This is a genomic window from Pseudoalteromonas sp. SG43-1, assembly GCF_014164415.1.
In the GTDB taxonomy this organism is placed as follows: Bacteria; Pseudomonadota; Gammaproteobacteria; order Enterobacterales; family Alteromonadaceae; genus Pseudoalteromonas; species Pseudoalteromonas distincta.
Window position 1 is genome coordinate 1 of the sequence record NZ_JACJFD010000009.1, and the last position, 115,343, is coordinate 115,343.

Consider the following 115,343-nt stretch of genomic DNA (forward strand, 5'->3'; position numbering starts at 1 on the left):
GAACGTTGCGATTATAAAGTTGAACTTTATCTCGCTAGGGCTGCGCATATTACGCTTTCCTATTTTTTTGTCAACACTTAAATTTAAACTTTCTAAAAAGATTCAATCTAAGTTTTACTTAACACACTGAGTAGTTCGTGCTTCGCTATGCGTTGGCGTTTCCCGTCTCAGTGGGGTCGCATTATAGGGAGATCCGAAAACAGATCAACCCTTTTTTGAAGAAAACTTGAAATAATGTGCTGTTCGCACATATTTACATCGAAATGGTTACTTTAAACACTAAAAAGGCCCTGATGGGCCTTTTTAATTAGTTTACTATGAGCTTCCAGCCAAGTTTTCCTTGCTGTTTAGACTCTTGTTGCAGCTCGCTGGCCATTAATGGATGATCTTTTAACCAGTTACTTTCAAACTTAAGGTCTAACACTTCATTTTTAGCAGTTAACTCAAACTTAGGCAGTACATCATCTTGTCTGCGCATTGATAAAATGACTGCTATTCGTAGTAATCTCACTATATATTGTGCTAATAGACTATTTACGCCGAGTGAATTAAAACAACCTTTTGAAAAATCAGATCGATGTGCATCTGCTACCGCTACTATTAATTTATGCTCTGACTGTGAAAAACCAGGCATATCGGTATTTTCCAAAATATAAGCGGTATGTTTATGGTACTGCTTATACTCTATTAGTAATCCAATCTCATGAAGCTGCGCTACCGCTTTTAATAGTGGTAACCCATTTAAGCTTTCAATTGGCCAATCTTTATCAATACTCAGCGCTAACTGCATTGCCAAGCTTGAAACTCGACACGCTTGTTTTTGATCAACATGATAACGGCTCATAAACCCATCAACAGTGCGTTTGCGAATGTCGTTATTATGAAACTCCGGAACCATGCTATATAAAACACCTTCACGCAGTGCTCCACCCGCCAATCCCATTTTTTCTATTTCAAGAGATTCAAATAGTGCGATTAAGATTGCAAGTCCTGATACAAATACCAGTCGACGGTCTTCACTTAACCCAGGAAGGTCTAGCGCTGCAATAGTGCTAAATGTAATTGCTTGATCTTTTATGGTGTTGAGCTTTTCAAGTGTAAGTAAGTCGTCAAGATTTTGCGCGACCATAATTTCTTGAATTGCTTGTACTGTACCAGAAGCTCCAGATGCAATTTGCCATCCCGCTGCTTTATACTCTGGAGAAATTTCATCAATGACTGTACGAGCCGCTTTTATTGCTGCGTTAAAGTTACTCTTACTTAGTTGGCAATCTTTAAAATAGCGTTCAAGATAGGTAACACACCCCATATTGAGGCTTTTGTAATGTAGGGCATCAAATGCTTTACCAATTACAACTTCTGTACTTGCACCACCAATATCAATAACAAGCTGTTTGCCAGTACAAGATGAAGTATGGGCAACACCTTTATAAATTGTGCGCGCTTCTAATTCTCCGCTGATAACATTAATGTTATGACCTAGAATTTTTTCGGCATGATTTTTAAATACTTCGGCGTTAGTTGCTAAGCGTAAGGTAGCTGTTGCTACTATGGTGATGTTTTTGTCTGGGATATCTTGTAGACGCTCAGCAAAAAGGGCAAGGCATTCCCAGCCTCGCTGCATTGCTTCAGTACTTAATACGTTTCCTTTATCAAGCCCTGCGGCTAATCGGACTTTGCGTTTAACACGTCCAATTGTTTGTAGACCGCCAGCAATTGATTTGGCAATAAGCATATGAAAGCTATTTGAGCCCAAATCAATAACTGCGTACACATTTTTTTGCGGTTTAAGTTGCCCCACCGTTCAAAAACCTCTAGTTACTACTACTTATACAAACGGTCGCTTACGACCGTCCTTTTTGGTAACTATTATTTGGGCGACGTCCGCTGTTATTACTACGGTTACGTGGACCTGTTGAATAGTTGCGCTTTCTTTGAATAATAGGCTGAGTTAAATCATCTAGCAATGCTGTTTTATCATAATGTGATAAAGGAATGCTATGCTCTATATATTCTTCAATTTCATGCAGGTTGTATGCATATTGCTCACATGCAAAACTAATTGCGTGGCCTGATGCACCAGCGCGGCCAGTACGGCCAATACGGTGAACATAATCTTCACAATCGTCAGGTAAATCAAAGTTAAACACATGACTTACTTCTGGAATATGAAGACCACGCGCTGCAACATCGGTCGCAACTAAAAAGTCTAAATCACCTTTACTGAATTGCGCTAATATAGTTTGGCGTTTTTTCTGGTTAACATCACCAGTAAGCATACCTACACGATGACCGTCTGATTTAAGCCAAGCATAAACCGTCTCACAACTATGCTTGGTATTTGCAAACACGATTGCCTTCTCTGGCCATTCTTCTTCAATTAAGGTTAACAACAGCTTAATTTTATCTTCTTGCGAAGGATGAAATAGCTCTTCTTGAATACGTTTACCCGTTTTAACGTCAGGTTCAATTTGAACATGCTCTGGGTTTGTCATGTGCTCAAAAGCTAATTCTTGTACGCGGTACGACAATGTGGCAGAGAATAATAAGTTTAAACGCTTTGATGTATCTGGCATACGATCGAACATATAGCGAATATCTTTGATAAAACCTAAATCGAACATACGATCGGCTTCGTCCAGCACGACTACCTCAATTTCATTAAGGGTGTAACAGCCTTGCTTATACAGATCAATTAGGCGACCTGTAGTACCAATTAAAATATCAACGCCTTTTTCTAGTTGTGCACGTTGTTTTTCGTAATCTTCGCCACCATATACTAAACCTAAGTTAAGATTACAGTGCGGCGCTAAAATTTTAGCATCTTTGTGTATCTGAATCGCAAGCTCCCGAGTAGGGGCCATGATCAGGGCTCTTGGATGTTTACTAGGTGCTTTGCTAGATTGTAATAACCGATGGCACGTGGCGGTTAAAAACGCCAACGTTTTGCCTGTACCCGTTTGAGCTTGGCCCGCGATATCGCGTCCATCACAAATAAAAGGTAGGCATTTTGCTTGAATAGGTGTGCAATATTCAAACCCATTCTCGGTTAAACCGGCAACCACTTCCGGTGCGATAGCAAAGTCTGAAAACTTTTTATCGGTTAAATGTGTCTTAGTCATAGCGTTTAAGCATAACGTTTAAACTTGCAATAAGAAACAAGAGTGTTTAAATACGCACTAAATATTTCGCCTAACTAAATCGGAGAGCGCAATGAGCGAGAAAATAATCCAAATTACTGACGATAGCTTTGAAGCTGACGTATTACAATCAGACAAACCAGTACTAGTAGATTTCTGGGCTGAATGGTGTGGACCTTGTAAAATGATCGCCCCTATTCTTCACGAAGTTGCTGATGAATACGACAGCCGTGTGACTGTTGCTAAATTAAATATTGACCAAAATGCTGGCACACCGCCAAAGTTTGGTATTCGTGGTATCCCTACTTTACTTCTTTTTAAAGATGGCCAAGTAGCTGCAACGAAAGTAGGTGCTCTTTCAAAAACTCAACTTATCGAGTTTTTAGAAAACAACATCTAACGGTAAGCTAGAACAATAAAAAGGGCTTTTTTGCCCTTTTTTAAATTTATTTTGTATAAAGACTGGACGCTTTGCCAGTGAACTGCTAGTTTATAAAGCCAACTAATCCTTAGTTATATTCAACAAACCTCACTCAACGATCAAAGCGATTTTGAGTATGACAACTGTAATAAAGAACCCACCAATATGCATTTACGCGAATTAAAAGACAAGTCGATTAAAGAGCTTGTAGACTTAGCTGAGTCCATGGGGCTCGAAAACGTAGCCCGCTTAAGAAAGCAAGATATCATTTTTGCCATTCTTAAATCCCATGCCAAAGGCGGAGAGAATATCTTCGGCGGCGGTGTATTAGAGATTTTACAAGATGGTTTCGGCTTCTTAAGATCATCAGAAGCCTCTTACTTAGCTGGGCCAGATGACATTTATGTTTCACCTAGCCAAATTCGCCGTTTCAGCATGCGTACTGGCGATTCAATTTCAGGCCTTATTCGTCCACCTAAAGACGGTGAACGTTACTTTGCTTTACTCAAAGTAAATGAAGTTAACTTTGATAAACCTGAAAACTCTCGAACTAAAATTCTTTTTGAAAACCTTACTCCACTACATGCAAACGAACGTTTTCGCATGGAACGTGGTAACGGCAGTAAAGAAGATATTACAGCCCGTGTACTTGATTTAGCATCTCCTATTGGCCGCGGCCAACGTGGCTTGTTAGTAGCTCCGCCAAAAGCGGGTAAAACAATGCTACTTCAAAACATTGCACAATCAATTACGCATAATCACCCTGATGTAACATTAATGGTTTTACTTATTGATGAACGTCCGGAAGAAGTAACTGAGATGCAACGCCTTGTTAAAGGTGAAGTTATTGCATCAACGTTCGATGAGCCAGCTTCTCGTCACGTACAAGTTGCCGAAATGGTTATCGAAAAAGCAAAACGCCTAGTTGAACATAAAAAAGATGTTGTTATCTTATTGGATTCAATCACTCGTTTAGCACGTGCTTATAACACCGTTATTCCTTCATCAGGTAAAGTACTTACTGGTGGTGTTGACGCTAACGCATTACATAAACCTAAGCGCTTCTTTGGTGCTGCACGTAACGTTGAGGAAGGTGGTAGCTTAACAATTATAGCTACAGCGCTTATCGATACCGGCTCTAAAATGGATGAAGTTATCTACGAAGAGTTTAAAGGTACTGGTAACATGGAACTTCACCTTAACCGTAAAATTGCGGAAAGACGTGTATTCCCTGCTATCGACTTTAATCGTTCAGGCACTCGTCGTGAAGAATTACTAACAAAACCAGATGAGCTTCAAAAGCTTTGGATTTTACGTAAAATTGTTCATGACATGTCAGAAATTGATGCAATGGAATTCTTAATCGATAAACTATCGATGAGCAAAACCAATGATGAATTTTTTGATTCGATGAGACGCCAATAAAGCGTTTTAGCTGAATAAAAAAAGCGCCTAAGGCGCTTTTTTTATGTCTGGATTAAACACAGTTTAACTTTCGTTATACTTTTTAAGTACACTCTGCAGCGTATCAACGAGCGCTTTAAAGTCATTCGCACTACTTTTTTGGGTCCTGCGTAAAAGGGCTCTATCTAAACTTTGAGCCGATTGCGCAATTTCATCTAAACCAAACATTTGCGCCGCTCCTAAAATGCGATGACTATCTTTTTGTAGCGCGGCTAAATCTTCACTTATGAAATGCTGAGTAATCGTTTCACTCTCCAAAGCAAAGCTTTGCTTAAAACTAATGACAAGATCGCTCATATCAACTTCATTTTGCTTTGTAATTGGCTGATCTTCTGCATTATGTAGGTGGCTGGAAAGCGCTTTATAAAATGACTCTTTATCTATCGGTTTACCTAAGTAACCACTAAACCCTAACTCTAAATAGCCATCCACTTCATGACTCATAGCATTTGCAGTTAAAGCAAAAATAGGCCGCTCAAAACCACACTGTTTTAATAGCTGAAAAGCAGAACGCCCATCCATCACAGGCATTTGAATATCGAGTAGCACTAAATCAGGATACTCTTTTAAGCACTGCTCTACCGCTTGCTCACCGTTTTCAACGGCAATAACCTCGAGCCCCATTGAACGTAAATAGCGGCTTATTAACCTTCGATTATCAGGGTGATCTTCTGCTAGTACAACACGCCCTGCCAATTGCTTATTTACCTTTGGAGCACTTTGAGTTTCAATCAGGCTTTGCGATTTATTTACTTCTGCGCACGGTAAAAAGAACGAAAACTGACTGCCCTTTTTGTATTCGCTTTGTACACTGATATAACCGCCCATCATCGCGGCTAATTGTTGCGATAAGCTAAGGCCTAACCCTGTCCCCCCAAAGCGACGGCTAATACTGTTATCAGCTTGGCTAAAGCATTCAAAAATAAGCTTTAACTGTTTAGAGCTCATACCAATACCGGTATCTTTTACAATAATCACTAGCCCTTGTTCACTCTTATTTAAAGCAATAATGATTTGGCCAGCGTGAGTAAACTTAATAGCATTAGCACATAAATTTATAAGAATTTGTTTTACGCGTATTAAATCCAGCTTAGTGTAAAACTCATTACCCACTTGATTGTCTAAAATGAGGCGTAAATTTTTTGCTTTTGCTTGAGTGATAAACATTGCATGTACGTCATTTACAAGCTCTACAATATCAAAGCACGAAATATTTAACTCTAACCTATTAGCTTCAATTTTACTTAAATCGAGCACGTCGTTTATTAAGCTTTTTAAATGGTCGCTATGGCGCTGAATTACTCTTAATTCATCTTTAAGTGACTCAGGCTCATATAATTCATTAATTAAAGCATCTGTTTGCCCTAAAATAGCCGTTAGTGGAGTGCGGATTTCGTGGCTAATATTGGCCAAAAACTGGCTTTTAACATCGTTAGCTTCTCTTAGCTCCTGTGCTATTGCCTGTAACTCGGCAGTGCGCTGCGTAACTTGCTCTGTTAACTGCTGCTTAGCGCGTTTTTCTGCGCCACGGCGGTAAAGCGCAATACCAGTTACAACAACCAAAAGTAATAGTAAAAAAGAGAATAAAGTAAGCTGAGAACGCTGCGACATTTTTAGCTCTTGCACACGTCGATCTTGTTTAAGTTTTTCTATTTCTTGGTTTAATTGTGTTGCTTTAAATTGATGCTGAAGTACCGCTAGTGCATTTATAATTGCTGTACTTCTGAGTTTTCGTAGCTCACTAATATATTCTTGTTGCAAGGCCATTGCGCTTGAATAATCGCCTTTACTGGCTTCAAGTAGTGCTTTAGTCCCTAAACCCTCCCTAATTATTCGCTCACTGCCATATTCGTGGGCAAGTGAAATAGCTCTATCTAAACTTATTTTCGCCTCTTCTAAGTTGCCTTTAACAAACTGAATTTTACCAAGCGCATGTAGCGCATTAAGCTCTAAATTATGGTTACCTATTTTAAGCGCATAGTACTCACCTAATTTAGCTTGCTCGTACGCTTCATCTACTTTTTTTAACACTAAATTAGTATTTGCCAAGTTAGTATATTGCGTAGATAACTTATTGTAATCATTGGCTGAAATATAATAACGCAGCGCTAGCTGGTAATAATGAAGTGCTAAGTCAAATTGATTACTCTCCATATGAGCAACACCCATATTGTTGTATACCTGCGCAATACCACTTTTATCATCTAACCGCTGATAAACTTTAAGTACATCTTGATAAAGACTAAATGCACTATCGTAGCGTGATAAGCGTATATAAACGCCTGCTATATTAAGTAATATGTCGGTTTGATCTTGCTCACTACCGTGCGCTTCGTAAATAGCTTTTGCCTTTAAGTAAAACTCTAGGGTATCGCCTAGCTTATTCATATTAAAATAAGCCAAACCAATATTATTTAGTAAATTTGCTTGTTCAAGTAGTTGTTCATTTTTTTCAGCTAATACTAGGGTGCGGGTATATTCACTTATGGCCTTTTGAAATAGGCCTTGATAAAAAAGTGCTACACCTTGCATTTTTATTGCACGAAAGTGCTCGTCAGGAAAGAAAGTATCTGAAGTGTTTTTTTCTAATAATTTAAAATAGTGTAAAGATTCTTTAAAATTATCAGCCGATAACGCACTATTACCTAATGCCGAATAAACAGCGACACGCTCTTTTTTAGAAACGTTTTGATTAGCAAGTAACGTATTTGCTAATTGTAATTTAGGCTCCCACTGCACTTCGTTTTTGAATTGCTCAAATAACGAATCACTATTTTGGGCATAGCTAGGAGCTATTAGTACACAGCATATAGTAAATAAGAGGCATTTAAACTTGCCCAGCATAATTTTAATCCTTCAAACCGTTACTTATATCAGTGTAATCTTTATTGAAGATACACTAACTACTAGGGCCTAAACAATGCTTAACCCACTGATTGATGAGATTTTTGAGCTGATATTAACAAGGCAGGTTTGGCAAGTTCATACTTTAGCAGCAGAACTGACAAACCGCAGCGCAATAACAACACTCGATAAAAGCCCTGAATGTGATTTATTTAAACGTAACTTTTTAATTATGAATGCATTGTACCAACTGCAGGCACAATTACGCCCTCAAAGTTTACTCATTTCAACTCTGCATATCGAGCTTTTAGAAAAAGAAGATAATAGTTTAGTAACAACGAACGAAAATTTGCGAGATTATTATTTAGATTGGCGTAATTACGATACCGGTGAAGAGAAAATTGATGAGCTTTTGAATAGTTTTTGGCGTCAGTTTAAAACGACATCACCACAACAAGTATTAAATGACAATGAATTTAAAGCGTTGGCTTTAGAGTGGAAGTTACCCGAAAATTTCACTCTTAAAAACGTTCAAAAGCGCTGGAGACAACTTGCATTACAGATGCACCCAGATAAACCAAATGGTTGTGAAGTTAAGTTTAAAAAAATAAAATTACAATACGAGCAGCTAAAGGTAGCTGCTCGCTAATTTGTTAATTTAGCGGTTTAAATTAACGAGTAAGGCGACGAGCGCGTATTTTACGCCCTTTAATGTTGCCTTCGGTTAGTTTGCGAAGTGCTGGTTTTGATGAGTTACGTTCAACAGCAACAAATGCTACGTTATCAAGTACGTTAATTTTACCTACTTGACGACCTGCAACCCCATCCTTACCTGTTAGAGCACCAAGAATATCGCCTGCACGTACTTTTTGCTTTTTACCTGAATCAATCATCAAAGTAACCATTTCAGGGCGGTACGGCGGTTTATCTAATAAATTAAACGGCGGCATTTGCTCTGGAGTAATATCACGCTCGTAATGATCGCCAATTTGTGCAATTTTAAACGCTTCAGCTTCACCATAAATAGAACAAGCAATGCCCTTTTTACCAGCACGACCAGTTCGGCCAACACGGTGAACATGTGTTTGCGTGTCATGTGCTAAATGGTAGTTAATAACCATATCCATGTCATCAATATCTAAACCTCGTGCAGCAACATCGGTTGCAACAAGTATTGAAGCACTTTTATTTGAAAAGTGAATTAGCGTACGTTCACGATCGCGTTGCTCTAAATCACCGTGCAATGCAACAGCGCTGAAGCCTTCGTCAGCTAAATCATCACACACTTGTTGAGTTTCTACTTTGGTATTACAAAATACAACACAGCTTTGTGGTGTAAATTTAAGAAGTAATAACTTAAGCGTTGGATAGCGCTGCTTATTGTTATCCATTTTGTAGAAGTACTGCTTAATTGTGCTTTTGGCTTGCTCTTCTTCTACTTTAACCATTTCTGGATTTTTAAGTACACGCTTAGCAATTGCTTCAATAGCTCTTGGGAAAGTAGCACTAAATAACAATGTTTGACGATTTTGTGGAATACGCTCAATAATTGCATCTAATGTGTCTTGAAAACCCATATCAAGCATTTGATCGGCTTCATCAAGCACCAATGTTTCCACATCATCTAAACGTAGAGTACCTTTACGAATATGGTCATCAACACGCCCTGGCGTGCCAACAATAATATGCGCACCATGTTCAAGTGAACCTATTTGCGGGCCAATTGAAACACCACCACATAACGTCAATATTTTAATGTTATGAATGCCGCGCGCTAATTTACGCATTTCAACTGCAACCTGCTCGGCAAGTTCACGAGTCGGACACAAGACTAAAGATTGAATACGAAAGCGTTTTACATTTAATTTAGCTAACACACCCAAGCTAAACGCAGCAGTTTTACCTGAACCGGTTTTTGCCTGAGCAATGATGTCTTTACCAGCAAGTACAGGCGGCAAACTTTGCGCTTGTACAGGTGTCATGTGGGCATAGCCAAGGGTTGATAAGTTATCAACGAGTCCAGCCGGTAAAGCCAAAGATGAAAAAGCAGTTGAAGTCACAGTAAGTTCCATAGCAATAAAATAACATGGGAGAAAGCCCCACTAATATGCAGCTTATAATAGCAGAATTCGTAATTGGCAACCATTAACAAACACATTATAAAACATGTTAATGAAAGGTGTTGAAAATGATAGTAGTTTGCATTAAGATCGCGATTGTTTTTTTACATACCTGCGCTGGAAGCAATTAATGAAACTGAATTCTATTTACATAGCTCTATTAGCAAGCATTACGACAAGCACATATGCAAACACTACCGACCTTGAACGCATAGAAGTAAAGGGTAGCTACTTTAACGATTACAAAGTAGATAACGCTAATGGCGCAATGAGAACATCAGCTTCATTACTTGAAACTGCACAATCTGTCACTGTAATAACCGACACTATTATTAGCGAACAGCTTGCCACTACACTTGGCGAAGTACTCACAAATGACGCAAGCTTAACTGCAGGCTCACAACAACGAAATCGTGAGGTATTTAACTTACGCGGCTTTGAGCTGAGCTCATCGACAGGTTATTTACGCGACGGTCATCAGCATTGGTCGCACTATCAGCAACCAATCGAAATTTTGCAGCAAGTTGAAGTAATTAAAGGCCCATCAAGTATTTTATATGGTCAGTCAGGCCCGGGTGGCTTGGTTAACATGGTAACTAAAAAACCTACAGCACAAACACTATTTAATGCCAGTGCCGATGTAGATCAGCATGGCTCAACCCGCTTTATGGTTGATGCTGCAGGTGCCTTGACTGAATCGGAAGATTTACGTGCTCGCGGGATTTTAGTAAAGCAAGACGTTGACTACTGGCGTGAGTACCAAAACGGTGAAAATCGTGAACGCGACCGCTTTTTAGGTGCTTTAATTGTAGATTACGATATTAGCGATAACGCATTAGTACGTGTGCATTACGACCGCACAGATGACGAAGCAGGTTTAGATACTGGCGCATGGATAGACGATAATGCTAATGTAATTGGTAGCGATAAAACAATCCGTGATATGTCTTGGGCGTTTACCGATATTACCGTAGAAAACCTAGGTGTAGACCTAGAAGTATTTTTAACCGATAACTGGCAAGTAAAACTTGGCTATAACGAACAAACGTTTGAACGTCAACGCTTTGAGTCAGCACCTCGCATGCCTAGTAGCTTTGCTGAAGGTGACAGCTATGAATCTCGTCCTTACGACCGTTTTGACGATTGGCAATTTAAAACTGCATTTATTGATTTTATTGGTGAATTTAAAACAGGTAGCTTACAGCATCAGTTTTTAATTGGCGCAAACTCGCTAGATTACTACTACGGGCAACGCCGTACTTCTGCTGACTACTTTGATTTTTCTGCAGGACAAGCAGAACCATCACGCCCATCTGTAAGTTATAAAACAGATGATACAGTAAGCGAAACTGAATACGACTATTACGGTATTTACGTTCAGGACTTAATTTCGTTCTCACCACAATGGCAATTATCGCTAGGTGGCCGTTACGATAAGCAAACTCGAGAAGGTGCAGATAACGAGTCATTTGTACCAAAGGTAGGTGTGCTTTATCATCCAAATACTTCGGCAACTATATATGCAAGTTACTCAGAAGGTTTTGAGCCTCAAGGTAGTGAAACTCTGATTGATGAAACCGATGTAAATAATGGCATGAAGCTAGATGCCATTACCTCAGAGCAAAGAGAGATTGGTATTAAATGGCAATTATTTGATGACCGTTTACTGCTTACAGGTGCAATTTTTGATATTAGTAAAGAAGGCACACTTGTTAGCGAACAGCTTGAGACGCCTATTGGCTCATTCACAAGTGAAACAAACCAAGTGGGTGAACAACGCCATAAAGGTGTTGAAGTAAGCGCACAAGGTGCTGCTACCGACCGCTTATTTGTTATGGCATCAACTATGTATCTAGATGCTAACTTTGAACGCGATGAAGTATTGGAAGGTAAACGCCCTACCGATGCACCAAAATGGTCGGCATCACTTTGGACTCGTTATGAATTAAACGACGCCATTGCCATTAACGCTGGCGCTTTTTACGAAGGCGAGCGCTTTGCAGATAGCGATAATACAATTACTAAAGATGCATATACACGTGTTGATGTTGGCGCCACTTATAAGTTTAACTTAAGCAATACCGATATTAATTTACGTCTTAACATCGAAAACTTATTTGATAAAAGCTATTTAGGTGGTGGCGGCACGAGTAATGTAACTGTTGGCGAGGGCACAAATCTTCGTTTAGCAGCGCAATTTAGCTTTTAAATAAATGCCTTAAATAACAGTGTTAAAAGATAGCCCGCGTACATTTACGCGGGCTTTTTTATATCTAAACTTTTATACCTAACAGCATTAAACCTATTACAAAGCCTATTCATCTCATCTATTTTTTATCATGTTTGTTACATGTTCTAATAGCGCTAATTATTAAAAAGGCTTACCCAAATGAAAAAATTAATTACCGCACTGCTGCTTACTAGCAGTATGGCTGCAAACGCTAACAACGCCGAATTTACCCAAAAGCAATTACAACAAGTCAATGAAGTGCGCACCTCTGCGCTAAATAGTGATCTAAGCTATAAATTACTAGAGTCATTAACAACTGAGGTTGGCCCTCGCTTACCTGGTACTGAAAATGATAAAAAAGCAGTGGCATGGGCTAAAGCTAAATTTAATGAGCTTGGTTTTGATAAAGTATGGCTTGAAGAAGCGACTTTTCCTGAATGGCGCCGTTATAGCGAAAGCGGAAAAATACTAACACCAAGCGAGCAACCTCTACATTTAACTGCATTAGGTAACAGTATAAGCACGCCTAAAGATGGGATCACAGCGCCAGTAGTCTTATTCGAAACACTTGATGAGTTAATTGCAGCACCTGCAAATAGCCTAAAAGGTAAAATTGCGTATATTAATTACCGCATGAACCGCGATATAGATGGGAATGGTTACGGACCTGCTGTAAAAGCACGTGGCACAGGCGCTATAGAAGCGTCTAAAAAAGGCGCTGTTGCCTACATGATGCGCTCGGTAAGTACTGGTCATCATCGTTTTGCACACACTGGCGGTAGTTACTACAAAGAAGGTGTTACAAAAATACCTAATGTAACCATTGCTAACCCAGATGCCGATCAGATTGCACGACTCATTGCTTTAGATAAAGACGTATCGGTAAATATTAATGTGCAAACCGAAAGCCTTGGTGAAGGCACAGGTTATAACGTTATTGGCCAATTTAATGGTACCGAAAACCCTGAGCAATATGTATTAATTGGCGGGCATTTAGATTCTTGGGACTTAGGGACTGGCGCGCTAGATGACGGTGCAGGCGTTGCGCTAACAATGGCAGCCGCTAAACATATTAGCGATGTAAAGCGTCCTAAGCGCAGTATTCGTGTGGTACTTTTTGCAGCCGAAGAGCTAGGCCTTTGGGGTGCAAAAGCCTATTTTGCAAAGCATAAAAACGAGCTAAGCAATATTGTTGCAGCAGCTGAGTCTGATTTTGGCGCTGATGTTGTATATGCTTTTGAATCGAACGTAAGCGCAGAGTCACTTCCTGTAGTGCGTGCTATTGCAAAAGAACTTTCGCCGTTAAATATTGAGCATATTGGTAAAAACCAAGCGAATGGTGGCCCTGATCTAATTCCACTTAAAGCAGCAACCTCAGCACCTATTTTTGAACTTGCTCAAGACGGAACAGATTACTTTGATTACCACCATACAGCTGACGATACGCTTGATAAAGTAACACCTACTAAGCTTCGTCAAAATACCGCTGCATACGCTGTATTTGCTCTAATGGCTGCTGATGCAAAAACAACAATTAAGCCTAAAGCTCAAAATAAGTAATAACAGACATACTTACTTACAGTTTGTAGCTTTAACTAACACGCTTCTTGTTTTACCTTTAGGTAATTAAACAAGGAGCGTGCTTTATGTTACTTTTCAACACGAGTGAATCATTTCCATATTTTGCACAAACAACACGCTGCCCTCATTGTCAAAGCGACGCCTATCATTTAGTAAATATAAGCCGCTATTTACGGTTTAGTATTTTACCTATGTTTGCCTTAAAATTAAGTTATAAACGCGAGTGCTATCAATGCGGAAAAAGCGAACCTGTAAAAATAACGCAACTACCGTTAATAGAAAAACTAAGCCTACCTAAATACTTTATTGGTGTATTTTTATTACTTTGGATTGTTTTATTTTTTTATCAACAGCACCTTAATAGCGAGACTCGAAAGGAAGGCTATTTAAATACGCCTAAAATATATGATACTTACTTAGTACACGCCGACAAATTTACACACGAGCCCTGGACCTTAACCAATTTAAGAATTGCTCAAGTTTTAAATTTTGACGAACAATTTATTACCTTTCAGATAAGCAACTACAGCTATAAACGTAATAATAGTATTACTTTGGCAATGCGTACTAGCCAGCTAATTCAAGACAATTACTTTTCCACTAAAACGATCACCCTCCCTCGTGATGAAGTAAAGCGTTTGTATAAAGACGAAGCTATTTACGACGTACTGCGCCCTTATGCCAACATCCTTTATGGTGGGTTTGTGATGCATCCTCCCAAACCTAAGCCACTATATAAAGGCTTAAAGCTCGATAAAAACAATCAACAAGGCATTATTTATTTTAAAGATGGTTTGTTTGTTGAAGCACTTAATAGCTTTAAACAAGCTGCTGAAGCAGGCTCTCAATGGGGGCAATTAAATTTAGCGCAAATGTATCGTGATGGTCAGGGAATAGATCAGGATCCACAGCAAGCTATTTATTGGTACAAAAAGGCCATTGAGCAAAAAAATACTAAAGCACAATTTGAATTGGAATCTCTTTGTAAAATAGCTAACTGTGAATGAGTGAATTTCAATATAGCTGGCGCAACAAGTACGCCAGCTTGGAATTATTTTTTAAATAACTTTGTATAACCTACATGTATAAGCACGACAACTAAGCCAGCAATCACGCCTAGCAAACCATCAAACAATAGAGGAGCTAATACTTCTCCTGTACCGCCAGCAACAGATTGGGCATAGTTTGTTACATCGACTTGAGTATGATGCAGTAACTCAACACCATGTACTAAAATCCCGCCACCTACTAAAAACATCGCGATGGTGCCCGCAAATGCTAAAAACTGCATCAACCTAGGCGCTGCTGCGAGTAAGCCTTTCCCAAGTAATTCTTTAAATTTATTAGCTGTTACCTTTGATTGGTTGAGTAAATAAAGCCCGGCATCATCCAGCTTTACAATACCGGCCACTAAGCCATAAACGCCAATCGTCATTATAATTGCGATAACACAAAGCACTAAAGCTTGGTTAAGTAATGTAGCGCCTGCCACAGTGCCTAAAGTAATAACAATAATTTCGGCAGAAAGAATAAAGTCGGTTCTTATTGCCCCTTTTATTTTTTGTTTTTCGTACTCAACTAAATCTAATTTTTCATCTTCATCTACCACTTCATTGTGATGAGGCAAAAACTTAGCAAATACTTTTTCAGCTCCCTCAAAACATAAAAACAAACCACCCATCATTAAAAGCGGTGTTATTAACCAAGGCAGCCATACGCTTATTAATAAAGCAGCGGGTACGAGTATCGCTTTATTTAAAAATGAGCCCTTTGCCACAGCCCAAACAACCGGTAATTCACGCTCTGCTGCTACACCTGTAACCTGCTGTGCATTGAGCGCTAAGTCATCGCCTAATACACCTGCTGTTTTTTTTGTTGCTACCTTACTCATTGTCGCAATGTCATCAAGTAAAGTGGTTATATCATCTAATAACGTTAAAAGGTTAGTGCCTGCCATAAAGCTTCCGAGCTCAAAAAATATTGCTATAAACATAACTTAAAGCGCTACTTTCACCAACGGTTAATTTTGCTTTGTTATTCTTACATTAGATTAAAATTTTGCCCTGTGTTTTAACTAACGTTTAAAGAAGATGGGAGGAAAAATGAAAGTATATTTAGCATTAATCGCTATTTTACTAAGCTTAACCGCATGTAGTGATTTAAAAACCAGTACTGCTTACCAATGCGATGATGAGAGCGTAAAACTCAATATTATTAATAATTCTGAAGCCGAACTTATCTTTAACAATAAAGTGCATGTACTTAATCACGAAAAAAGTGCATCCGGGAATAAATATATAAGTGAAGAGGTACTGTTTTGGGGTAAGGGTAATGAAGCCATGTTAATCATTGCAGGTAAAAAAAGACAGTGCACCAAGGCCTAACATAAAAACAACCAATAAATTACAATAATGCTACAATAATTAAAGACCCATTATTGTGATGAAGTTATGCGTTCAATTGCGATCAAACATAAAATAATTTTAGCCTTTACAGCCATTGGCATATTGGTGCTAACAAGTAGTGTATTTTTTTATTGGTCATTAAACAAAATTAGCGTTAACAATACCCGAACCGAAAAATTAGCGGTTCCGGTACAACAGTTCAGCAAAGATTTAAGGCTATCATTACTGTCTATTACCAAATTTAACGCCTTAGCTTACAGCCAAGCAAACCTTGATTTACTTCAACAGAATAAAAAACAGGCGCAAGTTGAGCAACAACAATTTAGCGATATGCTCAATTCGTTAAGCACTCAACTAAATCAACAAATAACAATGCAAAATTTACTCACCAGTACCAACGCAGGTTTCGAGCAACTGACTGAAGTAAGTGTCGCAATGTTTAGCGCTAAAGAGCGTAAGTTTGTAGCGCAAAATTCCACCATAGAATTATCAGCAACGTTTAACGAGCAACTTTACAATTTAAGTTCTAACTTACTTGATATAGAACTTTTAGAAGTGCCTGTAAAACAGCAGGCGTTACTTAATGCTATGTTTGGAACAGCGACCCGCATAGACGATTTATTGTTTAACTTAAGCAATAATATAAAAAGCATTACTCAAACTACAAGTATCAATGATTTAAATAGCCATCAGCAAGATACTCTATTTCTACTAGATAACATCCAACCTAATTTCACCTATTTAGAGCAACAAGCGCTACCTTTTAATAATGCGTTTAATGCTAAAAATTTAACGACTAAGTTTAATCAATTAAGAGAGTTACTTAACAACGATACAGGAATTTATGCCCAACAAAATAAAGTACTCAAAAGTACTATTGCTGCGGCTCAAAATTTTGAACACTTTCAACAGCAATTTATAACAACAGAAGATCAGCTTATTGAACTTAATAAATTGGCTGATGAGCGCTTTAATGCCTTACAAACTAATGCAAAGGCCGCCATAAATACAGGGATTAGTTCTGTAGTAATTATTACGATTGTTTTAATTATATTGATTATCGCTATCTCTATTTTTACAACTCGCGCAATGCTAAAACCGCTTAAAAAAGTAAACCGCGATTTAGCCCGAATCGCCTCAGGTGATTTATCAAAGCGAAGCCACCCACGTAGTAAGGATGAATTTGGTACTTTGCTAAATAACATAAATAAACTCAGTGAAGACCTTACTAACCTAATTGGTGCAATTAGTAGCGACGCCCACGAACTAGACAGCAGCGCTATTAAAACCAGTGAAAAAGGTCAGCAAATGACGGTTGTTGCACAACAGCAGTTAGAGCGAAGCGCGCAGGCAACATCGCTTGCACACAATATGCTAATCAACTCACAAGCGGTTTATGAACAAGCAGATAAAACATCAAGTGAAATAACAAACGCATCGCAATTTGCAAATGATGTAAACGAGATTGCTAATCAAAATAGTCTAAGTATAGAAACTTTATTGCAGCGTCTTGATAAAGCAGTAGGCAGCACAGAAGAGCTCGCACAGTACACTCAGCTTATTGAAGCCATTGTTGAAACAATTAGTAGCATTGCCGAGCAGACTAACTTACTTGCACTTAATGCTGCAATTGAAGCAGCGCGAGCGGGTGAAAACGGACGCGGGTTTGCTGTAGTTGCTGATGAGGTTCGATCATTAGCTGCACGTACACAAACCTCGACTAGCGAAATAAACACCATGATCCAAACATTGCAACAACACACTAAAACAACTCAAGAACACATTACTGATGGCCAACACCAAGCCAAGCAATGTGTTAAAAACAGCACTGAACTAAATAAAGCCGTAGAGCGTATTAAAAGCACATTGTTGTCTGTTAATCAGATGAGTGAGCAAATTGCTCATGCATCACATGAGCAATTGACTAACAGTGGCGACATTCAACAAATAATGGCAAAGGTGACAGAGCAAGCAACCTTGAATGCCCAAAACGCGACAACCCTAGCAAGCGAAAGTGAAGACGTAAACCAACTTGCACACTCTTTAACGAGTGCCGTAGAGCGCTTTAAGTTTTAAGTGCAAGTAATGACTTGCCTTGCATGAAATGGGTATAATACTTTAACTCTTTTGCTTAATAGCGGCCCACAATGAAATATAAAGATCTACGTGATTTTATCGATTTGCTTGAAAAAAAAGGCGAACTTAAACGTATCACCCAAGAAATCGACCCGTATCTTGAAATGACCGAAATATCTGATCGCACATTGCGTGCAAAAGGCCCTGCGTTATTATTTGAAAACCCAAAAGGCTACGATATGCCGGTACTTACCAACTTATTTGGTACACCAAAACGCGTAGCAATGGGCATGGGCCAAACAGATGTTAGCGAGCTTCGCGAAGTGGGTAAGCTACTCGCTTTTTTAAAAGAACCTGATCCACCAAAGGGTATTAAAGAAGCTCTAGGCGCTATACCTATTTTTAAGCAAGTGCTTAATATGCCTGCAAAAGAAGTTAAAAAAGCGCCTTGCCAACAAGTAGTTTTAGAAGGTGATGATGTAGATTTAACTAAATTACCTATTCAGCATTGCTGGCCAGGTGATGCAGCACCATTAATTACTTGGGGCCTTACAGTTACCAAAGGGCCTTATAAAAAGCGCCAAAATTTAGGTATTTATCGCCAGCAATTATTAGGCAAAAATAAAATAATTATGCGCTGGTTGTCACATCGTGGTGGCGCGCTTGATTTTCAAGAATGGTGTAAAGAAAACCCAGGGCAACCCTACCCTGTATCGGTAGCATTAGGTGCCGATCCTGCCACTATATTAGGTGCCGTAACGCCTGTACCTGACACTCTAAGCGAATATGCATTCGCTGGCTTATTACGTGGCAGCAGAACCGAAGTTGTAAAATCTATTTCAAATGACCTACAAGTCCCTGCCAGTGCAGAAATAGTACTTGAAGGTTACATAATGCCTGGTGAAATAGCGCCAGAAGGCCCTTATGGTGACCATACCGGTTACTATAATGAAGTCGATGACTTTCCAGTAATGACGGTCACTCATTTAACGCATCGTAAAGAACCTATTTATCACAGCACATTTACTGGCCGTCCGCCTGATGAGCCTGCTATTTTAGGTGTGGCACTTAATGAAGTGTTTGTGCCGATACTACAAAAGCAATTCCCTGAAATTGTCGACTTTTACCTTCCGCCTGAAGGGTGCTCATATCGTATGGCGATTGTAACAATGAAAAAACAATATCCAGGCCATGCGAAGCGCGTGATGATGGGAGTTTGGTCGTTCTTACGTCAGTTTATGTACACCAAATTTGTAATCGTCTGCGATGACGATGTTAACGCCCGCGATTGGGAAGATGTTATTTGGGCTATAACAACCCGAATGGATCCAGCGCGTGATACAACATTAATAGAAAACACACCTATTGATTATCTCGATTTTGCATCACCAGTCTCAGGTCTTGGTTCAAAAATGGGAATGGATGCTACCAATAAATGGCCTGGCGAAACCACCCGCGAATGGGGCGAGCCTATTGTTATGGATAAAGACACCAAAGACCGCGTAGATGATATTTGGGAAAGCCTTAATATTGTTTAAGTGTTTATATGTAAGTACATATCAGGCTATAAAATAACCCTGCAGATATGCTAGAATCGAGCTATTCGATTGCGTATCTGCTGTTACAAGCGCTGCTAAAAGGTAAAAAATGCAAACATTAAAAGCTGAAGTTGTAGCTATCAGCCCACTTACAGAATTTGTTCATAAAGTAATTTTAAAGCCACAACAACCTGTGACCTTTGAAGCTGGCCAATACATGCAACTCGTATTAGGCGAAAAAGACAAACGTGCTTTTTCTATAGCTAGTCGCCCTTCACAGTGCGATGCAATAGAACTGCATATTGGCGCCTCAGGTGCCGATTCGTATGCAATGCAATCGTTAGAGCATTTACGAAACGCCCATACCACAGGGCAGTTAGTAGACATTGAAGCTGGCTTGGGTATTTCACAGTTGCGCCTGCAATGTGAGCGCCCTATTATTTTACTCGCCGGTGGTACTGGTTTTTCATACGCAAAATCAATGGCTGATCATTTAGCTGAAATAAAATGCGACCGTCCTGTATTGTTTTACTGGGGCGTAAAAGAAGAATCTGCTTTATATGCACATACAGAAATGCAAACATGGGCAGATAGCCATGAGAACTTTAAGTTTATTCCTGTAGTAGAAAATCCATCTGCTAATTGGCAAGGACACACTGGCTACGTACACAAAGCAGTAATGCAAGATATTGTGTCACTAGAACCATACGATATTTATATGGCAGGTCGTTTTGACATGATAGGTATTGTCCGTGATGACTTTATTACTCATGGTGCAATTCGTGAAAACATGTACGCAGATGCATTCGCATTTATCAAATAATTGAAATTTACTTTCAGTTATAAATAAAGGCACCTAATCGGTGCCTTTATTTTTATAACAACAAATATTTAATAGTTAAAACCTATCAGCTCCATCAATATAAACAATTTCCTAAATCCCTATCTATAAACCATACTTTGTATAGAACATCAGCGGGAGAGACCCAAATGCTAAATACAAAAGTAAAAGATTTTATGCAACGCAAGTTGCCAAATATCACACCAGATACAGAAATGACGACAGCCATAGCAGAACTACAAAAATTTAAACTACTTGGCGCACCAGTATTTGATAAAGATAAATGCTTAGTTGGATTTATATCAGAGCAAGAGCTGTTACAACCACTTACTCAAAGCAGTTATTTTTGTGATGGGATGGTTAAAGTATCGCAGCTTATGCAAACAGAGGTAGTGACCGTCAGCGGCGATACCAACATTATTGAGCTTGCACAACAGATGCAGCCTGGTAAACCAAAAAACTACCCTGTTGTAGAGGGCATTAAAGTAATCGGTATGATCAGCCGAGCAGATGTACTTAAAGCACTTTACGATAATTACATAAGCTGCCAAACACACTAAATTGCAGATACAAAAATGCCGCTTATATAAAGCGGCATTTTTAATGCTCTTACATTAACGTGCGCTAACGAGTGATAAAAGTTCTTTTTTATCGCCATCGCTTAAAAATGCTATTTCTAACGCATTTTTTTGGGCTTTTTCCATATCAGCTTGAGATAAGCCTGCTTTAGGTGCAGCAACGGTATATTCATACTCAATTTCAATACCTTCAACCGCAGGATCATCAGTATTAATACACGCTAAAATACCATGATCTAAAAACTGTTTAAGTGGGTGCTTAGTTAAATCGTTTACTGTACTGGTTTGAATATTACTTGTTAAGCATGACTCAATACCAATACGGTTATCGCGTAAATAATCCATTAGTTTTGGATCTTCAATTGCTTTAACGCCATGCCCTATTCTGCTCGCACCCAACTCATTAATTGCTTGCCAAATACTTGGAGCGCCAAGTGCTTCTCCAGCATGGACAGTCGAAGCTAAATACGCATTTCGTACTTGTTTAAAGTGCTCTACAAACAACTCACCCGGGAAGCCAATTTCGTCACCGGCTAAATCAACAGCGACTAAATCATTTTTAAATGCGAGTAATGCATCAAGCTCTTTTTGACACGTTTTTACGCCATAAGTACGCGATAAAATACCAATCAAGTTAGCTTTTATATTTGCGCCCTTTGTTGCTGATTTAATACCATCAACAACTGCCTCTACAACGCCTTCTGGGTGTAAACCTTGGCTTTGTGCCATGTAGTAAGGGCTAAATCGAAGCTCCACATAATCAAGACCTTGTGCTTGTGCATCTTCAATGTTTTCAATTGCGATACGTCTACACGCATCGTAGTCGCCAAGCACAGTAACTCCCCAATCTAACTTTTGTAAAAAAGCCATGAGGTTTGGTTCAGGATCAATAACTTGAACATGAGGGATTAATGCTTCAACGTTATCTGCAGGTAGCTCTATATTAAACTGTCGACCAAGTTCTAATATGGTTTGCGCACGTACATTACCGTCTAAATGGCGGTGAATATCTAGCAAAGGTAATTTTCTATTGATCATAATAGCAACCCAGTTTAGTTAAATTTGCGCGCATGATACGCAGATACAGTTATTTTTCAAGTCTATATGATTTGCGGTAAGTTTTAGCGGTCATATGTCTGCTTTTTGTGCAAAAAAATGATATAGCTTATTTTCCTGATAAGTGATGCCAAAGAGTTTTAAAAAGCGTATTTGCATCAATAGGTTTGGTAATATAGCCATTCATTCCCGAGGCTAATGCCTTTTTAACGTCATCGTCATGGGCGTTCGCCGATAGCCCTATTATGGGTAAATCAATTAACTCTAAATCACGACGAATTACTTTTGTTGCTTTGAGTCCATCCATTTTTGGCATTTGAATATCCATAAGCACAATGTCGTAGCTATTTTCGGCTAGCTTTTCTATGGCTTCAAAACCATCGTTAGCAATGTCGGCAATACACCCTTTTGTTTTTAAAATGGCATTGGCAACATGCTGATTAAGCGGGTTGTCTTCGACTAAAAGTAATTTATAGTTTGTGAATGATAAAGTACTTACATCTATTTCGTTATATTGCTGCTGTATTTGCTCTGCTTTTGGTAAAGGCGAGATGAGCGGCAAACTAAATGTGAATGTAGAGCCCTTTCCTTCATAACTAACTAAATCAATTGCACCGCCCATTAGTTCAACCAATTTTCTACAAATACTTAATCCTAAGCCAGTGCCACCATATTGACGAGAGGTTGAGCTATCGGCTTGCGCAAACGGTTTAAACAATTGTTTCTGTGCTTCGCTACTAATACCAATACCCGTATCGTTAATACTAAAATAAGTCATTTTTTTCGACTGCCAAATTTTCAGAGTGATTTCACCTTCCCCTGTAAATTTAACCGCATTATTGAGCAGGTTCAGCAGCACTTGTTTTAAGCGGATTGGATCGGTATTAATGACCAAATTTGATGTTTTATCAAAATCGAGACTTAACTTTATTGATTTAATATCAGCCTCAAATTGAAGTAAATTAAGCATTTCATCAGCTAAACTCGCTACATTAATAGGCTCTTGCATTAAGTCTAGCTTGCCTGCTTCCATTTTTGAAAAGTCGAGCACATCGTTTAATACCCTCAGTAAAACACCCAGTGCCCCATCTGCTTGCTCTATGTAACTTCTAGCTTGTTGCCAATCGTTTTGCTGAAGCGCTAAATAATGCAGCCCTTTTATACCGTTAATAGGGGTGCGGACTTCGTGGCTCATGTTTGCTAAAAACTGCCCCTTTATATGACTCGCTTCATCTGCTTTTTGTTTTTCTTTGCGTAGTGTATGTGTTTGCTTGGCCACTTGTTCGCGAATTTGTATGTTTGTACCAGTAACTGAAATCAAAAATGTAATCAGTAACCACACAAACAACATCCCTACTATTTGTGCAAGCCAATACATTAACCAAGACGTTCTAACTATTGGTTCATATAACTCGACCTGCCACATGCGTTTGCCAATCAACAATTGATATTCTTTAAACAGCATTTGCGAGTTATCGGTATCGGCAATATAAATTGCCTGCTTTTTCCCTGGTATCGTTGTATCAAAAAAACTGGCTGAAATTGAATTGTTGTGATCAAATAACAATGTTTGCGATAAGCGCTTAAGGCTAACAATAGCGGCCACAAAACCTTGAAAATCATCTTCGGTAGATGATTCACCAAAAACAGGATATAAAAAGAGCACTCCCTGCTCAGCTGTATTTTGGACTAAATTAATTGGCTCACTTAGTGCTAGTTCATTGAGTGTTTTCGCTTTGCTAAGCGCTACTCCTCTTACTTTACTTGAAGCTAAATCAAACCCTAAAACATCTTCATTACCTTTTAAGGGATATACGTACTTTACTGGAAAGTAATTACTACGCGTACTTGCTGGTTGCCAAGCTCCATCTAGTGACTTTTCTTTTATGTATAAAGGTTTGCCTGTGGCTGTATTTTCATGTGTTTCAAAATCTGCGAGTTTATTTGCTGGTATATAAGGTATCCATTCAAAAGCCAGAATTTCTTGGCTATAGTCCAATTGCTTTGAAGTAAACTGTTTAAACTCTTTAAAATTAACGTTATCACTACTAGCAAAGTATGTAGCTAACAATCCTAAGTGAGCAGTAATACCATCGAGCTTCTGGCTTATAGCATTTTGCACAGAAAGTACTTTAGCTTCTTGCTTTTGGATGTCTTTTTCTTTTTTAACACTGGCAGCACCATAAAAACTCACGCTGATCAGTATATAAATTAATAGTGAGGGTAATATTACCAGCATACGGTGGCGCACTTGCGTGTAATTAAAGGCTGCAAGTACAAGAGGTGTAAATATAAGTACGCCAATACTGTCTCCAATCCACCATGCTATAAAATTATCAAAAATAGCAGTAGTCGGGATCACATTATTCAATGCTAATAAACTTGTTCCTACACCTGCAGCAATAACACAACATATTGGCCCCGCTACTATTAAGCTTTGAACACTGTGTTTTAAAGAAGATAAATCCAACGGCGCTTTTATAACATTCACTATAATTTGTCGGCCAATCCAAGCCTGTAAAACAGAGGCTAAAGTGACGCAAATAGCTTGTAAAAGCACATTAAAATGAAGAATATCTACAGTGTTATCAAGATGAATTAAGTTAGTACAGAAAGCACCAAGAATAAGACCAATAAATGACTTACGTCCCCAAATTAAAAAGCTCGCTAAAGCAATTCCTGAGGGCGGCCAAGAGGCGACCGCATAGCCATCTACAGAAAGAAGTGAGTTGCTAAAATACCCAGTAAAGAAGTAAGCACAAGCCAAGCTAAGGGTTAATATTAAAAACTTTCTCAAAGCTTGTGCTCCTGAACTACAAAAAATGCTAAGTAGTTATAGTGTAGTCATTTATTGATATAAAACGAGCGCCTTTTCTGCTTGTGCACTATTTTTATAACTCAACACAGCTTGTTCAGCGAACTGTTTTTTATTTTCACTATTCAGTGCTTTATCAAAAATTCTAGCTGCTAAGTCATAATCACCCTTAGCATTAGCAAGGCAAGCTAGCGCAAGTAATAGTGAATTATTTGAATCATCCTTCTTAAGCCGTTCTTGAATGCTTATTTGCAACTTAGCTGCATCAGCTGCTGTTGCTTTACTTAATATATTTGCAAGCTCTAAGTGTTGCTCATTGTGCTTAACCATTTTAATTAAGTCACTTTCAATAACAGCCAATTGACCTGCTTGCGCCATTTGCATTAAATATGCGGTGTGGGCATGAGCTTGCAGCTTTTTAGGCAGCTGTTTATATTTTTCACTCAGCTTGTCTGCATCCAACGCACTAAAATAAGCACTAAATAACTGCGTCCACTGTGCATCAGTAAGTGCTTTTTTGCGCAGTAAACGCGGCAAAAAGTCTTCCAGCGCACTAAAGTGTTGTTGCTGTACTAATACTTCTGCATAAAGTTTTAACTCAAGTGCGGTGGCTTTTTTAGCTTCTGCGCTAATACGCATTTGTGATTCAATCGCGCTACTATCGCCACTTGCCAACCATAGCTTTGCTACTTTTAATTGATGCTCTGGGCTTATTTCAAATAAACGCTCAAGTGCTTTATCTGTTTGATTATTAGCAAGCGCTGCTTTTGCAAGTAATGCTAAGCGAATATCTTCAAACTTATCTGGTACGCTATTACCCGATAAAGCCTGTTCTACGTGCTCGTAATCATCATTAATAGCACTCCAAAGAGCCTGCTCAATAGCTGCTTGTTTGCGCTCTTGGCTACGTGCAAAAAAGCCATGCTTAGTATTATGATAAATCGATAATAAATAACGAATTAACTTATATGTTAAATATAAAACAACAGAGGTAATGACTGCCATTATACAAAAAGATACTATCGTGCCTTCTATCGTCGTATTGTTAAATGAAATAAGTACATAACCTTTTTCATCTAGAACGAATGGAGTAACCGCTAGTACAACAACAATAGCTACAATTAAAATAATTAGCCCTATCATTGCGCCCACTCCTTAACCTTTTGTGTACTGTTTAAGGTTACTTTTGGATTAAAGTTAAGCTGCTCTTTTTCAAGTTTAGACAACGCTTTAAGTACCGTTTTAGTTGTATCATCGTCTTGCTTAAAGTACTCACCAACTAAACGTTTTGCTTCACTTAAGGCGCTAAAGAAAATACTCGCCTGCTTACTCATAAGTGCATCTTGTGCCTGAGTTATATTAAGCTTGATTCGTTGATTTATTAAATGGCGCTCTTGATCCGTAAGTAATGGCTCAATGGAAACACCCTCGTGCTGACGAATAGTAATAAAGCTATCCACAATTTTATTCCAGCTATTACTCAAGTTTTGCTGCCAATCACTCACATCACCACTTAAAGCATTTTCATCTATTGCAGCTGCTTCTTCTGGTAAATTAACTGCATTAAAAACTAAGTCGTCAATACTGCTTAGTACACTGTTTAGCTGTAAATAAATAGCCTCTGTTGCAACAGGTTTAAGGCTATCAAGTGTTTGTATATCTTGCATAATCGCTTGGCGAACTTCAACTGTTCCTGGATGCTCACTAAGTAATCCATCTAAGCGCTTTAAAACAGCACTAGTGCCTTGGTAGTCTTTTTCAGCCCATAGTTTAAACTCAGCCATACGCTGTAAGCTGGTTACTTCTTGCGGGTTTAACGATGAGCCTTGTTGCTGCGCCTTTTGCAAAGCCGCTTTTAGTTCTTGCTGATTTTGAACTGCACTTTCATTTAGGGCTGCGGCAACTTTTTCTTCACTATTAAACAGCGCTTGTTGCAAATTAGATTGCGCCGATTTAAGTGCTTGCAGCTCCTGGGTGAGTAACTTATTTTGCTCGCTTAACTCATTAACGGCTAGGTTTTGCGCCTTACCAGCATTTAATTTTTGATAAAACTCGTATCCAACACCAGAGGCCACAATTAACGAAATAAGAAGCGCAAGTACTGCAACCTTACTTATTTTTTGTTTACTTTTGTCTGCCGTATTTTTTGTAGCTGTAGGCTCTTGCTTAGTTGATTTAGCAGAGGTCGTGTTAGCTATTGTTGGTGTGGCTTTTTCTGCCGTTACTGGCTTTGACTGTTCGCTCATGTTGCTACCTTGCTGATTTATGCAGGTAAACATAGCATTATCGCTAGCCCCTGCTGCAATGTGTATATTAGCCGAACTTACCTGTTGCAGCTTTAAATAAGCGGCTATACGCTCGCTAGCAACATAAAATCGGCACTGTTGTAACCATTGTAGTTGGTCTGCAGTAAGGCTTTTAAATATAGCATCAACTGCTGCATTACTTGTTATGACTATACCGTGTACATTCTGGCTTTTCCAGTGGTCTGTCCAGTTAGAGGTGATACTCTCTGTCGGTTCACGTTTGTACACAACACAATTATTCAAAAAAGCACCGCGCTCTTTGAGCGTTTTAGCTAACTCAGGGCGGCCACCTTGGCCCTTAACTAATACTATATTACTGCCATCCACCTCGGCGAGTGATTTAAGCGCAAGTAACCCTTCTGAATCATACTGCTTTGGTACTGCTGCGCGCATACCAAATTGCTCATATATAACATCGGCTGTTTGTTGTCCAACCGCATAAAACTGCGCTTTGGTATTTATATCTGGTTTTAATTGCGAAAGTGCACTGACTGCATCTTGCGATATAAATATTATTTTATCTGCATTTAACAGCGGACTAAGCTCAGTGCTGGAGGGTGCTAAATGCGTTATTTTTAATACCGGAAATAAAGACGCCTGATAACCCGCTTGCTCAAGTTGCTGTGCAAGGGCTGCGCCTTTTCCTTCGGGCCGAGTTATCAGAATATGTGTCACTTATGCGTCTCTATAAACTTCAGCTAATATTTTGTCTGCACCTTGAGCTAGTAATTTTTTAGCAAGCTCAATACCTAGTTTTTCTGCGTCATTTACATGGCCTGTTACTTCGTCACGTAAAATTTCGCTGCCATCAACAGCACCAACTAAACCACGTAAATGCACTTGTTCGCCATCAACCAATGCATAAGCACCAATAGGAACTTGGCAACCACCTTCTAAATAGCGATTCATCGAACGCTCTGCGTTTACGCGAATACGTGTTTGTGTATGCTCAAGTGGTGCAAGTAATGCTTTGGTTACTTCATCATCAATACGACATTCAATACCTACAGCGCCTTGACCATTTGCTGGTAATGACACTTCTGGCTCAATGTAGTCAGCAATACGCGACTCCATTTCTAAACGAATAAGCCCTGCAGCCGCTAAAATAATAGCATCATATTGGCCGTCATCTAATTTACCTAAACGCGTATTTACATTGCCGCGTAAATCACGAATATCTAAATCAGGGCGAAGTGCCTTAATTTGGCACTGGCGGCGTAGGCTCGAAGTACCAACAATAGCGCCTTGTGGTAGCTCACTTAAATTAGCAAAATTGTTTGATACAAACGCATCGCGTGGATCCTCACGCTCACAAATAGTATGCAGTGCTAGCCCTTGAGGAAACTCTACTGGCACATCTTTCATAGAATGTACGGCAATGTCAGCTCGGCCATCTAACATTGCTTGCTCTAGTTCTTTAACAAATAAGCCTTTACCGCCAATTTTAGCCAATGGCGTATCTAAAATTATATCCCCTTGCGTCGACATTGGGACTAATTCTACGCGCACATCTGCATGAAAACGCTCAAGCTCTGCTTTTACAAATTCGGCCTGCCAAAGTGCTAGAGCGCTTTTGCGCGTTGCGATGCGTACTAATTTTGTTTTTTCTGTCATAGGGGTATCCAATTAATTACTGCGTTTAGCCAGTTTTAGTCAGCTAAAATTCTAAATTCTTTTTGGGCAATTAAATTACCTTGCTCATCAACTACATCAACACGCCAATGACCTGTTTGTGTGTTCATTATATTTTTTGTTGAGTACGTTCTGTAACGAGGCGAAGTAACATTAAGTGTAATTTCAGCCATCGTTTCACCTTCAAACGACCAAACATGCTTAACTTGCTGGCCTTGAAGGTTTTTAATCTCGCTAAAAAACGATAACCCTTCCTCAAACTGGCTTAACCTAATATCAGCAGCAAACACATTAGTAGGCTCACGCTTACTTACTTTACGAGTAAGTACCGCACGACTAATTTTACCCGTGTCTATTTGCGCGCCCAATGCCACACTTGCCACATGTGCTGTAGAGGAAAAACCTTCAGTGCCACTCAATGCGCCATCATCACTTTCTAACTCTAAAAGTAAGTCACTTTGACTAGCAGGCTCAGTTACGTTTTGGGCTTCTGCGGTTTCTTCTTGCACATCATTATCAAGGTTTGAGTTTAACTCTGTATTAATACTTTCGCTTTGATCAGTAACAATATCGTTGTTAGCCAACAAAGCTGGGGCATTATTTACAAGGTCTACTTCGGTAGGTGTATTACTTGAAATGCTTAGTTGAGTCTCATTTTGCTCAGCTAACAAAGGTTCAATACTCGCTTGAGTTACCTCTGCAGACTCAGCTGGGGTATTGTTTACTGATGATTGAGGCTCAACATCCATTACCTCATCGCTTGTTTGGTTTTCAGCGTTACTGCTGAAACTTAAGAATTGTTCCTGCTCATTTGGGTGCTCACCTTGCTCTGCATTAACAGAGGTGGTTAAGCCATAAACAACTGCTGCAGAGGTCATTAATACCAACATAGCAATACTCACAATACGACGCCAATTCCACTCGTAGCTTACCGTTGGTACGCTCTGTTGTAATTCGCGTTTAACATTTGCTTTTATAACTATTTTTTGACTCATATTGACCTCAGCGGTTCCTAAATTAGCTTAAACGAGCAATTAACCATTGGCGAATAGCTTGCAATTCTTCTGCGCAAACTTGATGAGCCATTGGGTATTCTTGCCAGCTTACATCCATGTTATGTGCTGTTAATACTTCAAACGCATTTCTACCCGCACTGTGCGGTACAACGTTATCTTGGCTACCATGAGCCATAAATACGTTTAAATCAGTATGTTTTGCTTCATCAGCAAATTTGTGTGGCACACACATATAAGTAGAAAGCGCCATAACACCCCCAAGCTTTTGCTCAAAGCGCGGCGCTAAATGCAAAGACACAACACCACCTTGAGAAAAACCAGCTAAAATTATTTTATTAGCAGGAATGCCATTAGCAATTTCTTTATTAATTAACTCTTCTACCTTTGCAGCAGAATCTCTTACGCCTTGTTCATCGGCACGCTTATCTAATTCTATAGACTTAATATCGTACCAAGAGCGCATTTCCATACCACCATTTATGGTGACCGGTTGCACTGGCGCATGCGGAAAAATAAACCGTATACCAAGCTCGCTTGGTAAATTTAGCTGCGGTGCTACAGGTGCAAAACCATCACCTGAATCACCTAGGCCATGTAACCAAATTACCGTTGCTTTGTGTTCTGATTGTGCCGGGTATTCTACAAATTCTAAACTCATAGTGATGATTGCCACTTAATTTCTTGGCCTGCTTGGCGAGTAGATGCTTGGTTCATAAATTCCCAAAACTCAGCGCCAGAACGATTATCAATCCATTGACCGTCACGCATTTCAAAATGATGTCCGTTAAACTTAGTCGCAACCCATACTTGATGCAAAGGCGCTTGTTTATTAATTACAATTTTACTTTTATCAGCAAATATAATTTCTAAAATACCTTGTGCCGACTCATAATCTAAATCAGCTTCGCAATCATCAACTTGCTCTTCAATTGTGAACATAAGAGCTTCGGCTAATTGGTGATATTCGTGTTCAGTCATTGTAATTTTCCTTTGCAGGCGAGCCGCCTAATATTGGGTACATTTTAGCTTAAAATTAGCTTTAAAAGTGTGCAGCTAGTGTAACAGGAATAAAATCATCCGCGAATAGCTGCATTTTTTAGATATTCTGTTACTCTGCGATTATAAAGCCAGCAACCATATTAATCTAATGAAAGCGACACATACCTTACAATTAAAAAAACTATTAATAAGCACTGTACTGCTAAGCGCATTAGCTGGTTGCGGACAAAGTGGCCCTCTTTATTTACCAGAGCAAGAAGTTGATCAAAATCAACCTCAAGAAACAGTTGAACCAGTAACTGCTTCAGAGCAAAACAACACGCAACAAAGTCAGGAGCAATAAATGGATTATTTTAACTACCAAAACAACCAATTATTTGCCGAAGACGTAAGTGTGGCCGCTATTGCTCAGCAATATGGTACGCCTTGTTATGTGTATTCGCGCGCGACCTTTGAACGTCATTATTTAGCCTTTGCTAATGCCACTAAAAACCATAAAAGCTTGGTTTGCTATGCCGTTAAAGCAAATTCTAACATTGCAGTATTAAATATTTTAGCGCGCCTTGGCTCAGGTTTCGATATTGTATCGAAGGGTGAACTTGCACGTGTAATAAAAGCCGGTGGCGACGCCTCTAAAGTCGTTTTTTCGGGCGTGGCTAAAACAGCAGACGAAATAGCTTATGCGCTAAAACTAGGCATTAAATGCTTTAATGTTGAGTCGGCCTCTGAGCTTGAGCGTATTTCTGAGGTTGCTTGCGAGTTAAATTTAGAAGCGCCTATTTCTATTCGTGTTAACCCTGATATAGACGCAAAAACGCATCCGTATATTTCTACCGGTTTAAAAGAAAATAAATTTGGCATTGATATTCAAACAGCTGTGAGTGTTTATCAACATGCAGCGTCTTTACCGGGTTTAAAAATTACCGGTGTTGACTGCCATATAGGTTCGCAACTAACAGAAGTAAGACCCTTTTTAGAAGCGTTAGATAAATTAATGGCGCTAATTGATGAGCTAAAAACATGCGGTATTGAGCTTACGCATTTAGATATTGGTGGTGGTTTAGGTGTGCCGTATAACAACGAGCAACCGCCACATCCAAGTGAATATGCAGCGCAAGTAACTGAGCGTTTAGCTAATTACAAACATCTTGAGCTTATTTTTGAGCCTGGCCGCGCTATTGCAGCCAATGCCGGCATTTTAGTAACCCAAGTTGAATTTATTAAGCAAAACCAAGATAAGTTTTTTGCCATTGTAGATGCGGGTATGAACGACATGCTGCGCCCTTCGCTTTATCAAGCATGGCAAAAAATTATTCCGATATCGGTGCGAAACGACGACACCCCAACACATAATTTCGATATTGTTGGCCCAGTATGTGAAACCGGTGACTTTTTAGGTAAAGACCGCGAACTTGCACTTAAGCAAGGCGATTTACTAGCTCAGCGTAGTGCAGGCGCATATGGCTTTACTATGAGCTCAAATTATAACTCTCGCCCACGTGTTGCAGAAATAATGGTAGATGGCGAGCAGCACCACCTTATTCGCCAACGCGAAACGATAGAAAGCCTTTATCAGGGTGAGAAAATTTTACCATAAACGTTTTTGTCTACTAGCTGCTCTGTGGCATGATTAGCACAGAGCAAAACCGAATTAGAGCGCTATGTTAGTTAATTTTTCCAAAATGCACGGCTTAGGTAACGACTTTGTTGTGATTGATAACATTACACAAAATGTTTTTTTGTCGCGAGACCAAATCAAAAAACTGGCAGATCGCCACTTTGGCATTGGCTTTGACCAATTGCTGATGGTTGAAGCACCATATTCACCTGATCTCGACTTTCATTATCGAATTTTTAATGCCGATGGTACCGAAGTAGAACAATGCGGTAACGGCGCACGCTGTTTTGCCCGCTTTGTACGCATGAAAGGCCTTACTAACAAGCACAAAATTAGTGTATCGACTAAGTCGGGCAACTTAACGCTCTACATAGAAAAAGACGGTCAAGTAACTGTTAACATGGGCCATCCTAATTTTGAGCCAAGTAAAATTCCGTTAAAAGCCAGCAAACGCGAGCTTACTTATATTATTAGAACGCAAGAACACACTGTATTTAGTGGCGCGGTATCTATGGGTAACCCGCATTGCGTGCTAGAGGTTGACGACGTAACCACCGCGCAAGTTGATATATTGGGTCCATTACTTGAAAACCATGAACGCTTTCCCCAAAAAGCGAACATTGGCTTTATGCAGGTTGTATCGCAAGAACACATTAAGCTAAGAGTGTGGGAGCGCGGCGTTAACGAAACCCTAGCCTGTGGCACAGGTGCATGTGCAGCGATGGTGATTGGTCATATGCAAAATAAACTATCAACAACCGTTCAAGTAGATTTGCCGGGCGGTACTTTGCAAGTGCGCTGGAGTGGTGAAGGTCACCCGGTACGCATGACTGGTCCCGCAGAGCATGTTTTCGACGGACAAGTAGCACTATGAGCGAGCTAAGTACAGAGCAGATTATTAATTACTTACAGCAACATCCTGACTTTTTAGTTCATCACCCCGAGCTACTCGCACAACTTGAGCTGCAACAGCAAGCTCAAGGTGCAACGTCACTAGTACATATTCAGCAACGTCAATTACGCGAGCACAACACGCTTTTAAAAAGCCAAATAGATGCTATGAGCAAGCATGCAACGCAAAACGAGCTCGTATATCGTTTGTTTAGCCAATGTCATCGCCAGCTTTGGAATCATGACGACTTTGACACTCTTGCAAATAATCTACGCAATATAATCTGCTCAAGTGAAGATGTTAACGACTGCAAATTAGTAAAATATAATCCCGAGTACGACGAGCTTATTGCGCATCGCCTTACCCATTCTGGGCATTATTTAGGGCGAATTAATAAACAAGAGCGCGAACAATTATTTAGTGAAGATACACAATCCGTCGCTATTTATTTAATTGGCGACACCAAGCACCCTATCGCTATTTTGGCGTTTGGTAGCAATAACGTAAACCATTTTGAGCCCGCGCAAGATAACCTGTTTGTGCTCGACTTTATAAACGCATTACACCTGCGGTTACAAAAACTAGCATGAGTGACGAGGCGCCTAATATTACCGCGCTAAGCGACCACTGGCGTACACCCATAACGCTATTTAGCGATTATTTAAAGTTTGAAAAACAATATTCAGCGCACACAGTTAATCAATACGTAAGCCAACTTGGCTTTGCAGCCCTTTATTTTAGCAAACTATGTGATGACTGGTTTGGCGTACAAGGCGAACATATTCGCCGCTACAGCATGGCACTGCGATCAAAGCAATTAAGTGGCCGTACAATTAGCTTAAAGCTCAGTTGTATTCGCAGCTTATATAAGTTTTTAAAAGCAAAAAATATTGCCGAGCAATCGCATTACCATAATCCGGCAATAGGTATAAAAGGCCCTAAGTTTGCAAAGCCCCTACCTAAGAATCTCGATGTAGATCAAATGGCACGCTTGCTCGAAATACCCGACGACGAACCTCTCGCAATTAGAGATAAAGCAATGATGGAGTTAATGTATTCATCAGGGCTGCGTATAAGCGAGTTAGTTGGCGCTAACATGCAAGATATTAGCGCTGCCAATGGTGAAATTTTAGTGCGTGGTAAAGGTAATAAAGAGCGATTAATTCCGGTGGGCAAAAAAGCGTTAGACGCATTAAAAAAATGGCTCACAATACGCCCTCAGTTTGCAAAGCCCGATGAAATAGCAGTATTTTTAAGTAGCCAAAAAAACCGTATTTCGATTCGCCAAGTGCGCCTACGCATGCAAGAGTGGGGAATAAAACAAGGTATTAGCTCGCAGGTTCATCCGCATAAGCTGCGCCACTCGTTTGCGTCACATATTTTAGAATCATCTGGTGATTTACGCGCTGTGCAAGAATTACTAGGGCACAGCAGTTTGTCGGCTACACAAGTGTATACGCATTTAGATTTTCAACATTTAGCCAAGGTGTACGACAACACTCACCCTCGTGCAAAAAAACGAACTGATTAGGTAAATAAATATGATCCGATTTAATCGTGCTATTAAGCCATTTTCTGTCATGAGCTTTGATTTAGACGACACTCTTTACAACAATCACCCCATTATAAAAGCAGCGGTTAAAGCGCAGCAAGATTATTTAAACGCGCTCCCTAGCTACTTAGCCCAAGGCCAAAAATACTGGCAACAATGCCGCAATGAAGCCGTATTACAGTTACCTGAACTTGCTGATAACGTCACTAAATGGCGCCAACATACACTGCGCTTAGCCCTCTCTAAACTAGATTTGAACGAGCAAGAGGTAGAGTACCATGCCGATGCTGCCTACAACGCCTTTGCCGATGCGCGCAGTAAAATAGTGGTAACCGACGACGTACTAAAGCTGCTAGATAACTTAGCCCAGCACTTTACGCTGGTTGCTATAACTAATGGTAATGTTGAAATTGAACGCTTTAACTTACACAATAAATTTGAACTCGTGTTACAAGCCGGTATGCACGGTAAAGCAAAACCTCACAGCACCTTATTTGATAAAGCCGCCGAGCACTTAAACGTTGCTAAAAGTGAAATTTTACATATTGGCGATAGCCTAGATACCGACGTACAAGGCGCAAATAATGCCGGTTGCCAATCGGTATGGTTAAACGATCAAGGCGCCAATTATGCTTATAAAGGGCTGGCTGATATTGAAATAGCCAATATTCATGCCTTAACGCACTTTATTAAATAATACCAATTGCATTAAATAAGAGGTCACAATGAGCCACTATACCAAGCTAATTACCTTGCTATTAATTGGCTCACTTAGCCTTAACGCTTATTTATTGTGGCCGCAGCCCGCGCCAACCAAAGTACAAAAAACGCAAGGTGCTGAAAAAAGCATATCGCCTAAACAACAAAATACGCTATTAAATACGGCAAAGCAGCAGTTTAAAAAACACCAATTTGAAGCCGCACTTAGTAGCTATCAACAACTCAAAAACAGCAATCCAGAAATCGCAAAAAACCTTTATTCATCGTGGCTAGTGCAGCTTAAAATATGGCTAAATAGCAATTTATTACTCAGCGAGTCATTTCTCAATGCGCTATTAAATAACAGCCCTTATAACGTAGAGTTACTTAATTTACAGGTTGAGTATTTAATAAATAGCGAGCAAACACAAAATGCCATTATTGCTTTATTTGAGCTTAATTCATTACTGCCTGCTGATCAGCAAAGTAATGTAAATACACGTTTAAATACGCTCACTCAAAACGAATTACACACATTAACTGAGCAACAAAATTGGCAAGCTATTATTGAGCAAACACAAATTTGGCTTGATTATAAAAGCGATAACGCGCAGTTTTTATATCCGCTTGCGTATGCCTACTATCAGCAAGGCGATTTAATTAGCGCACAAGCAACCCTTGATCGAATGCCAAACCAGCACAATCTAAAAAGCCAAGTGCAAACACTGCAAGCGATGATCAATAAAGCACAATCGCAAGACGACTTTGTTGCTTTAACGCCTTACGGCGCGCATTACTTAATAAACACCGAAATAAATAACAATCTATCGACCGAACTAATGATTGATACAGGCGCAAGCGTAACCTCGCTACCTACAAATATTATTAAGCAAATTTCGCCAAGACCTTTATATTTAGGCGATGTAACGGTAAATACAGCGAATGGTCAAATTGTTGTAAAGCGTTATCAAATTGAATCGTTTAAAGTGGGCTCGCAAATTATTTATGGTTTTGAAGTGCTAAGCATTGAAAACACCCGTGGGCAAGGTTTGCTAGGAATGAACTTTTTATCGCGATTTAAATTCAATATAAATCAGCAAACAGATGAGCTAGAGTTGAGCGCTAAATAATTAAAAACCCAAAGGTAACACATGACACTAAATAACTATTTAAAAGCACTTGCTGAAAACCCAAAAAGCATTCAATTTACCGATACAATGGCCGTGATAGAAGCAAATTACGACTTTACTGCATGTGGCTTTAATAACCATGGATTACTTAGCGCTGCGAGTGAGAACAACGGCTCGTGTAAAATTTTTGCATTTGCTAAATTAAACGATTTAAGTAAACAAAATACGTTGGATTGTTTTGGTAAGTTTTACCGAGAAGACGTGCTGCAAAACCCTAAAGGGGATGATCATATGAACATTCGCACGTTTATGTTAGCACCAGAGGCAACACCTTTTTTAGGTATTACCTTTGAAGGCGAGCCACTAAAAGCAAAATAGCCAGCAAAAATTAAAGTGGTTTTTCCATAAAGTAACGCGTACCTGAGCGTGGGTAATTATTAAGTTGATACTTAACACTATAACCGCGCTTTTCATAAAAGGGTTTTGCTTGAAAATCAAGTGTATCAAGCTGAGCAGTTGTAGCACCTAGCTCAATAGCTGCTTGTTCAAGTGCCGTTAGCAGTTTATCTGCAAGCCCTTTACCTCGTGCAATATCGCTACACCAAAGCCAACTAATCATCAGCCAATTTCCAAACACACACCCACTAATACCGGCAACAAGCTCGCCCTGCTCATCAGTAAATTTATAGCCTAATGGCACTCTTTGCGCATCAAAATGCTCGGCGTTAAATTCAACCATTTGTGCGCGAAGCGCTGAGTTTAACGCATCGGTATTATCTACTTTTAATTGATACATTTATCGCCCTTAAAAAGCAGATACTAGCAAATTAGCTCAATCAATAAAGATTATTTTTACCATAAGGTACTTCAAGCATATTGCTGCTGGTTTTATCCGGCTGGCCGCACATTTCGTCGTAAGCGCTTGTTTGCCTTAACATCATCTGTGCGTACGCTATTTTTTCAAAACGCTTTTGAACATGCAGTGGGCTGAGCGCTCTTAAAAACTCACCGCTGTCTTCTGTTACATAATATTCAACGTTATTAATCATTACCGATACTTGATAAAGCGCCATATCTAACGAGTGAACAATAACTTTTTGTAGCGGCTCGTGCTTTTTTAACTGTGAAAATTTAATACCCATCTTGGCTACCTTTTTATATTTAACCTGAGTTCTGGTTATTTAACATTATCGATACGCAGCTTTGCTATAATCACGATCAAATTTTTATTAGCCGCTGGCGTCACACGTTATGAGCACAAAAATCCGACTCGCTAAATATATTGCCCATGCAGGTATTTGTTCTCGTAAACAGGCATCGCGTTTAATTGATGAAGGTGTAGTGACTGTAAATAATCGCCCAGCAAATCATATAGATCACGTTGATGAGCAAGACACAATAATAGTGAACGAAAAAGAAATTAAAGGTGCTGCCGATTTAGTTTATTTTGCGTACCACAAACCAGTAGGTATTGACTGTAAATTAAATATTGATGACCCTGCCAGCCTTATTCACCATTTGCCCACACTCACCCGTGTTTACCCTATTGGTCGATTAGATAAAGACTCTCGCGGTTTGCTTATTTTGACCAACGATGGGGATTTTTGTAATCAACTAATACATCCTGACTTCCACCAGCCTAAACATTATTTAGTCACCGTAAATAAGCCTTTAGACGATGATTTTTGTAAAAAAATGGCAGCAGGCGTACCCGTTGATAAACACATAACCCTGCCTTGTGAGGTAAATAAAATAGCCAGTAATCAGTTCAGTATTGTTTTAAAACAAGGGCTAAACAGACAAATACGTAAAATGGCGCATTACTGCGGATACAAAGTAATTGACTTATTTAGAGTGCAATTTAGTGACCTCCCCCTTTCAAAGCTAAACCTACCTGAAAACCAATATATACAAATTAATAAAAACGATATTTCAAAAATCTAATACCAAGTCACTTAACTATATCTCAAAAAGTTAAAAATAAACTTGCAAAAATAGATTACAGGTGTAGTCTTAAATTAAAGATTACACTTGTAGGCGATAAAATGATTGAATTATCAAAAGCAGAGTTTGACGTGCTCGACGCACTTTGGATTAACTACCCCGCCACCGCGAGCCAAATAATTGAGCGCTTAAGCGACGATAAGCAATGGCACGAAAAAACCATTAAAACCCTGCTAGGTCGACTAGTAAAAAAAGGCGCACTTACATTTGAAAAAGAAGGTCGCCAATATATTTATACTCCCTGTATGGAGCGCGCCGACTACACCCTAAAAGAAAGCCAAAACTTTATTGAGCGATTTTTTAGTGGGCGTATTGCGCCACTTGTGAGTGGCTTTGCTAAATCGGAGCAGCTTTCTCAGCAAGATATAAACGAGCTTAAAAAAGTTATAGATGACTGGGAAAAAAACCAAAAGTAAGGGATTAACATGGTTATTCAAACTGGTTTTAATTGGTTAATTGAGCAGCAATTACTATTAAGCATTTTGTTTTGTGGTTTTATTTTACTCGAGCGATTTGCTTTAAAAGCCCTTGGCTCGCGGTTTGTATATAAATTAGCATGGCTATTACCTGCGGCATTGGTGATTGCTAATTTACCAAACGCAATTAAACCACTGCAAAACAGTAATATTAGTCACTACTTAATCACCCCCAACCAATCTTTTACAAACGAGGTAGGTATTAGCTGGGCGCTCATGTATGTACTTATTACCGCAGGGTTATTAATAGCTAGCTTTATTACTCACACCCGCTTTGTTAAAAGCCTGCAGTTAACTGAGTTAACACAATTTGAAGGCACTCTTACCGCTGATGTTAAAACTTATACCAGCCAACATGTAGCCACGCCAATGGTGGTCGGTATTTTAAACAGTAAGCTGGTGTTACCGAGTAACTACAATACCCAGTTTGATAAAGCCACATTAGCGCTTATTTTAGAGCACGAAAACGTACACATAAAACGCAAAGACAACCTAACAAACGCACTTATATTACTACCTACTATTTTACTTTGGTTTAACCCACTAGCTTGGTTTTGTTACGCAAGCATGCGCCGACTACAAGAGTTGACTTGTGATGAACGGGTACTTGCCAATAAAACCACACAACAACATATTTTATATAGCAAAGCCTTAATAAACTGCGCGGCAAATGCGCCCACAGGACTTATGGCTTATTCACACTACGGAGATAAAAAAACCATGTTACAACGACTAATTAATATAAAACACAGCGGGGAGCGTTCAAAGTTTGCTAAAGGTGGCTTATTACTTGTAGCCGCAAGCATGCTAAGCGGCTTAGCAATTGCAAAGCAACCAGAAGCAATGACTAAAGAGGATTACATTTCACCGACAATACGTATTGAACCTGCTTACCCAATACAAGCAGCTCAACAAGGGATCAGCGGCTCTGTTGTATTAAAATACGATATTGCAGCAAACGGTAAAACAAAAAACATTAGTGTTATTCAATCTAAACCTAAAGATATTTTTGATAAATCAGCGAAAGAGGCGCTAGCAAAATGGAAATATAAAGCATCTGATTCAGGTTTTGAAGATGTACTTGTACAACTAGATTTTGCGATTAATAGTGAAGTGGCGCCTACCGATTTAATTGAGCGAATTAAAGTATCGCATTAACGCCACGAGTTGTTCAAGACTACAAAGCAAGCGCCCTTTTAGGCTGCTTGCTTTGTGGTTTTAAAATATAAACCTACAAACTCACCACAATCATGGCAATGGCTGTACCCAAACCAATAAACCACACTAATGAGCGAATTATATCTAGGTTCATATAGTAAAATACGCAATACAAAATACGCGACACAATATGCGTAACCGCTAGCGATTCGGTCACTGCACCTACAGAGTTAGTGCCCAGCACAACTGCAATAGCGACAGCAAAAACAGCAAGCGATTCAAAACAGTTTTGATGAGCAGCGAGCGCCCGTGCACCAAAGCCGGTTAATTTTGTTTGTTGCGCCCTTGGGTGTTTATTGTCGTATCGACCCAATTTTGCCATTGCTATAGCAACCGGCACTTTTGCAAAGTAAGGCATTAATACCGCAAGTAATGCACATACAACTAATGTTGTCATAATTTATCCTTTTTATGTTTCGGATAATTTAGCATAAGCATAATAAAAAAGCCGCCAGATACGTTTTATGACAAACTCTGGCGGCTAACAATAACATCAGGCTTACTATAGCTAAATTTATCCTAAAACCCATGCGACATAATGTCGCAGATGATGAATATTCAACATCATAGTTAATGCATCGCTTTACTTCACAAAGCTTGTTAACTTTACTGCCTTACATTTTAACGATGACGACCATGACCTGGATATTTTTCACTTTTTTAGCCGCCTTCATGCAAGCATGGCGTAATGCCCTGCAAAGTAAATTAAGTAACGATGTGAGTGTGGCTGGCGTAACACTCTCTCGCTTTATTATCGCAGCCCCTATTGCTGGCGTGTATTTATATGGTTTGTATCAATATCAAGATACAGCCATGCCTACGTTTAATAATGCCTTTTGGGGATTTATTGTAGGCGCAAGTGTGATGCAAATACTTGCCACTGGTTTAATGGTTAAGTTATTTAAAATGAATAATTACGCCGTAGGTGCTGGTCTTGCCAAAAGCGAGGCGTTAGTAGCAGCCATTTTAGGTGTATTATTTTTTGGCTCGGCACTTTCTTTGCTCGGTTGGCTTGGTGTGTTTTTTGGCGCTATTGCCGTATTGCTACTCAGTGGCATAACAAGCGTTAAACACTTTAATGCTAAAACAGCATTACTAGGACTGGCTTGTGGTACTTGCTTTGCACTTACATCGCTGTGGGTACGAGAAGCGAGCTTAAATTCAGGATTATTATTTCCTCACTCAGCAGCTTGGGTTTTGCTGTTTGTAATTAGCTTACAAACACTAATACTACTGGGCTATTTATTATTAAAAGAGCCGCAAACACTTAGTAAACTTTGGCAATACAAAGGTACTACAGCCGCAATTAGTGTTTTTAGTTGTGTCGGTTCTATTGGCTGGTTTAGTGCAATGAGCTTACAGCACGTTGCTTACGTTAAAACACTTGGACAGGTTGAAGTGTTTTTTACCATGCTAATTGCCGTTCTTTGGTTAAAGCAGCCACTTAAGAAACAAGATACTGCTGGCTTAATACTCATAGCCATTGCCGCTGTTTTGGTTATGTTGCCGAATTAAGGGCATAAAAAAGCGCAGGCTTTTATACCTGCGCTGTTATAATTTTTATAGCTTTAAGAACTGGTTCTAAGAGCTGATTTTTAGTGTTATCACACCACTAATAATCATTAATACTCCCGCAATACGACCAAATGTAGCGGCATCGTTATAAAACAATATACCCACTAAAAACGTACCGGCGGCGCCAATACCTGTCCATACGGCGTATGAGGTACCCATTGATATTTGCCTTTGTGCAAGCCACAACATAAAACCACTAGCGACTAAAAATACCACCGCTATTGCTATACCTTGCCAGCGAGTATCAGCGTTTTGCGAAATTTTTAAGCCAATCGGCCAGCCAATTTCAAGTAACCCAGCAATAATTAAGTACACCCACGCCATTAAACGTCTCTCTTTTTAACAATCACTTCGTATAAATCTTCGCGGCGATCTTTTAAATTACGCACAGTGCCTTCGCTGTGAAGAATTTTAAGTTTATCCATATCAAGGTCACTAAATAGCAGCATTTCGGTGTTTGGTGTGGCTTCGTTAAGTGTTGCATCGTGCGGGAACGAAAAGTCCGATGGCGTTAATACCGCCGATTGTGAGTACTGCACATCAAGACTTTCTACCTCTGGTAAATTACCCACCGAACCTGCAATAACCACATAACATTCGTTTTCGATTGCACGCGCTTGTGCACAGTGGCGCACACGTAAATAACTGTTTTTAGTATCAGTCCAAAATGGCACAAACAGAATATCTAACCCTTGTTTGGCCAATATGCGTGAAAGCTCTGGAAACTCTACATCGTAACAAATTTGAATACCCACACGACCGGCATCGGTATCAAACACGGCAATTTTATCGCCGCCTTGAATAACCCAATCGTTTTGCTCATGCGGGGTAATATGAATTTTACGTTGCTCGTCTATCTTACCGCTACGATGGCATAGGTAACTTACGTTATAAATTTTATCATCTTCGGCAAGTGGCATAGAGCCGGTAATAATATTAGCGTTGTATTCTATTGCCATACGCGACATGGCGTTTTTAAACGTTTCGGTATATTCCGCTAAATAGCGAATCGCTTCTGTTTGATTACTTTGATTCCCTAGCCCCATTAGTGGCGCATTAAAAAACTCAGGGAATAGTATAAAGTCACTTTTGTAGTCAGATACGGTATCTACAAAGTATTCAACCTGCTTTAGCATTTCTTCAACCGATTCAACACAACGCATTTGCCATTGCACAGCACCTACACGCACGATTGATTTAGTTGACTCAAGTACCGTGTCTGTTGGCTCATACATAATGTTATTCCACTCAAGTAAAGTGGCGTAACCAACGGACTCTTGATCCTCCGGTAAATACTTTTTAAGTAAGCGTTTTACCTGAAAATCGTTAGATAACTGAAAGCTCAAAATAGGATCGTATAATTCTTTTTGATCTACTTTTGCAATGTATTCCATTGGCGTCATTTCACTGCTGTGATTGTAATAACGCGGAATACGCCCACCAGCTAAAATAGCGCGTAAGTTATATTGGCGGCACAATTCTTTACGGGCGTCATAAAGGCGACGACCTAAACGCATGCCTCTGTGACTTTCGCTAATAGCAACATCTAAGCCGTATAGCGCATCGCCGTCGGTATCGCTAAATACACGGTCGTGACCGTCTGCAATATCTTCGTATGTATGCGGGTTTGAAAAGCGCGTGTAATCAACCTGCACGCTTAATGCTAAGCCCACCAGCACGCCGTCATCTACAATACCTATTTGCCCTTCAGGAAATTGGTCTATTAATCTAAAAATGGTATGACTTGGCCACGCACCGCCTAAGTCGGGATACGCTTGATCCATCAAGGTTTTAATTTGCGGATATTGCTCTCTGGTTAAGTTACAAATTTCAAGATGGGTTTTTTCTGCCGACATACACAACTCCTTTGGGCATAAGAAAATAAAAGCCGAATGTACGTTAAAGTACACTCAGCTTTGTATCATGTTTTTTACGTTACGCGTACTACTTTAAGCTACGATAAAAAAGTGTGGTTACTTTCTCTTTTGGTAACCAGCCTGCGTATTCAAGATTCAGCTCAGCCAATGGATCGGCTTTAAGTACTTGCTCTAAGCTTGCATTATTTTGCATTGCTTTTAGCATTACGTCTTTCGCGTTTTGAACTAGCTTACCATACGCTATCAGTCCTGAACGGTCACTTACCTTGCCGTGTCCTGGTATTACTTTAGTGTTGTCGTCAATTTGATTAACTACATCGTTTACTGCCGCTAAAATACCATCAACGCTGCCGCCGCTATCTACATCAACAAACGGTAAGCTGCCAAAATTAAAGTAAATGTCGCCCATGTGCACTATGTTGTCGTTACTAAAAAAGATAACCGAATCGCCATCGGTGTGTGCATGTTCGTAATGCACTACATGGGCGTGTTCGTTATTAAAATGTAGTTTTAAGTCATGACCAAAACTAATGCGCGGTAAAAAGTCTGACCCCTCCCCGTGCTGCTCTTCTAAACGTTTGTGTACATTGTCGTGCGCTATAACATGCGCACCCGCTTTAGCAAAGTTCTCGTTGCCACCGGTATGATCGCCATGATGGTGAGTATTAATGACAAACTCTGCACTGCCTGGTTTTAAATCGCTAATGGTTTTTTTAATATCATCTGAGAGCTTGGCAAACTGATCATCAATAATATAAATGCCATCATCACCTACACTTGCTGCAATATTACCGCCTTGCCCAAATAGTACGTATACATGCTCACTTAGCTTTTGTGCTGTTACTGGGCCATCATCTGCTTGCGCTGTAGTGCTTAGTAATAAACCTGTTATTAATGCGGGTAGTATTTTTTTCATTTTAGTTCTCTGTTGTTTTATTGGTAATTATATAGAACGTGTTTAGCTATACTTTAGTTCATCGTGTCGGCTTTATTACTATTTGATGTATTAATTCTTGAGGCAATAAAGGTGTATGCTTACCTTCAACGTAATCACTAAACCCCGCTCTGTAAAATTCAGAAAGAGGGTGCCCCGATTGCCCACCCGGAATAGCCATAATTGCATGTTCTAAATGCCCAGGTTGAGCAATAAAACGCTGCGATGCGCCAAAACTACGCCCTTGTACGGCGGGCATATAACTATCACCAAAACCCGCTGCTGTGGGCATATTTAATAACTTAGCAAGTAACGGCATTTGCTTTGCAAACGGATGCTCTATCACTAACTCATTTACCTTGCCCCACTGCCAGTTTTGTACGTTATTACCAAATTGTTCTGTAAGCTTAGTAATAGTTTGGCTAAATGCTCCTTGTAACTGCTCATCCCAGCTTTTAAATTGTGGGTTTATCCATGTGTCGGGCCTGTTGTTTATAAGCTGCCAAACAGCGGGCTCTAAATCTCGTTTTACGTATTTAAGTGTGCCTTGTTGTTTATTTAATTCATCTTCCATACTGCTAAATAAAATATTAATCACTTCATCGCGGTAGCGCTTAACTAAGGTATACCCTATGGAGGTTGAACACGCACATTGCTGCCAGTTTTCAAGCGCTGTTATATATTGCTGATTTTTAGTTGTATCGGCTTTTAATTGCTTTAATAGCAGAGCATGCCAAGGCATTAAAAAGCGAGCTTGGTTATCAAGTTGTAATGCGTAAAAGTCGCTCTCAGCAAATGCTTGTTTTTCAAATAATCTATCGCGAATTTGACTCGAACGTGCGCCGAGTGCATAGCCACCATTACCAAAACGCGCGTCATCCTCAGCCGATACCACGCGAGAATTACCAGTCCATAATCGACCGTTTTGCGGGTTTTTAATAAAAGGGCGTTGTAATTCATTTTGCTGCCAAAGCGCTGAGTAGTCATCGGCATTTACGCCAAGCTCACTTGGCGCTTTACGAGCCGGTATACCGCCCATGTTTTTCCACGCTGCGCTACCAAGGCTGTCTACCACCATAAGATTTTGCACCGGAATGCCCACATCGCTTGCTACAGCAAGTGCATCATCTACCGTTTTGGCTTGCTCTAATTTTAATAACTGCATATTAACGGCATAAGGCTGATGGGCAGCCCAGCTCAACGCATAAGGTTTTTCGTTAATATATTTTACAGGTCCGTATTCACTGAGTATTAATGAATAGTTTTCAACCTCCCCATCGGGTAATGCAATAGGTTCATCTACTTGCCATGTTTTACTATCATCGTTTAATGCAATCCAATCGGCTGTATCTAAATAACCGTTAGTAAATCCCCATGCAACATTGTTGTTAGTGCCAACAACAATGGCAGGTGCGCCGGGCAGCGATACACCGGTTACCTGAGTCTGCTCACCACTGTGCATGTAATTTAATTGTGCCCTGTACCAAATTACAGGTACTGCCATCGATAAATGCATATCATCCGACACCATACCACCCCCTGTTTTAGTAAGCGCCCCTGTAACAGCCCAGTTATTACTGCCGCGCTCTTGGTTTGATTCAATACTTTTAACTATATGCTTTGTTTGAGTTGGAAAGGTAGGTATGCCGTCGCTATAAGGCGCTAATTTACTGCCATCAAGCGCGGCTTGGTACTTACTCGGTTGCGTTAAAAAATCAACCATTTGCTTTGTGTACGCTTGCTCAATTTGAATAAGTGCTTGGTCGCGCTCAAATGTGGCGCTTTGTAAATCAAGGTACATGCTAAATATCACAAGTAGGCTGTCTTCACTTAGCCATGGCTTTTGCGCTGCACCGGTTAGTAAATATTCAAAGCTTGAATACCCTACTTGCGCTAAGCCTTCGTTTACACCTTGAGCGTAACTTTTAAGTAATTGCTTATCGGTCTCAGGCAGGGTTTGTAAAATAATTTGGCTGCGTTTACGTAATTGATGATAACGCATTTTTTTATCGAGCCCCAACGCTGCTTGGCCAAATAATTCACTTAACTCACCTGCGGCATTACGCCTTAGTAAATCCATTTGAAAAAATCGGTCTTGCCCATGCGCATAACCTAAACCGTAGGCGGCGTCGTTTCGGCTATTGGCGTTTATTACTGCTTGCCCTAATGCATCTCGCGAAATTTTTACAGGCTCTGCTACCGCGTTACTGCGTCCGTTTCCATCAAGGGCGGGTAAACTTAAACTAAGTACCCCATAAACAACAGCGGTACTTGCCAGCCCTAATATCACAATTAATAACAACAAGCGTTTGATTACTTTAAACATCACCGTTTCCTTTGCACGTTTTGACCAAGCGTTAAGCACATATAATAACCACAGTTTTATTAAATAATAATGTTCTTGCTCGCAAAGGGTGAAATAAACATCAAAATCCACGATAATGTCAGCTCCACACATCGTGCAGAACTAGTTGAGATCAATATGACTGAAAAAACATTTATCAAAGGTAAAGACCGCGACCTAGAATCGTCAATCTCTACCATGCAAAACAAGCTTAAAGCCCTAAACATTAATGTTGAAGAAGCGCTTTGGCTTAACCCTGTAGCTAACTGTTATTCGGTTCATATAAAAGACAGCGACTGCGGTGTTATGTTTACCAATGGTAAAGGCGCAACCGACAAAGCATCTATTGCTTCAGCACTCGGTGAATACTTTGAACGTTTAAGCTGTAACTACTTTTTTGCAGACTTTTATCTAGGTGAAGAATTTGCTAATGGCGAGTTTACTCATTACCCAAGCGAAAAATGGTTTAAAGTTGAAGGCGATGAAGTGCCAGAGGGCATTATGGATGAAAGCTTATGGGATTACTTTGACCCAGAGCGCGAACTAAACGCATCACACCTTTTTGATTTTAACTCAGGCAATATCGACCGTGGTATTTGTACCCTGCCATACACACGCCAACGCGATAACCAAGACGTATACATTCCGGTAAACGTTATCGGTAATATTTTTGTATCTAACGGTATGAGCGCAGGTAACACCAAGTTTGAAGCTCGCGTACAAGGTTTATCAGAAGTATTTGAGCGCGCAATTAAAAACCGCATCATCGCCGAAGGTATTTGTTTACCAATCGTGCCTGAAGATGTTGTTAAGCAATACCCTAAAATTCACGAAGCGTGTGAAGAACTTCGCAGCCATGGCTTTCATTTACGTATTGCCGATGCATCACTTGGGGGTAAATACCCTGTAATGAGCGTAACGCTTATTAACCCAACAGATGGATCTGTATTTGCTTCTTTTGGTGCTCACCCATCATTTGAAGTTGCGCTTGAACGTACCGTGACTGAGTTACTACAAGGTCGTCGTCTTGATCAGCTAGATGTATTCCAACCTGCAACATTTGATAACGATGAAGTAGCAACACCAGAGAACATTGAACTGCACTTTATTGATTCAAGCGGTTTGATTTCGCATGATTTTTTCCGTGCAAAACCTGATTTTGAATTTGTACACTGGGACTTTAGCGGAACAACTGAAGAAGAATATAACTTCTGTACTGACCTAATTCATAGCATGGATCATGATATCTACATCATGGATTACACGCACCTAAACGTATACGCGTGTCGTATTTTAGTACCTGGCATGTCTGACATTTACCCTGTTGATGAGCTTATTTGGCGTAACAACAACGAAGGCGCAAAATTTCGCGAAACATTCCTATCGCTTGATCAGTACGATGCAGAGCAATGGATGGAAATTTACGACAGCCTAGAAGAAGCAGGCCACAGCGATATTATCCGCGCCGCAGAATTTATTGGCCTTGCAACCGATGCCGACACACCATGGCACACACTGCGTATAGGTGAGCTTAAAGCACACCTATGTTTAGCTGCAGGCAGCGAAGAAGCCATTGATTGGGTTGACTGGATACTTCATACAGGCCAAGTAAACGAAGAGGCAATGCGCCACTTCCGCTGTTTAAAAGCAGTTCTTGAAATTAAATACGATGACGAGCGCGAATACGCTGATTACCAAGATGCGTTAGGCTTAATGTTTGGCGCTAATAATGTAGCGCTGGCTATAGAAATTGCCGAAGGTAAAAAGCAGTTTAACGGTTTAACTTTCCCTGGTTTATCGCTTGAAGGCTTTAAAAAGCATGCGGCGCTACTTGATGGTTACCGCAAGCTACATGTAGCAAAGCAAAATCACTGGGCGCGTGAAGTTAGCGACTCGTAACTCGCTAAACTACTAATTATAAAAAATAAACGGCGCATTTGTTAATGCGCCGTTTTCATTTGTGTAATAAATTAGCTATAGTTAATTTGCCTAAATTAACGCCACGATGTAGCAAATGCCACCATCTACTAACAATAAAAAAACGAACGTTCATAACTTTAAGTTGACCTTTTGGTTATCGCTTACGCTAACTGTACTAGTTGGTATCGTACTTGATCGTATTAACTACAATCGTATTAAAGATGCCCATCGCCTACAAATTCTTTCTGAAGTAAGTACATATCGAGCTCAATTAGAATCTATTTTAGTTTCTAATATCCAACTAGTTCGAGGCTTAGGTGTTGCCGTAGCAGCGCAGCCTGATTTACAGCAAACACAGTTTGAACAAATTGCCCAACCACTATTTAAAACCTCAAATGAGCTTCGCAATATTGGTGGCGCACCCGATATGGTAATTCGTATGACTTACCCCTTAAAAGGTAATGAAAAAGCACTCGGTTTAAACTTTTTAGAAGAAAAAAACCAACGCGCTGATGCTATTAGAGCTCGTGATACAAATACCATTGTAATGGCTGGCCCATTAAAATTAATCCAAGGTGACATAGCACTTATAGCCCGCGTTCCTGTTTACATACCGCCAGAAAATCGCTTTTGGGGATTACTTTCAGTTGTTCTCAACATTGACAAAGTCTATGAAAATTCAGGTATTTATGAGCTAGAAAAAGAATACAACGTCGCTTTACAAGGCAGGCATGGACTTGGCAGCAAAGGGGAGTTTTTTTACGGTAATCAAAACATAATAGAGCAAGACCCCCTTGAGTTTACGTTAAGCTTTCAAGGTGGCAATTGGCAACTTTACGTAGCACCTAAAATAGGTTGGAGCCCACCAAATTCAGCTGTATGGCCACTTAGGCTATCAATTATAATTATTTGCGGGTTATTAATTTGGGCCTTTTTATTCTTTTTGAAAATGCTTAATCGCCAGCAACAAAACGAAAAAATGCTTGAGGCAATGAGTGATCTAGCCCAAATAGGCGCATGGTCATTTAACTTAGAAACGAAACAAGTGTATTGGTCTGATATGACCAAAAAACTATTTAAATACCCATTAAATAGCCAACCAGAATGGCCTAAAGATTTAAATTACTTTAAAAAAGGCACTAGCAGAGAAACAATTAAACCTTTAATTGAACGAGCCATAAAATATGGTGAAAGCTACGAAGTTGAATTAGAAGTAATGGATGAAGAAGGTGAATCTGTTTGGGTACTCGTACATGGTGAAGCAGAACGAAAAAATGGACGATGCACACGTATTTTTGGCTCATTACAGAATATTGATACCCGTAAAAAAATTGAATTAGAAAATAATAAAACCGCATTACACAACGAAATTTTAGCCTCCCTGACCGTTAATAAATTAATATTAAATGGGCAACTTAGCCAATCAAAAGACATTATTACTAAAGCAATCTGCCAAGCATTTGATATTAAACGTGCCAGTATTTGGTTTTTTAATGAAGACAAATCCCAACTAAGCCCTTTTGCCATACATAGTAAACATTCGTCTAGTGATAAAATTGACTCTATTTGGCTAAGAAAAAATCTTCCCGGCTTTTTTAATGCAATAGATCACCAGCCTGTATTTAATGTGCCTGACGCCCAAGAACACCCAATACTCGAGCCAATTAAAGAACAGTATTTAATGACTCTCGAGATTAAATCAATGCTGTGCGTAATAATTCCTGCGGGAAGTGGCGCTATAGGAGTCGTTTGCGCAGAGCAATGTCAATCAAAACGCCACTGGTCTAAAAACGAAGAAAGCTTTTTAATTGCCGTTGCAGCGTTAATAGGCAGCTTGCACTCAAGCCAACAGCGAATTGAAACCGAACAAAAACTAGTTTCTGCCAAAGAAACCGCCGAACAAGCTGTTAAAGCTAAAAGTGAATTTTTAGCGAGTATGAGCCACGAAATTCGCACCCCAATGAACGGTGTTTTAGGTATGCTTAACATAATTAAGCAAACTCAATTGGACCTACAGCAAAAACATCATATTGAACTTGCTCAATCATCAGCTCAATCTTTGCTTAATATAATTAATGACATATTAGACTTTTCTAAAATTGAAGCCGGTAAGCTCGATATTGAAAACGTGCAATTTAATTTACCTCGGTTATTAGGAGAAGTGGTGGAATCCTTTGCTTTAAAGGTAGAACAAAACAATACAAAACTTATTCTAGATGCTACTCAAATAACTGTTAGCGAGATAATTAGTGACCCTAACCGCTTGCGCCAAATTTTAAATAACTTAATTGGCAACGCGGTTAAATTTACTATTGATGGCGAAGTAGTCATTACCGCCAGAATAGATGAAACAACGGATGGCTCGTTCCTACAGTGTTCGATTATTGATACTGGTATTGGTATTGACCCTAAAAAACAAGCGTCGTTATTTGACTCATTCACACAAGCCGATGCTTCAACAACACGCCAATTTGGGGGCACAGGGCTTGGTCTTGCCATAGTAAAACAATTGTGCGAACTGATGAACGGTGAAGTGAGTGTAAACAGTATGCAAGGTGAAGGAAGTACATTTTCTTTCACAGTACAAATACAACCGCGCTTAAGTAAAGAACAAGATTTACCGAGTCATTTAATTAAAAACAAACATATTTTAATTATTGATGAGTGCTCGTTAAATGCTAACACCGCTAATAAGCAGCTCACTGTTTGGGGTGCAAAAGTTAATTGTATACATAACTATCTTGAGGTTGATGATTACTTAAGTAATGTAACCACCCACCCTGGTGCTATTTTAGTTGATTACTACTTTTTTGAAAAAGCCCCACAAACGCATATCACCGCGCTCAAAAACTTTATAAATATGCATAGTTGCAAGTTAGTTATTATGGCGCCAATGAGTTATTCGTCTGAGGAGTCTAAAGTAGGTATGGAAGTCGACTGTATGATTTTCAAACCTCTCACACCGTCTGATTTGTTTGACTCACTCACAAACGATAAATACATTGAACAACAGCAGCAACAAGCACAGCTTCAAAACAAGCTAACTAAAGCGCCAGTACTGGATTCATCAGAACCACAACTATTGCTTGTTGAAGACAATAAAATAAACCAAGTGGTTGCCTCTGCGCTATTAAAGCAGGCGGGTGTTACTTTTGATATTGCCGAAAATGGCCTTGAGGCAATTGTAAAGCTCAATGCAAAACAAGGTAAACCATATAAGCTAGTTTTAATGGATTGCCAAATGCCCGAAATGGATGGCTACCAAGCCACTAAAGCCATTAGAGAAGGTGATGCAGGTAAAGATAATGAAAATATTACTATTATTGCGCTAACAGCCAATGCCATGCAGGGCGATAAAGAAAAATGCCTAGCCGCAGGCATGAACGACTATTTAAGTAAGCCTCTCGATTTAGCTGCATTACAACCAAAGCTTCAACAATGGCTTGGCATTCAATAAAGGTGTAAGCTAATAAAATACGCTTACTAATTTGAGATTATTTATGCAGTTATCAACAAATCAACAACGTATTCTTGGTTGCCTATTAGAAAAACAAAGCACGACGCCAGAGCATTATCCGCTATCGTTAAACGCTCTCGTGAACGCATGTAACCAAAAGTCTAATCGCGATCCTGTGTTAAGTCTTACAGATGAAGACGTGCAAAACGCACTTGATGAACTAATAGAAATGCGTTTGGTCACAATAGATGAAGGTCTTTCGGGTCGTGTAAATAAATACGATCACCGCTTTTGCAACACTGAATTTAGTAATCTGCAGTTTTCTGCTCAGCAGCGTGCCATTGTTTGTTTATTACTTTTGCGTGGTGCTCAAACCCCTGGTGAATTAAGAACCCGCAGTGCTAGGCTTGCTGATTTTAATAACGCAAATGAAGTAGAGGCAGCGCTCAATAAACTGATTGAAAGCGAGTACGTCACAAAGCTAGAGCGTGAAGCTGGTAAACGTGACAGCCGATATATTCATTTATTTGGCGAACAACAAAATAATCCCGCCGATGCCTTTGTTGCGCTACCAAGCGAAGTAATTAAAGACAAAGAATTAAGCGATTTACTTGAAGAAGTAGAAAAATTAAAAGCAGAGCTTCGCCAAATAAAAGCTCATTTAAAACTTTAATTAACTAAAACTAAATCACATAATAAGTTTATTGCGTATCACATATTAAATTTTATAAGGAGCTGGCAATGCGCGCCGAAATTATGGCTGAAATGAAGGTTCAGCCAACGATTGATGTAAATGCTGAGATAACTCGCCGAGTTAATTTTATTAAAACACGTTTGGTAGCAGCTCACTCCCGCTCATTAGTACTGGGTATTAGCGGTGGTGTTGACTCATCAACCTGCGGCCGCTTATGTCAACTTGCTGTAAACGAGCTAAATAAAGAACACGATACTAACAAGTATCAGTTTATTGCTGTACGTCTACCTTATGGTGTACAAGCTGACGAAGATGAAGCACAAATGGCGGTTGATTTTATTCAACCAAGTAAACGTATGACCGTAAACGTACAACCTGCGGCTGATGCATTGCATGAGCAAGCGCTAGCTGCCGTAGTTGGCTGTGGTGAAGCACTGCCTGAGCAAGCTCAAATAGATTTTATTAAAGGTAATGTCAAAGCGCGTCAACGTATGGTTGCTCAGTACGAAATTGCAGGTTTTTGCCAAGGCTTAGTAGTGGGTACCGATCATAGTGCTGAAAACATTACTGGCTTTTATACTAAATTTGGTGACGGCGCGTGCGATTTAGCCCCTCTGTTTGGTTTATCAAAACGCCAAGTTTGTGCACTTGCTACTGCACTAGGTGCGCCAGCTTTATTGGTAGATAAAGCACCTACAGCTGATTTAGAAAGTGACCGCCCAGGTTTAACAGACGAAGAAGCGCTTGGTTTGAGCTATGAGCAAATTGATGACTTTTTAGAAGGTAAACCAGTGTCTGATGATGTTGAACAAAAGCTTGTAAGCATTTACACGCGTACACAACATAAGCGTCAACCAATTCCGACAATTTACGATTAAGGTTTAGTAGCTAAAATAAAGCAATTAATGCCTTTGAGGATTAATTGCTTTTTTGATCGACAGATTAAGAAGCTGCGTATATTTTTATAAATTAACGCTTTGAATTTTATAATACCAATTGCATTAAATTAGTGAGCTGTTATAGCCCTATGAAATAGCGATAGAACGATAATATTTTTAATTATATTGGTATAACTACCCGCCAAAGAGAACACTGCCTTATATGACATCGCCCATTTTAATTACCGGCGCAGGCCAACGTATTGGTTTAGCACTCGCTCAGCATTATTTAGCCCAAGGGCAGAGTATTATTATCACGTATCGTACTCGTCACGCCGCTGTTGATAAATTAGAGCAACAAGGCGCTGTATGTATTTATGCCGATTTTAGTACCGATGAAGGTATTAGTACATTTATAAATACGCTTAAAGAGCATACAACATCGCTGCGCGCTATTGTTCATAACGCATCAAGCTGGGACTGCGAAGCTAACAACCCTGACTTTGCAGCACTGTTTGATAATATGATGCGGATACATGCCAAAACACCGTATTTAATTAATTTAATGTGCGCAGAGCTGCTTTTAAACTATCAGCAAAAGGAAAAAGTACCTGCCGATATAATACATCTTACTGATTATGTAGTTGAAACAGGCAGCCCTAAACACTTAGCTTATGCAGCAAGTAAAGCAGCACTCGACAACCTAACCAAATCGTTTAGCGCTAAATATGCGCCAAATATAAAAGTGAACTCGGTTGCTCCATCGCTCATTATTTTTAATGAACATGACGATGAGCAATATCGAGCTAAGACCCTTAAAAAATCATTAATGGGCATTGAACCCGGATGCCAAGAAATTATCAATAGCATTGATTTACTATTACAAAGCCACTACATCACAGGGCGCTCTTTGCCTATTGATGGCGGTCGTCATTTAAAGTAAATATAAATAAACTGAGATATTTATGCACAATGAATTAAAAGAAAGTTATGAAAAAATCATCACCGCTGTAGGCGAAGATGCTAACCGCGAAGGCTTACTTGATACGCCAAAACGTGCTGCAAAAGCAATGGAATATTTAACGCAAGGGTATCGTCAAACGCTTGATGAAATAACTAATAAAGCAGTATTTACATCTGACGCTGACGACATGGTGTTAGTACAAGACATAGAACTCTACTCTATGTGTGAGCATCATTTACTGCCTTTTATTGGCCGTTGCCATATTGCTTATATACCAAACGGTAAAGTATTAGGCTTGTCTAAATTTGCACGTATTGTTGATATGTTTTCACGCCGTTTTCAAATTCAAGAACAGTTAACGCATCAAATCGCTAAAGCAGTTGAAGAAGTTACTGGCGCTAAGGGCGTAGGCGTTATTGTTGAGGCAAAACACATGTGTATGATGATGCGTGGTGTAGAAAAGCAAAATTCAAGCATGCGTACATCAGTAATGTTAGGTAACTTTAGAAGCGATCCTAAAACACGTAACGAATTTTTGCAGCTTATAAAAGGTTAACCCTATGGCTAATGCAATTATTAACGTTACTAATTTACGCCTGCGTACGTTTATTGGCTTTAACCCCGATGAGCGTGAAAAAAAGCAAGATGTAGTGATCAATCTAGAGATTCACTACCCTGCTGATGATGCGTGTAAAACGGATGAAGTTGACCAAGCACTTAATTATAAAGTGATCACCAAAGAAGTTATTAGCTTAGTAGAGCAAGGGCACTTTTTACTGCTAGAAAAATTAGTTGCTGAAATTCTTGCCGTTTGTCACGCACACCCAAGCGTTCATTACGCTAAAGCACGTGTTGATAAACCACATGCACTGCGTTTTGCCGACTCAGTGTCGTTAACGCTTGATTGGGCTAAATAAGCACTTAAAAACTTATTTAAAAAAGCTTTTCGAATCCTACGGCAAGGGCGATAACCGCTAAATAGCGAGCGCCTTTGCCTAGTGTTACTAACAATAAAAAGGTACTAAGTCGTACTTTAAATATGCCTCCAATCACCGTTAATGGGTCCCCCACAACCGGTAACCAAGCAAATAACAAACTATACACTCCATATTTATTAAATTGCTTTTGTGCGCTATCAAGCCCTTTTTGCGATACAGGAAACCATTTTTTATCTTTAAAACGCAGTACCTGCGTGCCTAACCAGTAATTAACACAGCTCCCTAACACATTTCCAAGTGTTGCTACGCACCACATAAGCCATAAATTAACTTTATCTTGAGTAATCATTCCCACCATTATCACCTCAGAAGAGCTAGGCAGTAATGTCGCAGATATAAATGCGCTAATAAATAACGTGAGATAAAGCATAATGCCCTTATGGCTAAACGTAAAAACCCAGCCTATAGCTGGGTTTATAATACCAATTTTATTAAAAACATGATCATTCTAGCGTATTAAATAACTCACTAACTACGTTAAAAATTATTTATATAGAACAACTATGTATCATAATTTTAGCCTTGTTATTGAGCTATTTTCTTATCGCTATAATAGGTCACTAATTTAATGCAATTGGTATAAAAATAAACTGTGTGTTTATTTTATCAAATTTAAACTAAACGGGTAATTAAACTCTTTACCTTCATTAGCTTTAATACTTGCCATTACAACCATTACAAACCCAAAAATTGCCACTATAGGTAGTAATATTAAGCCGACTGCTACAAACATCAGCACAAAACAAACTACATATGCAATTGCCATCGTTATTTGAAAGTTAAGCGCCTTTTTACCATGCACATCAACAATTGGCATTTCATCTCTTTTAATTAACCACACAATTAATGGCCCAATTATTGAGCCAAACGGCACAACAAACCCAGCAAGCGCACTTAAATGGCATAACATAGCCCACATGCGCTCATCTTTATTAACTGGTTCAACCTGTTGATTTTCTTCCATAACACGCTCCTTTTTGTTTTATGTATGTTGCCTCTTAACTAAACAAATGTCTACTAATCAACCAACGTATTTACCTTTAAAAATCACAGCGTGAAATCTTGTGATAAAAAAGTGATAAGTTTGTGAGAGTTTCTGGAGACGATTATTTAATACTTAGCTCGAATCATCACTTACAGGAAATAATAATGAAAACTTCTACATTAACAATCGCAATTCTTTTAGCGGCAGCTAGCCAATCGACTATGGCCGCAGAATTAGACCTAAAAGTAACTAACCTAACCAAAGGTATTCACTTTACTCCACTGTTAATTACAGCACACAACAGCGAAGACACACTGTTTGAAGTCGCAACGCAAGCATCTTCAGCACTACAAACAATGGCTGAAGGCGGCAATATTGAAGAGTTAGTTGCACAAGCAACTGCTGCGGGTAGTGATATGGCTGCAAACCCAGCTGAAGGTTTACTTGCACCAGCCGCATCTACAACGGCAACACTAACAACTACCGACGGTAATGAGTACCTATCTTTAACTGCAATGATGCTACCAACTAATGATGGCTTTGTAGGCTTAAACAGTTGGAAAATCCCAACAGAAGCGGGTACTTACACTATTAATTTAAATGCTTACGATGCAGGCACAGAACAAAACAATGAGCTTGTAGTTGAAGGCTCTGGTGCTCCAGGTACTCCAGGTATTCCTGCAGCTCCAGGTGGCGACGCTGGTACTGGCGGTACAGGTGTATTAAGTGGTGATACAAACACTAACATTCATATTCACCCGGGTAGCTTAGGTGATGACGATTTAGAAGCGGGTAATAGCGATTTAAGTAATACAGTACACAGATGGTTAAACCCAGTAGCACAATTAACCGTTACAGTTAAGTAGGAGCATGATTATGTCATCTGCTAACAACCTTAAAAAAAGTCTACTAGTGCTTGCACTTGCAACCACACTTGCAGCGTGTAGCGATAATGATAACGACCCAGTTGTTGAAGAGCCGGTCGTTGTTGAGCCAATTGTTGTAGAACCTGTGATCAGTGAGTTTACTATTACTTTTAGTAACTTAACTGCAGGACAGCCTTTGTCACCACTCTCTGTCATTGCTTTTGAAGATGAAGCACCTTGGACCTTCGGTACAACAGCTTCTGTTGGCTTAGAAATGCTTGCAGAAAGCGGTGCAAATGAAGAATACCTCAGCTACGAAAGTGCACTTGCTGCAGTTTCAGCTGAAGGCGCTATTGGCCCTGGTGAAACCACCACAGTAATCATTACTGTTGAAGAGCAAGAAACGCTTAATTTGTCATTTGCTGCCATGCTTGGGAATACAAATGATGCTTTTACCGGTCTTAGTTCTTTAGATGTATCAACATTAGAAGTTGGCGGCTCGTTATCACGCACTACGACAGCTTATGATGCGGGTACGGAAGCAAATACAGAAACAGCTGAAACTGTGCCAGGTCCTGCCGCTAGCGGTGAAGGGTTTAACGAAATACGTGACGATACAGCCGATATAATAACGATGCATCCAGGCATTGTTTCAAATCAAGATGGATTATCTACATCAGCACTTGGTGTTGAACATAAGTTTGATAACCCAGTATCGAAAATAGTAATTACGCGCACGCAGTAACGTTCCAGCTTGTAATGGGGAAGTAAGGGAGCACGGATGCCCCCTTTTTTACGAGGTTATACATGCGTCACGAAAAAATATTAGTAGTAGAAGATGACAGAGAAATAGGTAAATTAATTATCACGCAGCTAACGTCGCTTAACTTACATGTTGATCATGTTGTGAGCGCAGAACTAGCCTTAAAAAAAATAGCTAAGCATCCCTACGGACTTATTTTACTCGATATAAACTTACCCCAAATGGATGGTTTGAGCTTATGCCGAAAAATAAAAGAGCATTACCCTACTACCTCCGTTATTTTACTCACCGCGCTGAGTAGCGATATGGACAGAGTTATTGGCCTTGAAATGGGCGCCGATGATTATATTTGTAAACCCTTTTTTGCACGCGAATTACAAGCCAGAGTCAAAACCCAATTACGCCACAGATCACAACTACTCGCAGGCCAAAACAACGACAACTCCCCCGTTGATAGCGAACAAACACTAAATGTAGGCTCACTCAATATAGAATTTAGTTCGCACCAAGTGTATTTAGGCAAGCAAGCCCTTAACCTTACCGCCACCGAATTTGATTTACTCGTTTACTTTGCACGCCATCCTAATCATGTTTTTAGCCGTCAGCAGTTACTCGATAAAGTATGGGGTTACCAACACAGTGGTTACGAGCACACGGTTAATTCACATATAAACCGCTTACGTGCCAAGCTAGAAGAACACCAACAAGCGCCTATCATCGAAACAGTTTGGGGGGTTGGTTACAAACTAAACCCTAGCCAACTCAATTAAGACACCTATTATGAAATTATCTTTGTATCAAAAATTAGCTATATCGCTAGTTGTCATTTTTTGTTTTATTTGCGCCCTAGTTTACGGCTGGAGCAAGCAATTAGAACTCACCTCAAAACATCATGCTGAGCAAAATTTACATTTGGCGCTTGCCGAGCATTTAGTACAAGATAACCCATTAATAAAAGAAGGTGTTTACGACTATAAAGCGCTTGAAAACCTCTTTCATACCTTGATGTTATTAGGCCCTGCGTTTGAATTTTATTTTGTAGACGAAACCGGAAAAATTCTTACTTACTCAGCAAAGCCGGGGAAAGTTAAACGCACGCATATTAGTTTAACGCCTTTAAAAAGGCTGATTAACGACCCAAGCGCTGCACCTATTTATGGTGATAACCCTCGTAATAAAGAGCAACAAAAAATATTTTCAGCCGCGCCAGTATTTAATCAAGATAAGCTACAAGGTTATTTATATGTAATTATTGGTGGCGAGGCTTACGACACCTCACTAAGTACTGTAAAAAATAATGATAAGTTATGGCTAGCCGCTTTATGGCTTGGCTCTGCACTCGCATTTTTATTTATTGCGATGCTAATTTTGCTACGCTTTTTTACCAACCCAATTCAGCGCTTAGCACGTGATGTTAGCAATATTGAAGCCGCCAACTACAGCCTTACCGACACCAAGCTAAGTAACTATTCAACGCAAAAAAGTAACGAAGTGCATAGCTTAGGACGAAGTATTCAAGCCATGCTTACCCGTATTAACGAGCAGTTTAAAGCACTTGAACAAGGCGATAAACAACGCAAAGAGTTGCTAACTCATCTATCGCACGACCTACGCACACCACTTGCTTCACTGCAGGGGTTTTTAGAAGTATTAAATCAGTCGGGTGAACAACTAAGTAAACAAGAGCAGCAAGAATACTTACAGGTATCGCTTAATAATTGTGGGCAATTAAAGTTACTCATAGAGCAAATATTTGAGCTTGCTCACTTAGAAAATGGCGAAATAAGTATAAACAAAGAAACCTTTAATTTAGGCGAACTCATTTACGATTGCATGGCAAAATTTAGTTTAGCCGTTGACAAAAAAGGCATTAGTTTGTCGGTAGAACCTGCGATTTGTGATTTTCCTGTGGTTGCCGATATAGCTAAATTAGAGCGCGTGTTAAGTAACTTAATTGATAATGCAATTAGGCATACCCCTCGCGGCGGCAGCATTGCAGTACATGTAAAACGCAGTGACGATAATCAACTATTTGTGCATGTATCAGACACGGGCGTAGGCATAAAAGAAGATGAGCTGAATGCTATTTTTGACCCTCACTACCAAGCAAGTAATTCTAATAAAGAAGGGCGCCAGCAAGGTGGTTTAGGATTGGCTATTTGCAAAGGGTTATTAAAACTAATGGATAGCGAAATTTACGTACAAAGTGAAATTGGTAAAGGCACTATGTTTAGCTTTAATTTGCCACAAAAAAAGGTGCTTTTTTAAAAAGCACCTTATTGAGTTAAATCTATTTAAATATAAATATTCACTACTTTTTAATACCCGCTAAATCAAGCATAAATGCATAGTTTAGCGCGGTATCTTCTAAGCGTTTAAAGCGACCTGATGCACCACCGTGCCCTGCTTCCATATCTATTTTAAACAATAACTTATTGTCATCAGTTTTATAGTCACGCAGCTTAGCAACCCATTTTGCAGGCTCAAAGTATTGAACTTGTGAATCGTGCAAGCCAGTCGTCACTAGCATATTAGGATATGCTTGCTTAGATACTTGGTCGTATGGTGAGTAAGACAGCATGTAATCGTAGTACGCTTTTTCGTTCGGATTACCCCACTCACCGTATTCATTTGTTGTAAGTGGAATACTTGCATCAAGCATAGTGGTTACTACGTCAACAAATGGTACCGCAGCAACCATGCCTTTATAAAGCTCAGGTGCTTGGTTTGCTACTGCGCCCATTAATAAGCCACCAGCACTGCCACCTAACGCAAATATTTCATCTTTTGCGCCATACTTTTGAGAAACCAATGCTTTAGTTACATCAACAAAGTCATTAAACGTATTCTTTTTAGTGAGTAGCTTGCCGTCTTCGTACCAAGGACGACCTAGCATTTGCGAGCCACGTACATGGGCAATTGCAAATACAAAGCCACGGTCAAGTAAACTCAAACGCGTGCTTGAGAAAGTAGGGTCCATGGTTGCGCCATAAGAGCCGTAACCGTATTGCAGTAGCGGGTTAGTACCATCTTTTTTAAACGAGTCTTTACGGTAAACTAAGCTTACCGGTACTTTTATGCCATCACGTGCTGTTACAAAAATACGCTCTGAGGCGTAATTATCAGCATCAAAATCACCTAATACAGCTTGCTGTTTAAGTAGTTTTTTATCGCCAGTCGCTAAATCTACATCGTACGATGAGCTTGGAGTGGTCATGCTTGTGTAGTAAACACGTAACGTGCTGCTATCTATATCGTTATTACCATAAGTACCAATTGTATAAGCGCTATCGTTAAAGCTCAGTGGTAACTCTTTACCTGTTTTTAAATCACGCACAATCAACTTTGATTGGCCCATTGCACGCTCTTGGTAAACTAAGTAGTCATTAAATAAATCAATGCCTTCGAGCTTAATATCATCGCGCGCTGGGATCACACTTTGCCAATTTGCTTTGTCACCAGCTTTATCAATATCCACTTTCATCAGCTGAAAATTTACAGCATCTAAGTTAGTTACAATGTAGTAAGTATTCCCTAGTTTAGATATTTCATATTCAAGCCCTGCTTCGCGCTCAATTAAGCGTTTAGGCATTGCCTTAGCATCATCAGCACTTAGTACCGATACGCCTGATGCAGCTGTGCTGCTGTGCCAAATATAAATTTCTGACTCATCTTTGCTTTTACTGATACCCATGTAATAACTGGTATCAGTTTCTTCGTAAATTAGCTCATCATCAGCTTGTGGTGTACCTAATGTATGACGATAAACCTGATAACCTAATAAAGTTTGTAAATCTTTTTTAATGTAATAAACCGTTTTATTATCGTTTGCCCAAACTATACCGCCGTTGGTGCCCTCAAGTGCATCTTCGAGTAATTTACCGGTTGTTAAATCTTTTATTTTTATACTATAAATACGACGGCTAACAGTATCTTCGCCATAAGCCATTAAATTGCCATTCGGGCTTACATTTAAGCCACTTACTGCATAATAATCATGGCCTTTCGCAAGCTCATTTACATCTAAAATAACTTGCTGATCGGTACCTGCAAAATCGCTGCTGCGTAAGTAAGTAGTGTACTCGTTATCGCCACGTGTTTGCGTTGAGTAAAAATAATCACCGTTTTTAACTGGGACTGAATCATCGTCTTTTTGGATACGCCCTTTTAGCTCTTCAAACAATTCACTTTGCAGCGTTTTGGTATGTGCAAGCATTGCATCTGTGTATGTATTTTCAGCTTCTAAATAGTTAATCACCTCTGGCGCTTTACGTTCGTCATCACGTAACCAATAGTAATTATCTACACGTGTGTCACCATGAATAGTCATCTCATGAGGCACTTTTTTAGCAACTGGGGCAATAGCTTGGGCTACTTGAACCGTTTTAACTTGTGTATTATTTTTTTTGGTTTCTTCAGGGGCTTGATTACAGCCACTTAAAATAGCTAGCGATAATGCAGCAAGTGCGAATGGAGTACGTTTCATCAGTCAAAGTCCTTGTTGTTTTTTGTTTTTTATTTTTTATTAAGTAATTAAATATACCTAAAAATAACCTGTGTTGTGATTTACTTTGTGAAGCTATGTAAAGTAAATCAACGTAATTCCTCTTTTCTTAATAAGCCTACATCAGGTACTCTGTAGATATATAAGTCATTTTCAAGCTCAACTGATTAAGGGTAGGAATGAATAACGAAGTAATAAATATTTTAACTATGGCTAAAGTAATTCAAACAGCTGTTGCCCCAGTATTCTTGATCACGGGTATTGCCGCTACTTTAGGTGTTTTATCTAATCGTTTGGCACGTATTACCGATAGGGCACGTCAGTTAGAACGCAGATTAAAAGTAAGTACTGACGAGGACTTTAATAAATCACTCGCTACAGAGCTGCGCGCTCTTTTAAAGCGTTCTCGATGTATTCATATTGCTTTTAGTTTAAGTGTATTAAGCGCATTACTTGTATGCGCTGTGGTTATGTTGTTATTTTTATCGCACATTCAATCTATAAACTTAGGCGTGACTATTGCTTGTTGTTTTGTAGCAGCAATGGCATTACTCATATGTGCATTTATGTCGTTACTTGGTGAGGTATTCTTAGCAACTAGAAGCATGCGTCGCGGGATGATATTTGCAGATATTGATATAAACGATTAAGTTTTAGTTAAATCTATCGTATTCACTTGAATAAATACGATGTTAGATACAAGATACCGAATTAAGAATTACAATTTTCAACAGGGGCAAACATGAAATTAAAAAAAGTATTAGCAACAATAGCGCTGGCAACGTGTGCATTTAGCGTATCGGCAAATTCTGCATTTAAAGAGCCAAGTGACGCGATTGAATACCGCCAAGCAGCGTTTTCAATGATCTCAGTACAAATTGGTGACATGGGCGCAATGCTAAAAGGTAAAGTACCTTTTGACGCAGAGCAATTTAAAAAGCGTGCTAACAACGCAGCTGCACTTTCAAAAATGCCATGGGAAGCGTTTTACGAAGGAACAGATAAAGGCGACACAGCTGCACTTGCTGCTGTTTGGTCTGAAAACGATACTTTTATGAAAAAAGCAACTGCATTCCAACAATACGCAGATGAGTTAGCAGTAGCGGCTCAATCAGGCGATAAGGCCGTAATTGGTAAAGCTTTTGGTGCATGGGCTAAAGGCTGTAAAGATTGCCATAAGCAATTTAAAGATTAATTATTGTTGTTTTAATACTTAATGTAGTAACAACAAATGATAAAAAGCACTGAATGGTTAATCATTCAGTGCTTTTTTGTACCCGGCATTTAAGCCCGTATGTTATTTATTGAGCTAAACCTTCTGCGGACGACGTTTAAATACAGTCCTAATCCCACCCAAAATGCGTGTAAACACCTTACCAATATCACTTAATATAATGTACAAACATGGCACTAATATAAGTGTTATTAATGTTGCAAACATCACTGCAAAACCAAGCGCTACCGCCATAGGTATTACAAACTTAGCCTGCAAGCTTGTTTCAAACATAATGGGCAATACACCTGCAAATGTAGTAATTGAAGTAAGTAATATAGGTCTGAATCGAGCACAACCGGCATCTATTACAGCATTTTTAATACTAACACCTGTTTTACGGGCTTGATTCACATAATCGGTCATAACGAGTGAGTCGTTTATAACCACCCCTGCTGCTGCAATAATACCAAAGCCAGACATTAAAGTTATATCCAAACCAAACCAGTAATGCCCCCATATTGCTCCCGTTAAGCTAAATGGAATCACCGACATAACAATAAGTGGTTGCGCATAACTCTTAAGGGGTACGGCTAATAAAATATACACCAAAATCATACCGCCGAAGAAAAACATCTTCTGCTGATTAGCCTGATCCTGCTGCTCTTCAATGGCGCCACCTAGTTCTGACTTAACACTTGGGTATTCTTCTTTAAGTTGTGGTAGTAGCTTTTCTTTAATTTGATCTACAACTTCGTTTGGCTCAATCACTTCTTCATCTATGTTTCCATAAACATACACAGTACGATATCCCCCTTCACGGCGGATATAACTAATACCTGGTGTTTCAGTAAGTTCAACTACATCACCAAGCAGTACTTCACGGCCCTGCGGGGTAGTAACAACCGCATGCTTAAGTGACGAAAATGCCTCTCGAGTCAGTTTAGGGTAACGCACCATTACACGTACTTCCTCGCCTCGGCGAATAACACGTTGAGCCTCACCACCGTAAAAGCTTGCCCCAACTTGATTTGCAATAGAAGCTAAGTCTAAATCTAAATCGTAAGCGACCGGTTTTAGGCTCATTTGCACTTCTTTACTTGCAGGATCTATTGTTGAGCTAATATCAAACAAACCTTCTTGCTGTTGCAGCAACTCTATAAAACGACGTCCTGCATTATTTAATGTATCAATATCAGAGCCATATAATAAATAACCAAATTCGCCGTCACTGCTCCCTCCATTTACATCATCATAAATGGTTAATGATTTAACACCGGCAATATCGGGCATCGCCTCGCGCCAACGTCGTGATAATTCAAACGCGTTATAAGGCCTTATACTTTCATCAACAAGGGGAACAAGCACTTGTGCTTCAGTTCGCCCTTGGTTAAATACTAAAATATCTCTTATGAGTTTTTGACCATATTTGCGTTCGGTATCTTCATCAATCGCAATCACCATCGCTTCTATTTCACGAATAGCATTTATTGTTTGTATGTCTGATACATTGTCATTCATTTCTAGATTTATTTGCGGGTAGTCATGCGGGATCTTTGGCATAAACCCGGTACGAACTTGATTTGATGAGATTAAAGCAAAGGTTACGATTAATAGAGCAATAAATGAAAATAGCACTGACCAACGCCATTCAACACAACGTATAACAAAGCGTTTATATGGGCCATTTACAAAACCAAAAAATCGCGTATTAAACCGATCTCGCCAGCCCCCCTCTTTTATTGGTGAAAAATGAGTGTGAGCAATATGGGCAGGCAATATCAACTTTGATTCAATCAAACTAAATACCAAGCACAGCATTACCACCACAGCTATACCATAAAAGAAGGCACTTTCTGGGCCTGTAGATAACGTAAATGGAGCAAATACTGCAATGGTAGTTAGTACACCAAAAGTTGCAGGGGTTGCTACGCGTTTTGCGCCATTAACCACATTAACAACACCGCCGCCTTTTTTCTCTATTTCGGTGTAGGCACTTTCGCCTATGACAATGGCATCGTCCACCACAATCCCTAGCACCATAATAAAAGCAAAAAGTGATAAAATATTAATGGTTACACCAAACAGTGGCATCATCATCATTGCGCCCAAAAAGCACACTGGTAAACCAATCATTACCCATAATGCCAACTTAAAGCGTAAAAAGATTGATAGCATAATTGCAACCAAAACAGCACCCTGAATAAGGTTTGTAACCATCATGTCTAAGCGAGCATTTAAGTAGTACGTCATATCCATTAATGGCTCTAAGCGAACCCCCAGTGGTAGCTCTTTATTTTTTAATTCTATAAATGCTTTTACTGAATCAGCAACTGGGATAATACTTTGCTCTTCGGTCGCTTTCACCGATATATAAACCGCATTTTCACCATTGAATTTAAAGTAACGCTCACCTTCAGTGAACTGATCTTTAATCACGGCAATATCTTGCAGTAACACTTTAGCGCCATTAGCCCCTATTTTTACCGGTATTTGCCTAAATTCTTCACCAGAGTAAAACTGATTTTCGACGCGAACAGAAATAACACCTGCGTCTGTTTTTAGCTGCCCCGCCGAAAAGTTAGCTGAGTAACGACGCACTGCATTCATTACATCACTAAGGGTTAGGTTATATTGACGCAGCGTATCGGGTTCGATTTCAATTGCTATTTCATCAAGAGGAACATCGTTTACCACTAACGACACGTTAGATAGCTGTAGTAACTCATCCTCTATTTGGTTTGCTATAGGCTTAAGCTCAGTAAGCGGCAAGTCAGCAACGAGCGTCATACCTATAACATCTTGCCTAAACTCAACCTGACTTATGGTGACCGGTTCCATACCGGCAGGAAACGTTGCTATACCATCAACCCGTAACTTAACTTTATCGAGTATATCGGTCAGCTCTACATCAGTATTAATTTCAAGACTTGCTCTACCGCCATTTCTAAATGCCCTGTACACACCTTTTTTAATTTCGGTCACATCTTTTAGCGACTCTTCAATTTTTATAAGTATGCTTTCTTCTATTTCCTGAGGAGAGGCACCGGGGTAATTAGCCTCAATATTAATGTAGTTAATCTCTACATTAGGAAACATTTGGCGTTGGATATTTAGAAAGCTAATAATTCCCATCACCACAATAAAAATCATCATTAGGTTGGCAGCAACGGAGTTATTAGCGAAGTAAGCAATAATACCGGTTTGTTTTTCAGCGTTAGGCGCTGTATTTGGTAGTTCAGTGTTACTCATAACTCAGCCTACCTTTATAATTTTTCAGTGGAAGCATTTTCAAGTGCCTCTGTATTTTTAGTATTTTGAAGGCCCGCAATTTTTACAGCCATGCCTTTTTGCGGATATTCTGGCAAAGTAATCACCAACTTATCATCTGCTTGCAAACCATCACTGATGTAAAAGTACTCACCCTCTTCACGAATAACTGTGACTTTGCGCGGCTCAAGTTGCTGCTCTTCATTAACGATCCATACGGTTTTGTTATTAACTAACTCTTGCGGTAAGCGGTAAATATTATTGAGCATTGCACCTGCAAAATTTACCTGTACGTAGCTACCAAACTTAATGGCTGGTTGTATACTCTTAAGACCGTATGGGTCTTCTATACGCACTACTAAACTGCTCATACGCGTAGCGTTATCAACAATCCCTAGATCGCGGTCAATTACACCTTCACGGGTGAAGCTGTTTAGGCCTTTTTGAATAATCGTTGCGGTAATACCTTTAATACGCTCTGGCAAAAAAACGCTATCGAACCCTGCTATAGGAATAATCACTTCAGCGGTCTCAATATTATTGAGTTCAGCAACTTGCGAACCCATAGTGACAAATTGTCCAACACCTATATTTCGACTAATAACCAATGCGTCGTAAGGGGCTGTAACATCACAATTATCCAAATCACGTTGCGCGCGCTTTAATGCAGCTTGCGCCGACTTAACAGATGCTTGTGCACTGAGCACTTGAGGTTTACGTAAAAATAAATCTGTGCGCGCTTTACTTGGAAAGCGCTTGGCTTCGTCTTCGGCTACTTGAGCTTGAGCTTGTTCCTCTATTAAACCCGCTTGTGCGCGAGCAAGCTCGGCCTCTGCAACAAGTACTGCTGCTTCATAGTTGTCTTTTTCGATAGTGAATAAGGTTTCACCGCGAGCAACTATGCCACCGGCTACAAAATTAGGATGCCAACTTAACACCTCGCCCGACACCTGCGCCGAGAGCAGTGTATTTTCAAGAGGCTTTACTTCACCGTAGCTATTAATAATAACTTGGTGATCGTTTGCAATCACTGGCTCAACTTGCACTGTTGGACGAGTATCAATTACTTCTTTTTTTTCTGGATCTTTTGCAATGGCATTGATTCCCATAAAGCCAACAACACCAACAATGAGCGCTACAAATGGAAAAACCCATCTAAGTGAATTTGTTTGCATATCCTATTATCCCCAAAATTCTATTAACGCCATAATACCAGAGCCATATGAAACATTAAGGTGACATTTGTAAGCAACTGTTGCAAATACATATAAACCGCTGCTATTTAGGGCTATAGAATATAACTTCACATGCAGCTCACCTCATTCGTTATATTTTGTTACAAACTTTTATTCATTAATATCAGTTTATTAGCGTTAAACACTTAAATTTCATCGCGAAGATGTGCGAAATTAAATTAATTTACGTACAGTCCAATTAAATTAACAAATATTAAAAGTCTCAAAATGAAATTAACGACCATCACCCTTGCGCTTAGCTTAGCGTTTGGCAGCCATGCATTTGCAGCCGATAAAAAAGACGAAAAAGAGTCAAAAACACTTAGCGAAATGATCAAAGGACAAACCGAATTTGCCGGTATATTTAGCCTTTATCAAGACGAAAAAACCGGTAAGCACCTTATGGTGATTAACGAATCCCAACTCAATACGCCGTTTGTGTATTTTGCGCACACTGTCGATGGCGTTACAGATGCAGGCCATTATCGTGGTTCGTACCGCGAAACTAAATTAATTGAATTTAGAAAATACTTTGACCGTATCGATATTATTAGCAAAACACCTCGCTACAAATTTGACGAAAGCAGTGCAATTTCAAAAGCGAGTGATGCCAATATTAGTGAAGCGGTACTTGCGAGCATTAAAATAGAAAAAGAAGAAGACGGTAAAATAGCATTTAATGTAAATAAGTTATTTTTAAGCGAAGCACTTCATAAAGTATCACCTACGCCAAATCCAGCAGATAAAAACGCTAAAAAACGCTTTAAAGTAGGTAAACTAGACGATAAAAAATCACGCATTATTAAACAGCGTCCATATCCTAATAACTTAGACGTAGTTGTTGATTACGTATTTACTAACCCAAGCCCAACGGTACGTGGCTCAAATGCAGTAAGCGACCCGCGTAGCGTATCGGTAAAAGTTCAGCACTCGTTTGTCGCTCTACCTAGCAATAACTACGCACCACGTATGGATGATGCGCGCATTGGTTATTTTACAAATCAATTTGATCAAATGACATCTACCGATTGGGCACCTTATCAAGATGTTATAAAACGCTGGGACTTACAAAAGAAAGACCCAAGTGCAGCGCTTTCAGAGCCAGTAAAACCAATTACTTGGTGGATAGAAAACACCACACCCATTGAATGGCGCGATACTATTCGTGACGCTGTTTTAACGTGGAATACCTCTTTTGAAAAAGCCGGCTTTAAAAATGCCTTAGAGGTAAAAGTACAACCAGACGATGCAGACTGGGATGCGGGCGATATCAATTACAACGTACTGCGTTGGACTTCGTCACCTAAGCCTCCATTTGGCGGATACGGGCCAGCACTTGCTAACCCATTAACAGGCGAAATACTGGGCTCAGACATTATGCTTGAGTTTGTATTTATGAAAAACCGCTGGATTTACGACACACTTTTCACACAAGGAACAATGAGCCACGGTGAAACAACAAATACCGGCGAGCTAAATTGCTCTCTTGGGCATGAGATTCAACAAAATCTAATGCTTGCCAAAGGCCTTGCTAGCGGCGACAAAATTGAAGATAAAGAAATGCTTCGCCAAGGTCTAACGCAATTGGTACTTCACGAAGTTGGCCATACTTTAGGTCTTAACCATAATATGAAATCATCAATTTTGTGGGATGAAAAAGAAGTACACGATAAAAACAAAACACAAGGCATAGTAACCGGTTCTGTTATGGATTATGCACCCGCTAACATTGCCCCAATTGGTATGCAGCAAGGTGATATTTTTCAAACAAAACCTGGTCCTTACGATGATTGGGCAATTAACTATGGCTACAGCGTAGCGCTTGCAGATGAAGCTGCTGAGCAAGCTCGACTTGAAAAAATACTTGCTCGTTCAAGTGAACATGCCCTTGCCTTTGGTAACGATGCAGACGATATGCGCGCACCAGGTCGCCATATCGATCCACGTGTAATGATTGGTGATTTGTCGTCCAACCCTGCTGCCTATGGCGCAGATCGTATGGCACTAATTAATAAACTATTTACTGAGCTAAAAGATAAAGCAACGGTTAAAGGTGAGTCTTACCAACAGCTTGTTACCTCTGCTAATAGCTTATTTGGTCAGTACCGAGCTCAAGCAGGTGTGGTTTCTCGCCAGATTGGTGGCGTATACGTTGAGCGCGCTGTAGTGGGTGATACAAATGCAGATAAACCATTTACACCGGTATCGCTTGAGCGTCAAACACAAGCAATGGATATACTAGCCAAGTTTGTATTTGCACCAGATGTACTACAAAACATGCAACCTCTTTATAGCTACTTACAGCTGCAACGTCGTGGCTTTAATCACTATGGCAAAAATGAAGACCCTAAAGCACACCAAATGATTTTAGGAATGCAAAAGTCTGTACTTGCACAGCTATTACACCCAGCGGTATTACTGCGTATTTCTGATACTGCTTTGTACGGTAACGAATATAGCCTAACTCAGTTTATGGAAGATTTAACCGCCAGCATTTTCGTGAAAAACAAAGACGCAAACTCTATTAGTCACAATTTACAAATTGAGTATGTTAACCAGTTAATTGCAATTGCAGGTCTTGGCAAAGCAAGCAAATACGATAACTTAGCTAAAACAGCAGCGTTATATCAGCTAACTCAAATAGCCGATACCAGTGTTGCTTGGGGTGCAGATACAGCAACTAAAGCGCATAAGAAATATATTGATCGCTTAATTGCAAAAGCGCTAGAAGCATAAAACCTCTATTAATTGAGTAAACCAAGGCCACAATTTACGTGGCCTTTTTTATAACTTAATTCACAGTTTAAATATAAATAGTGCCTTTTAAATACCTTACAGCATGCCCGGTCAAAGTGACGGTTGTATCATCCACTTTGCAAATTAAATGCCCGCCTCTGCTTGAAGCCTGATAAGCACTTAACGTAGTTTTATCCAATTGCTGCGCCCAGTAAGGTGCCAAGCCAGTATGAATTGAGCCCGTTACATAATCTTCATCGCCACCGCTTGCAGGCCAAAAATAACGAGATATAAAATCGTAATCATCACTAGGTGCTGTAGCCACTACATCTAGTGGATAAAGCGCTTTTAAAAGCTCGGAGTTAGTTTTTAATTCAAGTATTTGATCGGCATTTTCATAAATAGCAAAGTAAGCTTGGCGATTTTTAAGCACTTTAATCGGTTGTATAGACAAGCCATCAAGCAATTGCTGCGGTACATTTTGTACCTCAATCGGTGCTTGTTTAGGAAAGGTCATTGCAAAGCTGCCATCAGCGTTTCTATTAACGATTAGCTCGCCCACCGCATCAGCAACAAAGCGAATTTTCGATATATTATGCTCTTCACATAAAACATAGGCAGCCGCAAGTGTGGCGTGACCACAAAAGTTGATTTCCATCAACGGCGAAAACCAGCGAATAACAAAGCTTCCATCGTCTTGCAGGCAGGTAAAAGCAGTTTCAGATACGTTATTCTCAGCGCCAATCTTTAGCATTAAATCGTCACTTAACCACGATTCTAGTGGGATCACTGCCGCATAGTTACCTTTAAATAACTCATTCGTAAACGCATCAATTTGATGAATAGCTAATTGCATTGTTTAAACTTTGTAATGATTAATAGCTTAAAACTGCCATACCTAAACTAAATTAGCACTTTTATTTTTGCTTTAAGCCATTACAGGTCGCATTCTATAGTATTGCATACAACCAAATTGCACAGCATTGGTAAGCAATAGCATAATAAACATAAGTAAGTGCGCCGTGCTTGGAGCAACTGTCGTAAGCTCAACAACTAAGCCGCAAATACCAGCAATAAACTGCAAGCTAAAGTAGCGCGCGCTTAAATTACTCACATTACCCGTACGCAATGTTTTATAAGTTTGCGGCATAACACGTACCGAACTCATCACAAGACCAACATACGTTAAAGCGCTTAATACCGTTGCAGTATCAAGGCTTGAATTTAAAAGCAGTGAAAAAGGCAGTAACGAAAAACCTAGCATAGTAACCAGCTGTACACGTTCTCGTTTAGCTGCATTGAAACGTGCAAAAAAATATAAAATAAGCCCGCTTAACGCACCGGTTACAATAAATGGTAACGCAATATAATAGCGCTCAAAGAAAATATTGTAGGTTATAAAATAAAGGCTTTGTGCTAATCCAAACGTCATCATTAATAGTGACAAACCAGAGACACTACGATTTTTTCGAATTTTGTTTAGTAATGGTAAAAAACTAAAAACCAAAATAAAAGAAGACAATATAGGCAAATAATGCGCCAAAGCAACCTCGCTCGTTATATAAATGTTAATTAAAAACAGAAATAAAAACATTTAATAAACATCTGTTTTTAAAAGGCTTTTACTATGAGCGCGGCATTGTAGAGCCGCGTAAATTTAACTCAACTAAATAAGATATTCTTATTTTAGGTACTGGAAAGCTAGGTATACAAAAACCGTAGAATTAAGTTCACGGTTTACCTATTTAATAGAAAACCTACTCACAAGCTATTAAATGAAAATGATAGTTGTTATCATACGCAAGTCATTAACTGCAATATATAAAACTATCTATGAGAAAAACTCTTTTTAAAATTCACAGTTGGATCGCTCTTATAGCTCTCATTCCCTTGATTGTTATTAGTATTACAGGGAGCGTATTAGTTTTTAAAAGTGAAATAGATGGCTTACTTATGCCAAGCAGTCACTATGTTGTAAAAGCACTGCCAGAGCGCATGCCAATCGACAAATTAATCGCAAAAACAGAGCTTGCTTACCCTGAGTATGTAGTAGGTAGTTGGGAGATATTTAACGATGATACTGCTGATCGGGTTTACTTAGTTAAACGCGGGACAGAGCAATGGTATAAGTTTCATTTAAACCAGTATACGGGTGACATTTTGTCAGAGCCTGTTGGTACCAGCCATTATTTTACTGATTGGTTTTTAGAACTGCATTACACCTTTTTACTTAACGACTTTAAAAACCTGCCAGGTCAAACAGGCACAGTACTAGGCTTCTTTTTTGCTCTGTTTTTATTGGTATTAGGTATTACAGGACTTATTATTTATCGTAAATTTTGGCAGCGCCTATTTAGTGTGCGCTGGCGTGCAACACTGCAAATTGTACTTAGCGACATTCATAAAATGACGGGGGTGATAGGGTCGCCCATCATTATTATTTTAGCTATCACAGGTGGCTACTTTAACTGGGCGGTGTGGTATCACGAAGTTATTGAACACGCTGAGGAAGAGCACTTTGTACTAACCAAAAACTTGCACAGTAGCGATATTTCGTTTCAACACATACTCGATGACAGTAAAAAGCAAATACCCACTTTTAATGGTACGTTTTTAGTTATGCCACTCGAGCCTGACGAAAATATCACCTTATTCGGCGAAGTCGATACAAATAACCCACTTGCGAGCGAATATGCCAATACGGTTAGCTACGATAAGCAAACAGGCGAACATTTAACTAACTGGGATATTCGCGAAGTTGGCGTTGGCTGGCAAGTAATTGATAGCTTTAGAAAACTTCATTTTGGCTACTTTGCAGGGCTAATAAGTAAAATACTGTGGTGCGTAATTGGTTTGAGCCCAGTGTGGCTAGCAGGTACTGGTTTTTACTTGTGGTTTACCCGCCGTAAACGTAAAAAACAATCACAAAAAAATCGCTCAAGTAAACGCAGTACAGCAAGTGCTTGATTAAAAACCCACCACATTGTAATGTAAAATTTAACAATGGAGTGGGTTTATGATGTTTTATAAAATAGCAGTCTGTATTACTTTTTTATATTTAGTTGGATGTAACACAACCAAGGTTCACCAAGTAGAACAACAAATAGAGCTTGAACAACTATTAAACCATTCTTTGTTTAATAAACTCGACACTCCTTCTGAGTACAGTATTTTCGAGCTGCCAAATGCTGAAAAAGAAAAATTTTTAGCCTATGCCGAAAAACAAAAACAGTCTGAAATCCGTCATGACCGCATTATTTACAACTACCTCGAAAGCAACTTAGCTAACTTTAAATACCACGGCGATACACTTACTTCAGCCCAAGCCTTAAAACTTTCGCAAGGCAACTGCATTAGCTTAGCTGTTTTAACACAAAGCTATGCACAAGCTCTCGGATTAGAAACGAGCTTTCAAGAAGTAACAAGTCAGCCTGTATACGCAAAAGAAAATAATGTTGTTTATGTAGCAAGCCACTTTAGAACAAGAGTATACGCCCCAAAAGTAGAGAAAAAAGATGATAATATTGTTGAATTTTTCAGAGCGGGCACCTTAATCGACTACTTTCCTACCCGTCGCAGCTTTTATTCAAGCAGTGCAGATTATAACGATTTAGTTTCTAAGTTTTACAGTAATTTAGCTGCAACAGCGCTAGCAGACAAACAGCTGGATATTGCTTACTCACTTATTTTACAAGCAAACAAATACACTCCCAATGATCCTGAATTATTTAATATAGCGGGCGTTTTGCATCGTCGGGCAGGTGATTTACAAAGCGCTAAAAATATCTATCAAACAGCACTTAGTAATAATGAAATAAGCATTAATTTAATCAGCAACTATCAGCTTTTAGCTAAAAAATTAGGCGACAAAGAGCTTGTTAAAGAGCTCACGTCACAATTAGTTAATAAAGAAAAAGACCCATATGAATTACTAGTAATCGCTAAAAACAACTTACAAGCTGGCCATGCTCATCAGGCTAAAGCACACCTTGAGCAAGCTATTACTAAAGCGCCTTACATTGCTGAGTTGTACTTGGAACTCGCAAAAGTTCGCTATCAACAAGGTAATATTAAACAAACACAAACCTTGCTTGAGAAAGCTATCGAACTAGAACGTGATAACCAAAAAATCGATGTATATCAAGCTAAGTTACTATCCTTGCAGATGGATAAGTAACTTAGCCAATTAATATTTATAGCGAATAATAAAAGCTCAGCCACGCTCGCATTTCATCCTCAAAACTGTCGCCTTCTACTCGCGACAGTCCCATATTAAATATTAAGTCATTTATACCAGCAGGCCCCATTCCAAAACTAAAATCACCTTGGTGTTTTATCCCGTAACTTTGTGCATATACGGTGCCGTCGAGTTGATGCTGCTTGTAATAAAGCCACGGCATGCCTTCTTTAAAGCTAAAGCCGCCACCGTAACCTTGATAGCGCTTTGCAGCTGCGCTATAAAAAGGCAGCTCAGATGAAAGTACATATTCACTATCTTGCTGCTGATTAATAAGATTTGAGCTAAAGCCACCTAATGCAAGGCTGCTGTCATCACGTTGTTTTTGAGAAAAATTTGCATAAAGAGGAATACCAAACGCTTTACCAAAAATTTTGGCGACTAAATCGTAACCTTGCCAACTATTACTTTTACTACTGCCATCGTACCAACTTGCATAAAGGCTTTGGCCTATCACAAAATCTTGACGATCATATTGCCAACTTTGGGCAACGCCTAAGCGCGTCCAATTTTTATGGCGTTGTTTATAATCAGTGTAATTGTAGGCAAGCTCCGGCGTTAAACTTAGCTGCCCAAATTTAACAGGGTAACTTATTGCAGCAAAACCACCACGGGCATCCATATCTGCATTTAGACTTTGTTGATACTGGCGCGATGTATTTAAATTATAGTCAAACAGTGCAAGTTTCAGTTTTACATCAAGCGCATTATATTTTGCCTGCACATAACCACCGTGCAGTGCTCCATCGTGTAAATCAGTGCTATATCCCGCTTGCAAGTCGAGCTGTTTTAATAAATCGCTACTTTTAATGCTTAAATCTAACAAACTGGTAGAAGCCGAATAATACTGCGTCCCTAGTGCAAAAGTAGCGTGCTGCTCGAGCACGTTGTAATTTGTTTGCTGCGTTGTTTGATGCGTATATATTTTAGCTTTTGGAAGCGTATGTTCGTTTACAATGAGCAGCGGTGCTTTTTTATTAGCCGAAAATTCAGTAACTACAGTGCTGTTTATAGCTTTTGGCAATGTTTTTACATTTGGTCCATCTGCGGTTATCGAAAAATAGAGTAACGAGCCATCGGCCATTTCAATCGGGTGGGCAACGGCTTCCTGCCCTTGGGTTAACTTGGTGAGTTTTTTACTCTCTATGTTGTAGTTATAAATATCAGTAGCGCTATTTAAGCCTGCAACAAAGTAAAGTGACTCGCCATTATGGCTAAAGCTAGGCTGACTTAAATATTGATACCCGTTTGGCATAGGTATTAATTGCTGCTTATTACTACCCACATCTTGTATATACAATTGCCAGTTTTCATTTAATGACGTTGATAAATAAGCTAATTTAGTTTCATCAGGACTGAGTATTGGGTAATCGTAAGTTGTCTCAAGGCTTTTTGTAAATAATGGTGTGGTGGTTTGCGTATTGAGATCAACCTTTACTAATTCAGAGTAGCCACCTCTTATTTGCTCGCCATACAAGGTTTCACCGTTACTGGTTACGCTAAATCGTCGTATACCAGCAAGCTTGGTAAGCTGTGTAATATTTCCAGTGTCAGTGTTATAGCTAAATATGTCTGACACTTTATTATAAATACCCGACTCTTCATTGCTGTACGCATTAAAATATAACGTTGTGCTATTTACCCATTGCGGGTTTGCAATACCGGCTCGATTAATTTGATTAAGCACTTGTTTTTGTTCGCGCTTAAACACACTTGGCGCTGTATCGGGGATGTCTTGTGCATCGTTTTTGAGTAGCTCTTTTTGCGCTTTAGTAAACTCCTCTTGCGCCTTTATGTTGTCGTCCGTGCTATAAATTATAAGCTTGGTATTGCTCTCTTTGTCTCGCTCAACAATTGCAATTTTACTACCATCTTTTGAAAGTGCAGGGTTACTTGCATATAAGTTAAGTTCAAGCCAAAGTTCACTATTAAGTAACGGCTCTCCTTGTTCTATTTGCATTGCTTTATAGGTATATTCAGCTATAAATCGGCGATATAGCTTGGCTGCACTTTGCCCAAACACACCGCTAAATGCCTCATCAAAGTCACGCGTTTTTACGCCTTGCATTCGCGTCCAAACACTATCGAGTGTTTGCTCTGAATAGTTTTGCTCTAGCCAATTTAAAAAGCGACTACCCATTAAATACGCCATTGAGCCGCCCATAAAGCCCTGCTCGCCATTTAATTGCCCATAGGTTGGCAAAGCACCTTGCTGAGCAAATTCTCGCAGTATTGACTCTGAGTAGTTATCAAATAAACGCCCACGGCCCGTCATTTTAGACTCAATCAATGTGGCATAACCTTCGGCTACCCAGCGCGGCGTATCACTGTAGGTTAAGTCGTATAAATCCCATATGCCACGTACTTTTTGCTGCCAGTGATTGCGTGTAGGCTGTGCTAAGTGCACTAAGTGAATATATTCATGCAACACAAGCAACTGCTGCCAGCCAGCGCTGTTTGATATAACGGTGTCGGATTGTGGTGGGGTTGTAAAAAGCGCCATTACAGGGTTATTTGAGGTAGGTAGCGCAAAGCCATTTGCCGCATTTAGGGGATCAAACACCACTACATCAACTGTTTTATCAAGTGCTCGGTTTTGCTGTTCAAGCACTTTGGTGCGTACTATTTCAAGCTCTTCTGCAGTTGATTTAGCAAAATCAGCATGCTCAACACTGTAGTGAATGTTGAAATGTTCGGTATGAATAGTTTGCCAATCGGCTGCAAAGCTCGGTGCTGCTAACAATAAAGCCGATGCGATAAGTGTTTTTTTCATGAGCGTCCCTAAAAGAATTCCTTAATACCATCTAGGGTATTATTAAATGTCTTTCATGGGCAGTAAGAAAGTGTAATAAAACATGTGAAAATGGGTATTTCCACATGCTTTATTAGGGAAATTTACATCCAACTGCGAGTATCTGACTCAATCTGCTTAATTGTAAAATCAATAATAAAGTCAGCATCTTGCTGCTTTATGTAGGGCATAAATGCAAAGCCTGAAGCAAGTTGTATATACAGGCTTTTTAAGCCAGATTTTCTCATTAAGTACGTACTTATACTGCGTGCACTTTGCGCTTTATAAAGCTCAAAAACACGGTAATGAACGCCAATCATACCTTTACGTACAACCATGTAAAATCGGCCATTATCCTCATGCATGTAATAACCATAACGCTGATACGACAAAGTAACCAAGCCAGAAAACACCACTAAAACACCAAGGCTTATCAAAGTATTAATATCAGCAATAAAACAAAAGCCAAACACTAATACACTCGGTAGCAATGAATAAAAGCCTAAATTTTTATACAAAAGCGCTCGCTCTGCGCGCTTAAAAGCGAGTTTTTTACTATTAAACCACGGGTAAATCCATTGGCATACACTATCAACTTGTTCGCTATTTAATACAGGTAATACTAAGGTTTGTTTATTTTTTTTAGCTGCAACACCGGCTGCTATTCCGCCGCTACTTGCTTGTAAACACTCAACGGTAAATCGCTTTAGTAATCGACCCATTAGGTTTTGTTTAATAACAATAGATTGCACCTTGTCCATGCTCATTGAAAGCTGATGGCGCTCTAACAAGCCAGCAATACGTTTAAACTTTTGACCTTTGAAATAAAGCTCAAAGTTATAAAAACGAATAAGCGACATAGTCACCGATAGCATTACAGCCACCAAAACTAACAAAACAATTAAGGTGATCATCGCAAAAGTAGCAGCGCTGGCCAGCATACCAAGCTCTTGTTGGTAAAAGCCTTCTACTTTCGCAATAATTTGCTTCTCTAAAAAATCAACAATTAGGTTTATAAAAGGGGCAAAAGCAGCGATTGCTAAAATAGCCATATTCGACATTAAACCAAATTTGGCTATTTCTTTATTGCTAATGCTTAGGCTGTTTTCGATAGTGTCTGTTTCGCTTTGTTCAGTATTTGGTGCTTCTTGCTGTTGCTGCGCTTTAAAATCAAATATTTGTTTACGCATTTGCTGTGCATAATCTTTAGTGACACCTGGTAAAACAACTTCTTGCGACACACTGCCAGCGGCATCAAAAATACAATTAACTAAGTTTACGGGGGTAAAATAAAACGGCTCGGCAATATTAACGTTTTGCACACGGCCAAATTTAAGCGTAAGTCGCTCTTTTTTAAATACACCTTTGTTAAGCAATATTTCGTTGTCGCTACTAATACTAAACTTAAAATTTAAATAATATAAAAATGAGTAAACAAGTAGCAAAATTAGTGCAATACCGCCTGCAACCTGCGCCCAAAACAACTTATTTTCTACTTGAGTAACAAACACGACAAGCATGGGCAGTAAGTTTAAAAGGCCATCTTTTACAAAGCGCACACTAAAGTGCACAACAAAGTATAAAAGTGCCCAGGGCGATACTTTTTGCCAGTAAATAGGGCTGGCTTTATCTTCGATAGTTGTATTACTCATCGACTAAAGCTGCCTGAGTAGTTGCGTCGTCTAGGCGGTAGTTTTGTACAAATTGGCGCATATTTTTACAATCATCATGGGTTAGCCCACTAATTTGTAAATCGGCACTTACACCGCCAGCGCTAAATAATTTAATGCTCGCAAGGCTAAGTTTTCGCTCTATTGGCCCTTGGTGTATTTCCATATGCTGTACACGCGCTAAAGGTAATACCGTCACTTGTTGCCAAATAACGCCTTTTTTAAAAGCAATGTCATGATTTCGCACTGCAAAACCTCGCAACCTCACACTTATTATGTTGTACGCCATAGATACGGCCACCAAAATTGGTATACCAATTAGCAAATACGTTTGTGCATTATTAGCAAAGGCTTCATTAAAATAACAAACAGCAATAAGCGCTCCAATTAGCGGTACATAAAACAGAAGCGAGCTAAGTTGTGTATGTAATAAGGCTTTATCAGCCAATGGCTTAAAGCTAATATCACTATGCTTTGGTAAATCCATTATTTGTTGATTGTTAAACACTATTTGTCCCTATTTCTGCTTTTAATTATGACTAGCTTACCAACTAATGGTAGTTATTAAGGTGTGGCTTTGTTTTGGCTCAAGCGTTACTTTATCTGTCAGTACATTAGCAGCCTCTAGACACAGCATTGTTTTATACTCATCGTCAGCAAAATTAGATAAGCGTTTTGACTTTTCTATCCATGGATTCCACAGCACACACGAACTTGAGTTTTCGCGGCTCACATTAATAACACCTTCTGGCGTATTAATGCTTTGTATTGTACTTGCTTGTGTATAAACCATGTCGGTTTCGCGATTAAAGCTTACAACATCATTTTGTACAAATGGCCCTTCACTAAACTCAATATATTGCGCGCCTTGCAAACCATCAACATGGGTATTTGTAATATCTGAGGTTGGAAAATAGGTATGCAGTGCTTGAGTAAAGCTAAATGGCACACTTCCTAAGTTAGTGGTCGTTAAGCGAACCTGTAATTTATCGCTTAATATAAACTCAACTTTTAATGCGCACTGATGCGGCCAATACGTTGTATTAACAAGTTTCATGGGGAGCTTTAAACTAACTGTAATTTGCTCATCAGATTCGTGTACTTCATCGGCTTGCCATACGCTTGTGCGCGCAAAACCGTGGGCAGGCCACCCATCATTAGCGTGTGTACCAAACCACGGCCAACAAATAGGAATACCGCCTCGAATACTCGCCCCTTCTTGATAGGTTTCCTCTTGTGAAACCCAAATAAGTGGCTTGTTATTTTTAGGGATAAACTCGGTAATTTGCCCACCTTGCAAAAATATTTTTGCGTCGCACTTTTCACTAGCTACTTTAATAAACTCAAGTCCGGATTCGCTTTGCTCAATGCTAACTGATGGCGATAATTTCATACCTTCCCCTATAATACTGATACTAAAGATTTTTAATGTTTACATCTAAACAATAATGCATGCTTAAAGTATACGCTATTGATATTAAATATTGATTGCTGAATTTGTTCATTGCCGATTAATACATATACAGTAAACTCACAAACAATTACTTTGTACTAACAGCTGTAAATGAATAATACTAAAGTCTATACAATAAGACTTGCCAATTATTCACAACATACGTACTGTGCGCAACTTAATGCACACAAGGTGCTAAGAAAATTTACCAATATTTAAACAATATAATTTTACATTAGTTACTGCTCTAACTATTAAAAACCAATAAAAGCGGGCTAAAGTACAATATATTATTTGAATTCAATTTATTTGATGTGTAACATTTCGCGATTACGGCAAACTACCGCCCCATCGACGAGATAAGCAAATGCAAAAATATGACGAGTTATTGATTTCTTTACGTAAAGTTATCCGCGCGATTGACTTACATTCTAAGCAGCTAAATAAAACTTCGGGTTTAACTGGCCCACAATTGCTTATAATGCAAGAAGTGCAAAAAACCGATGGAATAACGGCGAGCCGTATTGCTCAAAATGTAAATTTAAGCCCAGCAACGGTCACCAATATTCTCGACAGAATAGAAAGCAGAAACTTAGTAACACGCGTACGCAGTCAAATGGATAAACGCAGAGTGAGCTTATACCTCACCGATAAAGGAAAAGAGTTACTTGATAAAGCACCTCAGCCATTGCAAGAACACTTTATTGAAAAGTTTTCTGCACTTGCTGAATGGGAACAGAGCCTTTTACTCTCATCAATGCAGCGTGTAGCCGCAATGATGGATGCAGATAAATTAGATGCATCGCCCCTTCTAGAAGTTGGTGCGCTTACTCAAGCTCCTAAAGAATAAATAATAAAAAAAATACATAGTTTTTGTACTTACCCTAAACGTAAGGCGTTTTTTTACGTCTTGAATTTTTTATTTTTTAATCAAAATCTGAGCGGCAATTATGACTAAACTCTCAAAATTAACACTAGCACTAGTTCTAGGTGGTGTTACAAGTACTTCTTATGCGTCTGATGACCTAGACACGTTACAAAGCCAACTTAAGCAGTTAAAGCAACAAATGCAACTGCTTGAAAATAAGTTAGCTGATGAAAAAACAAAACAGCAAAAAATTAATGAGCAACACAAGCAAGAAGTTGCAAAAATTAGTAAAAAAGCTGATAACAAAGAAGTTGTTGTTGCTGCCGCCGAATCTGAGAAAAAAGACGAAGGCGTTAAAATTGGTGGCGCAGTGCGTTTTAATTACAGCACTAATTCATACGATGAAGACACTCAAGATCGTAGCGGCGACTTAGATTTCGAAGTATTTCGCATTAACTTATCTGGCGAAATAAACGATATTTCTGTTAATGGTGATTTTCGCTTTTACGATTACATGACCATTGTTAAGTATGCATACTTAGGTTACGAATTTACTGATGGCTGGGAAGCACAAGCTGGTATTGCACCTGTCCCTTTTGGTAATGGCCCATACAACTCACACAGCTACTTTTTTAGCACTAACTACTATGTTGGCCTAGAAGACGACTTTGATTTGGGTGTAACAGTAAACCGTAAACTAAAAGATAACTGGAAACTAGACCTAGGCTTTTTCAAAAATGATGAAGTAGGTGGCGTTGATGGCAGCTCTGAAGTTAACGAACGCTACTCTTTTGATATAGTTGGTAGCCGTGCAACAACCGAAGGTACATACGATGCACCTGGCTCTCGCCTTGGTGAATACAACACATTTGCAGCTCGTACAGTGTACCAAATTGAGCATGGCGAAAACGCTAAAACCGATGTGGGTGTATCACTATTAAGCGGTGGCTTACATGATGGTAACGACCGTGCAGGTAACTACGGCGCATGGGCGTTCCACGTAAACAGCCAAATTAATAATTGGAATATTCAATTTCAGCACGGTGAGTATGACTACGACCTAGACGACAACAGCAACCGCTTTGTTGTAGGTGCGTTTGACTACTACGATACCGTATCAAGCGAAGCTACCATGACTAACTTTAACGTAGCTTACGACCTATCGGTTGATTTAGGTCCTATAACAGGCGTGCAGTTCTACAACGATTACGGCATCATTTACGACAAATCTGACGACAGTGCAGATACATGGATGAACGTAACAGGTATGAGCGTATCAGCAGGCCCGTTATTTACGTACTTTGACTTTATTCAAGCACGTAACCAGCCATTTATTGGCGGAACAATTATTGGTGATGGCGATACAGAGCGTCGCTTTAACATCAACGTAGGTTACTACTTCTAGATAAGTAAAACCTATTTTATAAATTTAAAAGGGCAAACTTAGTTTGCCCTTTTTTATGTTTTTACACTTCGATTTTATAACTATTTGGCCTACAATCGAAAGTATCAGCCATTACTAAAAAGAGCCTAAGTGAATATAAAAGCAGTGTTTATTTGTTATAAAAACTTATGGTTTAAAGCACTTGGCTTAATACTTGTAGCCTTGGGTATTATTGGCATTGTGCTGCCGGTCATGCCTACCACTATATTTTTTATTTTAGCGCTCACCTGCTTTACTCGCTCATCACCCGCGCTTGAACAATGGCTGTTAAACCACCCTCGTTACGGTGTAACTTTGCAACAATGGCAAGCTCATAAAGTAGTGCCTGTAAAAGCCAAATGCTACGCCGCCATTGGTATGTTAATTGGATTTATATTTTTACTGTATTCAACCGCCCCTATTTGGGTTATTTATCTCGTTGCAATAATAGAAGTATTAGTAATGATTTACCTTATTTTAAGACCTTCCAGCCCTCCTAAGCATTAAATATTCATTTTTTACCTGCTTACCGCCTTTGTTTTAAAGTTTTTATGTAAAGATAAGTAAGTAAATTTGTAATGGCTAATGCAAATCATTATCATGTTGTAAATTTAATTTATTTACTGTTTTTATGTCGTTTATTAACAAGCGGGCTTTGTATAGCACAAGCCGTGCTCTACATATTTATATTTCTACAGCTTTGTTTTTTTTGCTTATCTTATTTTGCGTTAGCGGCATTGTGCTCAACCATATTGATTGGCTTAAAAACGATAAAAATAATGGCCAAGTAACGGCGGTAATTCCAGCAGAGCTAGTTACCAAAGCGAATGAGCAGCTAAATACGCTGCCAACGCTTTACCCTGAAATAGAAGCTTACCTAGCCGAGCAATATGCACTTACAAAAGTAAAAAGCATTGAGTGGGAAAAAGAAGACGCGCTTGTCATGCTCGACTACCCACTGCCTGCTGGGTTTGCCTACGCAGAGCTTGATTTTACAACTGGCGAGCTAAATCTTGATTACCAAACAGGTGGCTTTTTAAGCCTTATTGGCGACTTACATAAAGGCCGCCACAGCGGTGAAGTATGGAGTTGGGTAATTGATATATCTGCCGTACTAATGATTTTATTTGCCATCACCGGCATGATTATTTTGTTTCAAAATAGAAAAAAACGCTTAGCAGGAATATGGATAACCGTACTCGGAGTGGTAACTCCACTGGTTATTTATTTATGTTGGGTTCCACAAATAAAAGGAGTGTCTTAATGGTTAAATTTAAATTATTTATAAGCGCCGCATTACTGCTCGTAGCTGCGTTTTTTCAAACAACGGCGCATGCAAAAACACCACAGCTAGAGGTTGAATTAACACTTCCTGACTTAGAAGTACAACCGTATCACCGCCCATACGTTGCAGTTTGGCTTGAAACACCAGAGCGCAAACACGTTACAACGCTTGCACTTTGGGTGCAAAAAGCAGAATGGTTTAAAGACTTACGCCAATGGTGGCGTAAAGCCGGTAAAAGCGATGCCAACTTTGACGGCATTAGCGGCGCAACAAAACGCGCAGGTACTTACACCATAAATTGGCAAGGTAATGATTTAGACGGTAACCCAGTAAAACCAGGTAAATACTTACTAAATATTGAAGTTGTACGCGAAGAAGGCGGCAGAGACTACACCCGCGTTGAGCTCGATTTAACTAAATCAGGCAAACTAACAATTGATGGTAAAAACGAGTTTTCTAAAAGCTTCGTCACTGTAAGCACTAAGTAGCTGCTACTTAATCATTTGAATTTAAGGAAATACAATGAAAATTAATTTATTAAAAACGGCATTAATCGGCGCATTGAGCTTATCTGCTTTAGTGTCAACTTCAGCAAGTGCACACGGACGTTGGTTACTACCTTCGCATACATCTTTATCAGGCGATAAAGCGCATTACGTAATGATTGACGCTAGTATCTCTAACGAAATGTTTGCACCAGACAAAGCCTTTAAACCTAAAGAAAAAGGCGCCGAGTACGACGACACATTATTAATGGCACTTGCACCTAATGGTGAGCCAGTATCTGAAACCATTCGTGCTTATTACTTAAAGCGTAAAAGCTCAGCTGCGGTAAGCTTAACAGAGCAAGGCACTTACCACATTGCAATGACCCAAAAGCCAATGTACATGACCTTCTATAAAAACGAAGAAGGTAAGCGCAAGCGCGTATTTGGTAAAAAAACAGAAGCCGAGTTACCTAGCAATGCAAAAGATGTAACGACAACAAAGGTTGTTTCAACAGTAGATACATTTGTAAGCCGAAATGGCACCTCAAAACCTGCACAGCTAGGTTTAGGCTTAGAGCTTAGCGGTCCAACGCATCCAAACGATTTATTTGTAGGTGAACAAGCACGTTTTCAGTTACTACAAGATGGTAAATCTGCTGGTGAAGGCGTTGAAGTAAGTATTTTAAAAGGCGACACACGCTACCGTAACGAGCGTGGCGAAGTAAAAGTAACGACCGATAAAGACGGTATGTTTACAATTACGTGGAAAGAGCCAGGCCTATACCTAATCGAAACCTCTAACAAGGTTACCGTAAATGAAGAAGGCGTAGATGCAGGACGTTATGCATTATTTACAACGCTTGAAGTTGCCCCTGAATAATTTAAATTACTAAATTTAAAAAATTGAAAGGCCAAGCATTTGCTTGGCCTTTTTACGTCTTACTAACTTTTATCTAAAATTCCCTTGAATTCGCAACCATTCGACACAAGATTGCAACTACAACGATCCAAACGCCTATATCACGCGTAGACAGTGACCTTACTTGTTAACAACTTAGAATATCTTAGATAGTTTTTATCTTTGCACTAGGGTAGTCGCTTCTATATGATGCGCTCCTTTTTAAAATCAATAGTCAGCAGCCCTCAAGGGAATCAACATCATGTTAAAGCCATTATCAGCCAAAAAAGTAGCACTTAGCCTGGCCGTTTCTTCTGCACTTAGTGCACCCTATTCTTCTGTATTTGCTGCAGAACAAGATGTTCAAGCCGAAAAAAGCATTGAAGTGATTTCAGTAACAGGTACTCGCCGTAGCTTACGCAGTATTGCCGAAAGCTCAGTACCTGTAGATATTATTACCAGCGGTGATATGCAAAGTACGGGTCAGCTAGAAATAAGCCAAATACTAGCAAACCAAGTACCTAGCTTTAACTACCCAAGTGCCACTATGGGTGATGGTACTGACCATGCAAAACCAGCTGTTTTACGTGGATTAGCACCCGATCACACATTAGTACTTATAAACGGTAAGCGCCGCCATGCCGGTGCGCTATTAAACTTAGCAGGTGTTGTTGGTCGAGGCTCTACCGCTGTTGATTTGAACATGATCCCAACCTCTGCAATTAAACGTGTTGAAGTACTTCGTGATGGCGCAGCCGCACAGTACGGTTCTGATGCAATTGCTGGGGTAATTAACATTGTACTTAAAGATGCCTCAGAAGGCGGCAGCGTTAGCGTAACGTACGGTAAATACGATACTCAAATGGCTGGCGTACCTCAGCTAGAAAGCACCTACGCAGATGCAAACGGCGACTTAGCCTTTAATACCGGTGGCGACAGAGAAGTAAACGACGGTGCAACACGCACTGTCAGCGCAAACTCTGGTTTTGCGTTATCTGATAACGGCTTTGTAAACGTATCAATTGAATACCGCGATAACGACTCAACGCAGCGCTCAGGCTTTGACCCACGCGAACAATACAGCCGTCTTGATGATGGCAGCCTAGACCCACGCGAATTTACTATCGATCGTTACAACCACCGTTTTGGTAAAGCAGACCTTGAAGATTACGCGTTGTTTTACAACATGGGTTACGACTTTGATAACGGCTTAAACCTTTATTCATTTGGTAGCTACTCAAAGCGTGAAGGTAATTCAGGTGGTTTTTACCGCCGTGCAAAAGACAGCCGTAACGTTTTAGAAGTGTACCCAGATGGATTTTTGCCGCAGATTGAAACAGACGTACAAGACTACTCATTTGCACTGGGCTTAAAAGGCGAAACTAACGACTGGACATGGGATGTAAGTACCAACTACGGCCGTAACGACTTTGGCTTTGGTGTTGTAAATAGTATAAACACATCACTAGGTGCCGACAGCCCAACCGAATTTGACAACGGTGCACTGGTTTACGATCAGTTTTTAGTAAACGCAACAGCCAATACCACACTCGATTTAGGCTTACCTGATGACGTATTTTTTACCGTAGGTACTGAATACCGCCACGAAAGCTACAAAATAGAAGAAGGCGAAGAAGCGTCTTACATCACCGCACTTGATAGCGACGGTAACCCAATTGCAGCCGGTGGCGCGCAAGTACTTGCTGGTTTTGGACCAGAAAGTGCGACTGACGAAAGCCGTCATAACATCGCTTTATTTGTTGAGTTTGATACCTACTTAACAGAAAAATGGAACGTCGTTTTAGCGGGTCGTTATGAAGATTACAGCGACTTTGGCGACACATTTACCTCTAAACTTGCCTCGCGTTACAGCATTACTGAAAACCTATCGCTGCGCGGTGCAATTAGCACCGGTTTCCGTGCGCCATCTTTAGCGCAAAGCTCGTACCGCCAAATATCAACAGTACTTGAAAACAACCAACCATTTGAAGTTGGTTTATTCCCAACCGATTCAGCCGCAGCGCAAGCACTCGGTGCTCAGCCGTTAGATGCTGAAGAGTCAGTAAACGTTACTGCGGGCTTTATGTACACGCAAGGCAGCTTTAGCTTAACCGTTGATGCGTACCGTATTGATATTGATGACCGTATTGTATTGTCTGAAAACTTAGAGGGCGATGCCGTAGTAGAAATACTACAAAATGCCGGTGAGCTAAATACCGAAAGCGTACGTTACTTTACCAACGCTATCGATTCACGCACGCAAGGTGTAGATATAGTTGCCACTTATAACCTAGATTTAGACAACTTAGGTGATTTACGCCTAAACGTAGCAGCTAACTTTAACGACACCGAAGTAACACACGTAAACGACAACCCAAGCGAACTTAACTCACTAGGTGACGACTACGTAGTGTTTGCGCGTCGTGAAGTAGGTCGCTTTGAAGAAGGCACGCCAGATAGCAAATGGAACCTATCAGCAGTGTGGAACTTTAACGAATGGCAAACAACGCTTCGTGCCACACGTTATGGTGAAGTCGCTGACATATCAACTACAGCTGATCGCGATGAATACTTAGACCCTAAATGGATCACCGACCTAGAAGTGGCATACCGTCCAGACGAATATTGGAAATTTGCCGTTGGTGCAAACAACTTATTCGATCAGTACCCACAAGCAACCGTGGATAACATTGGTTACTCTGACTTTGGCCAAATATTCCCGTACACACCGTATGCACCTTACGGATTAGACGGGCGTTTCTTATACGGTAATATTACTTACAGCTTTTAATTTAAATTTAAATTTAATGAGTTAAATTAAAATCCGATATGGCATGCCATATCGGATTTTTTATATTTAAAAAATAGTAATAAAAATAACCATCCTAGCTATAATCAAATAAATTCAGCAATAACACCTTCAACATAAATTGCTAACTTTTTATTATTATTAAATTTTTTTTATATGATAAATTGATTATTAGGTTAATTTAGTTGCTAGTAAGTCATCAAAAAACAACTTAAAACGCCTATAATTAAACTAAGTACGCATAAATACCGTCTTTCTTTGGAGTGAAGTATGAGCTATAAAAACTGGTCAATATCAAAACAAATTGGTGCCCTAGCATTCACTTTAACGTTATGTATTTTTAGTTTAGTGGGACTATCTACCTATTTAATCTCGGCTAATACACTTTCTGAAAAAAGTGAAACTGCGATTAAGTCTGAAATAACCGCTATTTCAGATCTTTTAGAACTCCAATACGACAGCCTACTTGCAATAGCAAAACGCAATGCGACCGTATTTAAAGGTATGTACCCTGGTGAATTTAAAAAAAGCGATCAAAAAGTAATGGTCGTAGATACTATGGTTCCTATTCTTTTACATGATGGTGCACAGGTTAATAACAATATCGATATTGTTGAAAATTACGCTAAATTAACCGGAGGTAACGCCACGGTATTTATGCGAGATGGGGATGATTTTTTTCGTATTACTACCTCTTTAAAAAAGAGTGATGGGCAACGGGCTATTGGCACATACCTAGGAAAAAAACACCCAGGCTATCAGCCTCTTATGAACGGTCAAAGCTATGAAGGTTACGCTAAATTATTCGGCAACGAGTATATGACTGTTTACCAACCAATTAAAAATAAACAAAACCAAGTAATTGGTATTTTATACATAGGTTTTAATATAAACGATGCACTGGCATCGCTGAGAGAGTCTGTTAATAAAATAGTAATTGAAGAAAGCGGTAACTTATTTGTTTTCAGAAATACAAATGATGTAGTTATAGCGGGTAAAGAGGCCGCAGTTGACTCAAAAGTGAACTCCAAAGCACTTGATGGGCTTAATCTAGAGGCAATTAAAAAAGGTCTGTCATTAAAATACAATAGTGAAAATAACACCCCGATGTTTGCTTACAGTAAAACGGTACCTGGGTGGGATTGGACCTTACTTGGTCGTGTAAAAGAAAGCGAACTCACTGAAGAAAGCATAAAACTAATGGTAGTTAACAGCATAACGTCTGTTGGGGGGATCCTTGCTATCTCAATTTTACTTTTTTGGGTGCTAGTAAAAACACTTAAACCATTAAGACAGTTAACACGTAGCGTTGATGCATTAGGTAAAGGTGATTTGTCACAACATTTTTTAAATACCAACACAAATAGTGAAAATGAAATAGACCAAATTACCGCGAGTGTAAGCAGCATGTCGGTTGAACTCAAAAAACTAATACTCGCCTTACAAAACTCTGTAGTTGAGCTGGAAAAGCAAGCGGGCATCTCCAAAAAAATTGCACTCACTAACGGCAAAGAAGCACATGCAATGATGGGGCAAACAGATCTAATAGCCACCGCCATCGAAGAAATGTCAGTATCCATTAAAGATGTAGCCAATAACGCAAATGAAGGCGCTCAACGAACCCAACAAGTTGATGCAGAAGCTCAATTAGGTCGAACACAATTAACCCAAGTTGTTAATGATTTAATGCAACTAAGCCAACAGTTAAATGATAGCCATAACTCTGTAGAAAAAGTAAACACCGCGAGTAACGAAATAAGTAAAGTAACCGAAGTAATTAATGGGATTGCTGAGCAAACAAACTTACTAGCACTTAATGCAGCAATAGAAGCGGCAAGAGCTGGCGAACAAGGTAGAGGGTTTGCAGTTGTAGCCGATGAAGTTAGAACATTAGCGCAGCGCACTCAAAAATCAATTTTAGAAATTAGCCAAACAATTGAACAGCTACAAATACAAGTTACCGCCGCAACTAAACAAATGGAACAAAGCCGTCAGTTGGGTATTAAATCAGCTGAAGAGGGCGAAAAAACAGGAGAGCAACTTAACTTAATCACTCAAAGTATTGGTGATCTAACTCGCTCATCAAATAATATAGCTGAGGCAACAGATCAACAAAGCACCGTTGCTGCAGAAATCACTCAAAACCTACACTCTATAAGCCAACTCGCTAAAGAGGGTGAGTCTCGCACGCAAAGTACTGTAAATTCGGCAAGTGAACTAATGACATTAGCTGAAAAAATTAAGCAACAAATAAGCTACTTCAGAGCACATTAATACCACAGTTAAAGTTTCTAAATTAAACAAAGGATGCATCGCGCATCCTTTTTTATTAATAGTTAGTTATTTTAACCACTTATTAGTATTTAAACTTTCATAAAAAACCACCACCCTATATAAAACAACAGCTTACATTTCGGCCTCATTTTTGCTCTATATTGTTTATATAAATACAAACAAAAATACAAAGGACTAAACATGAGCTCATCAACTGTATCTAACATTACAAAACCACTTTCACTTATTGGCGGCATTTTATTATTAAGTGGCTGTGTATTTCACATATCGCCAAGCGTTGCCTCAGTAAAGCAAACTCAACAGCTATCACTGCCAAGCAATAATCTTGAATATTTAAATGTATTAAGCGGTGCAGGTAGCCTTGAAATAAAAGGCTCAAAAACGGCCACCAGCATTAGTGTTGATGCCACTATTTACACAGCCGACATTGAAGACGAATACGAGCTAACGCTGGAGCAAGACGGTAAACAAGCAAAGCTTGTTGCCCAAAATAAAAGCCGTAATGGTATTAGCTTTTACAGTGGTCAATCTCCAAGTATTAATTTAGTGGTTACTGTGCCAAGTAATCTAAATTTAGATATTGATGATGGCTCAGGCGACATTTTAATAAATGCTATGCAAAGCAATATTGATGTAAAAGACGGCTCGGGGGACTTAACTATAAGCGGTGCTAAAAACCTAACTGTTGACGATGGATCAGGTGAAGTAAACTTTGAAAACATCGCGGGTAATTTAGAATTAACCGACGGCTCTGGCAGCATTCATGTAAATAACGTAAGCGGCAATGCAACTATTGACGATGGTTCTGGCGAAATGCTCGTGAGCAACATAACCGGTTCGCTAAACGTTGAAGATGGATCGGGTGATTTAGTGATAAGCCATATAAGCGGTGCTGTTAATGTTGATGATAACTCTGGCGACCTGCTTATTGAGCATATTGGTTCAAGCGTAACAATTGAAGACGGTTCGGGTGATATTCGCGTTAATCATGCAAAGGGGCTGACTATTACTGAGTCGGGCTCGGGCGATGTAAGTATCGATAATATTAGCGGTTCAGTAAAAGTAGCTGACTAACTTTATTTAAGCGTTATTCAACTGCCATTTAATATACTTTATGCCCTATCAATCTGGGCATAAGGCACTTCCCTCAAAGTATAAATTATTTAAAAGCAGCACTGTTTCACGTTAACTATTTCCTAAAATAATGAAAATTTACTTATTTGATTTATTTTTTTGCTTTATAGCTAATTTCGGTACATATTAATATTCAACTTTTTAAAAGGATATTAATACTATGAAATGGAAACTCTTAATTCTAATCACTACTCTATTCACGCTTGTTGCATGTGGCTCTGGAGGTTCAGACTCCAAAACAGTAACTAAACCGCTCAGCACTAACACAAAGCCTATTGCAGTTATTACTACCGAGCAATCGGAGTTTAAAGTAAATACCACCCTCGTTTTTAGCGCAGCACAAAGTAGTGACCCCGATGGCGATGCACTCACCTATCAATGGCAATTAACCAGCAAAAACGAACAAGTAGAAATACCGATTACGGTTAATAATGAAAGTACCGTTGAGTTTTCAGTATCTGAAGCACAAGAGTACCAATTAGTATTAACCGTGAGTGACGGCAAGCTTTCAAGCACACCTGCACAAAAACAACTCACCGTTACTGCAAATACCCAACTAATTGCTAACGCAGGTAGCACACAAACCGTTAAACAAGGTGATGTTGTGCTTTTAAATGGCGCGCAAAGTAGCACAACCAGCGGCGCCATTAATCAATACAAATGGCAATTTATTACCAAGCCCGTAGCAAGTAATGCAACGCTTGAAAATGCGACTCAAGTTAAAAGCCAGTTTGTTGCCGACGAAATAGGCGAGTTTAAAGTTGAGCTTACCGTTACTAATTCACAAGGTGATACAGCAAGCACTGTCGTACTCATAAAAAGTGAATCGCTTAATTCTAACTCATCGCCACAAGCGGTTATTAACGTAGAAAACAATACAATTGCCCCAAATGAAGTTGTTACGCTTTATGGTAACCAAAGTACTGATCCCGATAAAAACGATACGCTTAGTTATGCTTGGGCAATTACATCAAAACCCGAGGGCAGCACGCCAGCTCTTTCAAACATGCAAAATCATACCGCTGGGTTTTCAGCGTCAACAGCTGGAGATTACACGCTTTCACTCACTGTTACCGATCAACAAAACGAAAGTGATACCGCATCAGTTACTTTAACTGTTACCACAAGTAATAAAGCCCCCGTTGCAACACTTGAATCCGAACGTGATATTACGTTAAACGAATCTACCACTTTGCAGTGCCAACAATGTAGCGACCCTGACGGAGATACACTGAGCTATAACTGGCAGTTACAAGCTAAGCCTGTAAAGAGTGCATCACAACTGACTAACAGCACATCAGCAACACCCTCTATTGTTGCCGATAAAGAAGGCGACTACGTTGTAGTACTCACAGTGTCTGATGGGCAATTAAGCTCAAACCAAGCAACCTCAGCACTGCATGCCAGTAGCAATAAAAAGCCTATCACTTTGGTAACTTATGAAACCTCTATAACGGTTGATGAACAAGTTTTACTTGATGCTTCCAATAGTTACGATCCAGAAGGCCAACCACTAAGCTACCAATGGGAAATCATTTCGTCGCAAGGCCAAGCAACGCTTAGCAGTAATACAATATCAAAACCAACGTTTAGCGCATCAGTCGAGGGGCAAGTGGTTATTTTGTTACGCACTAACGATGGCGTGCAGTACTCCGACACAAAAACCCTAACAATTGGTGTAATACAAAATGCACTGCCAGTAATTAGCTTCACGGGGGAGCAATCACGCTACGATGTAGTGGGCAATGCAGTTAAATTTGATGTAAGCCAAAGTTACGACCCAGAAGGAACCACTCTCGATTACGCTTGGACACTATCAGCCCCATCAGGCTCGAGCACCAGCTTAAGCAATGCAAACCAAAGTATTACCGAATTTATCGCCGATATGACAGGTAGTTACACGCTAACCGTTATAGCAACTGATGCTGATGGATTTTCAAAAAGTGTGCAATTTTCAATTACAGTAACCAACTCTGCACAACTTACCGGTCGCATTAAAGGGCTACTCACTAATGTGCAAAAAGCGGCTATAAGTAATGCACAGCTAACAATTAATGGACTGCAGTACACTACCAACACAAACGGCTTTTTTGATGAAGAGGTTAATTTAGCACAAGGTGAAAAAATAACGATAACCACCGCAGACGAAAGACTCGCAACAGGGGTATATAACTCTGTAGCAATTACGCAAAGCAACTTTACTGTGGATATAGGCCAAAATAGCATGCCCGTTTTACAAGCTGTTGAGGTTTCGGTATTTGTGTGTGCTGAGTTTTCAGGCCCCGACACCGTTAACTTACGCTTTAACATGGTAGATACACTTTTAGCGTCAGATAGCTTTCAATTTAGCTTTGATCAAACCAAACCACTTACTTTGCAAAAAAGCGGAAGTACTTACCTCGATAGCGAATTGGATATCGACCTACCTGCATCAGCAGAGTTTGAAGTAACAGCAATTGAAACAAGCGTTGAAAATACAATCAGCTCAAACATTACTATTTACCATTCTGATTCAGGCCAACCAAGCTCAGCAATTATAAGTATTTGTAATATTTAGCCCCCCAAATAAGCCCTTCAACATAAAGTGCTATTCTTAGCCCAGTAGTTATAACCATTAGTGTTATAACTACTGATAAATAAGCAACTTTGAGCCATATAATCCATTGTATTTTATAAGCAGCTAAGCCATTCTAAAAGCCTTGATGTTATTAGGATAAACGCGTGTTAGAAATTGCTTTAATTTACTTAGCAGCAGCCATTGTAGCTGTCCCTATTGCAAAACGAGTCGGACTTGGCTCAGTATTAGGTTATTTAATTGCCGGTATACTCATTGGCCCTTATGCGCTGGGTGTTGTGGGCGATCAAACCGATGTAATGCACTTCGCTGAATTTGGCGTAGTAATGATGCTGTTTTTAGTGGGCCTTGAGCTACAACCTTCGCGCTTATGGACATTGCGCCACTCTATTTTAGGGCTTGGCGGCTTACAGGTTGTGCTATCGGCAGCGGCTATTTTTGCGTTTTGTTATTGGTTTTTTGCCATGCATTGGCAAACCGCACTCGCCATTGGTTTAATGTTGGCGCTCTCCTCTACTGCTATTGTGTTGCAGAGCCTTGAAGAAAAAGGCTGGCTAAAGCAAGAAGCCGGACAAAACGCGTTTTCGGTATTGCTGTTTCAAGACATCGCAATTATTCCTATTTTAGCCCTATTGCCACTGCTTGCATTTGCCCCGCAAACTAGCACAAAAGAAATCAGCGATTCGATTATTGCGAACTGGCCTGTATGGCAACAAGTATGTGTATCGGTTGCGGTTATTGCCGCTATTATTGCCGGCGGTAAATATGTATCGGCCCCGTTATTTAGATACATTGCCCAAACGCACATGCGTGAAATATTTACTATTTTTGCACTGTTTTTAGTGGTCGCTATTGCGCTGGTTATGCAAAGTATTGGTTTATCGCCTGCGCTGGGTACTTTTTTAGCGGGTGTGGTACTTGCCGAGAGTGAGTTTAGACACGAATTAGAAGCCGATATAGAACCCTTTAAAGGCTTACTTTTAGGATTGTTTTTTATAACTGTTGGCGCATCAATTAACTTTGAACTGCTATTTAACGAGTTTAGTACTGTTATAGGCTTAGTGGTTTTACTCATTGTGGTTAAAGCCTGCATTTTATTTGCCCTTGCCGTTACCTTTAAAATTAACAGTAAACAGCAATTATTATTTGCCTTAGCGCTTGCCCAAGGGGGTGAGTTTGCTTTTGTACTGTTAAGCGTAACCACCACCTTAAGTATTTTAACGCCCGAGCAAACCAGCCTTGTTACCTTAGTTGTGGCGGTATCAATGCTAATAGCGCCGTTATTACTTATGGTTTATGAGCAAATACAAAAACGCAGCAGCAGTGCTCTGCCTGAGTTTGATAAGCCAGAGCAAATTAGCACCGCTAAGCACGTAATTATTGCGGGCTACGGACGTTTTGGCCAAATTATGGGGCGTTTACTGCACGCGCAAGGCTACGAAATAACCGTACTTGATCACAGCCCTAGCCAAATAGAATTACTACGCCGTTTTGGCAATACCGTATTTTATGGCGATGCCGCACGCCAAGAACTCCTTGAAGCCGCAGGCGCGCACACCGCGCAAATGCTGGTAATTGCAATTGATAACCCCGATAAAACCATTGAGATAATTAAGCTCGCGCATAAAAACTACCCGCAGCTTAAAATAGTTGCTCGCGCAATCGACCGCCGCCATGCGTATCAGTTACTTAATTTAAAAGTAGATGCGTTTAACCGAGAAACAGTCGACTCGGCCATTAACCTTGCCGTAGAAGCACTCGAGTTACTAGGTAACACTAAGCAAGATGCAGAGCGTGCTGGTAAGCTATTTAGAGACCACGACCGCGCTGCAGTACTGCAACTTGCTGCGTTATGGGGAGACGACGCCAGCTACGGCGTAGCCGTGCGCCAACGCATGGAAGATTTAAAACAAGTTCTGCAACAAGATAAACAAGCACAAAGCGATTTAAATACCTGCGATAGCGGCGATTGCGAAGACGGCTTAACAGAAGTAGCGAGTAAACCTAAAAAGCCTGATGATGCTCATCTTGAGTAGCGTCTAAAAACTGATATGTGCTATTAGCGTGAGTTAATAGCACTGTGAATAAGCGCCACAATCAAATAAGTTATCTGAAAGCATAGCTGTACTTTTTAGTTAGTGTTCAAAGCGCTTATATGTTCCACGCCAATCTGAGTGTTCAGGATATTTAATCTTATAAGCATTTATTTCAGCCTTAGAAGCGTACTGAAAATAGATAGAGAAATAGTCACTTATGTAGCTTTCGCCGTCACCCATTCTCCAAAATATATCGCTCGGATGATAATTTGGAAATTTAATCCAAGGCGGTTTTGGCGGAGTATGCTTTAACTTATTTTCATAACGCTCTTTAAGCATTTTATTCCAAGCAGCTCTATGCTCTAGATACTTGCCCCATTTTTCATCGGTAGTGTTAGCTGGTTTTTCACTTCCCATTGATGGAATAGGTATAAGCATTAAAATAAACACTAAGACGGTGTAAATATTTATAAAATGACGCATGACTAAATATGAGCTTTAATAAATGCTTTTAGTTCTTCTTTTTCGGCTTCGTTTGTAAATGTGCTAGCTGGGATTATTAAAGCCAATAACTTGTCTACAAATATATATAAATCGCCTTTATTTTCTTCCATTGCTTCAACGGCTTGCCATTTATAAAAGTAACTTCCAAGATGATTAGTCTCGCGAATGCCATCAGCTTGAAATTCAATTGTTTTATTGCCAATCATTACGCCATTTTCATTGGGGATTGATTGCTCTTTTAACTTATGATTATTGTATAAAAATACAATAATTAATATTAAAAATGGCACTGCTACAATTAACCCACTTGGCCAATGAAAGTCAGAAAGGCGAATAGACTCGACCTGAAAGATAGTCATAAAAACAACAGTTATTACAAACCAAACAATCACATTTTTTATAACTCCTGAGTCTTTTTTACCTTGAGGCGTACACAACCTTTTTATTGCAAAATCAGCATAGTCGGTATAATTCTTTTTAGTAACAGTGATAGATTTGATCATAAAAAATGAATCCTAACTTTGTTTAAACATAGCGAACTACTTAAGCTATATAAATATAAGACCAAACAAAACCCGAACAAACTATTTCAAGCGCTTTGATCGACGTTTAAAAATAATTTAATAATTCGATCTATTTTAGTGGTGGTGGGGGCGCGATGATCATTTCTGGTTGATTTGCTCTGAGTAACTCTTTTAAATTTAACTGTATTCTTTCACCACACATTACAATTCCTTTTTTGTCTTTTGTTGTTGAATAACCAAGTACTATATTTAATGAATCTAATCTCTCAGGATTAACTTGAAAAAATACCTTGTAATAACCTTCATAACTATTAGCTTCAGTAAAATCCAAGTCTGCTAATAAAGTATCTTTTATCACTACTGTAAATGACGTTAAATAATAGTCTTTAAATATCTCAGGTACGTAGACATCATAGCCAACAAAGTTACCTACGCTATAGTCTTCATTTATTTTTGCAAAAGAGGCTGATTGGCCTAGTTCATCATTGCCGCAGGCAAATAATAAGCTAGTCCATAAAAAACATATAACTAAAAGTACTCGCATTTAAGTTCCAATATAACAGCGTTGCTAATAAGTACTTTTTCAAGCGTCCCTATTGCGTGGACTTCTATTAGTATCAAATAGCGTAAGTTATTGCGAACTATAAATAATTAGCAGCATGCGGTGCTTATTTATAAGATGAGGCGATTATTCGAAGTATTGTTTAGGCGGAAGTATTTAAAATTCACTTTATTTTAGAGGGCGGTTGGTAGCTCACCACAGCTTGCTGATTGAAGTATAAATTTACCCCCAACACAGCAAGCTTGTCCTACGCCACATTTAAACTCAACTAAAACCTAGTGGTGATGTCCGCCTTGAATAGCCTCGCCCTGCTGGTTGTAAAAACCTGTTGCGCTGTGTTCTATAAAACCAAGGTTTATCATTTTAGCCAAAAATGGGTCGCCTTCGTTATCGCCAATGTCGGCGTAATCGGTGGTTTGAAAGCGATCCCACTGTGCAAATTGAGCAGTAATTAATGGCATCTCAGTGCTTACATTATTAAGGTTAAGTAAGGTAGTTGTTTGGCTTTTTTTGTTACTGATACTAAATGTTTTTACTAATTTTGAATGCGTAAAAAAGGCAAGGTTAAAGTCGTTGCCATTTTCGCTCAGTGTATAGTTTTTTACTTCATCGCAGCCGCTGCCTTGGGTGCTTACTAGGGTCATTTTTTCGATTAGATGGTTATCCACCAGCTGGTTTTTAGCACTCCAGTTTTGTACGCCGCGTACCTCAGATGGTTGGTATTCAATACCGCGTTGCTGGGCATTAAAGTAACGTATTGGTCGTATTTGATTATTAGCTAAGTGCTGCCAAAGCTCGGTGATTACTTCACTTTGATGCGCTACTTGCTGGTTGTTTCGCCAAAGGGTAAGTGACTCGCTACTTTGCTGCGCTTTATGGCTGTTGGTAATTTTATAATCCGCTTTTAATTGCTTGGCATCAATATCACATTGCGAGGCAAAGCTACTTGTACTTACAAGCGTGGCAATTATTAATAACGCTTTTTTCATTTAGCTATCTCTTATTTATATTTCAAGTTTATGGCAATAACATAACGATTATAAATGTCAGTTTAATGACAAAAACCCCGCACAGTATGCGGGGTTTTTTATTTAGATATATTTAACTAAATTTATAACTAGCCGGTATTTATTGCGCTAGTTTTTCGTCTGCTGTTTTTACAAAGTCAGCTGCAAAGTCCATTACATGGAATAAAAAGCTTTGCTCGTTTGTGCCTGTTACCAAGTGTGCACCTGGGCCCATTGCATAAACGCCAACATCTTCACCGGCATGTGTTTCTGAGCCCATTGGTACCAGTGCTTCTTGATGAAAACCAGGTGTTGTTGTATCGACATCTGTTAAATCAACACGCCCTGTAACCGGTGCAAAGGCATAACCTGCATCGGCATCAGTCTCGCTACCTAGGTTTCTAAAGCCACCACCATTGGTGTAACCAACCGTTGTATAAGGCATATCATCGGCAGCTAAGCTTGGCTCAGTTGCACCTACTGCAACCACTTTACCTAAAATTGGGTTACCGCGTTTAGGGTAACCGGCAATGGTAAATACATGGCTGTGATCGGCAGTTACAACTATTAATGTTTCTTCTGGGTTGGTGTTTTCCATTGCCACTTTAACGGCTTTGGCAAGCTCAATAGTGTCGTTTAACGCGTTATAAGCGTTACCCGCATGATGCGCGTGGTCAATTCGACCCGACTCAACCGTTAAGAAAAAACCTTGCTCGTTGTTATCAAGCACGCTTATTGCTTTTTCAGTCATTTGTGAAAGCGAAGGTTCGCCTGCAACATCGTTTACGCGGTCAGCTTCGTACTGCATGTGGGATTCGTTAAATAAGCCAAACACTTTAGTGGCGTCGTCACTTATTGCATCAAAACCGGTTTGATCCATTACGTACGTGCCATTTGGATATTGCGTTTTCCACTCTGCGGTTAAGTCGCGGTTATCGGTTCTATCCCCTTCAACAGCACTTACTGCATCGGCTGAATTAAACGTGGCATCTTTTGGTAAAAAGTGACGACGACCGCCGCCCATTACTACGTCAATACCGTCTACATCAACACCACTAAAGCGTGCTTCTAGGTTGGCTTCAAAGTTAACTAGTTGCGATGCAATATCTTCACACGTTGCGGCACTTTCTGGCATATCGGAGATATCTTCCCAATTACGCTCTGCCGATTTAGCATACGTTGCAGCTGGTGTTGCGTGAGTAATACGCGCTGTAGAAATAATTCCTGTTGCTTTGCCTGCAATTTCAGCAAGCTCTAACGAGGTAACAAGTTCGTGCCCTTTGCCTGAAGCACAATTACCGCGTTCAACCGCTTCATCAATACCAATAACGCCTGCGTCGGTTTTAACACCCGATGCCATTGCGGTCATAGTGCCTGCCGAATCTGGCGTTTGCGCATCTACGTTGTATGTTTTTACAAAGCCCGAAAAAGGCATAGTTTCAAAGCTTAACTGGTGATCTTCACCCATTTCGCCCTCTAACTGACCCGCTAAAATACGTGCTGCGGTTATGGTAGAAATACCCATACCATCGCCCACAAATAAAATAACATTTTTAGCTTTGCCTGATTCAGTAACAATGTTGCTGCTGGCTGTTTGTGCAGCACCTAATTTTGTTTGTGCTTCACTAAACCAAGTATTACTAGTGAGCGAGGCTAACTGCTCGCTTGTTAACGACGTTGCAGGTGCATTACACACTAAATTAGTTGAATTAACTTCGTCGCTATCTAGCACGTCGTTATTATTGATATCTGCGCCTACTTGCGTCTCTACACCGCCATTAATGCACTGCTCAGAGCCCACAGCAATAGCGTTATCTACTGCGATAATATTATTTTCATTTTTGTTATCGTCACTCGAGCAACCTGCTAGCGCGACCATTACTGCCAAAGAAAGTACCGTTAATTTGTTCATGTTAGCCGCCATTATTGCTGAGTTAGTTCAAGAGCTTGATTAATTAAATGAAATACAACGTTTTGTTCAATTACGCCCTGTGCTAGCTGAGCACCAGGACCTTTAGCATGTAAAGAGATGTCTTCACCTGCGTGTGTTTCTGACCCCATTGGTACAGTTGCTTCTTGGTGAAAACCTGGGGTTGTTGTATCAACGCCATTTAGCTCAACACGCCCTGCTACAGCAGCACTTGTGTAGCTTGCATCAGCATCAGTCTCGTCGCCTAAATTTCTAAAACCTAAACCATTTGCGTAACCGACTGTGGTGTACGGCATGTTGTCGGCGGCTAGGCTTGGGGTAGTTTCACCTACGCCAACTACTTGGCCTAAAATTGGATTACCACGCTTAGGGTAGCCAGCAATAGTAAATACATGGCTGTGATCGGCGGTTACTAAAATAAGGGTTTCTTCTGGATTAGTGTTATCTACCGCAGCTTGCACAGCTTTAGCAAACTCAATGGTGTCGTTAAGCGCGTTGTATGCATTACCCGCATGATGCGCGTGGTCAATTCGACCCGACTCGACTGTTAAGAAAAATCCGTTATCGTTTTTACCAAGCACTTCAATTGCTTTAGTGGTCATATCGGTAAGCGAAGGCTCGCCCGCTACATCGTTTGCGCGGTCAGCTTCGTACTGCATGTGGGATTCGTTAAATAAACCAAATACTTTAGTGGCGTCATCCGCTATTGCATCAAAACCCGTTTGATCCATTACGTACGTAGCATCTGGGTATTGTGTTTGCCACTCAGTCACTAGGTTACGCTCGTCAGTACGGTCGCCTTCTATAGCACTTACTGCATCTGTTGAATTAGCTGTTTCGTCTTTTGGTAAAAAGTGACGACGACCGCCACCCATTACAAAATCAAGACCGTCTACGTCGGTACCTACAAATCGTGCTTCTAGGTTTTTTTCAAAGTTAACCAGTTGCGATGCAATGTCTTCACAGCCACCCGTTACTGCATCTTCTGGCATATCGGAGATATCTTCCCAGTCGCGGTCAGCCGATTTAGCATACGTTGCAGCAGGGGTTGCATGGGTAATACGTGCTGTAGAAATAATACCGGTAGATAGCCCTTTAATTTCAGCCAATTCAGTCGCGGTAATTAGCTCGTTACCTGCCACTGTTGAGCACACGCCGCGTTCAATATCTTCATCTACACCAATAACGCCCACATCGGTTTTTACACCGGAAATAATAGCCGTCATCGTGCCTGCTGAATCAGGAGTTTGAGCATCTACGTTATACGTTTTAACTTGTGCAGAGTATGGGAACTCTTCAAAACTTAAATAACCTTCTTCGCCAGATTGGTTATTACGCTGCCCTTGTAAAATACGCGCGGCGGTAAGTGTAGAAATACCCATGCCATCGCCCACAAATAAAATGACGTTTTTAGCTTTAGTGGCTTGTGTAGCCTGCGCTTGTGCTGTTTTTGTTGTTAGTTTAGTCTGCGCAGCGCTATACCAGCTGCTGTCTTTTTGGCTTTGCGGTAGTACATCAGCATGGCTAACTGCGCTAAACGCAAATGTTAGCGCGATTGCCGCAGCGACTTTTTTAATTTTCATCCGTAATTCCCATTGTTTAGTGGTTATTTTTTGAAATGTGTAAACACAAAAAAGATCAACCGCTGCACTATAGAAAACAGATGTGACTGATAAAGGTAATTTTAATGAAAGTAAAATGACCAAACTATTACAAAGATAAGTCACAAAAAAAACGCAACGTGTTAAACGTTGCGCTTTTAAGGGAAATTATTGAGGGAGTTATTTAAATATTAAAAACGTGCTTTAAACGATACTCCAAAGTAGCGCTCAGCATCACGTGGTATTTGGTAACGGAAGTTATCGCCACTGTAGGTAGTTGCGTAGCTTTCATCGGTTAAGTTTTTAGCAATAAGCGACACTCTAAACGCGTCATCTTTAAACGATAAACCCACACTTGCATTTAAAATACCGTAATCTGGTAACAAAGCGGCTGGGTTAAATTCGCCTACGTTGTCTGGTAGGTCTGAGTATTGCTCGTCGGTGTAAATATAAGAGCCGTTTATGTGTACGTTAAAGCCATGGTCGGTTTCAATAAAGTAGTCAGCCGTTAGTGAGTATTTTAAATCTGGCGAAAATGGTACATCTAAACCTGAACGGTCAGTACATGAACCTGCGGCTACCTCTGCCGGACAATTAAACTCGTCAATTTCAGCTTTAATGTAAGCAACACCACCGGTAAGCGTTAGCGACTCTGTTGCAGCCCACATAAAGTCAACTTCAACACCTTGCGTACTTACATCACCCGCATTGGTTAAGCGCGTAATACAAGTGCCGTCTGAACAGTCAAAGTTGTTAGCTTGAAAGCCTTCAATTTCGGTTCTGAAAAGCGCCATGTTAAATACAAATTCGCGGCTTGCGTATTTGTAGCCTATTTCATAAGCGTCAGACTCTTCAGGTGCTATTTCGCGACTATCGGTGTCTGGGTTAAAGTTATAATAAATATTAAAACCAGGGCCTTTGTAACCTTGCGAGTAAGTACCGTATATCATTTGGCCATCGCCTAAATCGTATTGCATACCTAAACGACCCGATACGTTGGTTTCTTCGGCTTTACCTTCATCATCTGTATTAAGTGTTGCTGGGCGCACGCCTACACCGGTGCGGCCATACACATCATTACTTACACGGCGATGCGTGTACGACACTTCATCGTCGGTGTAACGAATACCAAATAAAACGCGTAAATCTTCAGATAAATCGTAGGTACCATCGGCAAAGGCTGCCCAGTTATTAAATTCTGTGCTCATAAAAGCAGTGGCCGATACAATATCGTTTGCGTTACAGCTAACGCCTAGGCCTTGTGTGTAACCTTCTAAGTCAGCAAGTGCTGTATCAAGCTCAGCGCCCGATAAGTTATTTTGCGCGTAAAAAGCCATTGCGCTATTAAGCTGGCCACCATTATTTTGGCAACTTGCATCGCGAGTAAAGTTACGTTGTGAATCCATGTTCCAATAAAATAAGCCAGCAACATAGTTAAATGGCCCAGCTAGGTTTGATGTAACTCTAAATTCTTGCGAAAACTGATCCCATTGCTGTGCACCTAAATCGTGTAATTGAAACGGCGCGTCAAATACCGGCTCGCTGCTGTCGCCAGCAATAGAGGTAAAGTCGCCTTCACGGTACTCTGTGTTATCCCACGAACGCTGCGCTGTAATTGAAGTATATGTATAGTCGCCAATTGTTTTATCAACCTGTACCGAAAACGCGCTATGTTCGTCAATTGTGCGCGACTCGTAATCGTGATCAACGCTGCGTTGGTCTAAATCAATATCGGCTACGCCATCCACAATGCCGTTACTGTTTGGCGCTGATTTTGAATCTGGATTACGACCACTTGGTAGTGCTTCTAAGTCGGCACAACAGTCGTCATCTGCGTTATAAAACTCAGCTATAAACTTTACGCTTAAGTCGTCCTCTGGCTCGTATTTAAATACAGCACGTGCACCTTCACGGTCGTAACCGTTTACTTTTTCGTTGTTGTAAACGTTATCAATGTAACCGTCAAATTTACCTTTAAATACCGTTAGGCTTGCCGCTAGGTCGTCGGTTAAACCGCCGCTTATAACGCCTTTAAAACGGTATTCGTTATCTTGATAAAACGAGGTTTCTACGCTGCCTGTTGTGTCGTACGAGGGATCTTTTGTTGTTATGTTTACCACACCTGCTGAGGCGTTTTTACCAAACAATGTACCTTGTGGCCCGCGTAATACTTCAATGCGGTCTACGTCGTATAAATCGGCAAATGCTTGACCCGAGCGCCCAAGCACCACGCCATCAACAACAGTTGCTACACTTGGCTCGGCAGCAATACTAAATGAAATAGTACCAATACCGCGCACTGTTAGTGCTGAGTTACGGGTTGTGGTGCCTTTTCTAAAGCTAACCGAAGGGACAAGTGACTGTAAGCCTTCCATGTTATTAGCAAAAGCTGAATTAATTTGATCGCTATTAAGTACCGAAACCGCAACAGGTACTTCGTTTAAACTTTGCGTTCTTTTTTGTGAAGTAACGACTATTTTTTCAAACGTATCGTTTTTAGCTGTTTCTGTTTTTTGTTGTTCTTGTTCGGTTTGCTCTTGCTGTGCATATACCTGCGCGCTAAGCGCTAAACCGGTTGTCATTGCTAACGTGACTGCCAAGCTTAAGACGGACTTTTTAGCTCTCATGTCATTCTCCATATTGTGCGTGTGTGCTGTGTGGTACCGCGCTAGCAATTGTGTGGGTTGCTAAAAAGCGGTGTCAGTGTGTGATATTTCCCTTAAAGCTCTTGTATCTTATATAAGAGCTTTAAATTTAAACAAACTATCTTACTAATGCAATCATTATGTGAATAAAATGTAATTTTAAATTAAGTAATGAGGAGTCAGCCGTATGTTATACGGCCTTTGGAATCCCAATATGCGCTAAACTATTTTCGTAACGAACCTGCCAACGACGTACACTCCACCAGCTAAGCACTAAAACAGTAGACCAAACAGCAACTAAACTTGGTACAAAGTACACACTGGTTCCACCAACCAATCCGAGCGGCGAAAACAATATATACAAGCTAACAATCAAGCCTACTAATACAATTGCGCAAGGTAGTGCGTATTTCCAAGGATTAAGGTCTACCTCGGCTTTGCGTGTAAATTGCCATGGTGTTTTAAGTGGTTTGTAGTAACCAATACCCAACATTATTGCCAATTCAATTAAGAACAAAATGGCGTAAATATGAATAAAGTTAATGTCTATATCCCATACAAATTTAAGCAAGGTATAGGCAATAATATGGAATATAATCGCGACTTTAGCGCCCAGTGCAGGCACTTTTCGAGTAAACAAACCAACCAATACAATTGTGATGACCGGAATGTTGTAAAAACCTGTAAACACACGAATAATGTGCCATAAACCTTCAGGCGCAAACATCAATAATGGCGCAGTTATAAACGACAATATGGCAATAACAATACTGGTAATTTTGGCTACTTTTATAAGTTGGCTGTCTGTTACCTTATTTTTTTTCATTGGCTTATAAACATCTAAGCAAAATAAGGTCGCCGCGCTGTTGAGCAATGAATTAAATGAGCTAAATACAGCACCTAGCAATACGGCCAAAAAGAAACCAGATAAATACTGTGGAAGCACTTCTTTTACCAAATGTGGGTAAGCTAAATCGATAGTTGGCAGGCTTTCGTGTTTATAAAGATGGTAAGCAATAACGCCAGGGATCATCATCATAAACGGTACTAGCACTTTAAAGTACCCTGAAAACAACACCCCTTTTTGACCTTCAACTAAGTTTTTAGCGCCCAATGTACGCTGGATCACATACTGATTAGTGCCCCAATAAAACAAATTAGCTAGGATCATACCTGTAAAAATAGTGCCAAATGGCACGGGATCATCGCTACTACCAATAGCATTGAGCTTTTCTGTGTCGGTGTTTACTAGGGTGCTTAACCCTTCTGAAAAACTACCATCACCCAATGCAATTAAGCCCAGTGTTGGTACTAAAATACCAATGATAAGTAACCCAACACCATTAATGGTATCTGAGACCGCAACCGCCTTTAAACCACCAAATACAGCATAAATAGCCCCAACTGAGCCCACTGTAATAATGGTCACAATTAGGCTTGATTGGTAGCTCATATTTAATAAGGTGGGTACATCAAAAAGTCTAAGTACGGCAATTGATCCTGAGTACAAAACAGAAGGGATCGTTATAAAACAATACCCTACCATAAATAAGATCACCGTCATGCGGCGTACGGTATCATCAAAACGATCTCGTAAAAATTCAGGCAAGGTAGAAAACGCCCCCGCTAAATAACGAGGCAAAAAGATCAACGCCATAATGATGGTTGATACTCCTGCGGTTACTTCCCAAGCCATTGAGCTTAGGTTGTAACCATAGGCTGATCCATTGAGGCCAATTAGTTGCTCTGCTGATAAATTTGTGAGGATCATCGACCCAGCTATAAACGTACCTGTTAAACCACGGCCCGCTAAAAAGTAGCCATCTTGGGTGTTAACTTCTCCTTTGGTTTTTTGGTACGAGATATATCCCACCAGCGCCATAAACGCCAAGCACGATAGCAGTGTCATGGTAATGTTCATACCTTCCATCTTGCGCCCCTTTTAGCTTACTTTACTCGGTAAAAAGTAAGCTAATATCTTTATTATTGTGTGTTGTATGTGTGTAGTGTGTGTTTTTATTAAGCCGAGATTTATTTAGGCCATGCTGTTAATTGGCTCATGTCTTGTTCTGTGTGTTGAACCTCTGGGCCAAGCATTAGGCTGTCGCCTTCGCGTACAAATACTGCCATTTCTTCAAGTGCGAGTGTGTGCTCGTAGTACTTACCACCTTCGTAAGATTGTTTATCAGGAAAGCGAATCCAGTTGCCTTGTGGTAAATAAAACTTCACTTTACCGTTTGGTACGACACACGGCACTACTAACAATTTTTCACCGCACATAAATTGCTGATCAAAACTATGCGCTAGCACATCATCAGGAAATGCTAAAACCATTGCACGCTGAATTGGCAAGCCAGTTTGCTGTGCTTGTATGGCACTTTGCTCTAAATAAGGAATAAGTTGGTAGCGCAATTTAAGCGCTGCAAATACCGCATCACTTGCTTGCTCTGTGTAAGACCAAGGTTCGCGAGGACCAATACCGTGTAAGCGCATATGTGCGCTAAATACCGACGCTTGTGCCCAGCGCACGTAAAGTTCTGCGTCGCGGGTGTCTTTGTAAAAACCACCAATGTCGGTTGCAAAAAATGGCCCACCCGACATACCCCACGCTAAACTGCCACGAATGCTTGCCGCTAAACCCTGCCAATCGGCCTGTGGGTCGCCGCCCCATTGTGCAGGGAAACGTTGGCTGCCAGTCCACGCTGAGCGGCTAAACAAAAATGGCCCTGTTTTACAGTACTTTTCTGCAGCTTCATAAACGCAGCGGTTGTACAGCATGCTATAAACATTATGCAGTCTAATGCCGCTATCGCCACTGTGCGATACCATGTTTTCGTCTTCTAGCTGTTCGCCAAAGTCTGCTTTTATCATATCTACGCCCAGCTCAAACAATGGCTTGTGCGATTCGAGCCAGTATTCGTAAGCGTCGGGGTGAGTAAAATCTAAAATACCCGACTCTGGTAATGGTGTAAGTACTTCGCCAAATGGGCTTAAATCCCACTCGTATTGATACGCTTTACCGGTGCGTTTATCTTTTATAAGCCAGCCATTTTCGGCCGCTTTAGCAAATAATGGGTTATTTACCGAGATCATCGGGTATTCCCATACGCAAATTTTAAAATCCATGGCTTTTAGTTCATCAAGCACTGGTTTTGGGTCGGCGTAGCGTGTTGGATCCCATTCAAATGCAAAGCGGGTGTCGGTGTCTTGCCATGCGCGGCCATCAAGAGTAATTACGTCGCACGGCATACTTTTAGCACGCACTTCGCGGGCAACACTCAGTAATTCGTCAGCATCTTTGTAATACGCTTTTGATAAAATAACACCAAAGCTCCACTGCGGTGGCACCGGTGCAAAACCTGTTAGCTCACAGTAACGGTTAATGCTTTGAGCAGGTGTTTGTTCTTGATATAAAAATACATCTAGCGCCTCATCTTCAACTAAACATACATATGCGCGTTGCGACCACAGTGCGTAACCTACGCCATGAGTTACCGGTGCAGGTGTATGTACAAATAAGTTCCAGCCTTCTGGGCTCCATGCATACGGTGTGTTTTTATAAGACTTTTCGGCGTTAACGCCTAGCGCATCGTGGTTGTATGAACGAATAAGTTGGCCGCGTTTATCAAGCTTTCCCCATTTTTCGCCAAGACCATACACGGCCTCATCGTAGTTAAGCTCTAAGCTTAATATCCAGCCGTTATCAGTTTTAGCCAGTGGCGGTAAACGATGCTGGCGTACAAAGTGGCCATCGGTTGCTGATTGCTGCACTAGCTCATCGTTTTTATAAAGTTTGAAATGAAAAGGGTCGCAGTAAAACTCTAGCCGGTATTCGCCACCACTTACACTGTAATCATTATTGTTTTTGCTAAGTGTGAGGGGGTATTCTGATGGGGTTGTGGTTAATATTTTAAACTGCTCGTCATGCGTGGTGCCTGCATTTAAACGTAAACCAAACTGGCTTATCGTTACGCTAATATCACCAAACTGAGTGGGCAAAACCAGCACATTGCCTTGTAACTTTGGCTGTGCGGTTAAGCATGCTGGCTCTATTGCGTTCCAGTCTGGCTCACGTAATTCAAATGCATTCATGGGAGTTCCTTAACCAATTATTAGTCTTGTATAAGACACAAGTTAAATAATTGTAATCCCCATGTCAACGTAAATAAACTCAAGATGAATTATTTACGTCGCGATTTTTAAAATATACCCGGCGCCGATGTTGCCACCAGCGATATACCACTTAGGCCAAGCAATACAATTGCTATAATACGTACCCATTTAGCGTCAACGTAGGGCGTTAATTTACGAGCAAAATGCGTAACTAGCAACACTAAAGGAATAGCCGCTGCAATTAAAAACATAATGTCGAGCCCAGGCAAAGTACCGAATAAAGCGATACCTACACGTACTAGTCCACCAATAGTAAATACCGCTAATAACGTACTGCGAATAGCTTCAATAGACCAACTTTGCTTATAACACTGAAACACAAGCGGCGGCCCTGAGGTTGAAAACAACCCACCAAGTAATCCACTCACCCCTCCAGCTATTAAAAACGAACGAGGGAGGCTTTGTTTATTAGCACGATCGCGGCCAATCAGCATTAAAGCGCAGCACAGCAGAATACTTACACCTAAAATAAAGTTTAAATAGTGCGTTAAATGCGACGACATAAACTCAAGCAGCACAAAACCTATCAGCATTAACGGTATACCGGTATACAACATAAGTTTTAGCTCGGGTACTTTTACCGAACTGCGGTTTTTAACGACCACGGTTGTTGAATTAACTAACCCTAGCAAACTCACTAAAAATGTAGTTGCCGTAAGTGGCAATACATCAAGCAAAGTAAAGCTTGCAACCACCAGCAACCCAAAGCCAAACCCGCTAAGAGTTTGCATTACAGTGGCAAGACTTAGGCACAACGCCATAAGCAAAATGAGTTCAAAAGAAATACTGAGCACTTTTAATTTCCTAAGGGTGAGCTATTGTAGTGTAACGATTTGTTTTTAGGCATAATGTATATTTTGCGCCTATAAAACATTACAGCAGTAGTTCACGTTTAATTGAGCTAGCGCAAATATGCGTAAAAGGTTTCACCTATGATATAACTACAGGTGGATTAAATTTAATGGTAAATAATAATGAGTAACTCTATGTTTGATCACAAATTAAGTGGCCCAAGCTTGGCTTTTCAACCGCTTTACTTACAAGTGGCTGATTATATTAAACAGCTCATTGTTGAAAGACGCTGGGTACCTGGCGAAGCACTACCAAGCGAATTTCGCCTTGCTGAAGAATTTAACGTAAGCCAAGGTACGGTTCGTAAAGCACTTAATTTATTAACCGACAATAAAATAGTGACTCGTCGCCAAGGCGTTGGTACGTTTGTATCAGAGCATACTGCGCAAGATGCCTTATTTAGGTTTTTTCCGTTACAAGCCGACGGTAAAGGCGCTGATTTGCCAAAGGCTGAACTGCTATCGGTTGAGCTTTGTGCAGCGCCAATTGAAGTAATAGAAGCGTTACAACTCAATAAAAAAGACAAAGTTACCAAGCTTGTTCGTAGACGTATTCTTGATAACGAATTTTGCATGAGCGAAACTATATACCTACCGCAAAGCTACTTTCCTGATATACATCAAAGTAGTGATATTCCGCATACATTGTACCATTACTATCAAACCAAATTTAACCAAACTGTACACAAAACCCAAGACAGTATTAAAGCTGTACTTGCTACAGCTGATGATGCCAAAATGCTTGCTATTAAAGCTGGCGACCCACTGCTGTTGGTATCACGAATTACCGAATCAATCGAAGGTAAGCTAATTGAATACCGCCAAAGCAAATGCCGTAGCGATCATTACCACTATCAAATTGAACTTGATTAATTAAAAGCGTGTTTAGTGCTAAAAACTCACTTTAGCGCATAATAATTAAATATTTTTTAAAGGCAGCAAACGCTGCCTTTTTGCTGCCTGTAGGTTTTTTAACCCACCCATTTACTACTTTGCTGTTAACACAGTATTGACACTGTTTGATTCGTATAATAACTTGTGTCTTATACAAGACCTGAGTCATTATGCATTTTTAACAGGAATTCCCAATGAGTTCATTAAATAATATCCCTCCAGTAGGGTTCGGTTTATGGAAAGTAGCACAAGAAGATTGTGCGCAAACGGTATACCAAGCCATTAAGGCTGGTTACCGCCATCTTGATTGCGCATCAGACTACGGTAACGAAGAACAAGTAGGCGATGGCATAGCCCAAGCAATAAACGATGGTTTATGTACTCGCGAAGAATTATGGGTAACATCAAAACTGTGGAATACCTTTCATGCACCAGAGCATGTTGGCCTCGCGATTGATAAAACACTGAGTGATTTAAAGCTAGATTACCTAGACTTATACCTAATTCATTTTCCGATTGCGCAAACATTTGTGCCAATAGAAACCCGCTATCCACCAGAGTGGTTTGTTGACCCAGACGCGCAAAATCCACAAATGGAGCTGGCAAAAGTGCCGCTATATTTAACGTGGCAAGCAATGGAAGAGCAAGTACATAACAACAAAGCTAAACGCATTGGAGTATGTAATTACTCAAGCGCACTGCTTCACGATTTAATGACCTACGCAAATATCAAACCCGCTATGTTGCAAATTGAGTCGCACCCTTATTTAACGCAAGAGCGATTAGTAAGATTAGCTAAGCAGTACGATATTCCGGTTACTGCGTTTTCACCACTGGGTGCGCTTTCATACCTTGAGCTAGAAATGGCTGATAAAACTGAATCAGTTCTTGAGCAAAGCGTTGTTAAAGCGGCTGCACACAATCATGGCAAAACGCCAGCACAAGTAGTTCTTCGTTGGGGCGTGCAACGCGGCACAGCCATTATTCCAAAAACTTCAAAACTTGAACGCATGAAAGAAAACCTCGCACTGTTTGATTTTGAATTAACAGAGCAAGAAATGGCGCAAATTTCTGCGCTTAACAGTAATCGCCGATTTAACGACCCTGGGCACTTTTGTGAAGCTGCCTTTAACCGTTTTCACCCAATTTACGATTAGGAACATACAATGTCAGCTACCGAAATTAACTACGCCTCAGTGCCAACTCAATTAACATTCGATGATTCGGTTTTTCCGTGCATTGTGGTTAATAACAATAACGCCAGCACCGTTGAAGAAGCGGTAGCTTTCATTCGCGCGAATAAAAGTGAACTGGCTACAAAGCTTCGCAGCTCAGGTGCTGTGCTGTTTCGTGGCTTCCCGGTAAATAGCGCCGAAACCTTTGATACTTTTTCAGCAGGATTTGATTACGACAATTTTACTTATAAAGAGTCACTGTCTAACGCGGTACGTATTAATTTTACCGAGCGTGTATTTACAGCCAACGAAGCGCCAAAAGATGTAGAAATATACTTACATCACGAAATGGCGCAAACGCCTATTTCGCCAAGTAAGTTATTCTTCTTTTGTAAATCGGCCGCAGAAGAAGGTGGTGCAACACCTCTTTGCCGATCAGATAAGTTATTTAGCGCATTAAAAGAATACGACAGTAAACTTGCCCATGATTTTGAACACAAAGGCCTAAAATATACCACCTATATGCCAGCCGCTGACGACGCAACATCAGGCCAAGGCCGAAGCTGGAAAAGTACGCTAAGTGTAGAAACCAAAGACGAAGCACATAATAAATTAACCGAACTTGGTTACGAGTGGGAATGGCTTGAAGACGGCTCACTAAAGGCCGTTACACCGGTACTGCCTGCTGTAGTAACTCTTGAAAACAATGTACAGGTTTTTTATAACCAACTGATTGCCGCTTACATGGGCTGGAAAGGTGTACGCGATAACCCATCAATTGCCATTACCTTTGGTGATGGTAGTGCCATTCCTAAAGCAGGACTTGATAAAATTGTTGAGCTTTCTAAAGTATTTACCTTTGATCTTGCATGGCAAGACGGTGATGTTGCTTTAGTTGATAACGAAATGGCTATGCATGGTCGTCGCCCTTTTACAGGTGAACGTAAACGCCAAGTGTTAGTAGCACTTACCGCAGCAAAAGCGTAATGCAGCGTTTAAGTGGTAAATTAAGCAGTAAAATATCACCTTTATGGCAAGGCGCCAGCATTGCTGCAATGACTGGCCTTGCCGCTTTATTTTTGAGTGAGCATTACGGCGCGCCAGCCATGCTGTTTGCTTTGTTACTGGGTATGGCAGTCTCATTTTTGTATCAAAGCGATAGCCCTTGCGCCAAAGGTATCGACTTTACTGGCACCACGGTTTTGCGCGTCGGTATAGTACTGCTAGGCACACGCATAGCACTGGGAGATTTAGTAACACTGGGTTGGCAAACCGCACTTATGCTAGCGGGCGCTATATTTACTACTATTATTTTAGGCGTAGTACTAGCACGCGCATTTGGCTTGCAAAAGCGCTTTGGTGCACTTACAGGTGGTTCGGTTGCTATTTGTGGAGCGTCTGCTGCGCTGGCTATCTCGTCTATTATGCCAAACAGCGAACATAAAGAACGCGACACCTTATTAACCGTTATTGGCGTAACAGCCATGTCGACTCTAGCTATGATCCTTTACCCTATTGTGGTTAATTACCTTGAATTTGACGCGCATAATGCAGGCGTATTTTTAGGCGGCACAATACACGATGTAGCGCAGGTAGTGGGTGCTGGTTATTCGGTATCACCTGAGACAGGCGATATAGCAACCCTAACTAA

At 40.0% G+C, this 115,343-nt stretch carries 95 protein-coding genes (1 of these 95 running past the window's edge); 54 read left to right on the forward strand and 41 right to left on the reverse strand.

The window, feature by feature from the left end; all coding sequences use genetic code 11:
* Positions 1-307 precede the first annotated feature (307 nt).
* Both gppA and rhlB read right to left on the reverse strand, forming a co-directional pair.
* Positions 308-1,801 carry a guanosine-5'-triphosphate,3'-diphosphate diphosphatase gene (gene gppA, locus H5159_RS08500; protein ID WP_182780134.1) on the reverse strand — a complete coding sequence of 498 codons (1,494 nt, stop codon included), beginning with the start codon at positions 1,799-1,801 and terminating at the stop codon, positions 308-310.
* 43 nt (positions 1,802-1,844) lie between these two features.
* Entirely contained in the window at positions 1,845-3,122 is a 1,278-nt protein-coding gene (rhlB, locus tag H5159_RS08505; protein ID WP_002960940.1) for an ATP-dependent RNA helicase RhlB, read from the reverse strand.
* Between the two features lie 91 nt (positions 3,123-3,213).
* Between rhlB and trxA the strand changes: the two genes are divergently transcribed.
* Together trxA and rho are read left to right on the forward strand one after the other, a co-directional pair.
* Entirely contained in the window at positions 3,214-3,540 is a 327-nt protein-coding gene (gene trxA, locus H5159_RS08510) for a thioredoxin TrxA (RefSeq protein WP_002960942.1), read from the forward strand.
* A gap of 186 nt (positions 3,541-3,726) precedes the next feature.
* Positions 3,727-4,986 carry a transcription termination factor Rho gene (gene rho / locus H5159_RS08515; protein WP_002960945.1) on the forward strand — a complete coding sequence of 420 codons (1,260 nt, stop codon included), beginning with the start codon at positions 3,727-3,729 and terminating at the stop codon, positions 4,984-4,986.
* 63 nt (positions 4,987-5,049) lie between these two features.
* On the opposite strand, the gene H5159_RS08520 is transcribed toward rho, so the two are convergent.
* Positions 5,050-7,869: an ATP-binding protein gene (locus tag H5159_RS08520; RefSeq protein WP_182749135.1), complete on the reverse strand. Its 2,820-nt coding sequence runs from the start codon at positions 7,867-7,869 to the stop codon at positions 5,050-5,052.
* Positions 7,870-7,945: 76 nt separating this feature from the next.
* Between H5159_RS08520 and H5159_RS08525 the strand changes: the two genes are divergently transcribed.
* Positions 7,946-8,518 (forward strand): DNA-J related domain-containing protein, encoded by a 573-nt coding sequence (locus H5159_RS08525; protein ID WP_182780135.1) that lies wholly within the window; start codon positions 7,946-7,948, stop codon positions 8,516-8,518.
* A gap of 22 nt (positions 8,519-8,540) precedes the next feature.
* Here the strand turns inward: H5159_RS08525 and dbpA are convergent, their stop codons facing one another.
* Positions 8,541-9,929, reverse strand: a complete 1,389-nt coding sequence (gene dbpA / locus H5159_RS08530; protein ID WP_002960948.1) for an ATP-dependent RNA helicase DbpA — start codon at positions 9,927-9,929, stop codon at positions 8,541-8,543.
* Positions 9,930-10,119: 190 nt separating this feature from the next.
* Between dbpA and H5159_RS08535 the strand changes: the two genes are divergently transcribed.
* The 3 genes from H5159_RS08535 (at position 10,120) to H5159_RS08545 (ending at position 14,807) form a co-directional block, all read left to right on the forward strand.
* Positions 10,120-12,198: a TonB-dependent siderophore receptor gene (locus tag H5159_RS08535; protein WP_182737943.1), complete on the forward strand. Its 2,079-nt coding sequence runs from the start codon at positions 10,120-10,122 to the stop codon at positions 12,196-12,198.
* 180 nt (positions 12,199-12,378) lie between these two features.
* Positions 12,379-13,779, forward strand: coding sequence for a M20/M25/M40 family metallo-hydrolase (locus H5159_RS08540; RefSeq protein WP_182696158.1), 1,401 nt, complete (start codon positions 12,379-12,381; stop codon positions 13,777-13,779).
* 86 nt (positions 13,780-13,865) lie between these two features.
* Positions 13,866-14,807, forward strand: a complete 942-nt coding sequence (locus tag H5159_RS08545) for a tetratricopeptide repeat protein (RefSeq protein ID WP_182749139.1) — start codon at positions 13,866-13,868, stop codon at positions 14,805-14,807.
* 44 nt (positions 14,808-14,851) lie between these two features.
* On the opposite strand, the gene H5159_RS08550 is transcribed toward H5159_RS08545, so the two are convergent.
* The gene (locus H5159_RS08550; protein ID WP_182693858.1) at positions 14,852-15,757 is read right to left on the reverse strand and encodes a DUF808 domain-containing protein; all 906 of its coding nucleotides are present in this window, start codon (positions 15,755-15,757) and stop codon (positions 14,852-14,854) included.
* A gap of 145 nt (positions 15,758-15,902) precedes the next feature.
* On the opposite strand from H5159_RS08550, the gene H5159_RS08555 reads away from it, so the two are divergent.
* The 5 genes from H5159_RS08555 (at position 15,903) to H5159_RS08575 (ending at position 21,220) form a co-directional block, all read left to right on the forward strand.
* Positions 15,903-16,184, forward strand: a complete 282-nt coding sequence (locus H5159_RS08555) for an MliC family protein (RefSeq protein ID WP_182724818.1) — start codon at positions 15,903-15,905, stop codon at positions 16,182-16,184.
* A gap of 66 nt (positions 16,185-16,250) precedes the next feature.
* Positions 16,251-18,281: a methyl-accepting chemotaxis protein gene (locus H5159_RS08560; protein ID WP_182780136.1), complete on the forward strand. Its 2,031-nt coding sequence runs from the start codon at positions 16,251-16,253 to the stop codon at positions 18,279-18,281.
* 71 nt (positions 18,282-18,352) lie between these two features.
* Positions 18,353-19,819, forward strand: a complete 1,467-nt coding sequence (gene ubiD / locus H5159_RS08565) for a 4-hydroxy-3-polyprenylbenzoate decarboxylase (RefSeq protein WP_182780137.1) — start codon at positions 18,353-18,355, stop codon at positions 19,817-19,819.
* A 109-nt stretch (positions 19,820-19,928) separates the two neighbouring features.
* On the forward strand, positions 19,929-20,642 hold the full coding sequence (gene fre, locus H5159_RS08570) for an NAD(P)H-flavin reductase (RefSeq protein ID WP_002960960.1): 714 nt from the start codon (positions 19,929-19,931) through the stop codon (positions 20,640-20,642).
* A 167-nt stretch (positions 20,643-20,809) separates the two neighbouring features.
* Positions 20,810-21,220: a CBS domain-containing protein gene (locus tag H5159_RS08575; RefSeq protein ID WP_138489806.1), complete on the forward strand. Its 411-nt coding sequence runs from the start codon at positions 20,810-20,812 to the stop codon at positions 21,218-21,220.
* A gap of 54 nt (positions 21,221-21,274) precedes the next feature.
* On the opposite strand, the gene add is transcribed toward H5159_RS08575, so the two are convergent.
* The 8 genes from add to cyaY all read right to left on the reverse strand — a co-directional run bounded on the left by add (position 21,275) and on the right by cyaY (position 31,041).
* Positions 21,275-22,276: an adenosine deaminase gene (gene add, locus H5159_RS08580; RefSeq protein ID WP_024605929.1), complete on the reverse strand. Its 1,002-nt coding sequence runs from the start codon at positions 22,274-22,276 to the stop codon at positions 21,275-21,277.
* A gap of 127 nt (positions 22,277-22,403) precedes the next feature.
* Entirely contained in the window at positions 22,404-25,091 is a 2,688-nt protein-coding gene (locus H5159_RS08585) for a CHASE domain-containing protein (protein WP_182780138.1), read from the reverse strand.
* 51 nt (positions 25,092-25,142) lie between these two features.
* Positions 25,143-26,252, reverse strand: coding sequence for a heme biosynthesis HemY N-terminal domain-containing protein (locus H5159_RS08590; protein WP_182693359.1), 1,110 nt, complete (start codon positions 26,250-26,252; stop codon positions 25,143-25,145).
* Positions 26,249-28,090 (reverse strand): uroporphyrinogen-III synthase, encoded by a 1,842-nt coding sequence (locus H5159_RS08595; RefSeq protein WP_182780139.1) that lies wholly within the window; start codon positions 28,088-28,090, stop codon positions 26,249-26,251. Before H5159_RS08595 ends, H5159_RS08590 begins: the two co-directional genes overlap by 4 nt.
* Positions 28,091-29,029 carry a hydroxymethylbilane synthase gene (gene hemC, locus H5159_RS08600; RefSeq protein ID WP_024594617.1) on the reverse strand — a complete coding sequence of 313 codons (939 nt, stop codon included), beginning with the start codon at positions 29,027-29,029 and terminating at the stop codon, positions 28,091-28,093.
* A 35-nt stretch (positions 29,030-29,064) separates the two neighbouring features.
* Complete coding sequence (locus H5159_RS08605; protein ID WP_182780140.1) at positions 29,065-30,042, reverse strand: DUF2914 domain-containing protein; 978 nt, start codon at positions 30,040-30,042, stop codon at positions 29,065-29,067.
* Between the two features lie 22 nt (positions 30,043-30,064).
* Positions 30,065-30,721: an alpha/beta hydrolase gene (locus tag H5159_RS08610; protein WP_182780141.1), complete on the reverse strand. Its 657-nt coding sequence runs from the start codon at positions 30,719-30,721 to the stop codon at positions 30,065-30,067.
* The gene (gene cyaY / locus H5159_RS08615) at positions 30,718-31,041 is read right to left on the reverse strand and encodes an iron donor protein CyaY (protein WP_058547701.1); all 324 of its coding nucleotides are present in this window, start codon (positions 31,039-31,041) and stop codon (positions 30,718-30,720) included. The genes H5159_RS08610 and cyaY overlap by 4 nt, the downstream gene beginning before the upstream one ends.
* Positions 31,042-31,210: 169 nt before the next feature.
* Between cyaY and lptM the strand changes: the two genes are divergently transcribed.
* From lptM to H5159_RS08655, 8 genes are all read left to right on the forward strand, one after another.
* The gene (lptM, locus tag H5159_RS08620; RefSeq protein WP_058547702.1) at positions 31,211-31,405 is read left to right on the forward strand and encodes an LPS translocon maturation chaperone LptM; all 195 of its coding nucleotides are present in this window, start codon (positions 31,211-31,213) and stop codon (positions 31,403-31,405) included.
* Entirely contained in the window at positions 31,406-32,659 is a 1,254-nt protein-coding gene (lysA, locus tag H5159_RS08625; RefSeq protein ID WP_058547703.1) for a diaminopimelate decarboxylase, read from the forward strand.
* Between the two features lie 64 nt (positions 32,660-32,723).
* Positions 32,724-33,554: a diaminopimelate epimerase gene (gene dapF / locus H5159_RS08630; protein ID WP_002960987.1), complete on the forward strand. Its 831-nt coding sequence runs from the start codon at positions 32,724-32,726 to the stop codon at positions 33,552-33,554.
* A complete protein-coding gene (locus tag H5159_RS08635) occupies positions 33,551-34,162 on the forward strand; it encodes a DUF484 family protein (RefSeq protein WP_182696170.1) in 612 nt (203 codons plus the stop codon). The genes dapF and H5159_RS08635 overlap by 4 nt, the downstream gene beginning before the upstream one ends.
* Positions 34,159-35,103: a tyrosine recombinase XerC gene (locus H5159_RS08640; RefSeq protein WP_182780142.1), complete on the forward strand. Its 945-nt coding sequence runs from the start codon at positions 34,159-34,161 to the stop codon at positions 35,101-35,103. Before H5159_RS08635 ends, H5159_RS08640 begins: the two co-directional genes overlap by 4 nt.
* Positions 35,104-35,113: 10 nt before the next feature.
* Complete coding sequence (locus tag H5159_RS08645) at positions 35,114-35,821, forward strand: HAD-IA family hydrolase (RefSeq protein WP_182780143.1); 708 nt, start codon at positions 35,114-35,116, stop codon at positions 35,819-35,821.
* 28 nt (positions 35,822-35,849) lie between these two features.
* A complete protein-coding gene (locus tag H5159_RS08650) occupies positions 35,850-36,953 on the forward strand; it encodes a retroviral-like aspartic protease family protein (protein WP_182753008.1) in 1,104 nt (367 codons plus the stop codon).
* A 21-nt stretch (positions 36,954-36,974) separates the two neighbouring features.
* On the forward strand, positions 36,975-37,331 hold the full coding sequence (locus H5159_RS08655) for a HopJ type III effector protein (protein ID WP_002960998.1): 357 nt from the start codon (positions 36,975-36,977) through the stop codon (positions 37,329-37,331).
* Positions 37,332-37,341: 10 nt separating this feature from the next.
* Here the strand turns inward: H5159_RS08655 and H5159_RS08660 are convergent, their stop codons facing one another.
* Positions 37,342-37,749, reverse strand: coding sequence for a GNAT family N-acetyltransferase (locus tag H5159_RS08660; RefSeq protein WP_182749145.1), 408 nt, complete (start codon positions 37,747-37,749; stop codon positions 37,342-37,344).
* A 40-nt stretch (positions 37,750-37,789) separates the two neighbouring features.
* A complete protein-coding gene (locus tag H5159_RS08665; protein ID WP_002961002.1) occupies positions 37,790-38,095 on the reverse strand; it encodes a DUF6482 family protein in 306 nt (101 codons plus the stop codon).
* Between the two features lie 109 nt (positions 38,096-38,204).
* Here H5159_RS08665 and H5159_RS08670 point away from each other — a divergent pair, with 109 nt between their 5' ends.
* The 3 genes from H5159_RS08670 to H5159_RS08680 all read left to right on the forward strand — a co-directional run bounded on the left by H5159_RS08670 (position 38,205) and on the right by H5159_RS08680 (position 40,591).
* Entirely contained in the window at positions 38,205-38,897 is a 693-nt protein-coding gene (locus tag H5159_RS08670) for a pseudouridine synthase (RefSeq protein ID WP_182780144.1), read from the forward strand.
* Between the two features lie 101 nt (positions 38,898-38,998).
* Entirely contained in the window at positions 38,999-39,373 is a 375-nt protein-coding gene (locus tag H5159_RS08675) for a BlaI/MecI/CopY family transcriptional regulator (protein ID WP_007377323.1), read from the forward strand.
* A 9-nt stretch (positions 39,374-39,382) separates the two neighbouring features.
* Entirely contained in the window at positions 39,383-40,591 is a 1,209-nt protein-coding gene (locus H5159_RS08680) for a TonB family protein (protein ID WP_182780145.1), read from the forward strand.
* A 73-nt stretch (positions 40,592-40,664) separates the two neighbouring features.
* Here H5159_RS08680 and H5159_RS08685 read toward each other — a convergent pair whose 3' ends face one another.
* Positions 40,665-41,048 (reverse strand): MAPEG family protein, encoded by a 384-nt coding sequence (locus H5159_RS08685; protein WP_182692774.1) that lies wholly within the window; start codon positions 41,046-41,048, stop codon positions 40,665-40,667.
* A gap of 239 nt (positions 41,049-41,287) precedes the next feature.
* Between H5159_RS08685 and H5159_RS08690 the strand changes: the two genes are divergently transcribed.
* Positions 41,288-42,166 (forward strand): EamA family transporter, encoded by an 879-nt coding sequence (locus H5159_RS08690; RefSeq protein ID WP_409072613.1) that lies wholly within the window; start codon positions 41,288-41,290, stop codon positions 42,164-42,166.
* Positions 42,167-42,232: 66 nt separating this feature from the next.
* Here H5159_RS08690 and H5159_RS08695 read toward each other — a convergent pair whose 3' ends face one another.
* From H5159_RS08695 to H5159_RS08710, 4 genes are all read right to left on the reverse strand, one after another.
* Positions 42,233-42,550, reverse strand: coding sequence for a multidrug efflux SMR transporter (locus H5159_RS08695; protein ID WP_002962354.1), 318 nt, complete (start codon positions 42,548-42,550; stop codon positions 42,233-42,235).
* Positions 42,550-44,082 (reverse strand): bifunctional GNAT family N-acetyltransferase/carbon-nitrogen hydrolase family protein, encoded by a 1,533-nt coding sequence (locus tag H5159_RS08700; protein WP_024595458.1) that lies wholly within the window; start codon positions 44,080-44,082, stop codon positions 42,550-42,552. The genes H5159_RS08695 and H5159_RS08700 overlap by 1 nt, the downstream gene beginning before the upstream one ends.
* Before the next feature lie 88 nt (positions 44,083-44,170).
* The gene (locus H5159_RS08705; protein WP_039486908.1) at positions 44,171-45,019 is read right to left on the reverse strand and encodes an MBL fold metallo-hydrolase; all 849 of its coding nucleotides are present in this window, start codon (positions 45,017-45,019) and stop codon (positions 44,171-44,173) included.
* 58 nt (positions 45,020-45,077) lie between these two features.
* Positions 45,078-47,363: a penicillin acylase family protein gene (locus H5159_RS08710; protein WP_182780146.1), complete on the reverse strand. Its 2,286-nt coding sequence runs from the start codon at positions 47,361-47,363 to the stop codon at positions 45,078-45,080.
* Positions 47,364-47,519: 156 nt separating this feature from the next.
* Between H5159_RS08710 and ycaO the strand changes: the two genes are divergently transcribed.
* The 7 genes from ycaO (at position 47,520) to folX (ending at position 56,211) form a co-directional block, all read left to right on the forward strand.
* A complete protein-coding gene (gene ycaO, locus H5159_RS08715) occupies positions 47,520-49,280 on the forward strand; it encodes a 30S ribosomal protein S12 methylthiotransferase accessory factor YcaO (RefSeq protein ID WP_024595461.1) in 1,761 nt (586 codons plus the stop codon).
* Between the two features lie 115 nt (positions 49,281-49,395).
* The gene (locus tag H5159_RS08720; protein WP_182780147.1) at positions 49,396-52,758 is read left to right on the forward strand and encodes an ATP-binding protein; all 3,363 of its coding nucleotides are present in this window, start codon (positions 49,396-49,398) and stop codon (positions 52,756-52,758) included.
* Positions 52,759-52,801: 43 nt separating this feature from the next.
* A complete protein-coding gene (locus H5159_RS08725) occupies positions 52,802-53,431 on the forward strand; it encodes a YceH family protein (RefSeq protein ID WP_182721014.1) in 630 nt (209 codons plus the stop codon).
* Between the two features lie 68 nt (positions 53,432-53,499).
* Complete coding sequence (gene nadE / locus H5159_RS08730; protein ID WP_182780148.1) at positions 53,500-54,330, forward strand: ammonia-dependent NAD(+) synthetase; 831 nt, start codon at positions 53,500-53,502, stop codon at positions 54,328-54,330.
* Positions 54,331-54,553: 223 nt separating this feature from the next.
* Positions 54,554-55,273, forward strand: a complete 720-nt coding sequence (gene folM / locus H5159_RS08735; RefSeq protein WP_182780149.1) for a dihydromonapterin reductase — start codon at positions 54,554-54,556, stop codon at positions 55,271-55,273.
* 22 nt (positions 55,274-55,295) lie between these two features.
* A complete protein-coding gene (gene folE / locus H5159_RS08740) occupies positions 55,296-55,850 on the forward strand; it encodes a GTP cyclohydrolase I FolE (RefSeq protein ID WP_002962341.1) in 555 nt (184 codons plus the stop codon).
* 4 nt (positions 55,851-55,854) lie between these two features.
* Entirely contained in the window at positions 55,855-56,211 is a 357-nt protein-coding gene (gene folX / locus H5159_RS08745) for a dihydroneopterin triphosphate 2'-epimerase (protein ID WP_002962340.1), read from the forward strand.
* A gap of 16 nt (positions 56,212-56,227) precedes the next feature.
* Here folX and H5159_RS08750 read toward each other — a convergent pair whose 3' ends face one another.
* Together H5159_RS08750 and H5159_RS08755 are read right to left on the reverse strand one after the other, a co-directional pair.
* Entirely contained in the window at positions 56,228-56,662 is a 435-nt protein-coding gene (locus H5159_RS08750; protein ID WP_024595772.1) for a YqaA family protein, read from the reverse strand.
* Positions 56,663-56,890: 228 nt separating this feature from the next.
* Positions 56,891-57,256: a DUF4870 domain-containing protein gene (locus H5159_RS08755; RefSeq protein ID WP_182780150.1), complete on the reverse strand. Its 366-nt coding sequence runs from the start codon at positions 57,254-57,256 to the stop codon at positions 56,891-56,893.
* Between the two features lie 185 nt (positions 57,257-57,441).
* On the opposite strand from H5159_RS08755, the gene H5159_RS08760 reads away from it, so the two are divergent.
* The 4 genes from H5159_RS08760 to H5159_RS08775 all read left to right on the forward strand — a co-directional run bounded on the left by H5159_RS08760 (position 57,442) and on the right by H5159_RS08775 (position 61,174).
* Positions 57,442-58,143 (forward strand): spondin domain-containing protein, encoded by a 702-nt coding sequence (locus H5159_RS08760; protein ID WP_182780151.1) that lies wholly within the window; start codon positions 57,442-57,444, stop codon positions 58,141-58,143.
* A 10-nt stretch (positions 58,144-58,153) separates the two neighbouring features.
* Complete coding sequence (locus H5159_RS08765) at positions 58,154-58,888, forward strand: spondin domain-containing protein (protein ID WP_024607274.1); 735 nt, start codon at positions 58,154-58,156, stop codon at positions 58,886-58,888.
* Between the two features lie 62 nt (positions 58,889-58,950).
* Positions 58,951-59,676 (forward strand): response regulator transcription factor, encoded by a 726-nt coding sequence (locus H5159_RS08770; RefSeq protein WP_182780152.1) that lies wholly within the window; start codon positions 58,951-58,953, stop codon positions 59,674-59,676.
* 10 nt (positions 59,677-59,686) lie between these two features.
* Positions 59,687-61,174 carry a cell wall metabolism sensor histidine kinase WalK gene (locus tag H5159_RS08775; protein ID WP_182780153.1) on the forward strand — a complete coding sequence of 496 codons (1,488 nt, stop codon included), beginning with the start codon at positions 59,687-59,689 and terminating at the stop codon, positions 61,172-61,174.
* A 43-nt stretch (positions 61,175-61,217) separates the two neighbouring features.
* On the opposite strand, the gene H5159_RS08780 is transcribed toward H5159_RS08775, so the two are convergent.
* On the reverse strand, positions 61,218-63,392 hold the full coding sequence (locus tag H5159_RS08780) for a S9 family peptidase (RefSeq protein ID WP_182780154.1): 2,175 nt from the start codon (positions 63,390-63,392) through the stop codon (positions 61,218-61,220).
* Positions 63,393-63,589: 197 nt separating this feature from the next.
* Between H5159_RS08780 and H5159_RS08785 the strand changes: the two genes are divergently transcribed.
* Positions 63,590-64,060: a DUF2721 domain-containing protein gene (locus H5159_RS08785; RefSeq protein WP_007377300.1), complete on the forward strand. Its 471-nt coding sequence runs from the start codon at positions 63,590-63,592 to the stop codon at positions 64,058-64,060.
* A gap of 92 nt (positions 64,061-64,152) precedes the next feature.
* On the forward strand, positions 64,153-64,605 hold the full coding sequence (locus H5159_RS08790) for a cytochrome c (protein WP_024595584.1): 453 nt from the start codon (positions 64,153-64,155) through the stop codon (positions 64,603-64,605).
* Between the two features lie 114 nt (positions 64,606-64,719).
* Here the strand turns inward: H5159_RS08790 and H5159_RS08795 are convergent, their stop codons facing one another.
* Together H5159_RS08795 and H5159_RS08800 are read right to left on the reverse strand one after the other, a co-directional pair.
* Complete coding sequence (locus H5159_RS08795; RefSeq protein ID WP_182696054.1) at positions 64,720-67,875, reverse strand: efflux RND transporter permease subunit; 3,156 nt, start codon at positions 67,873-67,875, stop codon at positions 64,720-64,722.
* 14 nt (positions 67,876-67,889) lie between these two features.
* Complete coding sequence (locus H5159_RS08800; RefSeq protein ID WP_182780155.1) at positions 67,890-69,068, reverse strand: efflux RND transporter periplasmic adaptor subunit; 1,179 nt, start codon at positions 69,066-69,068, stop codon at positions 67,890-67,892.
* Between the two features lie 288 nt (positions 69,069-69,356).
* Here H5159_RS08800 and H5159_RS08805 point away from each other — a divergent pair, with 288 nt between their 5' ends.
* On the forward strand, positions 69,357-71,864 hold the full coding sequence (locus tag H5159_RS08805; protein WP_182780156.1) for a zinc-dependent metalloprotease: 2,508 nt from the start codon (positions 69,357-69,359) through the stop codon (positions 71,862-71,864).
* A gap of 67 nt (positions 71,865-71,931) precedes the next feature.
* Here the strand turns inward: H5159_RS08805 and H5159_RS08810 are convergent, their stop codons facing one another.
* Together H5159_RS08810 and H5159_RS08815 are read right to left on the reverse strand one after the other, a co-directional pair.
* Positions 71,932-72,720: a PhzF family phenazine biosynthesis protein gene (locus H5159_RS08810; protein WP_182696057.1), complete on the reverse strand. Its 789-nt coding sequence runs from the start codon at positions 72,718-72,720 to the stop codon at positions 71,932-71,934.
* 72 nt (positions 72,721-72,792) lie between these two features.
* On the reverse strand, positions 72,793-73,407 hold the full coding sequence (locus H5159_RS08815; RefSeq protein WP_033013459.1) for a PQ-loop repeat-containing protein: 615 nt from the start codon (positions 73,405-73,407) through the stop codon (positions 72,793-72,795).
* A 290-nt stretch (positions 73,408-73,697) separates the two neighbouring features.
* Here H5159_RS08815 and H5159_RS08820 point away from each other — a divergent pair, with 290 nt between their 5' ends.
* Both H5159_RS08820 and H5159_RS08825 read left to right on the forward strand, forming a co-directional pair.
* Complete coding sequence (locus tag H5159_RS08820) at positions 73,698-74,831, forward strand: PepSY domain-containing protein (protein WP_039486942.1); 1,134 nt, start codon at positions 73,698-73,700, stop codon at positions 74,829-74,831.
* Positions 74,832-74,880: 49 nt separating this feature from the next.
* Positions 74,881-76,041 carry a lipopolysaccharide assembly protein LapB gene (locus H5159_RS08825; protein ID WP_024596092.1) on the forward strand — a complete coding sequence of 387 codons (1,161 nt, stop codon included), beginning with the start codon at positions 74,881-74,883 and terminating at the stop codon, positions 76,039-76,041.
* 16 nt (positions 76,042-76,057) lie between these two features.
* Here H5159_RS08825 and H5159_RS08830 read toward each other — a convergent pair whose 3' ends face one another.
* The 4 genes from H5159_RS08830 to H5159_RS08845 all read right to left on the reverse strand — a co-directional run bounded on the left by H5159_RS08830 (position 76,058) and on the right by H5159_RS08845 (position 81,955).
* Complete coding sequence (locus H5159_RS08830; RefSeq protein ID WP_182780157.1) at positions 76,058-78,874, reverse strand: PD40 domain-containing protein; 2,817 nt, start codon at positions 78,872-78,874, stop codon at positions 76,058-76,060.
* Positions 78,875-78,996: 122 nt separating this feature from the next.
* On the reverse strand, positions 78,997-80,544 hold the full coding sequence (locus H5159_RS08835) for a PH domain-containing protein (protein ID WP_182780158.1): 1,548 nt from the start codon (positions 80,542-80,544) through the stop codon (positions 78,997-78,999).
* On the reverse strand, positions 80,537-81,070 hold the full coding sequence (locus H5159_RS08840) for a PH domain-containing protein (RefSeq protein WP_182780159.1): 534 nt from the start codon (positions 81,068-81,070) through the stop codon (positions 80,537-80,539). Before H5159_RS08840 ends, H5159_RS08835 begins: the two co-directional genes overlap by 8 nt.
* A 36-nt stretch (positions 81,071-81,106) precedes the next feature.
* The gene (locus H5159_RS08845; RefSeq protein ID WP_182780160.1) at positions 81,107-81,955 is read right to left on the reverse strand and encodes a D-hexose-6-phosphate mutarotase; all 849 of its coding nucleotides are present in this window, start codon (positions 81,953-81,955) and stop codon (positions 81,107-81,109) included.
* Between the two features lie 427 nt (positions 81,956-82,382).
* On the opposite strand from H5159_RS08845, the gene H5159_RS08850 reads away from it, so the two are divergent.
* From H5159_RS08850 to H5159_RS08900, 11 genes are all read left to right on the forward strand, one after another.
* Positions 82,383-82,865 carry a MarR family winged helix-turn-helix transcriptional regulator gene (locus H5159_RS08850; protein ID WP_182692757.1) on the forward strand — a complete coding sequence of 161 codons (483 nt, stop codon included), beginning with the start codon at positions 82,383-82,385 and terminating at the stop codon, positions 82,863-82,865.
* 100 nt (positions 82,866-82,965) lie between these two features.
* Positions 82,966-84,288: a hypothetical protein gene (locus H5159_RS08855; RefSeq protein WP_002960190.1), complete on the forward strand. Its 1,323-nt coding sequence runs from the start codon at positions 82,966-82,968 to the stop codon at positions 84,286-84,288.
* A gap of 129 nt (positions 84,289-84,417) precedes the next feature.
* The gene (locus H5159_RS08860; protein ID WP_182780161.1) at positions 84,418-84,813 is read left to right on the forward strand and encodes a YbaN family protein; all 396 of its coding nucleotides are present in this window, start codon (positions 84,418-84,420) and stop codon (positions 84,811-84,813) included.
* A 124-nt stretch (positions 84,814-84,937) separates the two neighbouring features.
* Positions 84,938-85,570, forward strand: coding sequence for a PepSY-associated TM helix domain-containing protein (locus H5159_RS08865; RefSeq protein ID WP_182692760.1), 633 nt, complete (start codon positions 84,938-84,940; stop codon positions 85,568-85,570).
* Positions 85,570-86,079: a DUF2271 domain-containing protein gene (locus tag H5159_RS08870; protein WP_024596098.1), complete on the forward strand. Its 510-nt coding sequence runs from the start codon at positions 85,570-85,572 to the stop codon at positions 86,077-86,079. Before H5159_RS08865 ends, H5159_RS08870 begins: the two co-directional genes overlap by 1 nt.
* Positions 86,080-86,113: 34 nt before the next feature.
* Positions 86,114-86,959, forward strand: a complete 846-nt coding sequence (locus H5159_RS08875) for a DUF4198 domain-containing protein (RefSeq protein WP_024596099.1) — start codon at positions 86,114-86,116, stop codon at positions 86,957-86,959.
* Positions 86,960-87,239: 280 nt separating this feature from the next.
* Positions 87,240-89,768, forward strand: a complete 2,529-nt coding sequence (locus tag H5159_RS08880; protein WP_029753253.1) for a TonB-dependent siderophore receptor — start codon at positions 87,240-87,242, stop codon at positions 89,766-89,768.
* 288 nt (positions 89,769-90,056) lie between these two features.
* Positions 90,057-92,060: a methyl-accepting chemotaxis protein gene (locus H5159_RS08885; protein ID WP_024596101.1), complete on the forward strand. Its 2,004-nt coding sequence runs from the start codon at positions 90,057-90,059 to the stop codon at positions 92,058-92,060.
* A 201-nt stretch (positions 92,061-92,261) separates the two neighbouring features.
* Positions 92,262-93,155 carry a hypothetical protein gene (locus H5159_RS08890; RefSeq protein WP_024596102.1) on the forward strand — a complete coding sequence of 298 codons (894 nt, stop codon included), beginning with the start codon at positions 92,262-92,264 and terminating at the stop codon, positions 93,153-93,155.
* A 220-nt stretch (positions 93,156-93,375) separates the two neighbouring features.
* Positions 93,376-95,772 (forward strand): PKD domain-containing protein, encoded by a 2,397-nt coding sequence (locus H5159_RS08895; RefSeq protein WP_024596103.1) that lies wholly within the window; start codon positions 93,376-93,378, stop codon positions 95,770-95,772.
* Positions 95,773-95,936: 164 nt separating this feature from the next.
* Entirely contained in the window at positions 95,937-97,826 is a 1,890-nt protein-coding gene (locus H5159_RS08900) for a monovalent cation:proton antiporter-2 (CPA2) family protein (RefSeq protein WP_182780162.1), read from the forward strand.
* A gap of 99 nt (positions 97,827-97,925) precedes the next feature.
* Here the strand turns inward: H5159_RS08900 and H5159_RS08905 are convergent, their stop codons facing one another.
* The 10 genes from H5159_RS08905 to H5159_RS08950 all read right to left on the reverse strand — a co-directional run bounded on the left by H5159_RS08905 (position 97,926) and on the right by H5159_RS08950 (position 111,566).
* On the reverse strand, positions 97,926-98,309 hold the full coding sequence (locus H5159_RS08905; RefSeq protein WP_182780163.1) for a hypothetical protein: 384 nt from the start codon (positions 98,307-98,309) through the stop codon (positions 97,926-97,928).
* Positions 98,310-98,311: 2 nt separating this feature from the next.
* The gene (locus H5159_RS08910; RefSeq protein WP_182696065.1) at positions 98,312-98,833 is read right to left on the reverse strand and encodes a YcxB family protein; all 522 of its coding nucleotides are present in this window, start codon (positions 98,831-98,833) and stop codon (positions 98,312-98,314) included.
* A gap of 130 nt (positions 98,834-98,963) precedes the next feature.
* Positions 98,964-99,398, reverse strand: a complete 435-nt coding sequence (locus tag H5159_RS08915) for a hypothetical protein (protein ID WP_182696066.1) — start codon at positions 99,396-99,398, stop codon at positions 98,964-98,966.
* Between the two features lie 293 nt (positions 99,399-99,691).
* Complete coding sequence (locus H5159_RS08920; protein WP_182780164.1) at positions 99,692-100,405, reverse strand: hypothetical protein; 714 nt, start codon at positions 100,403-100,405, stop codon at positions 99,692-99,694.
* A gap of 139 nt (positions 100,406-100,544) precedes the next feature.
* Positions 100,545-102,335 (reverse strand): alkaline phosphatase, encoded by a 1,791-nt coding sequence (locus H5159_RS08925; RefSeq protein ID WP_182780165.1) that lies wholly within the window; start codon positions 102,333-102,335, stop codon positions 100,545-100,547.
* An 11-nt stretch (positions 102,336-102,346) separates the two neighbouring features.
* Positions 102,347-103,936 (reverse strand): alkaline phosphatase, encoded by a 1,590-nt coding sequence (locus H5159_RS08930; protein ID WP_182780166.1) that lies wholly within the window; start codon positions 103,934-103,936, stop codon positions 102,347-102,349.
* A 209-nt stretch (positions 103,937-104,145) separates the two neighbouring features.
* The gene (locus H5159_RS08935; RefSeq protein ID WP_182780167.1) at positions 104,146-106,581 is read right to left on the reverse strand and encodes a TonB-dependent receptor; all 2,436 of its coding nucleotides are present in this window, start codon (positions 106,579-106,581) and stop codon (positions 104,146-104,148) included.
* Between the two features lie 208 nt (positions 106,582-106,789).
* On the reverse strand, positions 106,790-108,529 hold the full coding sequence (locus tag H5159_RS08940) for a solute:sodium symporter family transporter (RefSeq protein WP_182780168.1): 1,740 nt from the start codon (positions 108,527-108,529) through the stop codon (positions 106,790-106,792).
* 101 nt (positions 108,530-108,630) lie between these two features.
* Positions 108,631-110,691, reverse strand: coding sequence for an alpha-xylosidase (locus tag H5159_RS08945; protein ID WP_182693981.1), 2,061 nt, complete (start codon positions 110,689-110,691; stop codon positions 108,631-108,633).
* 107 nt (positions 110,692-110,798) lie between these two features.
* Entirely contained in the window at positions 110,799-111,566 is a 768-nt protein-coding gene (locus H5159_RS08950) for a sulfite exporter TauE/SafE family protein (RefSeq protein WP_310742394.1), read from the reverse strand.
* 180 nt (positions 111,567-111,746) lie between these two features.
* Here H5159_RS08950 and H5159_RS08955 point away from each other — a divergent pair, with 180 nt between their 5' ends.
* The 4 genes from H5159_RS08955 to H5159_RS08970 all read left to right on the forward strand — a co-directional run.
* The gene (locus H5159_RS08955) at positions 111,747-112,496 is read left to right on the forward strand and encodes a GntR family transcriptional regulator (RefSeq protein ID WP_076925525.1); all 750 of its coding nucleotides are present in this window, start codon (positions 111,747-111,749) and stop codon (positions 112,494-112,496) included.
* A 215-nt stretch (positions 112,497-112,711) separates the two neighbouring features.
* The gene (locus H5159_RS08960) at positions 112,712-113,674 is read left to right on the forward strand and encodes an aldo/keto reductase (RefSeq protein ID WP_076925524.1); all 963 of its coding nucleotides are present in this window, start codon (positions 112,712-112,714) and stop codon (positions 113,672-113,674) included.
* 9 nt (positions 113,675-113,683) lie between these two features.
* Positions 113,684-114,679 carry a TauD/TfdA family dioxygenase gene (locus H5159_RS08965; protein WP_024600659.1) on the forward strand — a complete coding sequence of 332 codons (996 nt, stop codon included), beginning with the start codon at positions 113,684-113,686 and terminating at the stop codon, positions 114,677-114,679.
* Positions 114,679-115,343 carry the 5' portion of a YeiH family protein gene (locus H5159_RS08970; RefSeq protein ID WP_182780169.1) on the forward strand. The gene runs 340 nt beyond the window's last position, so the window shows 665 of its 1,005 coding nt (coding positions 1-665); the start codon lies at positions 114,679-114,681; the stop codon falls past the right edge of the window. The genes H5159_RS08965 and H5159_RS08970 overlap by 1 nt, the downstream gene beginning before the upstream one ends.

What these genes read in the sequence shown, in the direction of transcription:
- H5159_RS08650 (WP_182753008.1), top strand. Translation starts at nt 35,850, where the DNA reads ATGAGCCACTATACCAAGCTAATTACCTTGCTATTAATTGGCTCACTT.
- H5159_RS08770 (WP_182780152.1), top strand. Translation starts at nt 58,951, where the DNA reads ATGCGTCACGAAAAAATATTAGTAGTAGAAGATGACAGAGAAATAGGT.
- cyaY (WP_058547701.1), bottom strand. Translation starts at nt 31,041, where the DNA reads ATGACTGAACACGAATATCACCAATTAGCCGAAGCTCTTATGTTCACA.
- H5159_RS08925 (WP_182780165.1), bottom strand. Translation starts at nt 102,335, where the DNA reads ATGAACAAATTAACGGTACTTTCTTTGGCAGTAATGGTCGCGCTAGCA.
- ycaO (WP_024595461.1), top strand. Translation starts at nt 47,520, where the DNA reads ATGACTGAAAAAACATTTATCAAAGGTAAAGACCGCGACCTAGAATCG.
- H5159_RS08710 (WP_182780146.1), bottom strand. Translation starts at nt 47,363, where the DNA reads ATGTTTAAAGTAATCAAACGCTTGTTGTTATTAATTGTGATATTAGGG.
- H5159_RS08725 (WP_182721014.1), top strand. Translation starts at nt 52,802, where the DNA reads ATGCAGTTATCAACAAATCAACAACGTATTCTTGGTTGCCTATTAGAA.
- folX (WP_002962340.1), top strand. Translation starts at nt 55,855, where the DNA reads ATGGCTAATGCAATTATTAACGTTACTAATTTACGCCTGCGTACGTTT.
- H5159_RS08820 (WP_039486942.1), top strand. Translation starts at nt 73,698, where the DNA reads ATGAGAAAAACTCTTTTTAAAATTCACAGTTGGATCGCTCTTATAGCT.
- H5159_RS08720 (WP_182780147.1), top strand. Translation starts at nt 49,396, where the DNA reads ATGCCACCATCTACTAACAATAAAAAAACGAACGTTCATAACTTTAAG.
- H5159_RS08560 (WP_182780136.1), top strand. Translation starts at nt 16,251, where the DNA reads ATGCGTTCAATTGCGATCAAACATAAAATAATTTTAGCCTTTACAGCC.
- lysA (WP_058547703.1), top strand. Translation starts at nt 31,406, where the DNA reads ATGGATTATTTTAACTACCAAAACAACCAATTATTTGCCGAAGACGTA.
- H5159_RS08915 (WP_182696066.1), bottom strand. Translation starts at nt 99,398, where the DNA reads ATGCGAGTACTTTTAGTTATATGTTTTTTATGGACTAGCTTATTATTT.
- H5159_RS08895 (WP_024596103.1), top strand. Translation starts at nt 93,376, where the DNA reads ATGAAATGGAAACTCTTAATTCTAATCACTACTCTATTCACGCTTGTT.
- H5159_RS08800 (WP_182780155.1), bottom strand. Translation starts at nt 69,068, where the DNA reads ATGCAAACAAATTCACTTAGATGGGTTTTTCCATTTGTAGCGCTCATT.
- H5159_RS08935 (WP_182780167.1), bottom strand. Translation starts at nt 106,581, where the DNA reads ATGAGAGCTAAAAAGTCCGTCTTAAGCTTGGCAGTCACGTTAGCAATG.
- H5159_RS08575 (WP_138489806.1), top strand. Translation starts at nt 20,810, where the DNA reads ATGCTAAATACAAAAGTAAAAGATTTTATGCAACGCAAGTTGCCAAAT.
- H5159_RS08865 (WP_182692760.1), top strand. Translation starts at nt 84,938, where the DNA reads ATGTCGTTTATTAACAAGCGGGCTTTGTATAGCACAAGCCGTGCTCTA.
- H5159_RS08795 (WP_182696054.1), bottom strand. Translation starts at nt 67,875, where the DNA reads ATGAGTAACACTGAACTACCAAATACAGCGCCTAACGCTGAAAAACAA.
- H5159_RS08695 (WP_002962354.1), bottom strand. Translation starts at nt 42,550, where the DNA reads ATGGCGTGGGTGTACTTAATTATTGCTGGGTTACTTGAAATTGGCTGG.
- H5159_RS08635 (WP_182696170.1), top strand. Translation starts at nt 33,551, where the DNA reads ATGAGCGAGCTAAGTACAGAGCAGATTATTAATTACTTACAGCAACAT.
- H5159_RS08960 (WP_076925524.1), top strand. Translation starts at nt 112,712, where the DNA reads ATGAGTTCATTAAATAATATCCCTCCAGTAGGGTTCGGTTTATGGAAA.
- dapF (WP_002960987.1), top strand. Translation starts at nt 32,724, where the DNA reads ATGTTAGTTAATTTTTCCAAAATGCACGGCTTAGGTAACGACTTTGTT.
- H5159_RS08665 (WP_002961002.1), bottom strand. Translation starts at nt 38,095, where the DNA reads ATGGGTATTAAATTTTCACAGTTAAAAAAGCACGAGCCGCTACAAAAA.
- ubiD (WP_182780137.1), top strand. Translation starts at nt 18,353, where the DNA reads ATGAAATATAAAGATCTACGTGATTTTATCGATTTGCTTGAAAAAAAA.
- H5159_RS08760 (WP_182780151.1), top strand. Translation starts at nt 57,442, where the DNA reads ATGAAAACTTCTACATTAACAATCGCAATTCTTTTAGCGGCAGCTAGC.
- rho (WP_002960945.1), top strand. Translation starts at nt 3,727, where the DNA reads ATGCATTTACGCGAATTAAAAGACAAGTCGATTAAAGAGCTTGTAGAC.
- H5159_RS08835 (WP_182780158.1), bottom strand. Translation starts at nt 80,544, where the DNA reads ATGAGTAATACAACTATCGAAGATAAAGCCAGCCCTATTTACTGGCAA.
- H5159_RS08685 (WP_182692774.1), bottom strand. Translation starts at nt 41,048, where the DNA reads ATGACAACATTAGTTGTATGTGCATTACTTGCGGTATTAATGCCTTAC.
- H5159_RS08765 (WP_024607274.1), top strand. Translation starts at nt 58,154, where the DNA reads ATGTCATCTGCTAACAACCTTAAAAAAAGTCTACTAGTGCTTGCACTT.
- H5159_RS08755 (WP_182780150.1), bottom strand. Translation starts at nt 57,256, where the DNA reads ATGGAAGAAAATCAACAGGTTGAACCAGTTAATAAAGATGAGCGCATG.
- H5159_RS08780 (WP_182780154.1), bottom strand. Translation starts at nt 63,392, where the DNA reads ATGAAACGTACTCCATTCGCACTTGCTGCATTATCGCTAGCTATTTTA.
- fre (WP_002960960.1), top strand. Translation starts at nt 19,929, where the DNA reads ATGCAAACATTAAAAGCTGAAGTTGTAGCTATCAGCCCACTTACAGAA.
- H5159_RS08850 (WP_182692757.1), top strand. Translation starts at nt 82,383, where the DNA reads ATGCAAAAATATGACGAGTTATTGATTTCTTTACGTAAAGTTATCCGC.
- H5159_RS08540 (WP_182696158.1), top strand. Translation starts at nt 12,379, where the DNA reads ATGAAAAAATTAATTACCGCACTGCTGCTTACTAGCAGTATGGCTGCA.
- H5159_RS08700 (WP_024595458.1), bottom strand. Translation starts at nt 44,082, where the DNA reads ATGTCGGCAGAAAAAACCCATCTTGAAATTTGTAACTTAACCAGAGAG.
- H5159_RS08855 (WP_002960190.1), top strand. Translation starts at nt 82,966, where the DNA reads ATGACTAAACTCTCAAAATTAACACTAGCACTAGTTCTAGGTGGTGTT.
- folM (WP_182780149.1), top strand. Translation starts at nt 54,554, where the DNA reads ATGACATCGCCCATTTTAATTACCGGCGCAGGCCAACGTATTGGTTTA.
- H5159_RS08910 (WP_182696065.1), bottom strand. Translation starts at nt 98,833, where the DNA reads ATGATCAAATCTATCACTGTTACTAAAAAGAATTATACCGACTATGCT.
- H5159_RS08810 (WP_182696057.1), bottom strand. Translation starts at nt 72,720, where the DNA reads ATGCAATTAGCTATTCATCAAATTGATGCGTTTACGAATGAGTTATTT.
- H5159_RS08680 (WP_182780145.1), top strand. Translation starts at nt 39,383, where the DNA reads ATGGTTATTCAAACTGGTTTTAATTGGTTAATTGAGCAGCAATTACTA.
- H5159_RS08670 (WP_182780144.1), top strand. Translation starts at nt 38,205, where the DNA reads ATGAGCACAAAAATCCGACTCGCTAAATATATTGCCCATGCAGGTATT.
- H5159_RS08905 (WP_182780163.1), bottom strand. Translation starts at nt 98,309, where the DNA reads ATGCGTCATTTTATAAATATTTACACCGTCTTAGTGTTTATTTTAATG.
- H5159_RS08590 (WP_182693359.1), bottom strand. Translation starts at nt 26,252, where the DNA reads ATGATAGGGCTAATTATTTTAATTGTAGCTATTGTTGTTGTACTAGCG.
- H5159_RS08785 (WP_007377300.1), top strand. Translation starts at nt 63,590, where the DNA reads ATGAATAACGAAGTAATAAATATTTTAACTATGGCTAAAGTAATTCAA.
- hemC (WP_024594617.1), bottom strand. Translation starts at nt 29,029, where the DNA reads ATGACAGAAAAAACAAAATTAGTACGCATCGCAACGCGCAAAAGCGCT.
- H5159_RS08830 (WP_182780157.1), bottom strand. Translation starts at nt 78,874, where the DNA reads ATGAAAAAAACACTTATCGCATCGGCTTTATTGTTAGCAGCACCGAGC.
- folE (WP_002962341.1), top strand. Translation starts at nt 55,296, where the DNA reads ATGCACAATGAATTAAAAGAAAGTTATGAAAAAATCATCACCGCTGTA.
- H5159_RS08660 (WP_182749145.1), bottom strand. Translation starts at nt 37,749, where the DNA reads ATGTATCAATTAAAAGTAGATAATACCGATGCGTTAAACTCAGCGCTT.
- H5159_RS08955 (WP_076925525.1), top strand. Translation starts at nt 111,747, where the DNA reads ATGAGTAACTCTATGTTTGATCACAAATTAAGTGGCCCAAGCTTGGCT.
- H5159_RS08605 (WP_182780140.1), bottom strand. Translation starts at nt 30,042, where the DNA reads ATGAGTCAAAAAATAGTTATAAAAGCAAATGTTAAACGCGAATTACAA.
- H5159_RS08675 (WP_007377323.1), top strand. Translation starts at nt 38,999, where the DNA reads ATGATTGAATTATCAAAAGCAGAGTTTGACGTGCTCGACGCACTTTGG.
- H5159_RS08640 (WP_182780142.1), top strand. Translation starts at nt 34,159, where the DNA reads ATGAGTGACGAGGCGCCTAATATTACCGCGCTAAGCGACCACTGGCGT.
- H5159_RS08535 (WP_182737943.1), top strand. Translation starts at nt 10,120, where the DNA reads ATGAAACTGAATTCTATTTACATAGCTCTATTAGCAAGCATTACGACA.
- trxA (WP_002960942.1), top strand. Translation starts at nt 3,214, where the DNA reads ATGAGCGAGAAAATAATCCAAATTACTGACGATAGCTTTGAAGCTGAC.
- lptM (WP_058547702.1), top strand. Translation starts at nt 31,211, where the DNA reads ATGAAAGCGACACATACCTTACAATTAAAAAAACTATTAATAAGCACT.
- H5159_RS08545 (WP_182749139.1), top strand. Translation starts at nt 13,866, where the DNA reads ATGTTACTTTTCAACACGAGTGAATCATTTCCATATTTTGCACAAACA.
- H5159_RS08870 (WP_024596098.1), top strand. Translation starts at nt 85,570, where the DNA reads ATGGTTAAATTTAAATTATTTATAAGCGCCGCATTACTGCTCGTAGCT.
- H5159_RS08520 (WP_182749135.1), bottom strand. Translation starts at nt 7,869, where the DNA reads ATGCTGGGCAAGTTTAAATGCCTCTTATTTACTATATGCTGTGTACTA.
- H5159_RS08790 (WP_024595584.1), top strand. Translation starts at nt 64,153, where the DNA reads ATGAAATTAAAAAAAGTATTAGCAACAATAGCGCTGGCAACGTGTGCA.
- H5159_RS08890 (WP_024596102.1), top strand. Translation starts at nt 92,262, where the DNA reads ATGAGCTCATCAACTGTATCTAACATTACAAAACCACTTTCACTTATT.
- H5159_RS08965 (WP_024600659.1), top strand. Translation starts at nt 113,684, where the DNA reads ATGTCAGCTACCGAAATTAACTACGCCTCAGTGCCAACTCAATTAACA.
- H5159_RS08930 (WP_182780166.1), bottom strand. Translation starts at nt 103,936, where the DNA reads ATGAAAATTAAAAAAGTCGCTGCGGCAATCGCGCTAACATTTGCGTTT.
- H5159_RS08945 (WP_182693981.1), bottom strand. Translation starts at nt 110,691, where the DNA reads ATGAATGCATTTGAATTACGTGAGCCAGACTGGAACGCAATAGAGCCA.
- H5159_RS08525 (WP_182780135.1), top strand. Translation starts at nt 7,946, where the DNA reads ATGCTTAACCCACTGATTGATGAGATTTTTGAGCTGATATTAACAAGG.
- H5159_RS08885 (WP_024596101.1), top strand. Translation starts at nt 90,057, where the DNA reads ATGAGCTATAAAAACTGGTCAATATCAAAACAAATTGGTGCCCTAGCA.
- H5159_RS08645 (WP_182780143.1), top strand. Translation starts at nt 35,114, where the DNA reads ATGATCCGATTTAATCGTGCTATTAAGCCATTTTCTGTCATGAGCTTT.
- rhlB (WP_002960940.1), bottom strand. Translation starts at nt 3,122, where the DNA reads ATGACTAAGACACATTTAACCGATAAAAAGTTTTCAGACTTTGCTATC.
- H5159_RS08705 (WP_039486908.1), bottom strand. Translation starts at nt 45,019, where the DNA reads ATGAAAAAAATACTACCCGCATTAATAACAGGTTTATTACTAAGCACT.
- H5159_RS08880 (WP_029753253.1), top strand. Translation starts at nt 87,240, where the DNA reads ATGTTAAAGCCATTATCAGCCAAAAAAGTAGCACTTAGCCTGGCCGTT.
- H5159_RS08940 (WP_182780168.1), bottom strand. Translation starts at nt 108,529, where the DNA reads ATGGAAGGTATGAACATTACCATGACACTGCTATCGTGCTTGGCGTTT.
- H5159_RS08875 (WP_024596099.1), top strand. Translation starts at nt 86,114, where the DNA reads ATGAAAATTAATTTATTAAAAACGGCATTAATCGGCGCATTGAGCTTA.
- add (WP_024605929.1), bottom strand. Translation starts at nt 22,276, where the DNA reads ATGATCAATAGAAAATTACCTTTGCTAGATATTCACCGCCATTTAGAC.
- H5159_RS08690 (WP_409072613.1), top strand. Translation starts at nt 41,288, where the DNA reads ATGACCTGGATATTTTTCACTTTTTTAGCCGCCTTCATGCAAGCATGG.
- H5159_RS08750 (WP_024595772.1), bottom strand. Translation starts at nt 56,662, where the DNA reads ATGCTTTATCTCACGTTATTTATTAGCGCATTTATATCTGCGACATTA.
- H5159_RS08655 (WP_002960998.1), top strand. Translation starts at nt 36,975, where the DNA reads ATGACACTAAATAACTATTTAAAAGCACTTGCTGAAAACCCAAAAAGC.
- H5159_RS08920 (WP_182780164.1), bottom strand. Translation starts at nt 100,405, where the DNA reads ATGAAAAAAGCGTTATTAATAATTGCCACGCTTGTAAGTACAAGTAGC.
- H5159_RS08555 (WP_182724818.1), top strand. Translation starts at nt 15,903, where the DNA reads ATGAAAGTATATTTAGCATTAATCGCTATTTTACTAAGCTTAACCGCA.
- H5159_RS08845 (WP_182780160.1), bottom strand. Translation starts at nt 81,955, where the DNA reads ATGAAATTATCGCCATCAGTTAGCATTGAGCAAAGCGAATCCGGACTT.
- H5159_RS08610 (WP_182780141.1), bottom strand. Translation starts at nt 30,721, where the DNA reads ATGAGTTTAGAATTTGTAGAATACCCGGCACAATCAGAACACAAAGCA.
- nadE (WP_182780148.1), top strand. Translation starts at nt 53,500, where the DNA reads ATGCGCGCCGAAATTATGGCTGAAATGAAGGTTCAGCCAACGATTGAT.
- H5159_RS08805 (WP_182780156.1), top strand. Translation starts at nt 69,357, where the DNA reads ATGAAATTAACGACCATCACCCTTGCGCTTAGCTTAGCGTTTGGCAGC.
- H5159_RS08825 (WP_024596092.1), top strand. Translation starts at nt 74,881, where the DNA reads ATGATGTTTTATAAAATAGCAGTCTGTATTACTTTTTTATATTTAGTT.
- H5159_RS08550 (WP_182693858.1), bottom strand. Translation starts at nt 15,757, where the DNA reads ATGGCAGGCACTAACCTTTTAACGTTATTAGATGATATAACCACTTTA.
- H5159_RS08775 (WP_182780153.1), top strand. Translation starts at nt 59,687, where the DNA reads ATGAAATTATCTTTGTATCAAAAATTAGCTATATCGCTAGTTGTCATT.